Annotated in this window: 118 protein-coding genes (2 of these 118 running past the window's edge); 74 read left to right on the forward strand and 44 right to left on the reverse strand. The window is 61.0% G+C overall.

Going from position 1 to position 110,976, the window contains the following annotated elements:
* The 7 genes from AAIA72_RS11930 to AAIA72_RS11960 all read left to right on the forward strand — a co-directional run.
* Positions 1-258, forward strand: partial view of an L-threonylcarbamoyladenylate synthase gene (locus tag AAIA72_RS11930; RefSeq protein ID WP_369600542.1) — the end only. It extends 294 nt beyond the left edge of the window; 258 of the gene's 552 nt are visible here — the last part of the coding sequence; its start codon lies off the left edge, out of view; its stop codon occupies positions 256-258.
* Positions 259-267: 9 nt separating this feature from the next.
* On the forward strand, positions 268-1,176 hold the full coding sequence (hemF, locus tag AAIA72_RS11935) for an oxygen-dependent coproporphyrinogen oxidase (RefSeq protein WP_369600543.1): 909 nt from the start codon (positions 268-270) through the stop codon (positions 1,174-1,176).
* Positions 1,176-1,985: a shikimate dehydrogenase gene (aroE, locus tag AAIA72_RS11940; RefSeq protein ID WP_369600544.1), complete on the forward strand. Its 810-nt coding sequence runs from the start codon at positions 1,176-1,178 to the stop codon at positions 1,983-1,985. The genes hemF and aroE overlap by 1 nt, the downstream gene beginning before the upstream one ends.
* A 77-nt stretch (positions 1,986-2,062) precedes the next feature.
* The gene (locus AAIA72_RS11945) at positions 2,063-2,860 is read left to right on the forward strand and encodes a motility protein A (protein ID WP_369600545.1); all 798 of its coding nucleotides are present in this window, start codon (positions 2,063-2,065) and stop codon (positions 2,858-2,860) included.
* Positions 2,857-3,666 carry a flagellar motor protein MotB gene (locus tag AAIA72_RS11950; protein WP_369600546.1) on the forward strand — a complete coding sequence of 270 codons (810 nt, stop codon included), beginning with the start codon at positions 2,857-2,859 and terminating at the stop codon, positions 3,664-3,666. The genes AAIA72_RS11945 and AAIA72_RS11950 overlap by 4 nt, the downstream gene beginning before the upstream one ends.
* A 90-nt stretch (positions 3,667-3,756) precedes the next feature.
* Entirely contained in the window at positions 3,757-4,050 is a 294-nt protein-coding gene (locus AAIA72_RS11955; RefSeq protein WP_369600547.1) for a PA4642 family protein, read from the forward strand.
* A gap of 181 nt (positions 4,051-4,231) precedes the next feature.
* Positions 4,232-4,981 (forward strand): class I SAM-dependent methyltransferase, encoded by a 750-nt coding sequence (locus AAIA72_RS11960; RefSeq protein ID WP_369600548.1) that lies wholly within the window; start codon positions 4,232-4,234, stop codon positions 4,979-4,981.
* A gap of 62 nt (positions 4,982-5,043) precedes the next feature.
* Here the strand turns inward: AAIA72_RS11960 and AAIA72_RS11965 are convergent, their stop codons facing one another.
* A complete protein-coding gene (locus tag AAIA72_RS11965) occupies positions 5,044-5,499 on the reverse strand; it encodes an Hsp20/alpha crystallin family protein (protein WP_369600549.1) in 456 nt (151 codons plus the stop codon).
* 97 nt (positions 5,500-5,596) lie between these two features.
* Complete coding sequence (locus AAIA72_RS11970) at positions 5,597-6,136, reverse strand: gamma carbonic anhydrase family protein (RefSeq protein ID WP_369600550.1); 540 nt, start codon at positions 6,134-6,136, stop codon at positions 5,597-5,599.
* Between the two features lie 86 nt (positions 6,137-6,222).
* Between AAIA72_RS11970 and AAIA72_RS11975 the strand changes: the two genes are divergently transcribed.
* Together AAIA72_RS11975 and AAIA72_RS11980 are read left to right on the forward strand one after the other, a co-directional pair.
* Positions 6,223-8,271 (forward strand): M3 family metallopeptidase, encoded by a 2,049-nt coding sequence (locus tag AAIA72_RS11975; protein WP_369600551.1) that lies wholly within the window; start codon positions 6,223-6,225, stop codon positions 8,269-8,271.
* The gene (locus tag AAIA72_RS11980) at positions 8,268-8,516 is read left to right on the forward strand and encodes a YheV family putative metal-binding protein (RefSeq protein WP_369600552.1); all 249 of its coding nucleotides are present in this window, start codon (positions 8,268-8,270) and stop codon (positions 8,514-8,516) included. The genes AAIA72_RS11975 and AAIA72_RS11980 overlap by 4 nt, the downstream gene beginning before the upstream one ends.
* Positions 8,517-8,787: 271 nt before the next feature.
* Here the strand turns inward: AAIA72_RS11980 and AAIA72_RS11985 are convergent, their stop codons facing one another.
* Together AAIA72_RS11985 and AAIA72_RS11990 are read right to left on the reverse strand one after the other, a co-directional pair.
* A complete protein-coding gene (locus AAIA72_RS11985) occupies positions 8,788-9,036 on the reverse strand; it encodes a hypothetical protein (protein WP_369600553.1) in 249 nt (82 codons plus the stop codon).
* 58 nt (positions 9,037-9,094) lie between these two features.
* Positions 9,095-10,852: a hypothetical protein gene (locus tag AAIA72_RS11990; protein WP_369600554.1), complete on the reverse strand. Its 1,758-nt coding sequence runs from the start codon at positions 10,850-10,852 to the stop codon at positions 9,095-9,097.
* A 223-nt stretch (positions 10,853-11,075) separates the two neighbouring features.
* On the opposite strand from AAIA72_RS11990, the gene AAIA72_RS11995 reads away from it, so the two are divergent.
* On the forward strand, positions 11,076-11,465 hold the full coding sequence (locus AAIA72_RS11995) for a hypothetical protein (RefSeq protein WP_369600555.1): 390 nt from the start codon (positions 11,076-11,078) through the stop codon (positions 11,463-11,465).
* 87 nt (positions 11,466-11,552) lie between these two features.
* On the opposite strand, the gene AAIA72_RS12000 is transcribed toward AAIA72_RS11995, so the two are convergent.
* Complete coding sequence (locus tag AAIA72_RS12000) at positions 11,553-12,572, reverse strand: AraC family transcriptional regulator (RefSeq protein ID WP_369600556.1); 1,020 nt, start codon at positions 12,570-12,572, stop codon at positions 11,553-11,555.
* A 173-nt stretch (positions 12,573-12,745) separates the two neighbouring features.
* Between AAIA72_RS12000 and AAIA72_RS12005 the strand changes: the two genes are divergently transcribed.
* The 4 genes from AAIA72_RS12005 to AAIA72_RS12020 are packed head-to-tail and all read left to right on the forward strand — an operon-like array spanning position 12,746 to position 16,050.
* Positions 12,746-13,789 (forward strand): FAD-binding oxidoreductase, encoded by a 1,044-nt coding sequence (locus tag AAIA72_RS12005; protein WP_369600557.1) that lies wholly within the window; start codon positions 12,746-12,748, stop codon positions 13,787-13,789.
* Complete coding sequence (locus AAIA72_RS12010) at positions 13,786-13,887, forward strand: hypothetical protein (RefSeq protein ID WP_369600558.1); 102 nt, start codon at positions 13,786-13,788, stop codon at positions 13,885-13,887. Before AAIA72_RS12005 ends, AAIA72_RS12010 begins: the two co-directional genes overlap by 4 nt.
* A gap of 59 nt (positions 13,888-13,946) precedes the next feature.
* On the forward strand, positions 13,947-15,125 hold the full coding sequence (locus AAIA72_RS12015) for a ferritin-like domain-containing protein (protein ID WP_369600559.1): 1,179 nt from the start codon (positions 13,947-13,949) through the stop codon (positions 15,123-15,125).
* A gap of 10 nt (positions 15,126-15,135) precedes the next feature.
* Positions 15,136-16,050: an alpha/beta fold hydrolase gene (locus AAIA72_RS12020; protein WP_369600560.1), complete on the forward strand. Its 915-nt coding sequence runs from the start codon at positions 15,136-15,138 to the stop codon at positions 16,048-16,050.
* On the opposite strand, the gene AAIA72_RS12025 is transcribed toward AAIA72_RS12020, so the two are convergent.
* The gene (locus AAIA72_RS12025; RefSeq protein ID WP_369600561.1) at positions 16,051-16,704 is read right to left on the reverse strand and encodes a hypothetical protein; all 654 of its coding nucleotides are present in this window, start codon (positions 16,702-16,704) and stop codon (positions 16,051-16,053) included. It lies immediately after the preceding gene.
* A gap of 49 nt (positions 16,705-16,753) precedes the next feature.
* Entirely contained in the window at positions 16,754-18,073 is a 1,320-nt protein-coding gene (locus tag AAIA72_RS12030; RefSeq protein WP_369600562.1) for an MATE family efflux transporter, read from the reverse strand.
* A 159-nt stretch (positions 18,074-18,232) separates the two neighbouring features.
* On the opposite strand from AAIA72_RS12030, the gene coxB reads away from it, so the two are divergent.
* The 4 genes from coxB to AAIA72_RS12050 are packed head-to-tail and all read left to right on the forward strand — an operon-like array spanning position 18,233 to position 22,425.
* Positions 18,233-19,357, forward strand: coding sequence for a cytochrome c oxidase subunit II (gene coxB / locus AAIA72_RS12035; protein WP_369600563.1), 1,125 nt, complete (start codon positions 18,233-18,235; stop codon positions 19,355-19,357).
* A gap of 18 nt (positions 19,358-19,375) precedes the next feature.
* Entirely contained in the window at positions 19,376-20,959 is a 1,584-nt protein-coding gene (gene ctaD, locus AAIA72_RS12040; RefSeq protein ID WP_369600564.1) for a cytochrome c oxidase subunit I, read from the forward strand.
* A 1-nt stretch (position 20,960) separates the two neighbouring features.
* The gene (locus AAIA72_RS12045) at positions 20,961-21,524 is read left to right on the forward strand and encodes a cytochrome c oxidase assembly protein (RefSeq protein ID WP_369600565.1); all 564 of its coding nucleotides are present in this window, start codon (positions 20,961-20,963) and stop codon (positions 21,522-21,524) included.
* 13 nt (positions 21,525-21,537) lie between these two features.
* Positions 21,538-22,425, forward strand: a complete 888-nt coding sequence (locus tag AAIA72_RS12050) for a cytochrome c oxidase subunit 3 (RefSeq protein ID WP_369600566.1) — start codon at positions 21,538-21,540, stop codon at positions 22,423-22,425.
* Between the two features lie 7 nt (positions 22,426-22,432).
* On the opposite strand, the gene AAIA72_RS12055 is transcribed toward AAIA72_RS12050, so the two are convergent.
* Complete coding sequence (locus tag AAIA72_RS12055; protein WP_369600567.1) at positions 22,433-22,645, reverse strand: twin transmembrane helix small protein; 213 nt, start codon at positions 22,643-22,645, stop codon at positions 22,433-22,435.
* A 66-nt stretch (positions 22,646-22,711) separates the two neighbouring features.
* Between AAIA72_RS12055 and AAIA72_RS12060 the strand changes: the two genes are divergently transcribed.
* The 6 genes from AAIA72_RS12060 (at position 22,712) to AAIA72_RS12085 (ending at position 26,875) form a co-directional block, all read left to right on the forward strand.
* Positions 22,712-23,338, forward strand: a complete 627-nt coding sequence (locus tag AAIA72_RS12060; RefSeq protein WP_369603003.1) for an SURF1 family protein — start codon at positions 22,712-22,714, stop codon at positions 23,336-23,338.
* Complete coding sequence (locus AAIA72_RS12065; RefSeq protein WP_369600568.1) at positions 23,335-23,934, forward strand: hypothetical protein; 600 nt, start codon at positions 23,335-23,337, stop codon at positions 23,932-23,934. Before AAIA72_RS12060 ends, AAIA72_RS12065 begins: the two co-directional genes overlap by 4 nt.
* A 3-nt stretch (positions 23,935-23,937) precedes the next feature.
* Positions 23,938-24,456, forward strand: coding sequence for a heme A synthase (locus AAIA72_RS12070; RefSeq protein ID WP_369600569.1), 519 nt, complete (start codon positions 23,938-23,940; stop codon positions 24,454-24,456).
* 25 nt (positions 24,457-24,481) lie between these two features.
* Positions 24,482-24,985, forward strand: coding sequence for a COX15/CtaA family protein (locus AAIA72_RS12075; RefSeq protein ID WP_369600570.1), 504 nt, complete (start codon positions 24,482-24,484; stop codon positions 24,983-24,985).
* Positions 24,982-25,872, forward strand: coding sequence for a heme o synthase (gene cyoE, locus AAIA72_RS12080; protein ID WP_369600571.1), 891 nt, complete (start codon positions 24,982-24,984; stop codon positions 25,870-25,872). Before AAIA72_RS12075 ends, cyoE begins: the two co-directional genes overlap by 4 nt.
* A 64-nt stretch (positions 25,873-25,936) precedes the next feature.
* The gene (locus AAIA72_RS12085; protein ID WP_369600572.1) at positions 25,937-26,875 is read left to right on the forward strand and encodes a PAS domain-containing protein; all 939 of its coding nucleotides are present in this window, start codon (positions 25,937-25,939) and stop codon (positions 26,873-26,875) included.
* On the opposite strand, the gene AAIA72_RS12090 is transcribed toward AAIA72_RS12085, so the two are convergent.
* Complete coding sequence (locus AAIA72_RS12090; RefSeq protein WP_369600573.1) at positions 26,876-28,081, reverse strand: HD-GYP domain-containing protein; 1,206 nt, start codon at positions 28,079-28,081, stop codon at positions 26,876-26,878.
* A 175-nt stretch (positions 28,082-28,256) separates the two neighbouring features.
* Between AAIA72_RS12090 and AAIA72_RS12095 the strand changes: the two genes are divergently transcribed.
* Positions 28,257-29,531: a serine hydrolase domain-containing protein gene (locus tag AAIA72_RS12095; RefSeq protein WP_369600574.1), complete on the forward strand. Its 1,275-nt coding sequence runs from the start codon at positions 28,257-28,259 to the stop codon at positions 29,529-29,531.
* A gap of 22 nt (positions 29,532-29,553) precedes the next feature.
* Here AAIA72_RS12095 and AAIA72_RS12100 read toward each other — a convergent pair whose 3' ends face one another.
* Positions 29,554-29,916, reverse strand: coding sequence for a hypothetical protein (locus AAIA72_RS12100; RefSeq protein WP_369600575.1), 363 nt, complete (start codon positions 29,914-29,916; stop codon positions 29,554-29,556).
* Positions 29,917-30,135: 219 nt separating this feature from the next.
* Between AAIA72_RS12100 and frdA the strand changes: the two genes are divergently transcribed.
* From frdA to AAIA72_RS12150, 10 genes are all read left to right on the forward strand, one after another.
* Complete coding sequence (frdA, locus tag AAIA72_RS12105; RefSeq protein WP_369600576.1) at positions 30,136-31,905, forward strand: fumarate reductase (quinol) flavoprotein subunit; 1,770 nt, start codon at positions 30,136-30,138, stop codon at positions 31,903-31,905.
* A gap of 12 nt (positions 31,906-31,917) precedes the next feature.
* Positions 31,918-32,694 carry a succinate dehydrogenase/fumarate reductase iron-sulfur subunit gene (locus tag AAIA72_RS12110; protein ID WP_369600577.1) on the forward strand — a complete coding sequence of 259 codons (777 nt, stop codon included), beginning with the start codon at positions 31,918-31,920 and terminating at the stop codon, positions 32,692-32,694.
* A 1-nt stretch (position 32,695) separates the two neighbouring features.
* Positions 32,696-33,079, forward strand: a complete 384-nt coding sequence (locus AAIA72_RS12115; RefSeq protein ID WP_369600578.1) for a fumarate reductase subunit C — start codon at positions 32,696-32,698, stop codon at positions 33,077-33,079.
* A gap of 10 nt (positions 33,080-33,089) precedes the next feature.
* Complete coding sequence (gene frdD, locus AAIA72_RS12120) at positions 33,090-33,431, forward strand: fumarate reductase subunit FrdD (RefSeq protein ID WP_369600579.1); 342 nt, start codon at positions 33,090-33,092, stop codon at positions 33,429-33,431.
* Positions 33,432-33,495: 64 nt separating this feature from the next.
* On the forward strand, positions 33,496-34,782 hold the full coding sequence (locus AAIA72_RS12125; protein ID WP_369600580.1) for an isochorismate synthase MenF: 1,287 nt from the start codon (positions 33,496-33,498) through the stop codon (positions 34,780-34,782).
* Position 34,783: 1 nt separating this feature from the next.
* A complete protein-coding gene (gene menD, locus AAIA72_RS12130; protein WP_369600581.1) occupies positions 34,784-36,469 on the forward strand; it encodes a 2-succinyl-5-enolpyruvyl-6-hydroxy-3-cyclohexene-1-carboxylic-acid synthase in 1,686 nt (561 codons plus the stop codon).
* Between the two features lie 11 nt (positions 36,470-36,480).
* Positions 36,481-37,326 carry a 1,4-dihydroxy-2-naphthoyl-CoA synthase gene (gene menB / locus AAIA72_RS12135; protein WP_369600582.1) on the forward strand — a complete coding sequence of 282 codons (846 nt, stop codon included), beginning with the start codon at positions 36,481-36,483 and terminating at the stop codon, positions 37,324-37,326.
* A 7-nt stretch (positions 37,327-37,333) separates the two neighbouring features.
* A complete protein-coding gene (locus AAIA72_RS12140; RefSeq protein ID WP_369600583.1) occupies positions 37,334-38,251 on the forward strand; it encodes an enolase C-terminal domain-like protein in 918 nt (305 codons plus the stop codon).
* Entirely contained in the window at positions 38,239-38,850 is a 612-nt protein-coding gene (locus AAIA72_RS12145) for an AMP-binding protein (RefSeq protein ID WP_369600584.1), read from the forward strand. Before AAIA72_RS12140 ends, AAIA72_RS12145 begins: the two co-directional genes overlap by 13 nt.
* A 56-nt stretch (positions 38,851-38,906) precedes the next feature.
* Positions 38,907-39,614, forward strand: coding sequence for a hypothetical protein (locus tag AAIA72_RS12150; RefSeq protein ID WP_369600585.1), 708 nt, complete (start codon positions 38,907-38,909; stop codon positions 39,612-39,614).
* On the opposite strand, the gene AAIA72_RS12155 is transcribed toward AAIA72_RS12150, so the two are convergent.
* Complete coding sequence (locus AAIA72_RS12155; RefSeq protein ID WP_369600586.1) at positions 39,602-40,834, reverse strand: OmpP1/FadL family transporter; 1,233 nt, start codon at positions 40,832-40,834, stop codon at positions 39,602-39,604. The two genes, AAIA72_RS12150 and AAIA72_RS12155, sit on opposite strands and share 13 nt — an antisense overlap.
* A gap of 432 nt (positions 40,835-41,266) precedes the next feature.
* Here AAIA72_RS12155 and AAIA72_RS12160 point away from each other — a divergent pair, with 432 nt between their 5' ends.
* Together AAIA72_RS12160 and AAIA72_RS12165 are read left to right on the forward strand one after the other, a co-directional pair.
* On the forward strand, positions 41,267-41,479 hold the full coding sequence (locus AAIA72_RS12160) for a hypothetical protein (protein ID WP_369600587.1): 213 nt from the start codon (positions 41,267-41,269) through the stop codon (positions 41,477-41,479).
* A gap of 116 nt (positions 41,480-41,595) precedes the next feature.
* Complete coding sequence (locus AAIA72_RS12165; RefSeq protein WP_369600588.1) at positions 41,596-41,838, forward strand: hypothetical protein; 243 nt, start codon at positions 41,596-41,598, stop codon at positions 41,836-41,838.
* Between the two features lie 6 nt (positions 41,839-41,844).
* On the opposite strand, the gene AAIA72_RS12170 is transcribed toward AAIA72_RS12165, so the two are convergent.
* Positions 41,845-42,942 carry an SMP-30/gluconolactonase/LRE family protein gene (locus AAIA72_RS12170; protein WP_369600589.1) on the reverse strand — a complete coding sequence of 366 codons (1,098 nt, stop codon included), beginning with the start codon at positions 42,940-42,942 and terminating at the stop codon, positions 41,845-41,847.
* A gap of 216 nt (positions 42,943-43,158) precedes the next feature.
* Between AAIA72_RS12170 and AAIA72_RS12175 the strand changes: the two genes are divergently transcribed.
* The 3 genes from AAIA72_RS12175 (at position 43,159) to AAIA72_RS12185 (ending at position 45,393) form a co-directional block, all read left to right on the forward strand.
* The gene (locus tag AAIA72_RS12175) at positions 43,159-43,575 is read left to right on the forward strand and encodes a hypothetical protein (protein WP_369600590.1); all 417 of its coding nucleotides are present in this window, start codon (positions 43,159-43,161) and stop codon (positions 43,573-43,575) included.
* Positions 43,493-44,200: a hypothetical protein gene (locus tag AAIA72_RS12180; RefSeq protein WP_369600591.1), complete on the forward strand. Its 708-nt coding sequence runs from the start codon at positions 43,493-43,495 to the stop codon at positions 44,198-44,200. Before AAIA72_RS12175 ends, AAIA72_RS12180 begins: the two co-directional genes overlap by 83 nt.
* Positions 44,201-44,343: 143 nt before the next feature.
* Positions 44,344-45,393 (forward strand): hypothetical protein, encoded by a 1,050-nt coding sequence (locus tag AAIA72_RS12185; protein ID WP_369600592.1) that lies wholly within the window; start codon positions 44,344-44,346, stop codon positions 45,391-45,393.
* 266 nt (positions 45,394-45,659) lie between these two features.
* Here AAIA72_RS12185 and cadR (AAIA72_RS12190) read toward each other — a convergent pair whose 3' ends face one another.
* Positions 45,660-46,067 carry a Cd(II)/Pb(II)-responsive transcriptional regulator gene (gene cadR, locus AAIA72_RS12190; RefSeq protein WP_035566955.1) on the reverse strand — a complete coding sequence of 136 codons (408 nt, stop codon included), beginning with the start codon at positions 46,065-46,067 and terminating at the stop codon, positions 45,660-45,662.
* A gap of 95 nt (positions 46,068-46,162) precedes the next feature.
* On the opposite strand from cadR (AAIA72_RS12190), the gene AAIA72_RS12195 reads away from it, so the two are divergent.
* Genes AAIA72_RS12195 through AAIA72_RS12210 form a run of 4 tightly spaced genes read left to right on the forward strand, consistent with a single transcriptional unit; the run spans position 46,163 to position 49,368 of the window.
* Entirely contained in the window at positions 46,163-47,059 is an 897-nt protein-coding gene (locus AAIA72_RS12195; protein WP_369600593.1) for a cation transporter, read from the forward strand.
* A gap of 3 nt (positions 47,060-47,062) precedes the next feature.
* Positions 47,063-47,575: a signal peptidase II gene (lspA, locus tag AAIA72_RS12200; RefSeq protein ID WP_004863699.1), complete on the forward strand. Its 513-nt coding sequence runs from the start codon at positions 47,063-47,065 to the stop codon at positions 47,573-47,575.
* A gap of 21 nt (positions 47,576-47,596) precedes the next feature.
* Positions 47,597-48,886, forward strand: coding sequence for an ISL3-like element ISPpu12 family transposase (locus AAIA72_RS12205; RefSeq protein ID WP_369600594.1), 1,290 nt, complete (start codon positions 47,597-47,599; stop codon positions 48,884-48,886).
* Positions 48,887-48,888: 2 nt separating this feature from the next.
* Positions 48,889-49,368, forward strand: a complete 480-nt coding sequence (locus AAIA72_RS12210) for a reverse transcriptase domain-containing protein (protein ID WP_155132451.1) — start codon at positions 48,889-48,891, stop codon at positions 49,366-49,368.
* Here AAIA72_RS12210 and AAIA72_RS12215 read toward each other — a convergent pair.
* From AAIA72_RS12215 to cadR (AAIA72_RS12240), 6 genes are all read right to left on the reverse strand, one after another.
* Entirely contained in the window at positions 49,283-50,143 is an 861-nt protein-coding gene (locus tag AAIA72_RS12215) for a LysR family transcriptional regulator (protein WP_011783503.1), read from the reverse strand. The two genes, AAIA72_RS12210 and AAIA72_RS12215, sit on opposite strands and share 86 nt — an antisense overlap.
* Positions 50,137-51,147, reverse strand: a complete 1,011-nt coding sequence (locus tag AAIA72_RS12220) for a phosphonate dehydrogenase (protein WP_369600595.1) — start codon at positions 51,145-51,147, stop codon at positions 50,137-50,139. The genes AAIA72_RS12215 and AAIA72_RS12220 overlap by 7 nt, the downstream gene beginning before the upstream one ends.
* Before the next feature lie 9 nt (positions 51,148-51,156).
* A complete protein-coding gene (gene phnE / locus AAIA72_RS12225; protein WP_011783501.1) occupies positions 51,157-51,987 on the reverse strand; it encodes a phosphonate ABC transporter, permease protein PhnE in 831 nt (276 codons plus the stop codon).
* A gap of 10 nt (positions 51,988-51,997) precedes the next feature.
* Positions 51,998-52,861 carry a phosphate/phosphite/phosphonate ABC transporter substrate-binding protein gene (gene phnD, locus AAIA72_RS12230; protein WP_286715943.1) on the reverse strand — a complete coding sequence of 288 codons (864 nt, stop codon included), beginning with the start codon at positions 52,859-52,861 and terminating at the stop codon, positions 51,998-52,000.
* Positions 52,858-53,703 (reverse strand): phosphonate ABC transporter ATP-binding protein, encoded by an 846-nt coding sequence (gene phnC / locus AAIA72_RS12235; protein ID WP_369600596.1) that lies wholly within the window; start codon positions 53,701-53,703, stop codon positions 52,858-52,860. Before phnC ends, phnD begins: the two co-directional genes overlap by 4 nt.
* Positions 53,704-54,422: 719 nt before the next feature.
* The gene (gene cadR, locus AAIA72_RS12240; RefSeq protein WP_035566955.1) at positions 54,423-54,830 is read right to left on the reverse strand and encodes a Cd(II)/Pb(II)-responsive transcriptional regulator; all 408 of its coding nucleotides are present in this window, start codon (positions 54,828-54,830) and stop codon (positions 54,423-54,425) included.
* A gap of 95 nt (positions 54,831-54,925) precedes the next feature.
* Between cadR (AAIA72_RS12240) and AAIA72_RS12245 the strand changes: the two genes are divergently transcribed.
* The 5 genes from AAIA72_RS12245 (at position 54,926) to AAIA72_RS12265 (ending at position 58,549) form a co-directional block, all read left to right on the forward strand.
* Positions 54,926-55,822 carry a cation transporter gene (locus AAIA72_RS12245; protein ID WP_369600593.1) on the forward strand — a complete coding sequence of 299 codons (897 nt, stop codon included), beginning with the start codon at positions 54,926-54,928 and terminating at the stop codon, positions 55,820-55,822.
* A gap of 3 nt (positions 55,823-55,825) precedes the next feature.
* Complete coding sequence (lspA, locus tag AAIA72_RS12250; protein ID WP_004863699.1) at positions 55,826-56,338, forward strand: signal peptidase II; 513 nt, start codon at positions 55,826-55,828, stop codon at positions 56,336-56,338.
* A 21-nt stretch (positions 56,339-56,359) separates the two neighbouring features.
* Positions 56,360-57,649 (forward strand): ISL3-like element ISPpu12 family transposase, encoded by a 1,290-nt coding sequence (locus AAIA72_RS12255; protein WP_369600594.1) that lies wholly within the window; start codon positions 56,360-56,362, stop codon positions 57,647-57,649.
* Between the two features lie 155 nt (positions 57,650-57,804).
* Positions 57,805-58,041 (forward strand): EF-hand domain-containing protein, encoded by a 237-nt coding sequence (locus AAIA72_RS12260; RefSeq protein WP_369600597.1) that lies wholly within the window; start codon positions 57,805-57,807, stop codon positions 58,039-58,041.
* 277 nt (positions 58,042-58,318) lie between these two features.
* The gene (locus AAIA72_RS12265) at positions 58,319-58,549 is read left to right on the forward strand and encodes an EF-hand domain-containing protein (protein WP_369600598.1); all 231 of its coding nucleotides are present in this window, start codon (positions 58,319-58,321) and stop codon (positions 58,547-58,549) included.
* Between the two features lie 53 nt (positions 58,550-58,602).
* Here the strand turns inward: AAIA72_RS12265 and AAIA72_RS12270 are convergent, their stop codons facing one another.
* From AAIA72_RS12270 to AAIA72_RS12285, 4 genes are read right to left on the reverse strand one after another with little or no spacing between them, the layout of a single operon-like run.
* Positions 58,603-59,943, reverse strand: a complete 1,341-nt coding sequence (locus tag AAIA72_RS12270) for a sigma-54-dependent transcriptional regulator (RefSeq protein ID WP_369600599.1) — start codon at positions 59,941-59,943, stop codon at positions 58,603-58,605.
* On the reverse strand, positions 59,940-60,476 hold the full coding sequence (locus tag AAIA72_RS12275) for a hypothetical protein (protein ID WP_369600600.1): 537 nt from the start codon (positions 60,474-60,476) through the stop codon (positions 59,940-59,942). The genes AAIA72_RS12270 and AAIA72_RS12275 overlap by 4 nt, the downstream gene beginning before the upstream one ends.
* Complete coding sequence (locus tag AAIA72_RS12280; RefSeq protein WP_369600601.1) at positions 60,428-60,682, reverse strand: sensor histidine kinase; 255 nt, start codon at positions 60,680-60,682, stop codon at positions 60,428-60,430. Before AAIA72_RS12280 ends, AAIA72_RS12275 begins: the two co-directional genes overlap by 49 nt.
* Positions 60,679-61,818, reverse strand: coding sequence for a histidine kinase dimerization/phospho-acceptor domain-containing protein (locus AAIA72_RS12285; protein ID WP_369600602.1), 1,140 nt, complete (start codon positions 61,816-61,818; stop codon positions 60,679-60,681). Before AAIA72_RS12285 ends, AAIA72_RS12280 begins: the two co-directional genes overlap by 4 nt.
* 141 nt (positions 61,819-61,959) lie before the next feature.
* Between AAIA72_RS12285 and AAIA72_RS12290 the strand changes: the two genes are divergently transcribed.
* Entirely contained in the window at positions 61,960-62,808 is an 849-nt protein-coding gene (locus AAIA72_RS12290; protein WP_369600603.1) for a DHH family phosphoesterase, read from the forward strand.
* 72 nt (positions 62,809-62,880) lie between these two features.
* On the opposite strand, the gene AAIA72_RS12295 is transcribed toward AAIA72_RS12290, so the two are convergent.
* Entirely contained in the window at positions 62,881-64,995 is a 2,115-nt protein-coding gene (locus tag AAIA72_RS12295; protein WP_369600604.1) for a YgiQ family radical SAM protein, read from the reverse strand.
* A gap of 297 nt (positions 64,996-65,292) precedes the next feature.
* On the opposite strand from AAIA72_RS12295, the gene AAIA72_RS12300 reads away from it, so the two are divergent.
* From AAIA72_RS12300 to AAIA72_RS12315, 4 genes are all read left to right on the forward strand, one after another.
* On the forward strand, positions 65,293-66,273 hold the full coding sequence (locus tag AAIA72_RS12300) for a TRAP transporter substrate-binding protein (RefSeq protein WP_369600605.1): 981 nt from the start codon (positions 65,293-65,295) through the stop codon (positions 66,271-66,273).
* A 77-nt stretch (positions 66,274-66,350) separates the two neighbouring features.
* A complete protein-coding gene (locus AAIA72_RS12305; RefSeq protein WP_369600606.1) occupies positions 66,351-66,884 on the forward strand; it encodes a TRAP transporter small permease in 534 nt (177 codons plus the stop codon).
* Positions 66,881-68,281, forward strand: a complete 1,401-nt coding sequence (locus AAIA72_RS12310) for a TRAP transporter large permease (protein ID WP_369600607.1) — start codon at positions 66,881-66,883, stop codon at positions 68,279-68,281. The genes AAIA72_RS12305 and AAIA72_RS12310 overlap by 4 nt, the downstream gene beginning before the upstream one ends.
* Positions 68,282-68,372: 91 nt before the next feature.
* Entirely contained in the window at positions 68,373-68,834 is a 462-nt protein-coding gene (locus AAIA72_RS12315) for a peptidylprolyl isomerase (protein ID WP_369600608.1), read from the forward strand.
* On the opposite strand, the gene AAIA72_RS12320 is transcribed toward AAIA72_RS12315, so the two are convergent.
* On the reverse strand, positions 68,831-69,190 hold the full coding sequence (locus tag AAIA72_RS12320; protein WP_369600609.1) for a glyoxalase superfamily protein: 360 nt from the start codon (positions 69,188-69,190) through the stop codon (positions 68,831-68,833). The genes AAIA72_RS12315 and AAIA72_RS12320 overlap by 4 nt on opposite strands.
* Before the next feature lie 140 nt (positions 69,191-69,330).
* Between AAIA72_RS12320 and AAIA72_RS12325 the strand changes: the two genes are divergently transcribed.
* Positions 69,331-70,626, forward strand: a complete 1,296-nt coding sequence (locus tag AAIA72_RS12325; protein WP_369600610.1) for an NAD(P)/FAD-dependent oxidoreductase — start codon at positions 69,331-69,333, stop codon at positions 70,624-70,626.
* 10 nt (positions 70,627-70,636) lie between these two features.
* Here AAIA72_RS12325 and AAIA72_RS12330 read toward each other — a convergent pair whose 3' ends face one another.
* Positions 70,637-71,128 carry a TIGR00645 family protein gene (locus AAIA72_RS12330; protein ID WP_369600611.1) on the reverse strand — a complete coding sequence of 164 codons (492 nt, stop codon included), beginning with the start codon at positions 71,126-71,128 and terminating at the stop codon, positions 70,637-70,639.
* A gap of 245 nt (positions 71,129-71,373) precedes the next feature.
* On the opposite strand from AAIA72_RS12330, the gene AAIA72_RS12335 reads away from it, so the two are divergent.
* The 6 genes from AAIA72_RS12335 to AAIA72_RS12360 are packed head-to-tail and all read left to right on the forward strand — an operon-like array spanning position 71,374 to position 78,709.
* Complete coding sequence (locus tag AAIA72_RS12335) at positions 71,374-71,832, forward strand: GspH/FimT family pseudopilin (protein WP_369600612.1); 459 nt, start codon at positions 71,374-71,376, stop codon at positions 71,830-71,832.
* A 12-nt stretch (positions 71,833-71,844) separates the two neighbouring features.
* Entirely contained in the window at positions 71,845-72,324 is a 480-nt protein-coding gene (gene pilV, locus AAIA72_RS12340; protein ID WP_369600613.1) for a type IV pilus modification protein PilV, read from the forward strand.
* 9 nt (positions 72,325-72,333) lie between these two features.
* Positions 72,334-73,404, forward strand: coding sequence for a PilW family protein (locus tag AAIA72_RS12345; protein WP_369600614.1), 1,071 nt, complete (start codon positions 72,334-72,336; stop codon positions 73,402-73,404).
* A 10-nt stretch (positions 73,405-73,414) separates the two neighbouring features.
* The gene (locus tag AAIA72_RS12350) at positions 73,415-73,945 is read left to right on the forward strand and encodes a PilX N-terminal domain-containing pilus assembly protein (RefSeq protein WP_369600615.1); all 531 of its coding nucleotides are present in this window, start codon (positions 73,415-73,417) and stop codon (positions 73,943-73,945) included.
* A gap of 15 nt (positions 73,946-73,960) precedes the next feature.
* The gene (locus AAIA72_RS12355; protein WP_369600616.1) at positions 73,961-78,268 is read left to right on the forward strand and encodes a pilus assembly protein; all 4,308 of its coding nucleotides are present in this window, start codon (positions 73,961-73,963) and stop codon (positions 78,266-78,268) included.
* 12 nt (positions 78,269-78,280) lie between these two features.
* The gene (locus AAIA72_RS12360) at positions 78,281-78,709 is read left to right on the forward strand and encodes a type IV pilin protein (protein ID WP_369600617.1); all 429 of its coding nucleotides are present in this window, start codon (positions 78,281-78,283) and stop codon (positions 78,707-78,709) included.
* Positions 78,710-78,785: 76 nt separating this feature from the next.
* Here AAIA72_RS12360 and AAIA72_RS12365 read toward each other — a convergent pair whose 3' ends face one another.
* The 5 genes from AAIA72_RS12365 to AAIA72_RS12385 are packed head-to-tail and all read right to left on the reverse strand — an operon-like array spanning position 78,786 to position 83,398.
* Positions 78,786-79,553 carry an SDR family oxidoreductase gene (locus AAIA72_RS12365; RefSeq protein WP_369600618.1) on the reverse strand — a complete coding sequence of 256 codons (768 nt, stop codon included), beginning with the start codon at positions 79,551-79,553 and terminating at the stop codon, positions 78,786-78,788.
* 18 nt (positions 79,554-79,571) lie between these two features.
* Positions 79,572-80,261, reverse strand: coding sequence for a histidine phosphatase family protein (locus tag AAIA72_RS12370; RefSeq protein WP_369600619.1), 690 nt, complete (start codon positions 80,259-80,261; stop codon positions 79,572-79,574).
* 1 nt (position 80,262) lies between these two features.
* Complete coding sequence (locus AAIA72_RS12375) at positions 80,263-81,327, reverse strand: phosphotransferase family protein (protein ID WP_369600620.1); 1,065 nt, start codon at positions 81,325-81,327, stop codon at positions 80,263-80,265.
* Positions 81,324-82,166, reverse strand: a complete 843-nt coding sequence (locus AAIA72_RS12380) for an SDR family oxidoreductase (RefSeq protein ID WP_369600621.1) — start codon at positions 82,164-82,166, stop codon at positions 81,324-81,326. Before AAIA72_RS12380 ends, AAIA72_RS12375 begins: the two co-directional genes overlap by 4 nt.
* A gap of 23 nt (positions 82,167-82,189) precedes the next feature.
* Positions 82,190-83,398 (reverse strand): acyl-CoA dehydrogenase family protein, encoded by a 1,209-nt coding sequence (locus AAIA72_RS12385; protein ID WP_369600622.1) that lies wholly within the window; start codon positions 83,396-83,398, stop codon positions 82,190-82,192.
* Positions 83,399-83,485: 87 nt separating this feature from the next.
* On the opposite strand from AAIA72_RS12385, the gene AAIA72_RS12390 reads away from it, so the two are divergent.
* On the forward strand, positions 83,486-84,415 hold the full coding sequence (locus tag AAIA72_RS12390; protein WP_369600623.1) for a LysR family transcriptional regulator: 930 nt from the start codon (positions 83,486-83,488) through the stop codon (positions 84,413-84,415).
* 3 nt (positions 84,416-84,418) lie between these two features.
* Here the strand turns inward: AAIA72_RS12390 and AAIA72_RS12395 are convergent, their stop codons facing one another.
* Positions 84,419-85,900, reverse strand: coding sequence for a YdiU family protein (locus AAIA72_RS12395; RefSeq protein WP_369600624.1), 1,482 nt, complete (start codon positions 85,898-85,900; stop codon positions 84,419-84,421).
* A 42-nt stretch (positions 85,901-85,942) separates the two neighbouring features.
* Entirely contained in the window at positions 85,943-86,980 is a 1,038-nt protein-coding gene (locus AAIA72_RS12400) for a putative solute-binding protein (RefSeq protein WP_369600625.1), read from the reverse strand.
* A gap of 176 nt (positions 86,981-87,156) precedes the next feature.
* On the opposite strand from AAIA72_RS12400, the gene AAIA72_RS12405 reads away from it, so the two are divergent.
* The 6 genes from AAIA72_RS12405 to AAIA72_RS12430 all read left to right on the forward strand — a co-directional run bounded on the left by AAIA72_RS12405 (position 87,157) and on the right by AAIA72_RS12430 (position 94,530).
* The gene (locus AAIA72_RS12405) at positions 87,157-89,388 is read left to right on the forward strand and encodes a PAAR domain-containing protein (protein WP_369600626.1); all 2,232 of its coding nucleotides are present in this window, start codon (positions 87,157-87,159) and stop codon (positions 89,386-89,388) included.
* Positions 89,381-90,166: a DUF2931 family protein gene (locus AAIA72_RS12410; protein WP_369600627.1), complete on the forward strand. Its 786-nt coding sequence runs from the start codon at positions 89,381-89,383 to the stop codon at positions 90,164-90,166. Before AAIA72_RS12405 ends, AAIA72_RS12410 begins: the two co-directional genes overlap by 8 nt.
* 14 nt (positions 90,167-90,180) lie before the next feature.
* Positions 90,181-91,023: a DUF2931 family protein gene (locus AAIA72_RS12415; protein ID WP_369600628.1), complete on the forward strand. Its 843-nt coding sequence runs from the start codon at positions 90,181-90,183 to the stop codon at positions 91,021-91,023.
* An 86-nt stretch (positions 91,024-91,109) separates the two neighbouring features.
* On the forward strand, positions 91,110-91,862 hold the full coding sequence (locus AAIA72_RS12420) for a DUF2931 family protein (protein ID WP_369600629.1): 753 nt from the start codon (positions 91,110-91,112) through the stop codon (positions 91,860-91,862).
* Positions 91,863-92,022: 160 nt separating this feature from the next.
* A complete protein-coding gene (locus AAIA72_RS12425) occupies positions 92,023-93,534 on the forward strand; it encodes a flavin-containing monooxygenase (protein WP_369600630.1) in 1,512 nt (503 codons plus the stop codon).
* A gap of 33 nt (positions 93,535-93,567) precedes the next feature.
* Positions 93,568-94,530, forward strand: a complete 963-nt coding sequence (locus AAIA72_RS12430) for an alpha/beta fold hydrolase (protein ID WP_369600631.1) — start codon at positions 93,568-93,570, stop codon at positions 94,528-94,530.
* On the opposite strand, the gene AAIA72_RS12435 is transcribed toward AAIA72_RS12430, so the two are convergent.
* The 3 genes from AAIA72_RS12435 to AAIA72_RS12445 form a co-directional block, all read right to left on the reverse strand.
* The gene (locus AAIA72_RS12435; RefSeq protein WP_369600632.1) at positions 94,513-94,755 is read right to left on the reverse strand and encodes a cytochrome C oxidase subunit IV family protein; all 243 of its coding nucleotides are present in this window, start codon (positions 94,753-94,755) and stop codon (positions 94,513-94,515) included. The two genes, AAIA72_RS12430 and AAIA72_RS12435, sit on opposite strands and share 18 nt — an antisense overlap.
* A complete protein-coding gene (locus tag AAIA72_RS12440; protein ID WP_369600633.1) occupies positions 94,752-95,324 on the reverse strand; it encodes a cytochrome c oxidase subunit 3 in 573 nt (190 codons plus the stop codon). Before AAIA72_RS12440 ends, AAIA72_RS12435 begins: the two co-directional genes overlap by 4 nt.
* 62 nt (positions 95,325-95,386) lie before the next feature.
* The gene (locus AAIA72_RS12445; protein WP_369600634.1) at positions 95,387-97,060 is read right to left on the reverse strand and encodes an HAD family hydrolase; all 1,674 of its coding nucleotides are present in this window, start codon (positions 97,058-97,060) and stop codon (positions 95,387-95,389) included.
* 103 nt (positions 97,061-97,163) lie between these two features.
* Here AAIA72_RS12445 and AAIA72_RS12450 point away from each other — a divergent pair, with 103 nt between their 5' ends.
* Positions 97,164-97,889 (forward strand): TSUP family transporter, encoded by a 726-nt coding sequence (locus AAIA72_RS12450; RefSeq protein ID WP_369600635.1) that lies wholly within the window; start codon positions 97,164-97,166, stop codon positions 97,887-97,889.
* Positions 97,890-97,985: 96 nt separating this feature from the next.
* On the opposite strand, the gene AAIA72_RS12455 is transcribed toward AAIA72_RS12450, so the two are convergent.
* Positions 97,986-99,536 carry an alanine/glycine:cation symporter family protein gene (locus tag AAIA72_RS12455; RefSeq protein ID WP_369600636.1) on the reverse strand — a complete coding sequence of 517 codons (1,551 nt, stop codon included), beginning with the start codon at positions 99,534-99,536 and terminating at the stop codon, positions 97,986-97,988.
* Positions 99,537-99,620: 84 nt separating this feature from the next.
* Positions 99,621-99,845: a type II secretion system protein gene (locus tag AAIA72_RS12460; protein WP_369600637.1), complete on the reverse strand. Its 225-nt coding sequence runs from the start codon at positions 99,843-99,845 to the stop codon at positions 99,621-99,623.
* A gap of 326 nt (positions 99,846-100,171) precedes the next feature.
* Between AAIA72_RS12460 and AAIA72_RS12465 the strand changes: the two genes are divergently transcribed.
* Together AAIA72_RS12465 and AAIA72_RS12470 are read left to right on the forward strand one after the other, a co-directional pair.
* The gene (locus tag AAIA72_RS12465) at positions 100,172-101,164 is read left to right on the forward strand and encodes a cache domain-containing protein (protein WP_369600638.1); all 993 of its coding nucleotides are present in this window, start codon (positions 100,172-100,174) and stop codon (positions 101,162-101,164) included.
* 130 nt (positions 101,165-101,294) lie between these two features.
* Positions 101,295-101,810, forward strand: a complete 516-nt coding sequence (locus tag AAIA72_RS12470; RefSeq protein ID WP_369600639.1) for a GGDEF domain-containing protein — start codon at positions 101,295-101,297, stop codon at positions 101,808-101,810.
* A 68-nt stretch (positions 101,811-101,878) separates the two neighbouring features.
* Here AAIA72_RS12470 and AAIA72_RS12475 read toward each other — a convergent pair whose 3' ends face one another.
* Together AAIA72_RS12475 and AAIA72_RS12480 are read right to left on the reverse strand one after the other, a co-directional pair.
* Positions 101,879-102,385, reverse strand: coding sequence for a hypothetical protein (locus AAIA72_RS12475; protein ID WP_369600640.1), 507 nt, complete (start codon positions 102,383-102,385; stop codon positions 101,879-101,881).
* A 173-nt stretch (positions 102,386-102,558) separates the two neighbouring features.
* Complete coding sequence (locus AAIA72_RS12480) at positions 102,559-103,536, reverse strand: AraC family transcriptional regulator ligand-binding domain-containing protein (RefSeq protein WP_369600641.1); 978 nt, start codon at positions 103,534-103,536, stop codon at positions 102,559-102,561.
* A gap of 221 nt (positions 103,537-103,757) precedes the next feature.
* On the opposite strand from AAIA72_RS12480, the gene AAIA72_RS12485 reads away from it, so the two are divergent.
* The 3 genes from AAIA72_RS12485 to AAIA72_RS12495 all read left to right on the forward strand — a co-directional run bounded on the left by AAIA72_RS12485 (position 103,758) and on the right by AAIA72_RS12495 (position 106,068).
* Positions 103,758-104,435 carry a cytochrome b/b6 domain-containing protein gene (locus AAIA72_RS12485; RefSeq protein ID WP_369600642.1) on the forward strand — a complete coding sequence of 226 codons (678 nt, stop codon included), beginning with the start codon at positions 103,758-103,760 and terminating at the stop codon, positions 104,433-104,435.
* 29 nt (positions 104,436-104,464) lie between these two features.
* Positions 104,465-104,926 carry a cytochrome c gene (locus tag AAIA72_RS12490; protein WP_369600643.1) on the forward strand — a complete coding sequence of 154 codons (462 nt, stop codon included), beginning with the start codon at positions 104,465-104,467 and terminating at the stop codon, positions 104,924-104,926.
* A gap of 134 nt (positions 104,927-105,060) precedes the next feature.
* On the forward strand, positions 105,061-106,068 hold the full coding sequence (locus AAIA72_RS12495; RefSeq protein WP_369600644.1) for a hypothetical protein: 1,008 nt from the start codon (positions 105,061-105,063) through the stop codon (positions 106,066-106,068).
* Here AAIA72_RS12495 and AAIA72_RS12500 read toward each other — a convergent pair.
* From AAIA72_RS12500 to putA, 4 genes are all read right to left on the reverse strand, one after another.
* Positions 106,011-106,985: a glutathione S-transferase family protein gene (locus AAIA72_RS12500; RefSeq protein ID WP_369600645.1), complete on the reverse strand. Its 975-nt coding sequence runs from the start codon at positions 106,983-106,985 to the stop codon at positions 106,011-106,013. The two genes, AAIA72_RS12495 and AAIA72_RS12500, sit on opposite strands and share 58 nt — an antisense overlap.
* A 13-nt stretch (positions 106,986-106,998) precedes the next feature.
* Positions 106,999-107,712, reverse strand: coding sequence for a hypothetical protein (locus AAIA72_RS12505; RefSeq protein WP_369600646.1), 714 nt, complete (start codon positions 107,710-107,712; stop codon positions 106,999-107,001).
* 136 nt (positions 107,713-107,848) lie between these two features.
* The gene (gene putP, locus AAIA72_RS12510; RefSeq protein ID WP_369600647.1) at positions 107,849-109,309 is read right to left on the reverse strand and encodes a sodium/proline symporter PutP; all 1,461 of its coding nucleotides are present in this window, start codon (positions 109,307-109,309) and stop codon (positions 107,849-107,851) included.
* 73 nt (positions 109,310-109,382) lie between these two features.
* Positions 109,383-110,976, reverse strand: the 3' portion of a protein-coding gene (putA, locus tag AAIA72_RS12515) for a bifunctional proline dehydrogenase/L-glutamate gamma-semialdehyde dehydrogenase PutA (protein WP_369600648.1). Its footprint extends 932 nt past the window's final position; the window shows 1,594 of its 2,526 coding nt (coding positions 933-2,526); the start codon falls outside the window, past its right edge; its stop codon occupies positions 109,383-109,385.

Below are 110,976 nucleotides of genomic sequence, written 5' to 3' on the forward strand. Positions count from 1 at the left end.
GTCTGGATTCGTGGTGCCCACGCCTCCGTGGCAATCCGCGTCACCCCTCACCCGCTGGTGGCCGCACTGACGGCGCGCCTGGGACATGCCATCGTCTCCACTTCATGCAACCCCTCGGATCTGCCGGAAGCACGCACGCTGGCTCAAGCCAGGGCATATTTCGGAGACCGCGTGGATGCCTACCTGCCGGGTGAGACGCTGGGACTGGACAGGCCCAGCCGGATTATGGATAGTGTCAGCGGTCGAACCCTGCGCTAGGAACCACCTATGGATATTTCAGCTGTAGAAGCTTACCTTCGGGACCTTCAGGACCGGATTTGTGCCGGTCTGGAAGCCCTCGACGGCCATGCCACCTTCAGGGAAGATGCCTGGACTCGCGAGGAAGGCGGGGGCGGGCGGACCCGCGTCCTGACCGAGGGGGGCGTGTTCGAGAAAGCTGGCGTCAACTATTCACTGGTTCATGGCAACCGCCTCCCACCGAGTGCGACAGCCAACCGTCCGGAGATGGCCGGTGCGTCCTTCCGGGCCATGGGTGTCTCGCTGGTGATTCATCCGCGCAGTCCCTTTGTGCCCACCTCCCATGCCAATGTCCGCTTCTTCATCGCCGAGAAGCCCGGACACGAACCGGTCTGGTGGTTTGGCGGCGGTTATGACCTCACACCCTATTATCCCTTCGAGGAAGATTGCGTGCACTGGCACCGGGTGGCCGCGGCGGCCTGTGCGCCCTTCGGCGACGAGGTGTATCCCAGGTTCAAGGCCTGGTGTGACGAGTATTTCTTTCTGCGTCACCGCAATGAGCCGCGCGGGATCGGGGGGCTGTTCTTTGATGACCTGAATGAGTGGGGCTTCGAGCGCTGTTTCGAATTCATGCGTGCTGTGGGAGACAGCTATCTGGACGCCTATGGTCCCATCGTGGAACGGCGCAGGGGACTGCCCTGGACCGACAAGGAACGCCAGTTCCAGCTCTACCGGCGCGGACGCTATGCAGAGTTCAATCTGGTCTGGGATCGGGGTACCCACTTCGGCCTCCAATCCGGCGGACGGACCGAATCCATCCTCATGTCCATGCCGCCACTGGTGCGCTGGGACTACAACTGGCAACCGGAACCCGGCTCGCCCGAGGCGCGGCTGACGGACCATTTCCTCAAACCCCGCAACTGGCTGGAGCCGGACTGATGGACCGCTACGCCGTGATCGGACACCCCGTGCGGCACAGCAAGTCGCCGCGCATTCATCAGATGTTTGCCGAGCAGACGAAGCAGGCACTCACTTACACGGCCATTGAAGCGCCGCTGGACGGGTTTGCCCATACGGTGCGGACCTTTGTGGAAAACGGGGGCAAGGGGCTCAATGTCACCGTGCCCTTCAAGGAAGAAGCCTTTGCCCTGGCTCAGCAACGCACTCCCTTGGCGGAGCGCGCCGGCGCGGTCAATACCCTGTATCTGGAGGGCGAGGTGCTCTGCGGTACCACCACCGACGGGGTGGGGCTGGTGCGGGACCTGACGGATAACCTGGGCCTGACCCTGCAGGGCAAGCGCATTCTGGTGCTGGGTGCCGGCGGTGCGGTGCGTGGTGTTCTCGAGCCGCTGCTGGCCCGGCAACCGGCAGCGCTGGTGATCGCCAACCGTACGGCATCCCGGGCCGAAACGCTGGCGGAACTGTTCGCCCCGCTGGGCCCCGTTGAGGCCTGTGCGCCCGGGGCGCTGGAAGGGCCCTTTGACCTCATCATCAACGGCACGGCGGCCAGCCTTCAGGGACAGGTGCCGGATCTGCCCTCAGGTCTTGTGAGTGAGCACACACACACCTACGACATGATGTATGGCAGGGATCTGACACCTTTCAGTCGCTGGGCACTGGCGCAGGGCGCGGCGGCGGCCCACGATGGGCTGGGCATGCTGGTGGAACAGGCGGCGGAATCCTTTTTCATCTGGCGCGGCGTACGGCCGGCCACCGCACCCGTCCTGGCGGCCCTGCGCAAGGGCTGATCCCGACCGTCGCTCAAGCACGACGACAAACAGCCGCTATACTCTTCATCAGACCTTCCGGAAGAGTGAGAACGCGCATGGATGTTTTGACCTGGCTCGGGCTGCTGTCGGCGGTGGGCGTCGTGACCGCGGCCATCCTGTCCGGGTCCGGACTGGATACCTTCGTCAATCTGCCCGGTCTGGGCATTGTCGTCTTCGGCACCCTGGCGGTCACCCTGGTCAAGTTCCGGGCGGCCAATCTCGGCAGCAGTATCCGCCTCGCCTTCAGAACCGCCTTTGTGGATCGCCAGCCGGACCCCCGTGCCCTGGTGGAGGAACTGCAGGCACTGGCCAATGTGGTCCGCAAGGACGGCATGATCGGCATTGACCGCATGACCTTTCGTCAGCCTCTGGTGGAACGGGCCGCGTTGCTGGCGGCAGATGGTCATCCCCCGGAATTTGTGGAAGAAGTGCTGGCGGACGAACTGGATCAGACACTGCAGCGTCTGCAGACGGCGGAGAGCGTGTTCCGCGGCATGGGTGATTCGGCGCCGGCCCTGGGCATGCTGGGAACGCTGGTGGGCCTGGTGCAGATGCTCAACAACATGGAAGACCCGTCCTCCATCGGGCCTGCCATGGCGGTGGCGCTGCTGACCACCTTCTACGGGGCCTTCATAGCCCAGCTCATTGCCTTGCCGCTGGCCGACAAGCTGCGCCTCAAGGCGGAAGATGAAGTCCGCTCCCGCATGATTGTTTTCCGGGCCATGCAAAGCATTCTGCGCGGCCAGAACCCCCGCGTCATGCTGGATGTCCTGAAATCCTGGGTGCCGGACCTGACACTCGCCAAACCTGCGGCTGCGGGCAGCGAGGCCGGCCGGACGGAGCCCAGTCTGTGAAACGTCCGCTCAGGTCAGCCCCCGCAGCCGGTGCGCCCAACTGGATCGTCACCTTTGCCGATCTGATGACCCTGCTGCTGACCTTTTTCATCCTGCTGCTGTCCTTTTCCAACCTGGATACGGAAAAGTACAAGGCCATTGCCTACTCCATGAGTCGTGCCTTTGGCCTGAGCTGGATTGAAGCCCCGCCCGGCGGGCCCACACAGGCACCCCATGCGCCCATCGGGCCGCTGGAGTCCCCCGCTCCGGCACCGGAAGCCACCGCGCCCGGACCGGCCGGTGTGCCGGCTCCGGAACCTCCCCTGACGGAGCCCGAAGTGGATACCCGCGGACAGACACCCACGGATGCCCTGGGCGCGCTGCTCATTACCGGGCTGGAGGATGCGGTGGCCAGGGAGCAGGTTCAGGTCACCTGGGATGCGGATCAGGTCACCCTGCGATTCTCCGAGAAGGTCACTTTCCCTTCCGGTACGGCGGAGCTGATGGATGACATCAAGCCCCTGATGACCGATATCGCCGCTATTCTGAGCCGTTGTGAAGGAGAAATCCGCGTCATGGGGCATACGGATGACCGTCCGGTTCAGACCGGCGCCTATCGTTCCAACTGGGATCTGTCCGCGGCCCGGGCCGTGAGCGTGGTGCATGAACTGGTGCGCGACCGGCGCCTGGATGCCGGGCGTGTGCTGGCGGTGGGCCGGGCAGAAACGGTACCGCTGGTGCCCAACACCTCCGAAGCAAACCGTGCCCGCAACCGGCGCGTGGAAATCCAGATTCTGCACCCCCGGTGCCGCCCCGACAGCCCCTGAAGGGCATGGTCAAATTCCAAAAAGATATAAGAAACGCCGGGCTTAAAAGATAGAATGGACAGATCCCTGAATGCTCGGAGAACAGCACACATGAGTGGACCTTCACAGCCCAAGGTTGTTGGCGAAGTCTGGGAAGACGAACGCCTGCGCAGCTTTCTCGAACTCAAGCCGCTGGATGGCACCGACCCGGATTATCACGTGCTCCGGCAGGCCTATGAACACATGCCGGAGGAACCCTTTGCGCGCTTCGTGGGTTTCTTTGTGGAAGCCGGCCGCAATATCAATGCCACCGGGCCGGATGGCGAAACCCTGCTGGCCCGGATTTCCCGTCACCGCCGGTCGCAGGCCTATGCCGAGGCCCTGAAAGCAGCCGGCGCCCACTGAGCGACCTGCCAAAGGGTTATATCTGACCGCAGCCAGCGTCCAAAATATTCTGTGCAGGTTTTGAACAGGCGCTATACTTCAAGACAGCTGTACTAAAACAAGAATGGACGGGAAGCAAAAGGAGGGCGCCATGGCTGCGCAGCCCGTATTGTTGTGTCTGTATTGTCGAGAAGGAACCTGCATGCCCAACCACGCGCAGAACGCGTGGGTATGCACCCAATGTGATCATACCTATCCCTGTGTGGACGGGGTGATCGATACCCTGTACGGCGATCCGCCGCCGCGCACGCTGGCCCAATGGCTTATGGAGTCGGATTGGGTGGTGCGTCTCTATGAAAGCCGCCTCTGGCGCCGCAATCCCCTGTTTGAGTGGTATGCCGGGATTTCCTTTCAGGAGGAAGTCCGGGAAATCCTGCGGGCGGCCGACCTTCAGCCGGACAATCAGGTGTTGGATCTGGCCTGCGGCAGCGGGTTGTACAGCCGGGTACTGGCGCGACAGGTGCGGCGGGGCCGGGTTGTCGGTGTGGATATCTCCTGGCCCATGCTGCGCCATGCGGTGCGGCGTGCCGCCACGGAGAGGCTGGACAACCTGACGTTCGTGAGAGCCGATGCCCTGCGCCTGCCCTTTCCGGACAATGCCTTTGACGTGGTGAACTGCTGCGGGGCCCTGCATCTGTTCGACGATGTGGATGCGGTGCTGGCAGAAATGCAACGGGTGCTCAGGCCCGGAGGACGGATGACCGCGGCGGTGTTTCGTCAGCGCGGCGATACGCAGCTTTCGGCGCGCAGTGCTTGGCTGGGAGTGACCCGTTTTGTGCCGGACGAACTGCTGAAGATGATCGGACGGGCGGGATTTGCCGAGCGGGAAATTCATCACAACCGGGGCGGCTGGATGCTGGTGTCCTCTCAAAAGACCAGACACCCCGCCTGAGATGAAAAACCCGGCGCACGGGTGAGCGAGTGCGCCGGGTGCACGGGCGATTGGCCCGCGGATCAGTTGACCTTGACCTCAATGGCCTTGGGCTTGGCCGGTTCCACCTTGTTCAGGTGCAGGGTCAGTACACCGTCCTGGTAGTCAGCCCGGATATCTTCCTGATTGACGTTGTCCGGCAGTGTGAAGCTGCGCAGGAAGCTGCCATAGACGCGCTCGATGCGGTGACGCTTCTTGTCCTTCTCTTCCTTCTCCAGCTTCCGCTCACCCTGGATGGTGAGCACACCGTTGTCCACGGTGACCTTGATGTCGTCCTTCTTCACACCGGGGAGCTCGGCACGGATCAGGAAAGCCTCATCCGTCTCCTCGATGTCCACGGCCGGACGCCAGTCAATCTGTTTCAGTTCCTGATTATCGGACTGAGCGGGCAGTGCAGCAACCCCCTCATTGAACATCCGGTTGTAACGATCCAGAATCTGCTCGAATTCAGCAAACGGATTCCAGCGTGTCAGTGCCATAGTCAGCCCTCCTCTGTTCACACAATGGTTCAAAGCCTGTACTGCATGTCGATCAGAGAGCGCTCTCGTTTCTGTTACCCAATATGGGATTGACCGGTCATTTTTCAAGCGATTCCAGATAGGAATTTTTCAATGCCACATAGTTGGCGGCCGTATAGGTGAAGTAGGCCTTTTCCTTGTCCGTGAGCGGGCGGGCCTGGCGGGCCGGATTGCCAATGTACAGATAGCCGCTTTCAAGCCGTTTGCCCGGTGGAACCAGTGCACCGGCACCGATGATGACCTCATCCTCCACCACTGCACCATCCAGCACGATGGCGCCAATGCCCACCAGAATCCGGCTGCCCAGGGTGCAGCCATGCAGCGTGGCCTGATGGCCGACGGTCACATCGTCGCCCAGGGTCAGCGGATAACCGTCCGGGTTGAAGGGACCGGCGTGAGTAATGTGCAGGACGGCATTGTCCTGAATGCTGCAGCGTGCGCCGATGCGGATACGGTGCATGTCCCCGCGGATGACCGCCTGAGGCCAGACCGAGCAGTCGTCACCCAGCACCACATCGCCGATGACGGTGGACTGGGGATCGATGTACACCCGCTTGCCGGTAACGGGCTGCTTGCCTTGGTAACTGCGCAGTGTCATGTGGACTCCTTGTAATCAGGGGCGCTTGCCCGGGATGAGATGTATCCTTACCCTATACGGAACTTTTTGCAACGCAGAAGCGAGCCATGACACATCCATTGCTGCAAGCACGACCCTTTCCCCCGTTCAGCGAAGTCCATCCGGAACAGGTGCCCGAAGCCCTCGGTACACTTCTGGCCGAAGGCCGTGAACTGATTGAACGCCTGTCCGGTACACGACCTGCCACCTGGTCAGAACTGGGCCAGGTGATCGAAGATTTTGCCGACCGGATGAACCGTTTCTGGTCCCCCGTCAGTCACCTGAATGCGGTGATGAATTCCGCCGGGCTGCGGGAGGCCTATAACGCCTGCGTGGGCGAGCTGTCGCGTTTCAGCACCGAGATGGGCCAGAACCGCGGGCTCTACGAAGCCTGGAAGACCCTGCACGACAGCCCTGCTTTCAGTCAGCTCGGTCCCGACTACCAGCAGACCATCCGCAATGCCCTGCGTGATTTCCATCTGGCCGGTGTGGATCTGCCCGAGGCGGAAAAGGCCGAGTTTGCCCGTCTTTCCGAAAAGCTGGCGCAACTCACCAGCCGCTTCAGTGACAACGTGCTGGACGCCACCCAGGCCTGGACGCGCCATGTGGAAGATGAACAGGCACTCAGCGGACTGCCCGAATCCGCCCTCACCGGAGCGCGCGAAGCGGCCCGTGCCAAAGGGCTGGATGGCTGGCTGCTGACGCTGGAATTCCCCTGCTATTACGCCGTGATGACCTACTGCGACAACCGGGCACTGCGCCGGGACATGTATGAAGCCTACGTGACCCGCGCTTCCGACCTCGGCCCCCATGCCGGCAAGTGGGACAACACGCCCCTCATTCACGAGATCATGCAGGCCCGGCAGGCCCGCGCCCGCCTGCTGGGCTTTGCCAACCATGCGGAATACTCCCTGGCCACCAAGATGGCGAAAACACCGGAAGAAGTGCTGGCCTTCCTCAACGAGCTGGCGGAAAAGTCCGTGCCGGTGGCCCGGCGCGAGTTTGCCGAGCTGGAAGCCTTTGTGGCAGAGTCGGGCGGCCCGGAGGACGGCTTGCAGCCCTGGGATGTGAGCTACTACAGCGAGAAGCTGCGGCAGCAACGTTACGACCTGTCCCAGGAAGCCCTGCGCCCCTGGTTCCCCGTGGACCGGGTAGTGGACGGCATGTTCCGGGTGGCCGGCCGGTTGTTCGACATCCAGGTGGCGCCCGCTCCATGCCCGGACAGCTACCATCCGGATGTCCGCTTCTACGAGATTCGTCGCGGTGAGCAAGTGCTTGCCTACCTGTACATGGACCTGTTCGCGCGCAGCAACAAGCGTGGCGGAGCCTGGATGAGTGACTACGCCAGTCGCCGGCGGCGTGCCGATGGCAGTTACGATACGCCGGTGGCCTTCATTACCAGCAACTTCACGCCGCCTTCGGACAACCGGCCTGCCCTGCTGACGCACAACGAAGTCACCACCCTGTTCCACGAGTTCGGACATGCCCTGCACCACATGCTGTCCCGGGTGGACAGCTATGAAGTCTCCGGCATCAATGGCGTGCCCTGGGATGCGGTGGAACTGCCCAGTCAGTTCATGGAAAACTGGTGCTGGGAAGCGGAGGCTCTGGCGTATGTAAGCGCTCACTATGAGACAGGCGAGCCCCTGCCGGAGGACATGCTCAACAAGCTGCTGGCAGCGCGCAACTTCCAGTCCGGCATGATGATGGTGCGTCAGCTCGAGTTTGCCCTGTTCGACTTCCGCCTGCACGTGGAGTATGACGGACCGGATTATGACGTGCGGGCTCTGATGGAAGATGTGCGTCGTCAGGTCTGCGTGGTGCCGGTCGCGCCCTTCAACCGGTTCGAAAACAGCTTCAGCCATATCTTTGCCGGTGGCTATGCGGCAGGCTACTACAGCTACAAGTGGGCGGAAGTGCTCTCGGCCGATGCCTTCTCGCGCTTCGAGGAGGAAGGCATCTTCTCCGAGGCGGCCGGACGCGATTTCCGTCGCTTCATTCTGGAGAAGGGTGGCAGCGCCGACCCCATGGACCTCTTTGTGGCCTTCCGCGGCCGCAAGCCCAGCGTGGCACCCCTGCTCCGCCACAGCGGCATTCTCACGGAGACGCAATCATGAGCACGCCACGTAAACGTCGTTTCATCGCCGGGGCCGTGTGTCCCCGGTGCGGTGTCATGGATCGTATCGTGGTGGACGAGAAGGAAGGCAAGCCCGTGCGCGAGTGCATCGCCTGCGGGTTCTTCGAAAAGATGCCCGAAGAGGCGGAAGTCGCCGCACCGGAAACCCGCGTCACCCGTCCCGTCCCGAAGCCTGCGCCGGACGTGCAGCCGATCCGTTTTTTTCCGAGAAAACCGAAAACCTGATAGCCACTGACAAGACATTCAGGGATGAGATATGAGCCGCAAGATCGACTATTATCCCTGCAAACAGTAATCGCTGACCTGGTACCGGGGTGTTCTGGCCGGGGTTGTCTCCGTCAATAAATAGTCGGTTTGTGATGGAGAGACCTGCTGCCCGGGCCACCCGGCGAGCCGCTGCTGCGCTACCGGGACTGGCGACCGTGCCCGCGGATACTGGAAGACAAGAAGGTCGGTTATGTCCGAAAGGGCAACCAGTGACCCTTCGCCATGAAGATCACCAGCCGCACCCGGCCAGACAATATACGTCATTGGCGTACAGCGGATTGTTATAATAATTGTGGAAGCCAGCGTATTCACCCGTCGCATCAAAGAACTGATGTGCGATGATGAATACAGGGCGTTGCAGGAAGCTTTGGTGAATCGGCCTGATATGGGGGCCGTCATCCAGGGTGCTGTCGGTCTGCGAAAGGCTTACTGAAAGCCCGAGGACAAGGGCGAAAAATCTGGTGACCTGGAAACCCATGCTCAGCCCTTGATGCGACCTCATCCGGCATCAAGGGCTGTGAGCTTTGCTCCTTGGTCTAAAGTGGTAGCCTATTGAAAACACCTATCCATGTTGAGTCAACATAATGATAAGTGGAAATGCTGTTGACTGTGCCATCGGCGTCTGAGTCGCGGCTTTGGGATATCAGATTGCCATTGGCATCATAGGTGTAGGTGGTAATATCATCAGGCGTGCCATCGGCATTGGAGTCACGGCTTTGGGACAACTTGTTGCCATTGGCGTCATAGGTATAGGTGGTAATATCATCAGGTGTACCGTCGGCATCTGAGTCTTGACTCAGTGACAACCTGTTGCCATCGGCATCATAGGTATAGTGGCTAATGGAATCAGGCGTGCCATCTCCATCTGAGTCAATACTCTGTGACAGCATATTACCATCAGCATCGTAGCTGTAGGTGGTAATATAATCAGGCGCGCCATCGCCATTGTCATCACTAGTCTTGGACAGGATATTACCATGGGTATCATAGGTGTAGGTGGTAATATAATCGGGTGTACCATTGCCATCGGAATCACGACTTTCCGAAAGCTGGTTGCCACCGGCATCATAGGTGTAGGTGGTAATATTATCAGGCGTGCCATCGGCATTGGTATCAGAACTCCTGGTCACCAGATTGCCATTGGTATCATAGGTATAGTTGGTGATTTCATCGGGCATGCCATCACCATCGGAATCACGACGCACGGATAACTTGTTGCCACTGCCATCATAGGTATAGTTGGAAATGCTATCGGCCGTACCGTCGCCATCGACGTCACGACTTTGGGACAACCTGTTGCCATTGGCATCGTAGGTGTAAGTGATTATGTCATCGGCTATGCCATCACCATCGGCATCACGACTTCGGGACAACTCGTTGCCATTGGCATCATAGGTATAGGTGGTTATGTCATCGGCTGTGCCATCGCCATCGGAGTCATGACTTTGGGACAACCTGTTGCCATTGGCATCATAGGAAAAGATGTAGATACTATCAGGTGTGCCATCGGCATCGTAGTCATGACTTTGGGACAACCTGTTGCCATTGGCATCATAGGTATAGGTGGTAACTGCCTCGGGCGTACCATCACCATTGGAGTCATAGACTTCTTTGCTCAGTACCGAAAAATCAGCATCGATGCCTTGAGATTTGTAAAAATGACTCCAGACGAGTCCGTAATTTCTCGCTGCGGCGGTCGTGATCAGACCGCTGGCGGCCGCCTGGTGCAGTACCTTCCTCAGGCCATTGGGGTGACGGGAGAAGACTAACATATCTTCTGTAAAATCAATTTTGGCATTATTGATCAAGTCAGTAACGTCTTTAGGGATGGTGATGCCATTGTCGGGATTGGCATCACTGTCAAGACTTTGCAATAGCACCAGAATATTGGTCAATGAATTGAATGCGGTTCGTTCCGCATTATTTTTGCCGAAGAATAGCTGCTCCACTTCGCTGTACGTGGTGGGAAGTTTGCTGTTTGGCACCAGGTCCTGTGGTGTCATTTTGGTTTTCGCGGATACTGGCGTGCCAATGACCAGGTTGCCAATATAAAAGGTAATGGTCTCACCCGGTTTGTACTTAAAGGTGCCTGCCGCATCCGTTGTGCCTGATTGCGTTGCGGTCTTGTAACTCAAACCGGCAACAGGGCTGTCTGATAAAGTACCGGTCAAAACAGGGGATGATGAGCTATCGTCACCTCCGCCCCCGCCTCCTCCACAAGCGGACAGGATCAATATACTGCCGAGGTTTAACGTTAAAAAAGCGGATTTGATGGTTTTTGTTGTATTGATCATGGGTGCCTCCTGGCCATTTGAACTCTCTATAACAAGGTTGATGTTAACTCACTACTTGCTCGAATTCGACACTTCCCGTGCCATAATTGCCTTCGTCAGAGCTGGCTAGCTATCTGATTTTTGCGCTTATAGCAAAATTGTCTGAAAACGTGTGCAGGCGCACGTAATATGCATGGCGTTGATAACTCACAATGGAACTCATCAGGGAGGATGTATGTTGTATATGAGTCTTGCAGTGCTGTATCTGCCTTATGCGTTGCTCCTTAATGGTGGTCTGGCGCTTCTCATCCGTTTGGGAGGCTTGTGCCGGAATGAGGGACGCAAGCTGGCATCACGATGTCTTGTCTTGTCAGTCGCTGAAGCAATGCTGTTTCCTGCCGGCTTGCTGGTCGTGGAGTGGATTCCGCGGACCAAAATCAGCGATTTGGCGCTATGGTCCTGGGCGGGTATTGCATTGATTGGAATCACCGCCTCACTGGTGAGAAAGTTGCCGCCCGTGTCCGATTGCCATATCAGCTGGCCGCTGGCGTTGACCTGTGCCGTCCTTGCAGAGTTGCCACATGCGTATATTGCATTGTATGTCTACGCATATAGCACGGCCCGGTTTGTCTGATCGGCTGAGCGATGTATCCCGCCACTGCAGGCCTGGTCTTTTCAGTGGCTGATAATCATCCTGTCTCCCTCGTGCCATATCCGGCGCTCACCCCCGCCGCATTTCGGTGGGCGAAACCCCCTTCCGTTTCCGGAAGGCCCTGGCAAAGCTGCTTTCGTTGGTGAAACCGGAAAGGCGGGCGATCTGGTTCACCGGTCGCTGGCTGTTGAGCAGCAGAAACTCGGCGTGGTCGATACGGGCTTCCTGGCTCAGTTGCCGGAAGGTCACGCCTTCCTGTCTCAGCCGCCGGCCCAGAGTACGGCTGGACATCCGGAACACCCGCGCCACCTCTTCCACATTGACGTTGCGCCGCTGGCGCAGTGACTGCACCAGATAATTGCGGATGGCCTGGCTGAATCCCCCGGGTTTTTTCAGGGCTTCGGCCTGCTTTTCCAGCTGTTGCCGGAACTGCTCCAGCGTGGTCTGACTTGAGGTGGCGAGCTGCTCATGCAGCAGCCGGGCGGGCAGGATGATCTGATTGGCGGGCTGTCCGAAGCGCACCTTGTCGGGTGCAAACAGGGCCTCCCAGGTGTCTGTGTCAAAGGCTGTGTCGTGCTGCAGATGAATTTCCAGCGGCCCGATGGCGGGCATGACGAAACGGCAGATGCGGGCCACGGCTCCGAGCACGGTCTCCGTCAGATCCTCTGACACCTCGCCAAAGTCGGCCTGAAGGCTGAACAGCAGGTGTACCTGATCCCCCAGTCGCCCCCGTCTGACCTCGTAGGCAGGCAGGATCACGGGGTAGAAGCGCAGGGCTGCATCCAGGGCCGCTTCCATGCTGGGGGAGGCCATGATGACCATGCCCAGTGTGCCCAGTGCGGTAATGGGCACATGATGCAGAAGCTGGGCGGAGAGGGGGCGTGCCGGGTCGGCCTGTTCACGGCAGACCCGGAGCATGGCCCGGAGCTGGGCACCGGTAAGAATGGCATCCGGTGCACTGAGGGCTTCGGGGTCCAGCCCGCAGGCGCTCAGCGTGGCCTTCACGTCACATTCCCGCTGCTGCAGAAAGCGTGTGAACACTTCCAGAAATTGTCCGGGAAAGTGCAATGCCTCCAGTGGCTGGCCCATATCTCTCCTGAATGATGACCCTGTCTGCCTTCGAGTATAGAGGCAGATGCCCGCCGATTGAATCCTGCCGTGTCCGGAAATGCACAGAAATTGGCGGCCCGGGTGCATTGGCCTGGGGTAACGTGTATCCATCAGCCCTGTGCCGATTCCAAAAACAAACTGATGAGGCGTTTATGACGATGTTGGCAACCCTGCTTGGCCGTGTCTTTCGGGAGGAACTCACTCTGCGGGAACACCGCACCCGGCTTGACCAGCGTATCCGCGCTGCAAACAAGGACGCCTGGGCGCGCGTGCCCCGGGTGACCACCAGCCAGATGCGGGATGTGGTGGTGGAAAAGGTGGTCCGGGAAACGGCGGATACGGTTTCCCTGTACCTGCGACCGGAGGACAGCAGCCCCGTTCACTACCGTACCGGTCAGTTCATCACCTGCTGCCTGACCATTGACGGCGAAGAATACCGGCGTGCCTATTCCATCTCCGACGTCCCCGCCCGCGGGCGCCTGCGCATTACCGTCCGGCAGGTGGAAGGTGGTGTGGTCTCGAACCATGTCCAGCACCGGTTGCGCGAGGGCGACCGGTTCCGGATGCTCGGCCCCAGCGGTGATTTCGTGCTGGCACCGGACATGGACCAGTGCGTGTTCATTGCGGCGGGCGTGGGCATTACTCCCATCCGCGGACTGGCCGAAGAGCTGGTCAGGCGCAGCCCGGGCCACAAGGCCACGCTGATCTATGCCTGCCGGACGGAGCAGGACATCATTTTCCGCGAGGAACTGGATGCGCTGGCGGCCGGGCATGAGAATCTTGCCCTGCACTACGTGCTCTCGAGGCCGAAAAAAGGCTGGCAGGGCGAGCGTGGCCGCCTCACGCCCGAACGTCTCGGCGCGCTGCTGAAGACCGCCGACCCCGGGCAACGGGCCCACTATTTTGTCTGCGGGCCGGACGCATTCATGGCCATGGCCGAAGCGGTGGTGCGTGATCTGGGCGTGCCGGCGGCACGCCTGCACAGCGAACGCTTCCTGTCCGCCCACCTGGCCCCGAAGGCCCTGCCGGACACGCCGCAAACCATTCATTTTGAGCGCAGTGGCAAGACCGTGACCGCCGAGCCCGGGGAAACCCTGCTGGAGGCGGGGCTGAAGGCGGGGGTGCCCCTGTCCTACAGCTGCCAGGTGGGGGGTGCGGTCATTGTCGCATCAAGGTCACCGGGGGTGAGGTCGTGAGTGATGAGCCGAACTGCCTGTCACCGGAGGAGTACCAGGAAGGCTATCGTCTCGCCTGTCTGTCTCATGCCTGCAGCGAAACCCATGTGGATGCCTGACCCGGCACGGGCCGGCCAACGAACAAGAACAACCTGATATCTGATGAGGAGTACGGAACATGTTACTGGACAAGATGCTTGACGGGGTACCGTCCCATGCCCGCAACCGGGTGGAAGCGACACTGGAAAATGTGTCTCTGATGCTGCAGATCAAGGACCCGCGGGTGGCGGTGTCCATGGCGCCTTCGGCCGTGCGCGGGATGTTCCTGCGTCAGGGCAAGAAGCAGGACTCGGTGAAAATGCATTCGGGTCACGATGTGCATTTTGATCTGAAGTACGGACTGGATTTTCCGGAAATGAATGCCCTGTACCGGCGGGCGGTGGCCAACCAGTGGGATGGTGACCGGGATCTGGACTGGTCCACGCCGGTGGATCCCATGAATCCCGAGGTACCCATCGTCAACCCGGATTTCCTGCCTTTCGAGGGGCTGGCGGAGTATGGCATCCGCCTCAACAAGAAGGAAATGGCCGAGGCAAACTACAACATGGTGTGCTGGTTCCTGAGCCAGTTCATGCACGGGGAGCAGGGGGCGCTCTATGCGTCCGCTCAGGTGACGGAGTCTGTCAAGTGGATGGACGGCAAGTTCTACGGGGCTACCCAGGTCATGGACGAGGGGCGTCATCTGGAGGTGTTCCTCCGTTATATGGACACCAAGCTGGAGAAGTCCTATCCCATCAACGACAACCTGTTCGTGATCATTGACGATCTGCTCACAGACGCCCGCTGGGACATCAAGTTCCTGGGCATGCAGATCATGATCGAGGGGCTGGCACTCGGTGCCTTCTCTACCCTGCACAACAATACCCGGGAACCCCTGTTGCGGCAGTTGCTCCGTTACGTGATTCAGGACGAAGCCCGCCATGTGCACTACGGCGTGCTGGCCCTGCGCGAGCATTTCACCAAGGAGTTGTCCGAAGCGGAGCTGCGCGAGCGCGAGGACTGGGCCTTTGAGGTGGCGCTTCTGATGCGCAACCGGTTCATGGGCCATGAGGTGTACGAGGAAATGTACGAGGGCCTGATGACCCGCCGCCAGTGGAACAAGTTTATCCTGGAATCTCCGGCCATGCGTCGCTTCCGCACCCTCATGTTCAAGCGACTGATTCCGAACCTGAAATACATCGGCCTGCTGACACCGCGGATGCAGCGGCACTACGAGGAAGCCGGCCTGTGGCAGTTTGCTGACGGCAAGAACGCCAGCGAGCTGACCGAGGCGGATCTGGTGGCGGACCTGACCTGAGGGCCGGGGCATGATGCCGGTATTTCCGGATCCGGAAACGGCCCTGCCCGGGGAATGCCGGATCTGGCAGGTGGGCGGGCTGTCGGTCACTTCGCGGGGGGCGGGCTCTGGCCCTCTGGTCATGTGTCTGCACGGGTTTCCCGACAATGCGGGTAGCTTTCGTCATCAGATGCCGGCGCTCGTGGCTGCCGGGTACCGGGTGGAATGTCCGTTGCTGCCGGGTTACGAGCCGGGCTCGCAGCTCCCGGACGGGCGCTACGATCTGGATGCGGTGTCCGCTGTGCTCCTGGCCCTGCTCGATCAGATGCGGCCGGGAGAGAAGGTTCACCTGGTGGGGCATGACTGGGGCGCCCTGACGGCGCTGGTGATGGCGGCCCGGGCACCGCACCGCTTTGCCTCGGTGACCAGCCTCACCCTCCCCTGGGGGCTGAGTCTGCCGGCGGTGTTGTCCCGCGCGCCGCGTTACCTGCTCCATGCCCGCTACATTCAGCTCTTTCAGATCCCGGGGCTGGCCGAATGGGTGCTGGAGCGCCGCAACTGGCAGTTCGTGGCCGATCTGATCCGGCGCTGGAGTCCGGGCTGGCGGATGCCGGATCCGATCCTGGCGGATATCCGCCGGACCCTGTCACAGCCGGGTGTGAAGGCGGCTGCGCTGGCCTATTACCGGGCCATATATGGCACCTGGCGGGGTGCTTACAGGGCCCGGGCCTGGCTGCATGGCACCCTGCGTGTCCCGGCCCTGATGGTGGAAGGGACACGGGACGGCTGCATTCATCCCAGTCTCTGGACGCTGCTGAATCCGGACGACTTCGCGGCAGGCATGAAGCATGTGCGGTTGCCGGCGGGTCATTTCCTGCATCAGGAGGTGCCGGGGCATTTCAATCCGGTGTTGCTGGACTGGCTGCACCGCCACGCACTGGCCTGATCACTCCATGCCGAGACTGAAACGGAAGACCATGCCATGCTGGCTCAGCAGGTGTTGCCAGCGTCGGGTGAGTGCCGCCCAGTGCTCCGAGCGGGCCTGCTCCAGATAACGGGCCAGGTCCAGAAAGTGGTAGTCGGGCTGGCGCACCAGTTTGCGCATGGCCAGTTCGGTGGCGGCATCCAGCTCGTTGGCAAAGGGCTCACCGATCAGGGCATGGGCCAGCAGGTTGGCCTGGGTGGCTTCCAGATTGCAGAGACGCGAGTTGCGCAGGCTCAGATTGCCGTCATAGAGCTCTTCGATGAGCCGGTGGCACTGGTAGGCGCGTACCAGCAGGCCATCCGGGCCCACCTGATTGAGCACCGACAGCGTGGGATGAATGAAGTAGTCCACACAGGTGTGCAGGAAGGGCCGGAACAGGGGTTCCGTGCGCGATGCGCGGGCGCAGGCATGGATCTGTGCCAGCATGTCCGGTGCCAGGCGGATGTAGTCTTCACAGAAGGCCACCAGAGATTCCACCGCAGCCGGACGCTCGAAGATCACGTAAACGGAGAGATCGTCCAAGCGGCGGCCCAGCACGCGCGTCCAGCGCTGACGGGCCAGCTCGTCGTCCAGCACACCGTCAATGAAATGTCTCACTCCCTCAATGTTCACCACGCATGCAAACCCTAAGCGACTGCTGACTGCCTGTTCAGTTTCAGTGTAGTCAAGATTTGTTCAGGGGTTGCGTAGAGAATTGTAACCAGTAGGTGGCCTGAATGGCGCCGCGGGCGGCCAGAAAGGCCGTCAGGGACAGCCAAAGGCCAGGGTTCCCCCAGCCCCGGGTGAGCCACCAGAGAGGCAGAAAGACGCCCAGCGTGGCGATGACGAGTGTGGTGCGCATCCGGGCTGTCCAGCCCAGCCCCACGAACAGGCCGTCGAACCAGTAGCTCCAGACACCGACAAGAGGCAGGCATATCAGCCAGGGCAGAGCGTCAAGAGCCGTCTGACGGACATCCGGCAGGGAGGTGAGCAGGCTGATCAGTGTGTCACCGCCCGCGGCAAAGAGCAGGGTCAGCAGTACGGCTACCGTCAGGGCGCTGCGGCCGGTGGCCACTGCCGCGTTGCGGATGGCGGCCGGATCCTGCCGGCCTGCCGCCTCGCCGCTCAGGGCCTCGGCAGCATGGGCAAAGCCGTCCAGCGCATTGGAAATGACCAGCAGCCCGGTCAGCAGGATGGCATTGGCGGCCAGCGTGACGTCACCCAGGCGGGCACTCTGGGCGTTAAAGAAGCCGAAGGTGAACAGCAGCAGGGCCGTGCGCACGAACAGGTGTTGATTGACGCGGATCAGCTCCCGCACGGGTTCCATGTCCAGCAATTGTTTCCAGGGCCGGGCAAGCCGGGGATGGCCGGGCAGCGCCCGCCAGGTGGCATGCAGGGCCAGCAGGGTGCCGCAGATGTCTGCCACCACGGTGGCCAGGGCCACACCGGCTGTCGTCATGCCCAGCCCCAGCACCAGGATCAGGTCCAGCACCACATTGACGCTGTTGGCCAGTATGGCAACCCCCATCACCGCGCGCATGCGCTGTCGGCCCACCAGCCAGCCCATGCAGGCATACTGGACCATCACCCAGGGGGCACCCCAGAGACGTACCGAGGCATAACGTCCGGCTTCGTCCAGTACCGCACCTTCGGCCTGCAGGGCGGCCAGACCGGCAGGAATGAGCAGCGGGCCGGTCAGAATCAGCAGGCACCCGAGCAGGGCACCGAGCCCCATGCCGCGCCAGAGCAGACGGGCGGCGTCCACCTCCCGGCCCCCGCCGAAGGCCTGTGCCGAGAGTCCGCTGGTCCCCATGCGCAGAAAGCCGAACAGCCAGAAGAGGGTGGTAAAGAGCTGGCCACCCAGGGCGACCGCAGCGAGATAGACCGGGGATGGCAGGTGACCGAGCACGGCCGCATCCACCAGGCCCAGCAGAGGGACGGTGATGTTGGACAGGATCAGCGGCCAGGCCAGATGCCAGACACGGGGGCTGAGCCATCTGGTCAAAAAACGATCAGTCAGATGCTTGATTTTTATCAAAATAAGTTGTCATCCGGAAAAAGGTGTGTCTATACTTTGATCAAGCCTTGCGGCCAGACGGCCTGTCTGCTGTATCTCAGGCACGTCTCCGACGGAGTACAATAACAACAATGCCGGGAGACCACCATGCTGTCCATGCGACACATCCCCCTTGCGGCGGCCACCTTGTGGATGGTGGTGTCGCAGTCTGCCTTTGCCGACTGGGAAACCAACATGCCCGTCGGCGTCACGGAAATCAGCCGGTCCGTCCACGACCTGCACATGACCATCTTCTGGATCTGTGTGGCCATCGGAGTCGTGGTGTTCGGCGTCATGTTCTGGTCCATACTGCATCACCGCAAGAGCAAGGGTGCGGTACCGGCCCAGTTCCATGAAAGCACGACGGTGGAAATCATCTGGACGCTGATTCCGTTCGTGATCCTCATTGCCATGGCCGTACCCGCCACCGCCACCCTGATCAAGATGTACAACACGGATGATGCGGAGCTGGACGTCAAGATCACCGGATATCAGTGGAAGTGGCATTACGAGTACATGGGTGAGGATGTGGCCTTCTTCTCCAACCTGGCCACGCCCAACGAGGAAATACACAACCAGAAAGCCAAGAACCCCAACTATCTGCTGGAAGTGGATGAGCCGCTGGTGCTGCCGGTGGGCAAGAAGATTCGCTTCCTGCTCACCGCCAATGATGTGATTCATGCCTGGTGGGTGCCGGCACTGGCGGTGAAGAAGGATGCCATTCCGGGGTTCATTAATGAATCCTGGACCATCATTGACGAGCCGGGCATCTACCGTGGCCAGTGTGCCGAACTCTGTGGGCAGTATCATGGCTTCATGCCGATTGTGGTGAAGGCGGTACCGGAAGCGGAATTCAGGACCTGGTTGGCGGCACGCAAGGCCGAAAAGGCAGCATCCAGTGCGGCGGCGGAGCGGACCTGGACGCGTGAAGAGCTCATTGAACGCGGGCAGGAGGTATACATGAAGGCCTGTGCGGCCTGCCATCAGCCCACGGGAGCCGGTATTCCGGGCGCCTTCCCGGCTCTGACGAACAGCCCGGTGGTGAACGGGCCGGTCGAGGCACATGCGAAGCTGGTGATTCACGGTGTGCAGGGCACGACCATGCAGGCCTTCGGGGCCCAGCTGGATGATGTGGACCTGGCTTCGGTCATTACCTTCGAGCGCAATGCGCTGGGCAATTCCACCGGTGACATGATCTCCCCGCAGGAGATCCGCGCACTCAAAGCCAAATAACAACAAAGGAGAGTCCCCATGAGTGCAGTCCTGGATCAACCCGTACAGGGTGCGCATCACGGCCCCGCCAAAGGGCTCAAGCGCTGGCTGCTGACCACGAACCACAAGGATATCGGGACGATGTACCTGATCTTCTCCCTGTGCATGTTCCTGACCGGTGGCGTGATGGCGCTCATCATCCGGGCCGAACTGTTCCAGCCGGGCCTGCAGTTGGTGCAGCCCGAGTTTTTCAACCAGATGACGACCATGCACGGCCTGATCATGGTCTTCGGCGCGGTGATGCCCGCCTTTGTGGGGCTGGCGAACTGGATGATTCCGCTCATGATCGGCGCGCCGGACATGGCTCTGCCGCGGATGAACAACTGGAGCTTCTGGATTCTGCCCTTTGCCTTTGCGGTGCTGCTCTCCACCCTGTTCATGGAGGGCGGCGGCCCCAACTTCGGCTGGACCTTCTATGCCCCGCTGTCCACCACCTATGCCCCGCCTTCCGTGACCTATTTCATCTTTGCGGTTCACATGATGGGCATCTCGTCCATCATGGGGGCCATCAACGTGATCGCCACCATTCTGAACCTGCGCGCTCCGGGCATGACCCTGATGAAAATGCCCCTATTCGTGTGGACCTGGCTCATCACAGCCTTCCTGCTGATTGCGGTGATGCCGGTGCTGGCCGGTGCCGTGACCATGATGCTGATGGACATTCATTTCGGTACGGCCTTCTTCAAGCCCGAAGGGGGCGGTGATCCGGTGCTGTTCCAGCACGTGTTCTGGTTTTTCGGGCATCCCGAGGTGTACATCATGATCCTGCCCGCCTTCGGTGTGGCGTCCCAGATCATTCCCACCTTTGCCCGCAAGCGGCTGTTCGGCTATCCCTCCATGGTGTACGCCACCGCGTCCATTGCCTTCCTGTCCTTCATCGTCTGGGCGCACCACATGTTCACCGTCGGGTTGCCCATTTTCACCGAGCTGTTCTTCATGTATGCCACCATGCTGATCGCGGTGCCCACGGGCGTGAAGGTGTTCAACTGGATCGCCACCATGTTCCGTGGCTCCCTGACTTTTGAGACGCCCATGCTCTTTGCCATCGCCTTTGTGATTCTCTTCACCATCGGCGGCTTCTCCGGGCTCATGCTGGCCATAGCACCCGCGGACTTCCAGTACCACGATACCTATTTCGTGGTCGCCCATTTCCACTATGTGCTGGTACCGGGTGCGATCTTCTCCATCTTCGCCGCCACCTATTACTGGCTGCCCAAGTGGTGCGGACGCATGTACAACGAAACCATGGGCAAGGTGCATTTCTGGCTCAGTTTCATCGGGCTGAACATCACCTTCTTCCCCATGCACTTTGTCGGACTGGCGGGCATGCCGCGCCGGATTCCGGACTATGCCCTGCAGTTTGCCGACTTCAACATGATCTCCAGCATCGGAGCGTTCATTTTCGGCTTTACCCAGCTGATATTCGTCTACAACGTCATCCAGTGTGTCCGCAAGGGCAAGCCGGCACCGGCCAAGCCCTGGGAAGGGGCGGAAGGGCTGGAGTGGACCGTGCCCTCGCCCGCGCCCTATCACACCTTCTCCGAACCGCCGGTGGTGAAGTGAGATGGACACGCAGCCGGACAGCCTGAGGGCGAAGAACCACCGGCTGGTGGTGCGGATGGTCGTGATCGTGGCGGCCATGTTCGGCTTTGCCTTCGCCCTGGTGCCCCTGTATCAGGTGTTCTGTGTGGTTACCGGGCTCAATGGCAAGACGGCAGACGAGGCCTGGGTGCCGCCTGCCGAAGCGGTGGTGGATGAAAGCCGCTGGGTAACGGTGCAGTTTATCAGCCAGAATCACGATGGCATGCCGTGGCAGTTCGCGCCGGAGGTGTACAAGGTGAAAGTGCATCCGGGCAAGCCGACCCGGGTCAGTTTCCGGGTGGCCAACCCCACGGACCGGCACATGGTGGCTCAGGCGGTGCCCAGCGTCTCGCCGTCGGAGGCCTCCCGGTATTTTCACAAGATTGAGTGTTTCTGTTTCGGGCGTCAGGAGCTGGCACCCGGTGAGGCAGAGTCCATGCCCCTGCAGTTTGTGGTGGATGTGGGACTGCCGGAAACGATCCGCACGGTCACCCTGTCCTACACCCTGTATGACGTGACCGAACCGCAAGACAACAACAATAGCTGAGCGCGGAGGAGCCATGAGCGCATCATCCCATTATTATGTTCCGGAGCAGAGCCACTGGCCCATCGTGGCGACAATCGGCCTGTTTCTGACCCTGACCGGTCTGGGCACGGTGCTGGTGGACGGCCGTCTGGGCCAGGACCCGACCATGGGCTGGCTGATGTTCGGGGCCGGTTTCGTCACCATGGTGTACATGCTGTTCGGCTGGTTTGGCAGCGTCGCCAGGGAGAGCATGGCCGGACTGTACAACGATCAGATGGATCGCTCGTTCCGCTGGGGCATGATGTGGTTCATCTTCAGCGAGGTGATGTTCTTCGCGGCCTTCTTTGGTGCCCTGTTCTACGCACGCTTCTATGCGGTGCCCAACCTGGCCGGCGACGGTTCCCACGAGATGACCCGCCTGCTCTGGCCCGAGTTCAAGGCCACCTGGCCGTTGCTGCAGAATCCGGATCCGGAGAAATTTCCGGGGCCGAAGAGCATCATTGAACCCTGGTCCATTCCGCTGCTCAACACGGTTCTGCTGCTGACATCCAGCGTCACCATCACCCTCTCTCACCACGCCCTGCGTGCCGACAAGCGCAAGGCCGCCATCGGCTGGCTGGCCGCCACCATCGCACTGGGCCTGGTGTTTCTGGGCTTTCAGATCGAGGAATACGTGGCCGCCTATACCGAGCACGGCCTCACGCTTCGTTCGGGCATTTACGGCACCACCTTCTTCATGCTGACCGGTTTTCACGGCATGCACGTGACACTGGGGGCGATCATTCTGACGGTGATCCTGGTGCGGCTGATCCGGGGGCATTTCACGCCGGATCATCATTTTGGCTTCGAGGCCGCATCCTGGTACTGGCACTTTGTGGATGTGGTGTGGGTCTGCCTGTTTGTCTTCGTCTATATCATGTGACCACGAATCAGGGTGGCGGGATGCCGGGACCATGCAGAACCAGATGGCCACTGAAATAGAGCACCAGCACCGTGATCAGCAGGGCCACGGAAAAGCCGACACGAGCGGTCAGGGCCCAGACGGTGCGGTTGCGCTGCCCCTGGTCGCGGACAAGAAAGAACAGGGCGCTGAACAGGCTCACCACCGTGCCAAGGAGCAGAACGAGAATCAGGGCTTTCATCCACATGTCCGCCAGTCTAGCACAATTCGCTGGTCCCTCGTCATCCTCACGCTGGCTGGGACACTGCTGACCGCAGCGCTGTCGGTATGGCAGTGGCAGCGCGCCGGCGAAAAGCAGGCCTTGCTCGATGCGGTCGCCAACGCGCCGGAAAGGGTGCTCGTCCGCCTGAGTGAAGCGGACGCACTGCCGGTCTGGGCCCGGGTGCGGGTCGAAGGCATCGCCTATCCGGCGCTCTGGCTGCTGGACAACCGGACGGTAGAGGGCAAGGTGGGCTATGACGTGCTCATGCTGGTCTGCGATGCCCATGAGGATTGCATCTGGGTCAATCGCGGCTGGGTGGCAGGCTCGCGGGACAGACGAGTCTGGCCGGAACTGCCTGCGCCGGGTGGAGACAAGGTGCTCACCGGCACCTGGCGACCCTGGCCGGCCGGTGAGGCGGCGGGCCTGGAAATCCGTTCCCCGGGCCTGGCACGCATCCAGCATCTCAATGATGCCCGGGTACCGGATGGGCTCCGTGTCAGCCGGGCCGGACTGCTGCAACTGAATGCCACATCGCCGGAAGCCCTGACCGTGCACTGGCAGCCGGTCACCCTGTCACCGGAGCGACATATTGGCTATGCTGTTCAGTGGGCGCTGCTGAGTGTGGCGCTGCTCATGACGGGTCTCACAACAATAAAAAGGACACACCCATGACACCTCATACATCCCCTGCGCACGTGCATTTCCGTTTCGACAAGATCAAGCTCACCGCACTCTGGGCGGTGGCCCTGGCACCCGTCCTCGCTGCCTGGATCATGTACTTCGGCCAGTGGGCCGTGCCCGACGGGCGGGTCAACAAGGGCCGGCTCATCACTCCCATGTTCAGCCTCGGTGAAGTGATGGGGGCCCCGGAGGATGCGGCGTTCTGGCCCCGCCAGGCGGACGGCAAGCGAGCCTGGTTGCTGGCTGTTTACAGCGAGGGCCCCTGCCTGGAAGCCTGTCGTGAACAGGCCCTGAAGATGCGCCAGGTCAACGTGGCGCTGGGCAAGGACCAGACACGGGTTGTGCGCCGGTTTCTGGGCGAGGCGGTGCCGGTTGATCACGCCGTGGCACCGACACTGACCCTGTCCCCGGAACAGCAGACGCGTCTGCGCGCACAGCTCAGGGCCGCCGGCATCGAACTCAGGCCGCTGGATCGCCTGGTGGTGGATCCCCATGGCAACGTGGTTCTGCATTATCAGGCCAGCCAGCCGGCGGAAGATACCCTGAAGGATTTGCGCCGCCTTCTCAAGCTGTCCAAGATCGGGTGATGCATGAGTCAGGCTGAAACCCTGAAAACCGCCGCGACTGCCGCACGTGCGTTGCGCCGTGCCGGTGGCGGGGCCATTCTGCTGGCGCTGGTGGTGATCGTGCTCGGTGCCTTCACCCGGCTGGCGGATGCGGGGCTGGGGTGCCCGGACTGGCCGGGCTGCTATGGCTTTGTCACCGTGCCGGATGCCCCGGACGAGCTGATGCTGGCCGGTCAGCGTTATCCCGATTCTCCGGTTGAACACGCCAAGGCCTGGGCCGAAATGATCCATCGTTATGCAGCGGCGACCCTGGGGCTGGTGATCCTGACGCTGGCTGCGCTCACCTGGCGGCGGCCGGCACTGGTGCGGGCGCGCCGGATCTATGCCCTGGCGGCGGTCATGGTGGTGATCCAGGGCCTGTTCGGCATGTGGACCGTGACGCTGAAACTCTGGCCACAGGTGGTCACGGCCCATCTGCTGGGGGGCTCACGACCCTCAGCCTGCTGGTGCTGGGCTATGTCCGCCTGCGCGAGCCGGTGGTAATGGTTCCCCCGAACAGGTGACCCGGTTGCGGCCCTTCCGTCCGTGGATTGCCCTGGCGCTTGCCGTGCTGGTGATGCAGGTCTTTCTGGGGGCCTGGACCAGCACCAATTACGCGGCGCTGGCCTGTACGGACTTCCCGACCTGCAACGGCAGCTGGGAAGAACCTCTGGATATGGGGGAGGGCTTCCATCTGACGCAGCAGGTGGGCCCCAATTACCTCGGCGGCGCCCTCCATCAACCGGCCCGGGCGGCCATACACATGACACATCGACTGGGTGCGCTGGTGACGCTTCTGGTCGTGGGCACGGTGCTCTGGCGTCTGGCACGCACGCGTCTGTCACGGGTGGAACCGGCTGCCAGACTGGGACTGGTCCTGCTCTGCACACAGCTTCTGCTGGGCCTGGCCAACGTGCTCTGGCTGCTGCCCCTGTCGGTGGCGGTGGCCCATAACGCGGTGGCCGCCCTGCTGGTCCTGACGCTGGTGTGGCTGACGGATCGCATCTGGACACTCAAGGAGATTCGGTTATGAAACAGGCTGTACGTACGGCGGAACGCCCCCTCTGGCGCGACTATCTGGAACTCACCAAACCCCGGGTGGTGGCACTGCTCATTCTCACCGCCGTGGTGGGCATGCTGCTGGCCCCACACGACGGCATCCCCTGGACGGCACTCATTGCCGGCAATCTGGGTATCGCCTTGCTGGCCGGGGCCGCAGCGGTCATCAACCATGTGGTGGACGCCCGCGTCGATGCGGTCATGGCGCGCACGCACCGGCGGCCGGTGGCCCAGGGGCGCGTGGATCCGCAATATGCCCTGCTCTTTGCGGCGTTGCTGGGCGTGGCGGGCACGGTGATTCTGGCGCTCAAGGTGAACCTGCTCACCACCTGGCTGACGCTGGCTTCACTGATCGGGTACGCGGTCATCTATACCGTCTTTCTCAAGCGTGCCACGCCTCAGAACATCGTGCTCGGCGGACTGGCCGGCGCGGCACCGCCCCTCTTGGGCTGGACGGCCGTCACCGACAGCATTCATCCCCATGCCCTGTTGCTGGTGCTGATCATCTTCACCTGGACACCGCCCCATTTCTGGGCCTTGGCCATTCACCGGCGAGAGGATTACGCCAAAGCCGGCATTCCCATGCTGCCGGTCACCCACGGCGTGCATTATACGGCGCTGCAGGTGCTGCTCTACACCATCCTGCTGCTGATCGTGTCCCTCCTGCCCTGGCTTACCGGCATGAGCGGGCCGGTCTATGCGGTTGCTGCCACCCTGCTGGGCCTGCGCTTCCTGCACTGGGCGGTCAGAATGGTGCGTGGTCAGGACAGGCTGGCCCCCATCCGCACCTTCCGCTACTCCATCACCTATCTGATGCTGCTGTTTGTGGCGCTCTTTGTGGATCATTACGGGGTGATTTGATCCGCAGCATTTCATTACCCGGAAAATGGCGTACACTTGCGGCCAAAGACTGCAGGTGAACGCCATGACCGAGACTGAACTGTCCATCGATCAACTGTTGCTGACCGCGCTGGAGCACGCCCGTGACGGCGTGGTGGTGACCGACATTTCCACCCCCAAGAATGCCATTGTCTATGCCAATGCGGCATTTCTCGCCATGACCGGTTACGAGCGCGACAAGCTGCTGGACAAGGGTACCCGCTTTCTCATGGGCAGCCGTACCCGGCCCTCCGCGGCCGCCCTGTTCCGCAAGGCGCTCAATACCGGCTCCCGGGCGCTGGTGACCGTCAGCACGGTCAAGGCGGATGGCAACGAGTTCTGGAACGAGATCAGCATGGCACCGGTGAGGGAGGCGGATGGTTCCATCCGTCATTTTATCGGCATCTGCCGGGATGTGAGCGAACGCATTGCGGCGCAGGAGGCGCTCATTGCCACCGAAATGCGGCTGGAGTCGTCCGAGGAGTCGGATCACCTGCCCACCTTCGACCCGATCACCAATCTCTACAATCGCCACTACGTTGAAGAGTACGCCGAGCGCGAATGGCTGCTCCTGCAGCGCCAGCAGCGTCCGCTGACCCTCTTTCTCATCGGCCTGGAAGGGCTGGAAATGCTCGCCCGTCAGCGTGGTGCAACCGCGGTCAATACCCTGCTGTCCCGGATTGCGGAGTCGCTGCGCAATGTGTTCCGGCGCGGCATGGATCTGGTGGCGCGCTATGACAGCAACCACTTTCTGGTGGCGGCATCCGGCCTGAGCTGGGATGAAGCTTCGCCCATGGCAGAGCATGCCCGGCAGGTCCTGGCTGCGGTGTTGCCGGCTGACTGCGGCATCGTGCCTCATGTGGTGGCGGTGACGGCCGTTCCGGAAACCCACCTCAGCGTGGATGACATGATCCAGCGGGCCTGCCAGGAGCTGGAACAGGCCCGGGAAGGAGGGGAGCCGGTCCGGGTGACGGCGCTGGACTGATCAGAGAAAGTCCCGGACCCGGATCTTGTACTCCTCCGGGTCCACGGCCCGGACGATGCGGTCCTGGCAGCCTGGCCTTGAGAGATCCAGCCGCTCCTGCTTGATGTAGCTTCGGAAGCGGGTGTGATACATGACCCGAACCACCGGCAGACGCTGGTCTGCCTCGTTGGCCTCGATGACCACGCCCAGCCGACCGCTTTCCAGCAGCACCAGGGAGCCGACGGGATAGATGCCGACGGTGCGGATGAAATGGTGCACCAGTCCGCGATCCAGATGGTGACCGCTCCACTCCAGCAGTTTCCTGATGGCCTCCGTGGGCGGCATGCCCTTGTGGTAGCAGCGGTCGGCGGTGATGGCGTCATAAACGTCCACAATGGCGGCCATGCGCCCGTAGGCGGAGATCTCTTCGCCCTTGAGCCCCCGGGGATAGCCGGTGCCATCCATGCGCTCGTGGTGTTCCGCAGCCACCTTGATGGTCAGCGGTGCAATGCCTTCGCTCTGCTCCAGGATCTGGCGGCTGAATTCCGCGTGCTTCTTCATGATGGCAAACTCCTTGTCGGTGAGCTTGCCGGGCTTGTGGAGCACTTCGTCCGGAATCAGCGTCTTGCCGATATCATGGAGCAGGGCTCCCACGGCCGTATCATGAAGCACCTGGCGCGGAAGCTGGATGCTTTTTCCGAAAACGGACATGAGCACGCCAAGGTTGACGGAGTGCTCCATCAGGTAGCGGTCCTTTTCCCGGATACGACCCAGGCAACTGAGCGCGTTGTGGTTGCGGAAGATGGAGTCCACCATGCCGTCGGCCACTTCGTCAAAGCCGGACAGATCCAGTGCCTTGCCCACTTTTACATCCTGCATGACCTGATCCACCAGGGACAGGGCCTCTTCGTGCAGGCGCTCGGCCACGGCCAGTTCCTCGTCGAGCCCTACCCGGGGGGCCATGATCGGACGCAGGGCGGCGGCTTCTTCGAGCAGCGCATCGTTGAGCGCATCCACTTCCCTTGCCGTCAGGCCATCCTGGGTATCCATGCCGCGCGAGGTGTCGATGTAAATCTCCTTCACGCCCAGCTTGCGGATACGCTCGATGACGTCCTCACGCCGGATGAAACCGGATTTCTTCAGGTTGGAGTGGGGTATCCAGTCGCTGTTGAGGTCTGATACATACATGCCCACACGCAGGGCATCAATGGGAATCCGTTTGATCATGTCGGGTCCGTCTCGGGGCGAATGTGCAAAGTATAGCCGATCGGAACCCGCCGCCGGACACGCATTTTCCGAAGCGCATCCGTGTACCATCGTGCAAATTAGGTAGTTTGCTCTAGTCAGTCCCGTTACACTCGGGCCATAATGCCGGATAACCCAAACAACACGTCAGGAAGTCATGATGCAAGCCCTTCTGCGCAATGCGTTTCACCTGGCCGATACGGCCATGCCTCTGGATGAGATCACTGCCCGCGATGCCACCACCGAAGTGGCACCGGAAAGCCTGGGTCTGGACCCGAAAGCCGTGGAGCGGATCTGGGATGAGCTGGTCGCCCTGTACCGGACCGGCACCCAGCCGGCCATTCAGGTCTGCCTGCGCTACAAGGGCGAGATTGTCATGAACCGGGCCATCGGTTGTGCACGCGGGGGCGGCCCGGACGACCAGGGCAGGGAACCACGCATTCCCGTCAGGACGGATACCCCGTTCTGCCTGTTTTCCGCTTCCAAGGCCATCACCGCCATGCTGGTGCACAAGCTGGCGGAACAGGGCAAGATCAACCTGCTGGACCCGGTAGCCTTCTACCTGCCCGAATTTGCCAAGCGCGGCAAGGGCAATATCACCATTCATCAGATTCTCTCCCACCGGGGCGGGATTCCGGGGTTGCCCACCAAGGGGGTGTCCCTGGATACCCTGTATGACCCGGAAGAAGTCTGGCGCCTGCTCTGCGATGCCGAGCCCATTGCCGTGGACGGAGCCAAGCTGGCCTACCACGCGATTACCGGTGGCTTTGTACTGGGGCGGCTGGTGGAAAAGGTGACCGGCATGACAATGCGCGAGTACATCCACCAGACCCTGGTGGAACCCATGGGCATGACCTACATGAATTTCGGTCTGCCCGAGGATCAGATTTCCCACAGTGCACGCAACTACGCCACCGGACCGGACACGCCCTTCCCGCTTTCCTGGATTGTCCGGCGTGCGCTGGGTGCGGACATGCGCACGGCAGCGGAAGTGTCCAACGATCCGCGCTGGTTCGGTGCGGTGATTCCGGCTGCCAATATCTATGCCACGGCGGAGGAAACCAGCCGCTTCTACCAGATGATGCTGAACGAGGGGCGCTGGGGGCGGCGGCAGGTGTTCCGGCCCATGACCATCCGTCGCGCGGTGCATGAGTTCGGGACCTGCACGCTGGACCGTACCATGATGATTCCCATGCGCTACAGCGCCGGCTTCATGCTGGGCATGGATCCGGTGGGCCTGTGGGGTGCGTATTCGGGCCGTGCGTACGGGCACATCGGTCTGATCAACAAATTCTCCTGGGCTGACCCGGACCGTCAGCTCGCTGCCTGCGTACTGACCTCGGGGCTGTGCCTCGTGTCGCACCATGTGCCCCATCTGGTCAGGCTCATCGGCAGCATCAGCAGTGCCTTTCCGTCCCGGCGCGTGAGCTGACGCGCTCTCGGCGGGCAGGGAATCAGTCCGGCTCGGTCCAGTTGGGCTGATTCTTCTGCTGTTCGAGAATCAGGATCACATTGCGCAGCAGCGCCTTCAGCCTGGTCTGGGTGGAGGTGCGCTCCACCACGCTGTCCACCTTGTTGTTCAGGCGGATCAGCTTGGTGTGCAGGTAGGGCATGTCCAGGGTCACCATCTCGTAGGGATAGTGATGATCCTGAATGCTGAGCTTGTTGAGTTCGGCCATTTCGGCGTTGAGAATGCTCAGCACGTCATACAGCGTATCCTTGTTTGCGATGGATGACGCTTCCCAGTAGGCACTGTCCAGCACTTCGATCAATGCGTTGAACTCGCGTACGGCATCCGAAATAGTGGCGGGTGTCATGATTCTGTCCTGTGTCCGAAACCTGTTTCTGAGTGTAGCAGCGCTGGCGGGATTGTGCCTGTCTGACTCAGATTGACGCAGGTCAACTTCAGGTCAAAAAACGGGCAGAACCATGGCGTTTGTAGTTTTTTTACCGACATAATCGGCGCATACTGGATCTACCTCTCAGGTGGTATCCGCCTGAATTCCATTGTCTGACCCCACGGAGGTGCCCAGCCGATGCGCATCGTCAAGTCGGATCTCGTCATTGTGGGCGCGGGTGGTGCAGGATTGCGCGCTGCCATCGCGGCTGCCGAGCAGGATCCCAACCAGAATATCGCGCTCCTGTCCAAGGTCTATCCCATGCGAAGCCATACCGTTGCCGCCGAAGGTGGCGCAGCGGGGGTGGTGTCCGAGGAAGACTCGCTCGAAAACCATTTCCGGGATACGGTCGCCGGCGGCGACTGGCTCTGCGATCAGGAAGTGGTACGGATCTTCGTCGAGAACATCACGCCGGAACTGGTCCGCATGGAACACTGGGGTTGTCCCTGGTCCCGTCATCCGGATGGCCGTATTCAGGTCCGCCGCTTTGGTGGCATGAAGATCCCCCGGACCTGGTTCGCGGCGGACAAGACCGGGTTTCACATGCTTCATACCCTGTTCCAGACATCCATCAAGTTCCCGAACATCAACCGATTTGACGAATACTTCACCACCGATCTGCTGGTGGAGGACGGACGGGTTCAGGGTGTCCTGGCCATCGAGATCAAGACCGGTGATCCGGTTGTGTTCCTGGCGCCGGCAGTCATTCTGGCCACCGGCGGTTCCGGGCGGCTGTTCCGCTTCAATACCAACGGCGGCATCGTGACCGGAGACGGCATGGCCATGGCCTTCCGTGCCGGCGCGGCCCTGCGGGACATGGAGTTCTTCCAGTTTCACCCCACGGGTCTGCCCGGCAGCGGCATCCTGATGACCGAGGCCTGCCGGGGCGAAGGCGGCCTGCTGCTGAACAAGGACGGCTACCGCTACCTGCAGGATTACGGTCTGGGCCCGGAAACTCCCGTCGGCCAGCCGAAGAACAAGTACATGGAACTGGGCCCGCGGGACCGTCTCAGCCAGGCCTTCTGGCACGAGCGCCGCAAGGGCCGGACCATTTCCACCGAGCTGGGTGAAGTGGTTCATCTGGACCTGCGTCATCTCGGGGAAGCCTACATCAACGAACGTCTCCCCCTCATCCGTGACCTCTCCATCAAGCTGGTGGGTGTGGATCCGGTGAAGGAGCCGATTCCCGTTCTGCCGGTCGCGCACTACACCATGGGCGGCATCCGCACCGACAAGCATACCGCCACGGATCTGCCCGGCCTCTGGGCGGCCGGCGAATGCTCCAGTGTGGGCATGCACGGTGCCAACCGCCTGGGCTCCAACTCCCTGGCCGAGTTGCTGGTGTTCGGGCGCATCGCCGGCGAACAGGGTACCGCGTTCAGCAAGGAAAACGGTCTGACCAACGAGGCCGCGCTGGTGGAACAGGCGAAGGAGCGCCTGGCGCGTATCGAATCCATCCGCGCACGCAGCGGTGAGGAGCGGGTCGGTCGCCTGCGCAAGGAAATGGCGAAAACCATGGATGACCTCTTCGGTATCTACCGGGTGGGCGAAGAAATGGAGCAGGGACTGGCCAGGCTGCGCGAACTCAGGGAACGGTTCCAACACATTGGCATTGATGACAAGACCGGTCCCTTCAACACCGACCTGCTGCTGGCACTTGAGCTGGAAGCCGGACTGGATGTGGCCATGGCCGTGGCGGTATCTGCGCTCAACCGCAAGGAAAGCCGCGGTGCCCATCAGCGCCTTGACGGGTACGAGAAGCGCGATGACGAGCATTACCTGGCCCATTCCGTGGCCTGGTATCGCGGTGATCAGGACCCTGAAATTGAATATCAGCCTGTCAACATCACCACCTTCCCGCCCGCCGAAAGGGTTTATGGTGCGGCAGGCGAGAACGCGGATCATTGAGGGGGTGAACAGATGAGTCAAGGCAACGTCACCATAGAAATTCTGCGCTACCACCCGGAAACCTGCCCCGAGCCCCGGTTCGGCCGGTTCGAGGTGCCGTTCCGCAAGGAATGGTCCATTCTCGATGCCCTGCAGCACATCAAGGAAGAACTGGACGGATCGGTGGTGTATCGCTGGTCCTGTCGCATGGCCGTCTGCGGTTCCTGCGGGATGGTGATCAACGGCACGCCCAGGCTGGCCTGCGAGACCTTCCTTCGGGATTTCGGGCCGGGCAGCACCATCACGCTGGAACCCCTGAAGAATTTTGCCATTGAACGGGATCTGGCGGTGGATCTGGAAGACTTCGTCGAGAAGCTGGAGCGCGTCAAACCTTACATCGTCGATGCCGGCGCTGCACTCAAGAAGCCGAAACACAAGTCCGAACCGCCGAAGACCGGTGTGGGCGAGTTCCGCCAGACGCCGGAAGAACTCGGGGTGTTCAAGCAGTTCACCATGTGCATCAACTGCCTGCTGTGTTACTCAGCCTGCCCGCAGTTCGGCCTCAATCCCGACTTCATCGGGCCGGCCGCTCTGGCCCTGGCGCACCGCTACAATGCGGACAGCCGTGATCTGGGCGTGGAAGACCGCAAGCCGATCCTGAATGAAAAGGACGGCGTCTGGACCTGTACCTTTGTCGGTTACTGTTCGGAGGTCTGTCCCAAGCACGTGGATCCTGCAGCGGCCATTCAGCGTGAGAAGGTCAATGGGCTGATGGATTGGGGACTGTCAAAACTTGGAGGAGGGCGCTGACATGGCACGCAGAACTTATAAGGACAAGATGCCCCGTGATTGGTTCCTGCAGAACAGCTTCTACGTCCGGTACATGATCCGGGAAGCCACCAGCGTATTTATCGGGCTCTGGATGCTGAATCTGACCTTCGGGCTGATCCGCCTGAGCCAGGGTGAGGCGGCATGGAATGCATGGGTGGCCCTGCAATCCGATATCTGGATGATTGAGTTTTCAGGGATCACCCTGGGCATGGCCCTGTACCATACCTGGACCTGGTTCGCCATCTCGCCGCGCGCCATGCCTGCCCGCATCGCCGGACGCAAGGTGGATCCGGCTCTGGTGGCCAGGGGTCAGTGGGCCGGGTTTGTGGTCGCATCCGTTCTGGTCCTGTGGATACTGCTCTGAGGAGGCCGACATGAAGTGGAAACACAATGAGCCGTTTTTCTGGGGGCTGTTCGGCGCCGGTGGAGTCGTCTCGGCCTTTGTGGTGCCGGCACTGGTGCTTGCCCTGGGCCTGCTCGGTCCGCTCGGGCTGTCCGGTGACACGCTGACCTATGCACACATGAAGGCGCTGGTGGACCAGCCGCTCATCGCCCTGATCCTCTGGGGCGTGGTGGCCCTGACCCTGTGGCACTGTGCCCACCGGGTCTTTCACGGTCTCCATGATCTCGGCTTTCATCCCGGTGCGGTGGCGCGGGTGTTCACCTACGGTGTCGCTGCGCTGGTCACGGTTGTGCTGCCCCTGTATTTGTTCTGACGAAAGTCAAAAAACGGTGCAGGGGTCCATGCTAGACTTGGGGTGAATCAGAGGTGGAGCGGGTATGCCCCGGATGACGGCAAGACAGCTTGATACATGGCAAGGCCAAGTGCCCCGGCAGACGGTGGTACCGGTGCCGTGTTGCGATCTGAAAACCTGGCTCAAGCGACAACGGGGTTCGCATCGCTTCTATTTTCAGGATCGCACCCACGAAGTGGAAATTGCAGCCGTGGGCCAGCTCTGGCGCACGACGGACACCGCACTGGCCCGTCGCGCCCTGGCACAGATGCAAGCCGGCATGTCCGGATCCGATCCGGCCACCGCACCCCGGCTGCTGGCAGGGGTGGCCTTTGACCCGGCCACGGCCTGGGCCGCCTACGGTGCCCGGCGTTTCTGGCTCCCCGAAGCGGAACTGCGCCGGGTGGGGGAGCGCACCTGGCTCATTCTCTATCACCGGGACAGCCTGCCCGCACCCCAAGCCTGGCTGCCGGAACCCAGTGCCATTGCCGAGCCGCCGCTGCAGCTGGACATGCCCCTGGTCACCCTGCAGCATTCCGTTTCCCGGGCCGACTGGGCGCGTCGTGTGGACCGGGTGCTGGAACAGATTCGGCAGGGGCGGCTGCACAAGGCCGTGCTCTCCCGTTGCACCCGTGTGCGCCCGGCGGTGGCCGTGGAGGGTCTGGACTGGCTGCGCTTCTGGGGGACACGCAATCCCGGCTCCTACCAGTTCTGGTATGCACCCCGTCCACAGGACAGCTTTTTCGGGTGCTCGCCGGAGCGCCTCTTCCGGCTTCAGGGGACCGAACTGCGCACGGAGGCCCTGGCGGCCACCATTGCCCGCGGGCAGGATCCCGAGCAGGATCGCCACCTTGCCCGGACACTCCATCAGGATGACAAGTCCCGGCGGGAAAACGACTGGGTCGCGCAGGCCATCCGGGCGCAGCTCGCCACGTTGTGTTCCGGTCTGGATGTGGCGGAAAGTCTGGACACGGTGCGGCTGAGCCGCATCCAGCACCTGCGCCGGCGCATGGGCGGTACACTGCGGCCGGACCGGGATGCCTTTGACGTGCTCGACGCGCTGCATCCCACGCCGGCCGTGGCCGGCACGCCGACGGTGGACGCACGCGCGCTCATCCGTGAGCTGGATGGTTACCCGCGCGGCTGGTATGCCGGTGCCATCGGCTGGGTGGGTGCGGACGCCGCCGAATTCAGTGTGGCCATCCGCAGTGCCCGCCGCTGTGGTGCGCAGCTCTGCCTGTACACGGGTGCAGGCATTGTGGACGGATCGGACCCCGATCGCGAATGGCAGGAGCTGGACGACAAACTGGCCAGTCTGCTGCCGGAGGTCTGATTTGGCGATCAGGCTGGATATCCCTTCCCGTATCTGGGCCGCCTGGGTGCTGCAGTGGTGCCGGGCGGCCGGCATGCGCCATCTCTGTCTGGCACCGGGTTCCCGTTCCACGCCCCTGGTACTGGCCGCGGAGGCGTTGGGCTTCGAGCATCACCTGCACTGGGACGAACGTGCCCTGGGTTTCTACGCCCTGGGGCTGTCGCGTGCCCTGGGTGAACCCGTGGGCGTGGTCACCACCAGTGGCAGTGCCGTCGCCAATCTGGTGCCGGCCTGGGTGGAAGCCTTTCAGACCGGCATTCCGCTGATCGCCCTGACCGGCGACCGGCCGCCGGAGCTGCATCACTGCGGCGCCAACCAGAGCATTCCCCAGGCGGATCTGCTGGCGACCTGTACCCGGGCGCGTCTGACGTTGCCGCCCTTTGATCCGGAGGAGGACCCGGACAGTCTCCGCGACCGTGTAGCGACCGTCCTGCAGGCGCTGGCCGAGGGGCCGGTGCACCTCAATCTCATGTTCCGCGAACCCTTCTATCCGGATGCGGATGATCATCAGGCGCTGCCATCCGGCTATCCGATCGCGCCGCCGGCGTGGCAACCATCGCCCCCCATCCGCCCGCCCATGCCGGCTGCGCTGGAAACCTGGCTGCAGCAGGACCTCCCCCTGTGGGTCGTGGCCCTGGACGGCTGCCGGGACGCGGTGGACGACATCCTGAAACTGGCGCCCCACGCACGCCTGCTGGCGGACATCCAGTCCGGCCTCCACGGCCATCCGGGTGTGTATGCCGGTCTCGACCGGCTGCTGGCCGACGAACAGGTGCAGGCGGGTCTGGAGGCCCCGGCCCGGGTTCTGCAACTGGGCAGCCGGCCGGTTTCCAAACGCCTGACCCAGTGGCTGGCGCGACGGCCGGCAGGCACGCTGGGGATTATCGCCCCGGATGCCCATCCCACCTGCATCGGCCACAATGCCGCCTGGCACTGGCGTGTGCCGGTGGCAAGCGGTGTTTGGGCACTGGGTCCGCGCATCCGCACCCGAAAGCCGGACCCGCTGTTTGTTCCGCCTTCGCGGCCGGCACCCCCGCCTGCCCGGACGAGTGACTGGACCGAGATCGAATGGCTCCAGGCCGTCCAGGCACGGTTGCTGGAGCGGCAGGCGCCCGTGTGCTGGTGGGTGGGCAACAGCCTGCCCATCCGCCTCATGGATACGTTTTCCCTCACGCGACCGGCGGGAGGCTGGGATGTCCGGGCCAATCGCGGCGCCAGCGGCATCGACGGGCTGATTGCGACCCTGGCCGGTCTGGCCCGGGCGGAACCGGATGGCCCGCCCGTTCTGGCGCTGATGGGCGACCTCTCCGCCCTGCACGACCTCACCAGCCTGCATCTGCTGGCCAGGTGCACGCGGCCGGTGACGCTGGTGATTCTCAACAATGATGGCGGCGGCATTTTCCGCTGGCTGCCGGTACCCGATGATCCGGTCATTGCGGCCCGTTACCGCTGTGCCCACGGTCTGGATTTCGGGCAGGCCACGGCCATGATGGATTTGCCCTGGATGGCCCTGGAGCCGGGTCCGGATGCGGTGGATCTGGTGTGTGAAACACTGGCCGATCCGGGTACCCGTGTGATAGAACTGCGTACCGATGCGGACCTCAGCCATGCGCGCTGGCAGGCCCGGATACCCTACATTTCAAACTGAAAGGAAGAGACATGACCGACACTCTCGACGCACCCGTGAGCTGGCAGGACTTCAGCGAAGGCTATACGGACATCGAATACCACAAGTCACCGGAAGGAATCGCAAAAATCACCATCAACCGCCCGGAAGTGCACAATGCCTTCCGTCCCCGAACCGTGATGGAAATGTCCCGGGCGCTGGCGGATGCCCGGTATGATTCCGGTATCGGCGTGATCATCCTCACCGGCAAGGGCGACAAGGCCTTCTGCTCGGGCGGTGATCAGCGTGTGCGGGGAGATCATGGCGGCTACGTGGATGAACAGGGTACCCATCACCTGAACGTGCTGGACTTCCAGCGCCAGATTCGCACCTGTCCCAAGCCGGTGATTGCCATGGTGGCCGGCTGGGCCATCGGCGGCGGGCATGTCCTGCATGTGATGTGCGACCTGACCATCGCGGCCGACAACGCCCGCTTCGGCCAGACCGGCCCCAAGGTGGGCTCCTTTGACGGTGGCTATGGTGCCAGCTATCTGGCGCGAATCGTGGGGCAGAAGAAGGCCCGGGAAATCTGGTTCCTGTGCCGGCAGTACGACGCACGGCAGGCACTGGATATGGGGCTGGTGAACACCGTCGTTCCGCTGGCGGAGCTGGAACGCGAGACCGTGAAATGGTGCCGGGAAATCCTGCGCAACAGCCCCATGGCCATCCGTTGTCTCAAGGCGGCCCTGAATGCGGATTGTGATGGACAGGCCGGCCTGCAGGAGCTGGCGGGCAATGCCACCATGCTGTTCTACATGACGGAAGAAGGCCGGGAAGGACGCGATGCCTTCCTGGAAAAGCGCCCGCCCGACTTCGGCAAGTTCACCCGCAATCCCTGAAGGCGCCATGACGCCCGATCGCAGCCTCTGGCGCTACCGGATTCCCTGCCGGCAGCCTCTGCCCCTGCCGGCCGGACCGCTGACCGTACGTGAGGGGCTGGTACTGGTGGAACAGGACCGGTTCGGGCAGGTGCGGGCTGCCGCCGAAGCGGCTCCCCTGCCCGGATTCAGTGGCGAAACACTGGATGAGGTCTCGGCAGCGCTGGGCCAGGCGCTTGCCCGCACCGGTCAGTGGCCACCGGCGAGTCCGCTGCCGTCGGTCCAGTGGGCCCTGAGAACGCTGCGCACCGGAGCCGGCATGATCCCGGCTGATACGGATGTTCCGGTGGCCGGCTTTGGCCGCCACCGTGACAGCGGGATCATCAAGGTCAAGCTGGGGCCGGACCTTCAGGACAACCGCCACCGGATCAGTCAGGCGCTGGCCACCGGAGCCCGGCTGCGTCTGGATGCCAATCGCCAGCTGGATGTCCGTCAGGCCCTGACACTCTTTTCGGCCTTGTCGCCTGACCGGGTGGATGGTGTGGAAGAGCCCTGCGCCGGTCTCGAAGAGAGCCTGCGTGTCTGTCAGCGCACCGGGCTGCCGCTCTGGCTGGATGAATCCACCCGGGAATGCCCGCCTGACGAACTGCTTCGCATCTTGGCCGGGATGGGCGCGGATGCCCGTGCCATCGCGGCGGTCGTGCTGAAGCCCATGCTGCTGGGTGATGCGCTGGACGCCTGGCTGGAGGCTGCCGGACAGGCCCGGTGGCGGGTGATTCTCAGCAGTACCTACGAAAGTCCGGTGGGGCTGGCGGCGTTGCGGCATCTGGCCGCCCGGATCGCCCCGGATGACGTGCATGGCCTGGACACGGCCCATCTGTTTGCCTGTACCCTGCCCTGGCCACCCGAACCCGGCCTGTACTGGAGGCGGCTATGGCCGCAATGATCGGCTGTCCGCTGGCAGCAGGAGCCAGTGCCTGCCCGGGGGCACCGGCACTGGTGGGCGCGGACGGCAGCGTGCACAGTTACCGTCAGCTTCATGAGGTCTGCATCCGGCTGGCCAACCGCCTGCCCGACTGGCCGGCAGGCACGCGGGTGGCCCTGGTGGAGCCGGACCGTGCCCGGCTCGTCCGCCGGATTGTGGCCTGCTGGTATCGGGGCTGGGTTGCCGTGCCGCTGGATCACCGCATGTCGGAACAGGCCATGGCAGAGGTGTGCGCGCAACTGAGGCTCCGCCGCTGGCCCCGCTTGTCTGACGGGACTGGCGGCTCCGGAGCCGGGCGCCGCAAGCGCGTTGAGACCGGCCCGACACTGCAGACCTGCTGGCGTGCCGACCAGTGTGCCACCATGACGCTCACCAGCGGCAGTACCGGCGCGCCCAAGGCCGTGCTGCACACCTTCGGCAACCACGCGGCCAGTGCGGCCGGGTTGCGTGCCGCGCTCAATCTGTCGTCTGACACGCGCTGGCTGCTCAGTCTGCCCCTGTTCCACATTGGCGGGCTGGCGCTGCTCTGGCGGGTCTGGTCTGCGGGGGCGCACTGGTAGCCCCTGCCGGGGCACCGGACACTGACCTGCAACGTGGTATCACCCATGCCTCGCTGGTGCCGGCACAGGTGCTTCGCCTCGGCACCCCACCCCCGGAACCGGTGGCGGACACCCTCATGCTGGGCGGTGAAGCCGTGAGCCGGGACGTCTTCGCCAGGGCGGCACATTGGGCGCGCCGCGTGGTTGTCAGTTACGGTTGCAGTGAAGCCACCTCCACCATCGCCCTGGCGGACAGCGCCGGGGGTGGTTTCGCATGCCTGCCCGGCCGGGAAGTGACCATTCGGGAAGGCGCTGTCTGGCTGGGCGGGCCGGTACTGGCCGCCGGGTATTGGGATGGCGAAGCTGTGACGCCCCTGGATACGGGGTCGGGCTGGCGAACGGGAGACGGCGCCGAATGGCTGACCTTGGGCCGGCAGTTCCGGCTGACCGGCCGGCTGGACCGGCGGTTCATCTCCGGGGGCGAGAACATTCAGCCGGAAGCCATCGAGCGCGTACTGCTGCAATGCCCCGGCGTGGAGCGGGCGGTTGTGGTGCCGGTGACGGATCCGGTGTTCGGGCAGCGCCCGGTGGCGTTCATCCACCCGGCCGGAGGTCTGCGGGAAACGGAGCTGGCTGCCGCCGTGCGGCAGGCTCTGCCGCCGTACATGTGCCCGGAGGCCTGGCTGCCCTGGCCGGATCCGGCGGTGCTGAAACCGCCGCTGAAGGTCTGGCAGCAGCTGGCCGAAGCCCGGGCTGCCAGACCGGAGGGGGATCAGAAGCGGTAGTTCACCTGAGCGGAGAACAGATGGCCGTTGCCTTCGGAATTGCCGGTGAAGGTGGTGCCCAGACTGGATGTATTGCTCAGGGTGACGGAATCACCATCCACATAGGCATAGCCCAGATCAACGCCCAGTTGCGGGTTCACGGCAACGGAGGCACCCAGGCTGTACCAGACGCGATCGGAATCGGGAATGCTCAGCGAGCGGTATTCCGGTTTCACGGGGGATTCGTCGAAGGCCCAGCCGGCACGCAGGGTCACCGTTTCATTCAGGGTATAGGTCGCCCCCAGGCTGTAGCGCACGGCGTCATCGTAATACTCTTCCTTGACCAGTACCGGACCGACTCCTTCAACATGGGCGGTCAGCACATCAAAGGAGTGCCAGCCGGTTTTCAGGATGCTGGCGTGTACGGCCAGTTTGTCGTCATAGCGATGGAACACGGACAGTTCCAGCTGGGAGGGCAGGGTCACAGATAACGTGCCGATACTGTCGATCCTTGTATTCGATCCAACAAGCATGGATACATCGCCATCAAAACCGATATGGACGTCAGAGCGGTAGGAGACGCCCAGCCGGGTCATGGGGGAGAACTCCCAGAGCATGCCCAGGTTGTAACCCCAGCCATCGCCATCACCTTCCAGTCCAAAGATCTTGCCTAGGGCGGTTGAGCTTGTAGTCAGCTTCGCATCCGCCTTCACATAGCTGATCCCTGCCCCCAGACTGAGCTGGTCCGTGACCCGGTAGGCCACGTTGGGGTTCAGGCTCAGGGTCACGATCTCCGTTTCGTCAGCAAACTCGGTCAGATTGCTGCTGTCCGCATAATCCGTGGACAGGCCGTAATAGGTGGTGGCCGACAGGCCCACGCGCAGGCGCTCACCTACCGGCTGCACGTAGTAGAGGGAGGGTACCCACTCTGACGGGGCCACACCATCCTCATCAATGGTCAGTGTGGCAGGGGGCATGACAGAAGTCTTCTGGCCCGTGATGGTCACATCCGGGTCAACGTAGGTGACAACAGCCGAGACAGAGGCGCTGTCCAGCAGGGTCATGGCCGCGGCATTGGTGGCCAGGGTGCTGGCATCATCGGCAATGGCGGCCTCACCGGCGTTGGCCCGGCCGATACCGGCAGCACTGTGTTCACCCACCTGGAAACTGGCGGAAAAGGCGGGCAGGCTCAGGAGCAGGGCGCTGCCTGCAAGGAGACGACGCTGAAATACAGAAGACATACAACCTCAACCTCATGTCATGATGTTTTTGGGGTGCCCAGCATGGCACCAAAAAGAGGACGAAGTATGAATACGGGTCAATTTATTTTCAATAAAAACCGCATTGAAGCGTTATGATTCCCGTGATCAGCGACCCGAAGGGCAAAACGAACCGACGCTCAGGTACGGCAAGTGGAAAAAATGACGTGAAGCAGGTTGAATCTGATCACGAACTGTGATTTCCTAGCAATGCGTGCCTGGCCCGAGTGCGGCATCCCGGGTGAATTTAACGGGGTGGCTCAGATGACATCTGTCTGACAGTCCGCCTGGAGCCGGGCGAAGAAAAAACAGGAACAGTGACGTCCCGGGAAGTGACGAGCTGTTCATGAATCTTGATTCACATAATGCCCGTGTGGCAGAATTGTACTGCGCCGAACAGAACAGGGATGACCCATGAAAAAGCACGCCTTCAACGCTCAGGCGTTTACCCGGCAGATTGCCGAACAGCTGGAAATGGAAGTGGACGATCTGCGCCAGCGCATTGCCCGTCTCACCAACAGTGACCGTCCTGCCGACCGCATGATGGCAGAAACCTACAAGCGCCTGCTGGAAAGCCGGGAATCGCTTGTCAGGGAATGCCGTGGCAACTACCGGCTGGGTGCCTGATACCGGTATCCCGGATACAAACGGTTACATTAACCGGTTTTCTCTGTGCGCCTGTTCACATCCTGAACGATTGTACCGGGTGTAAGCTGAATCCGTAGTCTGACGGAGGATGCAGCATGAACACGCTCGCCGCGCAGTATGAGCGTCTGATGCGCGAACTGGAACAGCTCAGAGAAGAGCTGCGGGCCATTGAAGCCACACCCTGCCCGGACCTGTCCATGGTCCGTTTCTACCAGAACCTGATCGAACGCCATGAAGCCGTGATTGACGCCGTCCGCCCGCATCTGAAACCCGCGGAAGTGTGGCGTCTGCGGCGCTGGGGCACGGAAGAGCCGTCCGGTACCCTGCGGGACTGCTGAAGCGGATCAGCGGCCGGACAGCGCACGAACCTCGGCCGGCACCGGGAGCCGCCCGATCCGGTCACCGTGCAGGCTGCCCGTCAGGATGTGATCGCCCGCCTGCTGAACGGAAGTGACTTCCCAAAGGTGCGCCCCGGAGGGATCCTGCAGGGTGGTCACCACCTTGCCCTGCTCATCCAGCGCCACCACAAAGCCATACCTCACCGGTTTGGGCTGCAGGGCTTCAGGCAGGTTCAGCGCCACCCGCTTCAGCCAAGGATGCGGATGCATGGCATCCAGCGCCGCATTGCGTGGTGCATACAGCGCCAGCCAGAAGGCCCCCTGGCGGTTGCCGGAAATGCCGTCCGGAAAACCGGGCAGATTGTCGATGAAGACGTCGGACGTGCCCGCTTTCGGCCCCTTGAGCCAATAGCGGGTGACCCGGTAACGCCAGGTCTCGTTGACCAGCACATAAGACTCGTCGGAGGACAGTGCCACACCATTGGCGAAGTACAGCTCCCGGAGCAGGACCCTGGGCGGACGGCCATCCGGGTACCAGGCAATCAGGCGTCCCCAGGGGCGGTTTTCCATCACGTCCAGCTTGTAGTCATCCACGCCCCAGCGGCTGCTGGCATCACTGAAATACACGGTGCCATCTGACCCGATGTCCAGATCATCGGTGAACCCCAGGGGGACGCCGTCCACTTCCGTCAGCAGCGTCTCCAGACCCGACTCCGGGTGGTAACGCAGCAGACCGTTGATGGCATCCGCGATCACCAGCCGGCCCTCGGCGTCGAAGTGCAGTCCCAGTGGCCGGCCACCGGTATTCACCCAGGTGGTGACCTGGCCGCCGGGGGTGATCCGTACCACCCGTCCGTCCGCCAGGCCCGCGTAGACGTTGCCCTCCGCATCTTCGTCCACATCTTCAGGGCCCTGAACCTGACCTCTTGCCAATAGTTCGGCATCGGCCAGCCGGTGATTGGGGGCCCAGACGCCGGTCAGTGCCGGAGCAGGCGGTGGCGTCCAGGGCACCGGGTCAATGGGGACGGGGCGCAGCAGCATCAGTGCCAGCACAAACAGCAGCAGCGGGGGAATCAGCCAGAAGGCGGAACGGGGCAGCATCATGTCGGTCTTCCTTGCAATCTTGTTGTTATGCGGTCAGTGTGCCCGCCTCCTGTGGGCGATGCAAGAGGCGGATCTATAAGGAAAGTTCTCCCCCGAATGGGTGAATGTATAAAAATTTTTACACCGCTAGACTGGAAATGAACCTGTTTTGACCTGTGCAGGCCAGGGAAGGTGCGCTAGCGTGAACAGATAAAATAACAACAACACGGGAAGCGCATGAACCGACACCTGATACTGGCCGTACTGACGGTCGGGCTCTTTCTCGCCGTCATTGAGCTCGTGGACAGCACCACCGAGCCGGCCGTGGTGGCCAGTGGCCCGGTCCCCGGCCCTTCGGATCCGCTCAACCTGCCGGATGAAGCCCCGGGCGCGGGCATTCCCGTGAAGCCCGACCGGCAAATGCCCCCGTATCCGGCGGCTGATGATCCGCCCGATGCCATCTTCACGGACATGCGCATGGAACTGGACCAGGTTGCCGAGGCTTATGCCCGGGCTTCCCGCTTTCCCCCTTTCCCAGCCCCTCTACAGTGCCGACGATGTGGCCCGTTTCATGCCCGAGACACCGGCGCAAGTCAGCCTGCCCTTTCCCCGCGAGGATGGCCGTCCGCCAGTTCAGGTCAGTGTCCGGCTTGACCGTTACCAGTATTTCCCCGGAGATCCCCTGCGCTGGCGGCTGGAGGTGTCTGATCCCGAGGGTTCCGGCCCCTGGCAGGTACGGGTGAAGGCAGAGAGTCTCGAAGGTGAGACGCTGGTGGCGGAAACGGCCATGCCGGAATCGGACGGTGGCCAGCTCAGCGGTATGCTGGTGTTGCCCGAACCGCTCGACAATCAGGCGGCCTATCATCTGGTTGTGCAGGTTCAGGGCGCGGACGGACGCTATCTGGTCGCTGCACCCTTCCGGCTCAGTCAGGCGGTCGCACGCATCACCGGGCTGGCCTGGGCCGCGCCGGATGGCCCCTGGCTTCACATTGCACTGAATGCGCAGGTTTACCGCCCCGGCTACTACTTCGTTTCCGCCAACCTCTACAGCGAACAGACCGGCGAGCCCCTGGTGCATCTGGAAAGCGAGCAGCGCCTCGGCGCGGGCACCCGGGAGGTGCTGCTCAAGGCCCATGCCAGCGCCCTGAGGGAGCGGGGTGATGGGGGCCCTTATCTTCTGAAGAATATTCGCCTCATTCGCGGTGCGGAGGAGGGGAAACCGACGATCTGGCCGGGCAGCCCCCGGAATCCCCGGTCGGGATTCCCGCTTTTGATCTGAACAGCTACGCAGACACGCCCTGGGAAGACCCGGAGGCAGCCGAACGCGTGGCCTTTCTCAAGAAACTTGCAGGTTCAACACAGGAGCCGTAACCCATGGAGTGAAGAACCACAACCACTAACCCACACAGGAAACACAAGGCAATGAAAACAACAATAAGAACTTTTCTGGCATGCCTGGCCTTGCTCAGCATGGCTACGGTCACCCAGGCCAAACTGGCAGGTAAGAACGTCGTTCTGGTGCACGGATTCCGTGCCACGGATCTGCGCGACCACCCCGGAACCAGTCAGCTCAAGTCCCTCGCCAATCAGTACTGGCAGGCCTACTGGGGCGCCCGGGCGGAAGCGGTGATCTACTGGTCTTCGGATCAGCGTGTCAGCGGTGTGATCAAGGATCAGGTCAAGGCCCAGTTCAAGGCGCTCGAGAGTGCCGGAACCTGTGCCAGCGGCTGCGTGATCGTGACCCACTCCACCGGTGACCTGGTCACCCGCTATGCCCTGTCCAAGCTGGGACAATGGGGCATCAGTACCAGTCGCTTCAGGATTCTGGCGGTACTGGACTTTGCCGGCGCCGGCGGCGGCACTGAAATCGCCGACACGGCGGTGGCGGTTTCGGAAGGCTCCGGCTGGGTGAACAGCGCCATGAAGGCGGCGGTCAACACCTTCATGGGGTTTACCCCCACCAAGGGACAGATGGGCGTGTTGTATGATCTCCAGCCGGCCAATGCACGCAATCTGGCCACCGGCAGCAACAGCTACCCGCGCCTGCGTTTTGCCGGGACCGGCTGGCAGTATGCGGGAGTGACCAAACCCTTCATCTCCGGTGCGGATGACAGCGTGGTGCCCCTGCACAGCGCCTGTGGTGCCGCCAGTCAGGGGAGCTACGACTCCTGCAGCAAGAGTGTGCAGCCCAATGGCGTGATCACCAGTGTCAGCAAGGCACCGGGCAGCCTGTGGTACAACCATTATGCCGTGCTGATGGGTGAAAAGACCAACCATGGGGATGCCATCAGCAACACCACGGGCAACGAGCTGACCACCGTATCCAACAACTTCAGCCGCAACGGCATCACCGTGGACTTTGCCACCACCACATCCACCAAATGGTGGAGCTGGGGCAAGCAGGTGCGCTGGGTGAAGAACGGTTCCAGCTACAGCATGTCCGCCAATGTCTACAACACGCTAAATAACTGATTCACAATGGCCTTTTCAGGCCGGGCGCCAAGGATGGCGTCGCCTGTCTCCTTTTTGCGACAATTAACCCATTGAAATAACAGCGCTTTTCATTTTGCCCCTCGTGATGTCTCCCGACGGGGACATTCAGGCATGTCCGTTCGGCGTCCTTTTTTTGGAAGATCCTGAAAAACTTTTTAGGGTAAGCGGATTAAATGGTTGATCTTACCTTTGCATGAGAGTGAGGCAGACCGGCATCTCATCGGATTATCTGGTTGATGCTTCACCTACTGCTGGTGCATGTTTCCTTCGCTAATTCCAGCAAGAACCCCACACGCCTCAACTTCCCGGTCATCGTTGCAACTCGCTCTCAGTGAAACGAGTTGTTTCTCAAGCGCTTGCAGAGCGGTTATCTGCGACCGCACATGAGAGATGTGATCATCGAGCAAGGCGTTGACGGCGGTACAAGGCTGATGAGGGTCGTCCTGATAGCTCTGTAGTTCGTGAATCTCAGCCAGTGACAGGCCCAGGATTCTGCAGCGACGGATGAAGGCCAGCCTCTCACCATGCTTCTCGGTATAGACACGGTAACCGTTGTCCTGCCGATCAGGCGGCGGCAACAAGCCCTGCTGTTCATAGAAGCGGATCGTCTGTGTTTCGACCCCTACCAACTGCGCCAACTGACCAATGCGCATCAGGTTCCTCCGCAACGGATTCTCTACGCTATTGACATTATAGCTACTATATAGTTTTAAATGAAAACCCGATCACATTCAAGTGGAGTCATATCATGAGTAAAAACTGCGGAGGCCCCTGTGGCGACCATGCAAGGCCTGCGGCGGATACCGATATGCAGGCCTCCTCCGAGGCGCCAGGGAGATGGGTCAGTGTTTATGCCGTGCCGAAGATGGACTGTCCATCAGAAGAGCGCATGATTCGCCTGGCCCTGAACGGCGTTGAGGGGATTCGGGCACTGTCCTTCGACTTGTCGAACCGCCGGTTGAAGGTCGTGCATGACGGCGAGGCTGAGCCCATTACCGCGAAACTGGCGACCTTGGGGCTAGGCGCCTCGCTTCAGGAAACCGTCGCTGCAAATCCGGAGACCATCAAGGCCGCCGAGTTTTCGGCAGCTTCTGCTAAGCAAGAATCCGGGACCCTGCGCTGGTTGCTCGGCATCAATGCACTTCTGTTCGTGGTGGAAATGACTGCCGGTCTGATCGCCCAGTCCACCGGCCTGATTGGAGAATCCCTGGACAATTTTGCCGATGCGGCGGTGTACGGGCTTGCCCTTTATGCGGTTGGACATAGCGTGAAAATGCAGGTACGTGCCGCGCATCTTGCTGGTGTACTGCAACTGATCTTGGCTGTGGGCGTGCTCGTAGAGGTGGTGCGACGCTTTGTATTCGGTAGTGAGCCTGAATCGCTGATGATGATGGCGATCGCATTCGTCGCATTGATTGCCAATACCAGTTGTCTGCTGCTCATATCCAAACATCGGGAGGGCGGGGCGCACATGAAGGCAAGCTGGATATTCTCGGCCAACGACGTGGTGATCAACCTGGGGGTCATCACCGCCGGCGCTCTGGTCGCGTGGACCGGGTCCAATTATCCGGATCTGATTATCGGCACCATCGTGGGGGGCATTGTACTTAACGGTGCCAGACGCATTTTGGCGTTGAAGGGTTAAATAATGCTCATTATTGGCAAAAAGCTCTCGCCGTATGCCCTATTGTCCATATCGGGCCTGCTGGCAGCGTCTGATCAGGCCGTAAAATGGCTGGTGCAACAATCAATGGCCTATGGCGAGTATGTTTCGGTGACCCCGTTCTTTAACTGGGTGCACCTATGGAACACCGGTGCCGCATTCAGTCTTTTTGCGAATGGTGGAGGCTGGCAGCGCTACTTTTTTATCGGAATCGCGGTAGTGGTCTCGATTTTTCTGATCAAGCTGATCCTTGAAAATCGTCATAAAGGAGAAGCCATCGCTTACAGTCTTATCCTCGGTGGCGCCATGGGCAACCTGATTGACCGGGTCTTTCGCGGCTATGTTGTGGATTCCTTTGATTTCTATTGGCGAGACTGGCATTGGCCGGCCTTCAACCTGGCTGATATTGCAATTGTCCTCGGTGCCTTACTTTTCGTTTCCAGCAGCTTGTTGGGTAAAAAAGCAAACACCAATGCCGAGCCGGATGGATCTGACTGACACCTACGCCTATACAACACCATGACCGAACTTCCCGACAACATCCTTCACCTGCCGCAATACCAAGTACTGGGCTGCAAATCAACCGACGACGAAATGCACTTCCAGGTGGACGTGCCCGATCCCATCGCCTGCGAGGAATGCGGCGTGCAGGGTGAGTTCGTACGGTTCGGCAAGCGTGACGTTCCCTATCGTGATCTGCCCATCCACGGCAAGCGGGTCACTCTCTGGGTGGTCCGCCGCCGATACACCTGCCGGGCCTGCAAGACAACATTCAGGCCCCAGCTACCGGAGATGGTGGACGGATTCCGTATGACACTGCGGCTGCATGAGTACGTGGAGAAGGAATCCTTCAACCACCCCTACACCTTTGTGGCGGCACAGACCGGCCTGGACGAGAAGACGGTGCGCGACATCTTCAACGCCCGCGCCGAGTTCCTGGGGCGCTGGCACCGCTTCGAGACGCCCCGCATCCTGGGCATTGACGAGCTATACCTGAACAAGCGCTACCGCTGCATTCTGACCAACATTGAGGAGCGAACCCTGCTCGACCTGCTGGCCACCCGCCGCCAGGACGTGGTGACCAACTACCTGATGAAGCTGAAAGACCGGCAGAAGGTCGAGATCGTCAGCATGGACATGTGGAACCCCTACCGGGCAGCGGTCAAGGCTGTGCTGCCCCAGGCCCGTATCGTGGTCGATAAGTTCCATGTGGTGCGCATGGCCAACGATGCCCTAGAGAGAGTGCGCAAGGGCCTCAGAAAGGAGCTGAAACCGTCCCAGAGCCGGACTCTCAAGGGAGACCGGAAAATCCTGCTGAAACGCGCTCACGAAGTCTCAGACCGGGAGCGCCTCATCATGGAGACCTGGACAGGCGCGTTCCCGCAACTGCTGGCCGCCTACGAGCACAAGGAGCGCTTCTACGGCATCTGGGACGCCACCACACGGCTCCAGACAGAAGCCGCCCTGGACGAGTGGATAGCCACCATCCCGAAGGGCCAAAAGGAAGTCTGGAGCGATCTGGTCAGGGCAGTGGGAAACTGGCGCGAAGAGACCATGACCTACTTCGAGACGGACATGCCCGTCACCAACGCTTACACGGAGTCCATCAACCGACTGGCCAAGGACAAGAACCGTGAAGGGCGCGGTTACTCCTTCGAGGTGATGCGGGCACGAATGCTCTACACCACGAAGCACAAGAAGAAGGCACCGACTGCGAAGGTCTCTCCTTTCTACAAGAAAACCATCGGTTACGGACTGCCGGACTTCGCAGAGGAACTCAACTACGGGGTCGATCTATCAACCATCTGAGGATGATCTCAGGTTGGTGGGGTGGGGGTGCCCCATCAACCATTAAATCCGTATACCCGTTTGATCATATTGATCATGAGCTATTGCTCAAGGCTCTTGACCACCATTGCTCTGAATCCTGGGTGCTGCTGTATGTGAGGCGCTGGCTAACGGCACCGATGCAGACGAAAGATGGTAAGCAGGAACGACGGAACGTTGGCACACCACAAGGTGGCCCGTTATCGCCAGTTCTGGCAAACCTGTTTCTGCATTATGCATTGGATCGTTGGCTGACCGTTCGTCATCCGGATATCCCATTCTGCCGATATGCAGATGACGGAATACTGCGTTGTCGAAGTGAGCGTGAGGCTCAGTATCTGCATTCCCAGCTAGATATGCGTGAGGTGGACCCAATAGCTATTCACAGAGATGCCCAACAAACGAGTATACTGGCCTGTGTTTGTCCAGGCTGCTCGGATAAATCACCATCAGCTCCTTGCTAAGGCCAGGCTCACTCACGGGAATAGCCACCAGACTTCCATTTTGGACCTCCTCCCGTACAGAACTTTCAAGCACCAACGATGCGCCAAGTCCGACCTTAACCGCTTGCTTGACGGCTTCGGTGCTACCCAGCTGCATAGATACCGTCGGAAATGGCCCATGCTCACCGAAGTAGGTCGCCAAAAGCCGGCCAGTGCCGGTGCCGGGTTCGCCGCCGATCAGAGCCATGTTAGACAGCGTATCGCGGTCGATATCGGTTCGACGGGCTAACGGGTGACCAGGCGGAACGATTAGAACAACGGGCTCGTTACGCCACGCCTGAGCATGGAATCCGGGTAGATCATGCCACCACTCCATAATCGCCACGTCCAGCTCACCGTCCGATAAATGCCGTGCAATAGTCGGATTGGAATCTATTACCACATCCACCTCGGGCCCTACGCCCAGCTCCTTGTAACGACGGATGTAGGGCTGGAGCATATAAATCCCAATATTGGAGCTCGCCCCAACGCGAAGTCGAGCCTCCATAATGGAAGATCTCGCCTGCTCCTCCAGCCGGAGCAGACTTCGGGCAAAAGGCAACAAGGTTAAGGCAGCCCGGGTTGGCTCACAGCCAGAGCGCCCCCTGTGGACCAATAAAACGCCAAGTTGGTTTTCGAGTTTTTGAAGGTGCTGGGACAGTGTGGGTTGTGCGATGTCCAACTGGCGGGCTGCGGCCTGAAACCCGTTGTGGTCCAGCACCGCCACGAAACTCTTCAGCCAGACAAGATTCAGCATGGGCCGCTCTCGCGGCCACTGGGATCATTGATCGCATCATCCGGCCGCTCACCCCGAAGCACTTGCAGAATGTTCCGAGCAGCGCGTTGCTCGATAGCCAGACGCACCTGGCTGACTGCCGATCCGATGTGAGCAGTAAACAGCGTGTTGGGGTGGGCCCTGAGCCCCTGGGCGATCTCCCTCGGACGATCTTCTCTCGCCCAATCTTCCATCTCAAACACATCAGCGGCGTACCCCCCCAACTGACCGGATTGAAGCGCTTGCAGAACACTACCCTCATCCACCACAGATCCACGGCAGGGATTGATAAGGAATGCGCCCGGTTTCATTCCTGTTAGCGTTTCGCGATTAATGGTGTGGAGGGTTTGCTCATTGAGCGGCAGTGCCAGGATCACAATATCTGACTGGGCCAGCAGCATCTTGAGGGGAGTATGGGACAAACCCAGTGCCTGCTCATGCTGCACGGGTAAACGTTCCGGCTGGGAATAGATTAAATCCGCTCCCCATCCGTTCAGGCGCTGCGCCACCGCTTGGCCGATGGCCCCCATACCCACAATACCAATCCGTGAGCCTTCGATCCCCTGCCCATAGAAGCGTGGTGTCCAGCCAGTAAATTCACCGGATCGAACGAAGTGGTCCGCCGCCTTGACTTGTCGGGTGAGACTGATCGTCAGCCCGACCGTTAGCTCTGCAGTAGGCACGGTTAGCAAATCCGGTACAAATGTCAGCCAAACCCCATGACGCGTGCAGGCATCCACATCAAAGTTGTCATAGCCTTTCAGGGCTGCACCAATCACCTTCAAGCGCGGACACCCCTGTAGGAACTCCTCTCCAACTCGGTCTGGCATGAACGCCATCATCGCATCAGCGTCTGCAACGCGCGCAGCCACTTCCTCCTGGGGCAACGTGGCGCCGGATTGGTTGGTGACCAGCTCGCAATCTTGGGCAAGTTCATCCAGAACACTGTCATGGATCTTATGGGTTATCACAACCTTGGGTTTCATAGATGGTCCTTATTTGAATTTCTTACGAAGGCGGCCACTGAGACTGTCCACGACGGTGACCATCAACAAGATGACAATGAGAATGGCGCTGACTTCCTGATACTGCATGATTCTCAGCGAGCCCATCAATTCGAAGCCAATACCACCGGCACCCACCATGCCCATTACGGTCGAGGCACGGAAATTGTATTCCCAGCGATAAATGGACACGTCCGCGAATTGAGGAAGTACTTGTGGCAGCACGGCGTGATAGAGCACCTGCAAGCGAGTAGCGCCGGCAGCATCGGCCGCTTCCACTGGCGCCTCATCTACATGCTCAATCGCTTCGGCAAAAAACTTTCCAACCATGCCAATGGAGTGAAGACCGAGCGCCAGTACGCCAGGCAACGCCCCAAAACCAACAGCAGCCACGAAGATGATGCCCATGATCAGTTCCGGGACTGAACGCAAACCGTTTAAAAGGGTTCGAGTTACTTGGAACACCACCGGATGTGGAGAGGTGTTGCGCGCAGCCAGGAATGCCAGTGGCACAGACAAGGTTACTGCAATGGCAGTACCGGCAATGCTCATCGCAAGCGTGTCGATTAACGGCGACACCCAGCTGGCCACATTGGTGAAGTCAGGTGGAAGAGATTCGCCAATGAGTGTGCCTATGGCTGGCACGCCATTGGCAAGTGTATTGAAATTGAGCAGCCCTACGTACCAACTTGCGACAAAAATGATGAGCAGCACTAACAGCGACTGTCCGAGTTTTTTCCGCCAGCCTTTCGCGTGCTCATCCAGCACGGAGGCCGACGGGGCCGGCGACAGAGTCGCCGGTTCCGTCGTTGTATAGTTCATGGGGCACTCCTCACATTTTTGCGAAATCAAGATTGAGCAGGCCACCCATAGCGCGGATGACATCGTAATCTTCGTCGGTAATTGCCGCGAATCCCTCAGCCTTCAGGTTGTCGAGAATCTCCGGGTCATCGATCTGCAGAAAGGCTTTCTGAATGTTGCTCTTCAGCTCAGGGGCCAGGTTCGAACGCATGGCCCAGGGGTATTGAGGAAAGTCACCGCTGTAGCCCAGCACTTTGACCTTGCTCCGATCAATCAAACCGCGGTCCATCACATGCTCGAAGATAACTTCGGACAACCCTCCGGCGTCGGCATTGCCATTGGCGACGTTAACCGCAACAGCGTCATGGCTACCGACGAAATGAGCCTCATAGTCCTTTCCGGCTTCGAGCCCTGCCTTCTCAAGGAGTACGGCCTTGGGGATCAGGTGGCTGGAAGTGGATGCGCGGTCACCGTAGGCCATTTTCTTGCCTTTGATATCCGCGAAGGAGTCAACGCCAGAGTCCGCATTGGCAATAATGATGGAGCGATAAGTCGGCTTCCCGTCTACCACCATGGCGGCAAAGGGTTCAATGTCACTCTTACTCTTGGCCATCACATAGGACAACGGACCAAAGTAAGCCAGGTCAATTCGGCCAAAACGCATGGCTTCGATCATGGAGGAGTAATCGGTGGTAACAATCAGTTCTACTTCCTTACCAAGAGTGGTTTCCAGGTAATCCTTCAAAGGTTGGTTTCGCTTGATCAGTTCTGACGCGTTCTCATCCGGCAGCAAGGCAACTTTCAAAAGATCAGGGTCTGTATCTGCGGCATGGGCTGACCAATGGATGCCGAGCATCATTATCAGAGCCAGCAAAGAGTGAATCATTGTCTTCATTGTGCTATCTCCAGTACGTCTGTCGTTATCGGGGTGGTCTTAGGTTTATGGATGGCTGGTTTGCCTTCCGCAGCTACCACGCTGGGTGAACGGTGGTAAATCTCGTCCAGGTGTTTCGATTTCAGGTTTTCAGGAGCATCGTCAAAAACGATATGACCGTTCGAAAGGCCGATGATCCGGTCTGCAAAACGCTGGGCGTATTCCAATTGGTGCAAGGAAATAACCGCGGTGATTCCATCTTCCTGACAAATATCGCGCAGTAGGCCGAGTACCTTTTCAGAAGTGGCCGGATCCAGGCTGGCAACGGGCTCATCGGCAAGAATCATGGATGGTTGCTGCACCAATGCTCTGGCGATTCCAACCCGCTGCTGCTGGCCGCCGGACAACTGATCTACTCGGGAAAGCGCTTTGTCAGCCAGACCTACGCGGTCGAGGCATTGCAGAGCCAACTCCAGGTCCTGCCGGGGCAGGGGAAGCAGGCTTCGCCAAGTACCGTGATACGCAAGTCTGCCTGTCAGCACATTCTGTAACGCGGTGTATCGTTCGATCAGCTGGTGATGCTGGAACACCATGGCGGTGCGGCTGCGGTGCTGTCGCAGGATTCTACGGTTGGTCAGTTCACCAAACTCGCCAGACACAACCTTCCCGGTTGTGGGCTTAACCAGGTGATTCAGTGAACGAAGCAGAGTGGATTTACCCGCGCCTGAAAGTCCCAGTAGCACGGTGAATTCGCCCTTGTGAAAGTGAACGGTGGTGGGTTTGAGCGCGAGGACGTTTCCCGGGTAGGTTACGCCCATACTCTCGACTCGAAGCATCACATTGGTTGATTGAGTTGGCGCCATAGGATCACCTTTTGCAATAAATAAGCTCGCCGTATTGCGAGTTACAATTGAACGGTAAAGCTGAGAGATGACACTGTCGTGTCACTGACGTGACAGGTTGATGAAGTGCTTTTGGTTCGCAAGGATTTTCCGAAGGGCTCTGTGAAATACATGGAGCTCAGCCAAAGTGGAACGAGCCACCCAGGAGCTTAAGCAACAAAAATTGCGTTCCACCGTCAGTCGGCGAATCTCACGGTACAGTTCGTCCGTGCTGAGTTCATCGAATTGCTTACCGACTATACTCTTGCCTTCGAGGAGGTCGGACGCGCTCTCCAATAGGTCGCGCTTCCAGGTGCTGACTATGGTGGGGTGGATCTGGAAACGGGCAGCAATTCAAGGTGTGGCCTTAAGGGTGGGCAAGGAAAAAGAGCATCGACAGTAAAAACCATGGGCGATGTGCAAACCATCAACTCTGATCCTGGCCTGGTGGTCTGGGTGGTTCGCCAGCCCTGCCCATTGTTCTCCACAGTAGCCTGATCGCACTGTCATAATCCCGCGCAGTGGTCGGTGCAAAATCATGTGCCCGATAAAACTCGTGCACCTGCCGCCGGCCAATTTGGTCGGGGGCGCGTCCACACCATCGTAAAAATGTTGGGTAAGCGGATTAAATGGTTGATCTTACCTTTGCATGAGAGTGAGACGGACCGGCATCTCATCGGATTATCTGGTTGATGCTTCACCTACTGCTGGTGCATGTTTCCTTCGCTAATTCCAGCAAGAACCCCACACGCCTCAACTTCCCGGTCATCGTTGCAACTCGCTCTCAGTGAAACGAGTTGTTTCTCAAGCGCTTGCAGAGCGGTTATCTGCGACCGCACATGAGAGATGTGATCATCGAGCAAGGCGTTGACGGCGGTACAAGGCTGATGAGGGTCGTCCTGATAGCTCTGTAGTTCGTGAATCTCAGCCAGTGACAGGCCCAGGATTCTGCAGCGACGGATGAAGGCCAGCCTCTCACCATGCTTCTCGGTATAGACACGGTAACCGTTGTCCTGCCGATCAGGCGGCGGCAACAAGCCCTGCTGTTCATAGAAGCGGATCGTCTGTGTTTCGACCCCTACCAACTGCGCCAACTGACCAATGCGCATCAGGTTCCTCCGCAACGGATTCTCTACGCTATTGACATTATAGCTACTATATAGTTTTAAATGAAAACCCGATCACATTCAAGTGGAGTCATATCATGAGTAAAAACTGCGGAGGCCCCTGTGGCGACCATGCAAGGCCTGCGGCGGATACCGATATGCAGGCCTCCTCCGAGGCGCCAGGGAGATGGGTCAGTGTTTATGCCGTGCCGAAGATGGACTGTCCATCAGAAGAGCGCATGATTCGCCTGGCCCTGAACGGCGTTGAGGGGATTCGGGCACTGTCCTTCGACTTGTCGAACCGCCGGTTGAAGGTCGTGCATGACGGCGAGGCTGAGCCCATTACCGCGAAACTGGCGACCTTGGGGCTAGGCGCCTCGCTTCAGGAAACCGTCGCTGCAAATCCGGAGACCATCAAGGCCGCCGAGTTTTCGGCAGCTTCTGCTAAGCAAGAATCCGGGACCCTGCGCTGGTTGCTCGGCATCAATGCACTTCTGTTCGTGGTGGAAATGACTGCCGGTCTGATCGCCCAGTCCACCGGCCTGATTGGAGAATCCCTGGACAATTTTGCCGATGCGGCGGTGTACGGGCTTGCCCTTTATGCGGTTGGACATAGCGTGAAAATGCAGGTACGTGCCGCGCATCTTGCTGGTGTACTGCAACTGATCTTGGCTGTGGGCGTGCTCGTAGAGGTGGTGCGACGCTTTGTATTCGGTAGTGAGCCTGAATCGCTGATGATGATGGCGATCGCATTCGTCGCATTGATTGCCAATACCAGTTGTCTGCTGCTCATATCCAAACATCGGGAGGGCGGGGCGCACATGAAGGCAAGCTGGATATTCTCGGCCAACGACGTGGTGATCAACCTGGGGGTCATCACCGCCGGCGCTCTGGTCGCGTGGACCGGGTCCAATTATCCGGATCTGATTATCGGCACCATCGTGGGGGGCATTGTACTTAACGGTGCCAGACGCATTTTGGCGTTGAAGGGTTAAATAATGCTCATTATTGGCAAAAAGCTCTCGCCGTATGCCCTATTGTCCATATCGGGCCTGCTGGCAGCGTCTGATCAGGCCGTAAAATGGCTGGTGCAACAATCAATGGCCTATGGCGAGTATGTTTCGGTGACCCCGTTCTTTAACTGGGTGCACCTATGGAACACCGGTGCCGCATTCAGTCTTTTTGCGAATGGTGGAGGCTGGCAGCGCTACTTTTTTATCGGAATCGCGGTAGTGGTCTCGATTTTTCTGATCAAGCTGATCCTTGAAAATCGTCATAAAGGAGAAGCCATCGCTTACAGTCTTATCCTCGGTGGCGCCATGGGCAACCTGATTGACCGGGTCTTTCGCGGCTATGTTGTGGATTCCTTTGATTTCTATTGGCGAGACTGGCATTGGCCGGCCTTCAACCTGGCTGATATTGCAATTGTCCTCGGTGCCTTACTTTTCGTTTCCAGCAGCTTGTTGGGTAAAAAAGCAAACACCAATGCCGAGCCGGATGGATCTGACTGACACCTACGCCTATACAACACCATGACCGAACTTCCCGACAACATCCTTCACCTGCCGCAATACCAAGTACTGGGCTGCAAATCAACCGACGACGAAATGCACTTCCAGGTGGACGTGCCCGATCCCATCGCCTGCGAGGAATGCGGCGTGCAGGGTGAGTTCGTACGGTTCGGCAAGCGTGACGTTCCCTATCGTGATCTGCCCATCCACGGCAAGCGGGTCACTCTCTGGGTGGTCCGCCGCCGATACACCTGCCGGGCCTGCAAGACAACATTCAGGCCCCAGCTACCGGAGATGGTGGACGGATTCCGTATGACACTGCGGCTGCATGAGTACGTGGAGAAGGAATCCTTCAACCACCCCTACACCTTTGTGGCGGCACAGACCGGCCTGGACGAGAAGACGGTGCGCGACATCTTCAACGCCCGCGCCGAGTTCCTGGGGCGCTGGCACCGCTTCGAGACGCCCCGCATCCTGGGCATTGACGAGCTATACCTGAACAAGCGCTACCGCTGCATTCTGACCAACATTGAGGAGCGAACCCTGCTCGACCTGCTGGCCACCCGCCGCCAGGACGTGGTGACCAACTACCTGATGAAGCTGAAAGACCGGCAGAAGGTCGAGATCGTCAGCATGGACATGTGGAACCCCTACCGGGCAGCGGTCAAGGCTGTGCTGCCCCAGGCCCGTATCGTGGTCGATAAGTTCCATGTGGTGCGCATGGCCAACGATGCCCTAGAGAGAGTGCGCAAGGGCCTCAGAAAGGAGCTGAAACCGTCCCAGAGCCGGACTCTCAAGGGAGACCGGAAAATCCTGCTGAAACGCGCTCACGAAGTCTCAGACCGGGAGCGCCTCATCATGGAGACCTGGACAGGCGCGTTCCCGCAACTGCTGGCCGCCTACGAGCACAAGGAGCGCTTCTACGGCATCTGGGACGCCACCACACGGCTCCAGACAGAAGCCGCCCTGGACGAGTGGATAGCCACCATCCCGAAGGGCCAAAAGGAAGTCTGGAGCGATCTGGTCAGGGCAGTGGGAAACTGGCGCGAAGAGACCATGACCTACTTCGAGACGGACATGCCCGTCACCAACGCTTACACGGAGTCCATCAACCGACTGGCCAAGGACAAGAACCGTGAAGGGCGCGGTTACTCCTTCGAGGTGATGCGGGCACGAATGCTCTACACCACGAAGCACAAGAAGAAGGCACCGACTGCGAAGGTCTCTCCTTTCTACAAGAAAACCATCGGTTACGGACTGCCGGACTTCGCAGAGGAACTCAACTACGGAGTCGATCTATCAACCATCTGAGGGTGGTATCAGATTGATGGGGTGAAGGTGCCCCATCAACCATTAAATCCGTATACCCACTTTTTAAAACAATGAGATGAAAAGTTGGCATCATTCTGGCTATGGACAGGGTGTCACATCGGGATGACACAACAACTTACCAAGGAGAAATACAGATGAAATCACTCGTCATGGCCTTTGTTGCCGGACTGGTACTGACCACCGCCACGACCGTGCGTGCAGATGAAGCGGCCGTGGAAGCTCAGTTCAAGGCGCTGGATGCGGATCACAATGGCGTGATTTCCGCCGAAGAAGCGGCTCAGGAGCCGAATCTGGTCAAGGTGTTCAAGAAGCTGGACACGGATCAGGATGGTCAGCTGAATCCCGAGGAGTTCAAGGGCTTCTTTGCCTGATCTTCCTCTCACTGCTCGTTGGCACTGCGTTTGGGCGTCCTTGTGGCGCCTTTTTTGGTTGTTGCATTTTGAAGACGTGTAACTCATTGTATTGTAAGGAATGTTTTTGGGTGCTGGCAAAAGTGTCTCCTCCGGGAGACAAAATGCTCCCTGTGTACCACTGGCTGACAGGCTGTCGGACTGATTAACACATTGAATCGCAAGGTATTCCTGAAGCTGGCATGTTTCCGGCAACGGGGAAGGTGTTCAATCACAACACTCTGCAAGGAGAACACCCATGAAAAAACTGATCGTTGCCTTTATTGCTGCACTGGCTGTGAATGCTGTGAACGTCTATGCCGAAGAGAGCGTGGAAGCTCAGTTCAAGGCGCTGGATACCGACAACAGCGGCAGCATCAGCGCTGAAGAAGCCGCAGCACAGCCTGATCTGGCTGCCGTGTTCAAGGAGCTGGACACCGATGGCAACGGTGAGCTGAGCCTGGAAGAATTCGAAGCCTTCTTTGGCTGATCCGCTTCCCGGATTCCACCTGCGGACGGCGCCTTCGGGCGCCGTTTCCGTTTTCAGTGGCTGCGCGGTTTGAAATGGGCCGGATCCAGGCCGTAGCGGTTCAGGATCTTGTAAAGGTCGGTCCGGTTGCGTCCGGCGATGCGGGCCGCCTCGCTGACCACGCCTTCGGTCAGGGTCAGCAGACTGACCAGGTAGCGCCGCTCCGCGTCTTCACGCACCTGGGCCAGCGTGGGCAGGGGCTGGGCGCCCTGATCGCCGAGCGCATCGGCGACCAGACGGGGGGTGATGACGGCACCGGGACAGAGTGCCAGCAAGCGCTGGACCACATTCTGAAGCTGGCGGATATTGCCCGGCCAGTGATATTCCACCAGATGCTGCATGGCGGCATCGGCCACGGTGCTCACCTGCCCGGCCTGTCCCTGCTCCCGGGCCTGCTGAATGAAGTGTTTCACCAGCAGCGGAATGTCCTCGCGCCGTTCCCGCAGGGGGGGCAGGTGCAGATTGACCACATTGATGCGGTAATACAGGTCTTCCCGGAACCGGCGTTCCTGCACGGCCGTTTCCAGATCCACGTGGGTGGCGGAGACAATGCGCACGTCCACGTCCAGGGTGATGTCCGATCCCACGGGGCGGATGCGCTTCTCCTGCAGGGCGCGCAGCAGCTTCACCTGCAGCGGCAGGGGCATTTCGCCGATTTCGTCCAGAAACAGCGTCCCGCCGGCGGCCTGACGGAAGAGGCCATCCCGGTTGCGCAGCGCGCCGGTAAAGGCACCCTTGACGAAGCCGAACAGTTCCGCTTCCATCAACCCCTCGGGCAGAGCGCCGCAGTTGACGGCCACGAAGCCCCCCTGTTGGCGGGGGCTGTGCCGGTGGATGAACTGGGCCATGAGCTCCTTGCCGGTGCCGCTTTCCCCGGTGATGAGCACATGCACGTCACTGGCCGCCACACGCTGTGCCGTGTCCAGCAGCGTCTTCATGCGGTCGTTGCGGGTCAGAATCTGCATGTCCCCGGCCGGAACGTCCGCCAGCGAGGGCCGGGCATACTGGCGCAGCACCCGTTCCAGATCCTGGGTATCAATGGGCTTGGTCAGGAAGGCCACCACGCCCCGCCGGGTGGCCTCCACCGCTTCGGGAATGCTGCCATGGGCCGTCATGATCACCACGGGCAGGGTGCTGTTGAGCTGGTGCAGCCGGTCAAACAGTTCCATGCCGTCCAGATCGTCCATGCGCAGATCCGTCAGCACCAGATCGAAGGGCTGCTGCTGGCAGCGGGCCAGCGCCTCCGTGCCGGAGCGGGCCGTGGCGACGTCGAACTGCATGGCGAAGAGCCGCAACTCCAGCAGGCGCAGCAGGGATTCATCATCGTCCACCACCAGAATGCGAGGCCTGTTCATCGTTTGGGCTCCGTCATGTCCTGTTCGATTCGGGTCAGTGCCTCGATGGCCGAGCGGTAGCGCCTGACCTGAGCCTGCAGCCGCAGCTGTTCGCTCCGCAGCGCCTTGATCCGGGCTTCCCGGGCCAGCCAGTTGCGGGCGGCCGTACGCAGATCGGCCAGTGCCTGGTGCTGTTCGGTACCGGCATCCGTTGCCGGCGCCGGCGCGATGCCTGCCTGGCTGTCCGGCTGCGGGGCCGAACGGGCCAGCCATTCCTGAATGCGGCGTGTGTCCTGGCTCGCCAGTGCGGCGATGCCTGCATTCAGCAAGTCGGTGTTCAGGGTATCCTCATCGGCAGACACCATGCCGGTGGCCGGCGGAACAGGCTCCGCCGTACAGGCGGGTGTGGGTGGCGGGTCACCAACTTGGGCTGCTGTCCCGCCCGCATGGCGCAACCACGGTGAGGTGCAGCCCTGAAGCAGCAGGCCGAGGAGCAACAGGGCGATCAGTCGCCGTGTTGACAGAGCCGGGCGGGCAGTCGGACGACAAAACATAGGCCTTCATCCATCTCGGGTTCAAAATCAAGGGTGCCGCCGAGCGACTCTGCCAGGGCACGGGCCACATAGAGGCCGATACCGCTGCCCGAGTGCCGGGTTCCGGTATCGCCGCGCTCGAATGGCCTGAACAGCCGTGCGGCCTGGATGTCGGTCAGGGGCGGGCCGGCGTTGACAAAGCGCAGGGTACAACCTTCCGGCGTCACCTGCCAGATGACATGGCAGCGTGTATCCGGGGGGCGTACTGGGTCATGTTGGCAAACAGGTTCTCGAGAATGCCTTGCAGGGCGACCATCGGGGCATTGAGGGTGAGCGGCGGCCCGCCGATGCAGATCACCAGGCCGCGGCGGATGAGTCGGGGCAGGTAGGCGGTGTAAAGCTGTTCGATGAGTTGTCGCAGGTCCTGGGTGCGTGCATCGGCCTCATCACCGTGCTGATCCAGGCGGTTGAGCAGGAGCAGGTTTTCGATCTGGCGCTGCATGTCCCGGGTGCCCGACTGCATGAGCGAGAGGACCTCGGTCTGGGTCGGGGTCAGCGGGCCGGCGATGCGGTCATGGAGCAGCGCAATCCCTTCCTGCAGGGTCGCCAGCGGCGTCTTGAGCGCATGGGAGACCTGATGCAGGTACACCAGCTTGCGGGCTTCTGCGTCCAGCAGCCTGCGGCTGGCCTGATCCAGGGTGCGGGTCAGTTCGCGGATCTCCCTGACGCTGGAGTGGCCGGGGGGGTGCCAGTCGGGTTGGCCCAGCAGTCGGGCGGCCCGGGCCAGTCGTTTCAGCGGCAGGGACAGCCCCAGCGTGAAGAGCATGACCAGCGCCAGCGTCAGACCTGCAAAGAGGCTCATCAGTCGGGCCGAGCGGGCCTGGTGGTCGTGGCTGTCCCGTATGAGGTCATCCAGCGCCTGCCGGGTCGCGGCCCGGGCGCTGTTTTCAAGGGCCTGCAGCGCCTTGCTGCGCAGACCGGCAAGCTGATCCAGCGCGGTTTCCGGGGTATCGTCGGGCAACGCCTGCAATGCCCGGATCAGGGCGTCCGGCGGTGCCTCCGGGTGTGCCAGACCGGCCAGTTCGCGGGTCTGCTCCGCCACCCGGTCCCGGTGACGGCGCACCAGTTGCACCATGGCGTCAGTCTTCAGTACCTGCTGTTGACGCAGTGCCCGTTCCAGCCCGCGCAGGGCCGTGGCAAGACGCTCCCGGGCGGCGGAAATGTCGGCCACGCGCCGGGCCGCCTGCTGACTCTGCAGGATCATGGTGTCCTGGGCACGCATGAGATCGCCGGCCAGCCATGCCATGGGCATGACCGCCAGCATGAAGGCCAGCAAGACCCGCAACCACAAGGGGTGGGACACGCCTCTGCTCCCGTATCAGAACCAAGCGCAGAGCATACTGTGGGCCGCCGGTGCCCGCAACGGACGATCGGCCTATGCAGGGGTTTCCCCTGAGCGGCCCGGATGGGCTAACATGGCGGAAATTTTATGACAGGAGAAACCATGCCGGATGCCGTACTGATTCTTTATCATGGTGGACGTTGTCTGGACGGATTTGGTGCCGCCTGGTCCGCCTGGCGCCATTTTCGCCGGACCGGTGAGTCCGTGACCTGGGTGGCGGCCAGCCACGGCGATGCGCCGCCGGATGCGACGGGCAAGCGCGTGTGGCTGCTGGATTACTGCCTGCCGCGGGACACGCTCCGGCGCCTGTGCCGGGAGGCGAAGCAGGTCACGGTGGTGGACCACCATGTCAGTGCACTGGAGGATACCCGCGGGCTGGACGCGGAGTGCCCGAATCTGCGCCTGGAATTTGATCTCACCCATTCGGGTGCCGTACTGGCCTGGCAGCATTTCCACACGGAGCCGGTGCCCGGATTGCTGCGCCATATTGAAGACCGGGATCTGTGGAACTGGGCCATTGAAGGCTCGCGGGATACCACCGCGGCGCTGATGGCCCGCCCCTATGACTTCGCCGAATGGGATGCCCTGTTTGACGACCCGGAGGCGCCGGCGCGATTGCGTGCCGAAGGTGAGGCCATCAACCGCTACCGGCAGCAGATGATTGACCATTACCGCAAACGGGCCGTGATGGGGCGTGTGGCCGGGTACCGGGTGCCGGTGGTGAACAGCCCGGTGGAAATTCACAGCGAGCTGCTGGGCGAGCTGGCGAAAGGGCATCCCTTTGCGGCGGGCTATCTGGACCGGGACGGGCGCCGCGGCTGGTCCCTGAGATCCACGGCGGCGGGTCTGAACGTGGCCGAGATCGCCCGGCGTTTCGGTGGCGGGGGACATCCCCGTGCGGCCGGATTCTCCACACCGCTCGGGGACGACAACTTCAACGTGGACCCCTGACCGGCCGGGTCTTGCGGCCCGGACGCCGCGGGCTGGGCTTGTCGCTGCGCGGCGGCAGACCGGTGTGCTGCGTCAGTGCCACACCCTTGCGGGGGGACCCGTTTCCTGAGTTTTCACCGGTTTGCGTTGTACGCCCGGCTTGCCCTTCGGTGTCCAGCCTGCCGGCTGGGTGGGGGGCACCAGGTGCTTCTTGCCGTAGCCGATGAGGTGGGCCTTGCCCATCTTCTTCAGGGCCTCGCGCAGCAGGGGCCAGTTGTCCGGATCGTGATAGCGCAGGAACGCCTTGTGCAGACGGCGCTGGCGCTCGCCCTTGGGGCTGAAGACGATTTCCGACTGGGTGTCCACCCGGTGCAGCGGATTGCGGTGGCTGTGGTACATGGCCGTGGCGGAGGCCATGGGCGAGGGGTAGAACGCCTGCACCTGATCGGGACGGAAACCGTTCTGCTTCAGCCACAGGGCCAGGTTGAGCATGTCCTCGTCCGTGGTGCCCGGGTGGGCGGCAATGAAGTACGGGATCAGGTACTGTTCCTTGCCCGCTTCCTTCGAGAAGCGCTCGAACATTTCCTTGAAGCGGTAATAGGTGCCCATGCCCGGCTTCATCATCTTGGAGAGCGGGCCCTCCTCGGAATGTTCCGGTGCGATTTTCAGGTAGCCGCCCACGTGATGCTGCACGAGCTCGCGCACGTACTCCGGATCTTCCACCGCCAGATCGTAGCGCAGGCCGGAGGCAATCAGCACCCGCTTGACGCCGGGCACGGTGCGGGCGCGGCGATACAGCCGGGTGGTGGCGGAGTGATCCGTCTTCAGGTTCTTGCAGATGGAGGGATAGACACAACTCAGCCTCCGGCAGTGCTTGTGAATCTCCTCGCTCTTGCAGTTGAGCTGGTACATGTTGGCGGTGGGGCCGCCAAGATCCGAAATCGTGCCGGTAAATCCGGGTGTCTTGTCGCGAATTTTCTCGATCTCGCGGATGATCGAGTCTTCCGACCGGCTCTGGATCACCCGCCCCTCATGCTCGGTGATGGAGCAGAAGGAACAGCCGCCAAAGCACCCGCGCATGATGTTCACGGAGAAACGGATCATCTCGTAGGCCGGAATCCGGGCATCGCCATAGGCGGGATGCGGTACGCGCTGATAGGGCAGATCGAATACCCAGTCCATTTCCTCGGTGGTCAGCGGAATGGGCGGCGGATTCTGCCACACGTACCGGTCCCCGTGGGGCTGGACCAGCACCCGGGCGTTGGACGGGTTGGTTTCCAGATGCAGGACCCGGCTGGCATGGGCATACAGCACCCGGTTCTTGCTGACCTGCTCCCAGGATGGCAGCAGAATGTATTCGTTCTCCACACCGGGCGGCGGGGGCACCACCAGCACCTGCACGTCGTCTTCCGTTTCCGCTGCCGGACTCACGCCGCAGCCTTGCGGGCTTTCGGTCATTTCATAGGGATTGCGGTGCGGTTCCACCTTGCCCGGCTGATCCAGGGTGCGGGAATCCCGTTCGCGCCAGTTGGCGGGCAGTTCGGACAGTACGCGCACGGTACCGCGGATGTCGGCCATGTCCTTCAGATGCTCGCCCTGGGCGGCCCGGTGGGCGATTTCCACCACGGCTCTTTCGGCATTGCCGTACACCAGCAGATCGGCTTTCGCATCCATGATGACCGAACGCCGCACCTTGTCGGACCAGTAGTCATAGTGGGCAATGCGCCGCAGGCTGGCTTCGATGCCGCCGATGAGGATGGACACGTCATTGTAGGCTTCGCGGCAGCGCTGGCTGTAAACGATCACCGCGCGGTCCGGGCGCTTGCCACCCACGTTGCCGGGGGTGTAGGCATCATCGTGGCGGATTTTCCGGTCGGCCGTGTAGCGGTTGATCATGGAGTCCATGTTGCCGGCGGACACGGCAAAGAACAGGTTGGGCTTGCCCAGCACGCGGAACGGTTCGGCACTGTGCCAGTCCGGCTGAGCGATGATGCCCACGCGGAAGCCCTGCGCCTCCAGCACCCGGCCGATGACGGCCATGCCGAAACTGGGGTGATCCACGTAGGCATCCCCGCAGACCAGGATGATGTCGCAACTGTCCCAGCCCAGCTGATCCATCTCCGCGCGGGACATGGGCAGGAAGGGCGCAGGACCGAAACATTCAGCCCAGTACGGGCGGTAATCGAAAAGACGGGTGGTGGGAGTCATGTGTCCGGCTGTATGAAAAATGGTCACGTATTGTACATCAAAGGCCGGTTCACCCCAAGTAACCCAGTATCCTGCTGCGTTATCGGAGAGCAAGACGCCGGATGTGTGGAAATCCGCACACGCGCTCCCCGGCGATGTGTGGGCTGCCACACATTTTCGTCTTGTCCAGGGTCATCTGAAAACCACAACATCCTGAAAGAAAAGAAATCTCCGACTCTGGCCCCGGACTTGCTGTCATTCACGGAGATCTGAACAAGATCCCGTTCGACAACAACAACGAGTGAGAGGTAACGCAACATGCGATTCGGAAAAATCCTGACGGCCATTGCTGCCGGTGTCCTGAGTGTGTCAGCCTGGGCGGCGCCCATCGAGATCAAGTTCTCCCACGTGGTGGCGGAAAACACCCCCAAGGGGCAGATGGCCATCAAGTTCAAGCAGCTGGTGGAAGAGCGTCTGCCGGGCAAGGTGGAGGTGAAGGTCTTCCCGAACTCCCAGCTCTTTGGTGACGACAAGGTGCTGGAGGCCATGCTGCTGGGCGATGTTCAGCTTGCGGCCCCATCCCTGTCCAAGTTCGACCGTTATACGAAAAAACTCCAGATCTTTGATCTGCCGTTCCTGTTCAAGGACATGGCGGCCGTGGACCGTTTCCAGAGTGGCCCGGCCGGTCAGGCGCTGCTGCGCTCCGTGGAATCCAAGGGGTTGGTGGGACTGGGCTATCTGCATAACGGCATGAAGCAGCTGTCGGCCAACAAGCCGCTGCGCACGCCGGAAGATGCGCGCGGGCTCAAGTTCCGCATCCAGAGTTCGGATGTGCTGGCGGCCCAGTTTGAGGCCGTGGGTGCCATCCCCGTGAAGAAGCCCTTCTCCGAAGTCTTTACCCTGCTCCAGACCAAGGCCATCGACGGTCAGGAGAACACCTGGAGCAACATCTACTCCAAGAAGTTCTTTGAGGTGCAGGACTACATCACCGAATCCAACCACGGTCTGCTGGACTACATGGTGGTGACGTCCGCCGAGTTCTGGAAGGGTCTGCCGGATGACGTGCGCAAGGTGGTGAAGACGTCGCTGGACGAGGCCATTGCCTACGGCAACAAGATTGCCATGGAAAAGGCGGAGAGCGACAAGCAGGCCATCATCAAGTCCGGCCGGACACAGGTCATTTCCCTGACCGACGCCGAGCGGGCTGCCTGGGTCAAGGCCATGAAGCCGGTGTGGAAGAAGTTCGAGGATGACGTGGGTGCCGACATGATCGAAGCGGCGCTGAACGCCAATCAGTGATCCTACCTGCTTCACCCTGAACAGGGGCCGCGCCGGCAGGTGCGGCCCCGACCACACTCACGCCACGGGGACATGCCATGTGGATTCGACTTGTCCATCGTTTTGAAGAAGGTTTCATCGCCCTCCTGCTGGTGTCCATGACGCTGCTGGTATTCGTGGAAACCTTCATGCGCTTTGTCATGAATACGGGCCTGCTCTGGGCCGAGGAACTGACGCTGACCCTGAGTGCCTGGCTGGTGCTGTTCGGTGCCGCCTATGGTGTCCGGGTCAATGCCCATATCGGCGTGGATGCCTTCATCCGCAAGTTTCCGCATCCGCTGCGCCGTTTCTTTGCCACGCTTGCCGTGGTGCTGTCTCTGGTCTACTGCGGCCTGTTCATTTACGGCTCATGGATCTATCTCGCCAAGGTGAAGATGATCGGTATTGAAATGCAGGATCTGCCGCTGCCGCGCTGGATTGTCCAGAGCATTCTGCTGATCGGTTTCTGCACACTGGCACTGCGCTTTGCCGAGCTGCTCTGGCGGGTCGTGACCGGCCGTTCGGAAGGGTTTTCCTTTACGGATGAAGCCAAAGAAAGCATGCATCTGGTGCAGAAGGAGGATGACGCATGACCACGGCCGTACTCTTCGCCCTGCTCTTCTTCTGCATGGTGATCGGCATGCCCATTGCCGTTGCACTGGGGTTGTCTTCCGTCACCACCATCCTGTTCTTTTCCAACGATTCCATCGCGTCCATCGCGCTGAAGATTTACGAGGCCACGTCCGCACATTACACACTGCTGGCCATTCCGTTTTTCATCCTGTCCTCCGCCTTTCTGTCCACGGGCGGCGTGGCCCGGCGCATCATCGACTTCGCCATGGCGTCGGTCGGCCATATCCGCGGCGGACTGGCCATGGCCTCGGTTCTGGCCTGCATGCTGTTTGCGGCCGTGTCCGGCTCTTCACCGGCGACGGTGGCGGCCATCGGCTCCATCGTCATTGCCGGCATGGTGCGGGCAGGTTATCCCATGGCCTTCGGGGCCGGAGTGATCGCCAATGCGGGCACCCTGGGTATCCTGATTCCGCCCTCAATCGTCATGCTGGTCTATGCCGCGGCGACGGAGGTGTCTGCCGCACGCATGTTCGAGGCGGGCCTGATCCCCGGCATCATGATGGGTTCGATTCTCATGCTGGCCATTTATATTGTGGCCCGGATCAAGAAGCTGCCCTCGCAGCCCTTTCCGGGGGTTGGGCGCCTCGTGGGGACGGGGTTGCGGGCACTGGGTGGCCTGATGCTGATCATCATCGTGCTGGGCTCCATCTATGGCGGCGTGGCGAGCCCCACGGAAGCGGCGGCCGTGGCGGCGGTGTATGCGTTCTTCAGTGCCGTGGTGGGCTACCGTGACATCGGCCCGCTCAAGGGCGTGCCCTGGCGGGAGCCGGGCGAAAGCACGCTGTCCATGGTGGCACGCGGGTTGCGTCAATCCGTCTGGGGGCTGGGCAAATCCGCCTTCGACAAGGAAGTGTTCCACGTGGTGATGGATGCGGCCAAGGTCTCCATCATGCTGCTGTTCATCATCGCCAATGCCATGCTGTTTGCTCATGTGCTGACCACCGAGCGCATTCCCCATGCCATTGCGGAAACCATCGTCAACTGGGGTCTGCCCGCCTGGGGCTTCCTGATTGTGGTCAACCTGCTGTTGCTGGCTGCGGGCAACTTCATGGAGCCTTCCGCCATCATCCTCATCATGGCCCCGATCCTCTTTCCCATTGCCACCCGGCTGGGCATTGATCCGATTCATCTGGGCATCATCATGGTGGTCAACATGGAGATCGGCATGCTGACGCCGCCGGTGGGGCTCAATCTGTTCGTGACAGCGGGCATTACCGGCAAGTCCATCGGCTGGGTGATCCGGGCAGCACTGCCCTGGCTGCTCCTGCTGCTCTTCTTCCTGATCCTGATCACCTACATCCCGGCCATTTCACTGGCGTTGCCTGAATATTTGGACACATTGCGCCGGGGCGGGTGATTCGGACTTGTGTTTATGCACGGGCTTCTCTAGACTGCCAGATGGTGGCCTGGAGAGGCCTTTTTATACATTGCAATACCGAGGAAATACCATGTCTCAAGCTAACCCCCGCGTCGTCACCATCCACTACACCCTGAAAAATGATGCGGGTGAGGTGCTGGACAGCTCCGAAGGCCAGGAGCCGTTGAGCTACCTTGAGGGTGCACAAAACATTATTCCCGGCCTGGAAAAAGCGCTGGACGGCCTGAACGCCGGCGACAAGACCCAGGTTTCCGTTGAACCGGAAGACGCCTACGGCGAGCGTTCCGAAGAAATGATCCAGCAGGTGCCCCTGAATGCCTTCGAAGGCGTGGATCAGGTTCAGCCCGGCATGCGTTTCCAGGCACAGACTCCCTACGGACCCCGTGTGGTGGTCGTGACCGAGGTGACTGAAGAGTTTGCCGTGGTTGACGCCAACCATCCGCTGGCCGGCGAGCGTCTCCACTTTGATGTGGAAATTGTGGAAGTCCGCGAGCCGACTGCAGAAGAAGTCGAGCACGGGCACGTTCACTAAGTCCGTCTCAGCCGGCTGACCGGCGTGGCCAGCACCAGCGTGTTGCCCGCCGGATCCGTCAGCGTGCATTCCCGGTTCCGCCATGCGGTGTTGACCGGGGGTGCCAGTGTGGGATCTGCCGCCGACAGGGGCAGGTACCACGCATCCACATCCGGCACATACAGATAGATGCGCTGGGGCCCTCCTATGTGCTCATCATCACTGAGATAGAGTTTCAGCCCTGCCCGGCTCAGCTGTGCAAAGTGGCCTGCCTTGTCCCAGATCCAGTCCGCACGAAAACCCAGAAAATCCGTATAGTAGCTCAAGCTTTCCGCCCAGTTCCGGGCCGGAATCACGGGAATCACCGTACCTGTCATCTTGCACCTCCTGAATCCTTCACATCCCGAGTATGCCATACGGCCGGATGTCAGACCCCCGTTTGCGGGATGACTTTTGGCAAAAATACGGGCAATCCCCTATAATCCGCCGCCTGTCACCGGGCAAGGGGATTTGAGCAGTGGAAAAGATCGTGATTGTCGGCGGTGGTGCCGGCGGACTGGAACTGGCAACGCGTCTGGGACGCAAGCTGGGCAAGTGCAACAAGGCCGAAATCCATCTGGTGGATGCCTCCCCTTCACACATCTGGAAACCCCTGCTCCACGAGGTGGCGACCGGCTCGCTGGATACCGGTATCGACGAAGTCAGTTACCGGGGGCATGCCCAGAAAAATCATTTTCACTTCCACCTGGGGCGCATGTGCGGTCTGGACCGCCAGGCCCGCACCATCACTATCGCGCCGCTGACGGATGATCAGGGGGAAGTCATCAAGCCGGAAAGAACACTGCCCTATGATACCCTGGTCATGGCCCTGGGCAGCCAGACCAATGATTTCGGCACCCCCGGCGCGCGCGAACACTGTGCCTTCCTGGACCGGCGGGAAGAAGCGGAGCGCTTCCACAAGCGCCTGATCAGCACCTTCCTGCGCCTGAGTCAGGATGCCCGGCGTACGGAAGACGTCCTGCTGCGCGTGGCGATTGTGGGCGCCGGCGCGACGGGTGTGGAGCTGTCTGCCGAGCTGTACAACACCATCAACTCTCTGGAAGCCTATGGCATCAATCTGGGGCCGGAGAACCTGAAGGTGACCCTGATCGAGGCGGGCGACCGTATCCTGCCCGCTCTGCCGCCGCGCATTTCGGCTGCGGTGGTCCGTGAGCTGCGTGCGCTGGGTGTGGATGTGCGTACCGGCGTGCGCATTACCGAGGTGACGGAAGAAGGATTGCGCACGGCGGACGGTGAACTGATTCCGGCTTCCATCAAGGTCTGGGCGGCGGGCGTCAAGGCGCCGGATTTTCTGCGCGAGCTGGATGGACTGGAGGTCAACCGCATCAATCAGATCATGGTTCAGCCCACCCTGCAGAGCACGGTGGACGAGCACATCTTTGCCATCGGCGACTGTGCTGCCTGCCCCCAGCCGGACGGCAAGTGGGTACCGCCCCGTGCCCAGGCCGCCCATCAGCAGGCGGATCACCTCTACCGGAACCTGCTCCGGCGCATGAAGGGCAAGCCCATGCTGCCCTATGTCTATCACGATCATGGCTCGCTGGTGTCACTGAGCCGTTATTCCACCGTGGGCAGTCTGATGGGTAACCTGACGGGCAAGTCCATGATTGTGGAGGGGCGCATCGCGCGGGTGGTCTATATCTCGCTCTACCGGCTGCACCAGAAGGCTCTGTTCGGCTTCTGGCGCATGTTGCTGATCGTGCTGGCCAGCCGTATCAACCGGGTGATCCGGCCCCGCCTCAAGCTGCACTGAGCCTGACCCGTCAGTGATGACGGGTCAGCTTGTCCAGCACGCCCATGGCAAAGGCGGAGATGACGAAGGTCATGTGAATCAGGATGTACCAGACAAAATCGTCATTATCCACCTCCTGGGCGTTGAGGAAGATCTTGAGCAGATGGATGGATGAGATGGCCACGATGGAGGCGGCCACCTTGTTCTTCAGCGAGGTGGCATCCATTTTCCCCAGCCAGGGCAGCTTTTCTTTTTTCTCGTCAATATCCAGCTGGGAGACAAAGTTCTCGTAGCCGCTGAACATCACCATCACCAGCAGACCGCCCACGAGTACCAGGTCGATCAGTGTCAGCGCCAGAAGAACGAGGTCGGCCTCCTTCATCTCGAAAATGATGGGGAAGACGTGCGCCACCTCCTGAAAGAATTTCAGGCCCAGCAGAATGAGGATGAGGCTGAGTCCCAGGTAAATGGGGGCCAGCAGCCAGCGGCTGGCATACATCAGGGTTTCAAAGAATTTTTCCATGTTCATCCTTTGTGATCGGTTGCGGGCAGAGCTCGCCTATAATGGGTGAAACCCACCTGATATTCAACCGTCCGAAACACACTCGCCGACAGGTCATCCATCACGGAGCGTGAACAGCTTCACAGTCTGTGGTGACTTCGCACCGTTTATCCCGTCCGGGATGCCGTTTGTCGGAAGCCCGCCCCCGCATGACAGCCCGCTGCTAGACTGGGTATCAGTGATAAAAGCGGACGAGATTTCTGATCATGAAAACACAGCAGAACGGATTTACTCTGGTGGAACTGATGGTCGCACTGGCGATCCTCGGTATTGTGGCCGTATTTGCCCTGCCCATGTTCGGCGATGTGGTGGAGCGCAACCGGGTGGTGGCCAAGTCCAACGAGATTCTGGGGGCCTTTACCTATGCGCGGACGGAGGCGGTGAAGAGCGGCTCGGCAGTTTCCGTGGGCGGCACCGGCAGCGACTGGGCAAAGGGCGTGACGGTGACGGCGTCGGATGGTACGACCCTCCGTGTGGTGACCCTGCCTCCGGGTTATACCCTGAGCGCCACCACTACAACGATCAGCGTGGCATACGATTCGACGGGCTTCGCCTCATCCACCCTGACGCTCCATCTCTGCCCGTCCGACAAGAGCATCCCGGGCCGGCAGTACAGCCTGGCTTTGTCCGGTCTGGTGACTGTCACTGAATACACTTGTCCCTGAGGAGGCGGCGACATGAGATATCAGCGAAATCGCGGCTTTACCATGGTGGAAGTGCTGGTGGCACTGGTGGTGCTGGCGGTGGGCCTGCTGGGCGTGGCGACCATGCAGTCGGTGGCCATTCAGCAGTCCAAGAACGCCAACCTGCGCAGCATGGCCATCTACCTGGCCTCCGACATGGCCGACCGCATGCGTGCCAACCAGGCGGGCTGGCAGGCCGGCAATTACAACAGTGAAACCGGCGGGGCGCAGAAAACAGCCTGTGTTTCAGCCGCAGGTTGTAACTCGGCAGACATGGCTGCCCATGACAAATGGGAATGGCAGGAAATGATCAAGAGCACCCTGCCGGATGGTAAGGGGACCATTCAGCGTCCGGACCCCTCGGCCAATGATTTTGTGATTACCGTCAGCTGGACGGACAAGGTCCGGCAGCAGGGGGCTTCGGCACCCACCGACACGGACACCAGCTCCGTGGTTCTGCAGTTTCAGCCGTAGGAGGTCATCATGAAACGCTATCAGGGTTTTTCCATTGTCGAACTCATGATCGCCCTGCTCATCGGCTCCTTCCTGGTGCTGGGGCTGGTGCAGGTGTTCACGGCCAACAAGCAGGGCTTCCGGATTCAGGAGGCCAGCTCCCGGATTCAGGAAAATGGCCGCATGGCCATCGAGATGCTGAGCCGTGATGTCCGTGCGGCGGGCTTCATGGGCTGCGCCAACGTGCTGGCGGGCGGGTCTGTCAACAATATCGTGGACAAGACTAAATACAGCAGCAAGGGTACCGCATTGCTGGAAGCGCTCGATTTCGATGGCACCAAAAGCATTGAATTTTTCAACAACGTCACGTCCACAGCTAGTACATCACTGGCCAAGTACGGTCTGACGGTGGGAACGGCATCGGGCAACATCGTCAGTGGTACGGATGCCCTCGTCCTCAAGAGTGCGGAGCCCTGCGAAGGCGGCAAGGTGGTGAGTTACGATCCCACCAGTGCCCAGTTCAAGATTGAGGATGCCAGCGCCTGCGGTCTGGTTCAGAATGAAGTGGTGGTGGTGGCCAACTGCAATGGTGCGGAGATCTTTGCCATTACCAACAATCCGCAAAACGGCAGCCCGTCCAAGGGTCAGTACACGGTGACCCACGCCAACAACCTGAACACCACCAACAAGCTCAGCGGCTCCTATGACAAGGAAAGCTATATCTATCGCTATCGGACCGAAGTGTATTACGTGGCCTATAACGACCGGAACGAGCCGGCCCTGTATCTGATGCGGTTGACCAGCGCCGCGGCGGCATCGCCTTTCGAGACGCTGGAACTGGCTTCCGGCATCGAGGACATGCAGGTCGCAATGGGCGAGGATACGGACGGTGACTTTGTCGCCAATCGCTACATTGATAGCGGTGTGAACATGGACAATGTGGTGGCCATGAAGATCAGTCTGCTCAGTCGCTCGGACGACGGCGTGGTGACCACGGGCAGCCAGACCTACTATTTCAATGGCAGCACGCATACCGCCAGCGACAAGCGTTTGCGCTCGCCTTTCCAGGCCACTGTGGCCCTTCGCAACCGGGTACGCTGAGGAGGTACACATGAGAGATTTCAGGCAAAGATCGCGTCAACGGGGCGCGGCACTGCTGGTGGGGTTGGTATTGCTGCTGATTCTCACCATTCTGGGGATATCCTCGCTGAACGATACCGTCGTCCAGAACAAGATGTCCGGCGCCATGCAGGACACCAACTCGGCCCTGCAGGCGGCCGACTCGGCGGTGCGGGAAGCGGAGGCCTATATTGATGGCCTGACCACGCTGGCCGGTTTTGTCAACAACAACGGATTGTACACCGAGGGCAATGCACCCAGTCCCTATGACAGCACGACCTGGACGGGTACCGTGTCGGCGACCGCCAGCGGCACCCACGGGCAGGGTGCCAACCCCCGCTACTTCATCGAACTCATGGGGGACGTGAATGAAAACAACAGCAATACGTCGGTCAATATTACGACCTACAGCCACGAGAGTGGTGCCGGGCAGCTGAAGGGTTTCCGTATCGTCGCGCGGGCAACCGGCGGCAGCGGCACGGCGCAGCGCATTGTGGAAAGCTATTACGTGAAACGGTTCTGACCGGGGGGCATGATCATGAAACACCAACTGAAAAAACTGGGCACGCTGCTGGGCAGCATGCTGATGATTCTCCCCACCGCCAGCTATGGTGGCGTGGGTACGCTGGCGGATCAGCCGTTGTGGATGGCGGCGAGCGTCAAGCACAATATCATGCTGTCTATCGATGACTCGGGCAGTATGGATTGGGAGACGTTATTCGACAATCAGGATGGTTTGATTGCTTTCAGTGATACCAGTCAAAGTTTCGTTGATGCCAATGGGAAGTTCTTGTCCAGCGGAAATGCCTGGTACGGTTACTTGTTCCCGAACGGTAGCAACAGTACTTACGATGGTCGAAGGTTGTATACCAGTATAAGAGCTATTCCCCCCGTGAAAGCCTATGCGTTTGCGCGTTCTGCGGATTATAACCACGCATACTACAATCCGAACGATACTTACACGCCCTGGCCGAGCTACGGCGGCTTTACCTTTTCAAACTCAAATCCTGCGGCAGCACCTTTTGAGCCCATCAGCAGTCTGAATACCGGTGCCGGCACTCTGGATCTGACCCAGTATTTCAATACTGCATCCAAGGGAAGCTACTGGGATTTTGATCTCAGAAACGGCATGGTTTACAAAGATGATGGAAGTACCTACACCTCCAATAACAGAAGGGATTATACCTATTACCCGGCGACCTATTATGTCAAAATCACCACAGGTACCTATACCTACGATCCTAACGCAGGCAGTAGCGGAAGTGGTTCGGCCGGGGGGCTGACCACATCCAACGCGGCACTTTTTGAAGGTGAGGATGGAACCCTGACTGCGCCGATGATGAAAGGCTCGGACATGGGGACTCCTTATGACCTTCTAAATAGCAATCCCACGGCGATTGCGGATGCGTCAGGGGCCGATTTTGCTGGGGTCAGGAACAGCGAGGCTGACCATTACAACAATCCGCCGACGGTTGGCAATGCAGCCTATACGTTCAGTAACCTGACCGGGCGGGTTGCCGTATGGGTACGAGTCTGGTTCGACGATGGTGATCACGATTCCTTCTGGTTCAATGTGGATGGCAACGCCACAGTGGATACCAGTACGCTTTCGGATACTGCCACGGCCCCTACAACCCCAAACGATGATGGCAAGACCTGGTACCGCTGGAAAGATAATAACGTAACCACTGGCCAGTGGGATTGGGAGAAGTGGGGTGAAATCAATGTTGTATCCGGTGCGGTGACCATCAATGTCAAACCGCGTGAGAGCGGAGCCTATCTTGACCAGCTGCTTGTGACCACTGACCTGTCCTATACCCCCTCAGGACAAGAGTTCCTTTCAACAGCGGGAGGCTCTGTTTCGGGTATTACCCGCAGTTGCGCGACCGATGTCAGCCCGATTTACTATCATGAGTTCAAGATTCACCCTGAGCGTTATATTGGTGTGGATGCCATCGGACCGGATGGCGCTTGTCTTAAGAAGTATGAAATCAAGCCGGGCAATACCTTCCCGAGCGGGCGCAGCTATGCGGATGAGATTCAGAACTTTGCCAACTGGTTTACGTATTATCGCAGACGTCACCAGGCCATGCGGGGCGGCATGGCCTCAGCGCTGCAGGGGTTGACGGGTATCCGGGTCGGCCTGTTCTGGCTTAACAACCAGCGAACAGTGACCATGCGCGACTGGGAAAATTCTTCCGACGTGGCGACGCTGCTGGATGAGCATTACAAACGCGTGCGTCCTTATGGGACACCGATCAAGACATCGCTAAAGCATGCAGGAAATCAGTTTGATTCCAACAGTACCATCATCACGGAAGAGTGTCAGAAGAACTTCACACTGGTATTTACGGACGGTTTCAACACGGATGTAAGTGATCTGACAGGGATCGCCAACGAGGATGGTTCTGCCGGTGCGCCATATCAGGACAACGTGAGTGATACCATTGCTGATGTGGCTTGGTACTATTACAACAAGAATCTGAATTCTTCGCTGCCGGCGGGCAAGGTTGCGGTACCGGATGCCTGTAAGGATGGCACAGCGGATGATTGGGAGGATTGCAATACCAATCTGCACATGAATACCTATGTGGCCACACTGGGCACAAAGGGCAGTATCTTTGGGGTAACCCACAACTCGATTCAGGATGCTTACAGCACGCCTCCGACTTGGCCTGCTGCCTCACAAGTGGGGACAAGTTCCTCCATCTATCAGGTGGATGACCTCTATCACGCGGCGGTGAATGGCCGAGGCGAAATGTACAATGCACAAAGTCCGAAGGACCTGCAGCAAAAACTGAACGATGCCCTGCGCGATATCATCAAGAAGATCGGTAGTGGCTCGGGTGTGACCTTCAATACGGCCTCCCTGCAGACGGATACCTTGTTGTACTCTGCCACCTTCAACTCATCCAGCTGGAGTGGCGAGCTTGAGGCGAAGGAGCTTGACTCGGATGGCAAGGTCAAGAGTACTGCCTGGCAGGCATCCAAATTGCTGGATGCCCGTGATCTGACCAATGATCCCCGGGTGATCCTGACTTACAAGTCGGATGCGGCCACGCCGGATGGTGTGCCCTTCCAGTGGAGTGATCTGCCGGCAATCGGTCAGCAGGATCTGAATTATGTGGGGACATCCTCCTCGGGTGATGGTTTGGGGCAGGATCGCCTGGCATACCTGCGTGGTGACCGGAGCAAGGAGTCAGGCGTCTTCCGCTCCCGCAGCAGCCGGCTGGGTGACATTATCAATTCATCCCCGGTCGTGGTCGGCAAGCCCAATCTGAGCTGGCCCGACAAGGATCCGTTTGGGGTGACCGGTGACCGCTATTCAGCCTTCAAGAATGGTCAGATCACCAAGTACACCAACATTCCGACCCGGGATACCATGATCTACGTGGGTGCCAATGATGGCATGCTCCATGGCTTTGACGCCAGCTCAGGCGCCAATGGCGGCAAGGAGAAGCTGGCCTATGTACCGGCGGCCCTCTACAGCACGGCAACGGGCCGGGGACTGCGCTACCTGACCGACCCCAACTACCAGCACCGCTACTATGTGGATCTGACGCCGGTGGCTTCGGATGTCTATATCAAGACCAGTGCGTCATCCACCGCGGGCCGCAGCTGGCGGACGATTCTGGTGGGGGGCCTGCGTGCCGGTGGTCGCGGCCTCTTTGCGCTGGATGTGACCAACCCCAATGACTTCAGCGAGAATCCCACCAATGCGGCCAATACCGTGCTCTGGGAGTTCACCAGCAACGATGATCCGGACCTGGGCTATATCACCGAGCCGCCGGTTGTGGCCATGATGAACAATGACAAGTGGGCTGTCATTTTCGGTAACGGTTATGGATCCACTTCAGGCGCTTCCGGCACACAGGGGACGGGCAAGGTATTTATTGTCTTCATCGAAGGGGGACTGGACGGAACCTGGAGTGCAACGGATTATGTGAAGCTGGATACCGGTGTGGTCGCGGGTGTGTCCGGTGTCGCTGTGGCGGATACGGACGGTGACAAGATCGCTGACCGGATCTATGCCGGTGATGACAACGGCAACATGTGGGCCTTTGACGTGACCGGCAGCAACACCAACAAATGGGGATCCGCCTTTTCGACGGGTGGCACGCCCAAGCCGCTGTTTATCGCCAAGGACAGCAGCGGTAACCGCCAGCCGATCACTGCGGCCCCGGGCATCCAGCTGCATCCGGAGGTGAAATCTTCGCCCAGCAATGAGCCCAACATTCTGGTGGTCTTTGGCACGGGCAAATACCTCAGCAACGGGGATCAGGCGGATACCCAGGTGCAGAGCTTCTATACCGTGTGGGACAAGGGCCAGGGCAATCTGACCCGGAGCGATCTGGAGAGCCGTTCCCTGGCGGATACGGCCACGACACGAACAATCAGCGGCTCGACCATCAACTGGAACAATGATGACGGATTCTACTTTGATTTCAGTACGGTATCCGGGGAGCGCCTGGTCCACAAGCCGCTGCTGCGCAATGATTACGCCATCTTTGTCACCACCATTCCGGACAGCTCCGCCTGTGCCGGTGGCGGTTCCAGCTGGCTCATGGTGGTGCCGCTGGGTGATGGCCTGACGCCTTCCACGCCGGTCATTGACATGGATGGTGATGGTGATGTGGACGCTAACGACGCCATTTCCTCCGGCAAGAAGCTGGATGATATCAACAACAAGCCGGCGCATCTGTCCAAGAAGATCTATACATCGAAGAGTGACCAGAGCAGCGGTACCGGTTCCTGTGGCGCCGGAGTAAACTGCACCGAGGTGGATCTGGGTGAGAAGACCATTCAGGAAGGCCGGATGGGCTGGCACGAGCTGTTCAGGAAGTAAGGGAGCCGAATGATGATGAAGAGAACAGAGAGGGGGTTTACGCTGATTGAGCTGATGATCGTGGTGGCGATCATCGGCATCCTGGCGGCCATTGCGTACCCCAGCTACCAGGAAAATGTGCGCAGTTCCCGCCGGGCGGATGCCCAAGCGGCGCTGGTGGGGTTTGCCGGTGCGCTGGAGCGCTACTATGCGGCCAACAATACCTACGTCGGGGCTGTGGATGGCAGCAAGAAGCCGCTGTCCTCGGTGTTCCCGTCCGAAGCGCCGCTTGATGGCAATACCAAGTTCTATGATCTGACGGCGGACGTGACGGCCACCACCTATACCGTATATGCCACGCCCAAGGGCGGGCAGGCCGGTGACAGGTGTGGCACGTTGTCCTACACCTCGGCGGGGGTCAAGGGCGTGTCCAGTGGTACGGTTGCGGAGTGCTGGCGCTGACGTCGGCCTGACCGGCAAACCACACAACCCCGGGTCACGTGCGTGAGCCGGGGTTTCTTATGGGTGGGATACGCGATCAGGCGAGCAGGTAGCCGCCGTCCACATTGAGACAGGCGCCGGTGGTGTAGCTGGCCGCATCACTGACCAGATAGAGCACGGCACCGGCCATCTCGTCCGGTGTGGCGATCCGGCCCATGGGGATGTGCTCCAGTGCCTTCTTGCGGATGGCATCATTTTTCACGATGGCCGCGGCAAACTTGGTATCCGTGGCGCCCGGCAGCAGGGCGTTGACGCGGATGCCCAGTCCTGCGCACTCCTTGGCGAAGGTCTTGGTGAGGCTGATGACCGCGGCCTTGGTAATGGAGTAGATGCCTTGGAAGTGACCCGGGATGACGCCGTTCACGGAAGCCACGTTGACGATGGCCCCCTGCTTCTGAGCACGCATGAGCTTGCCCGCTTCCACGGACATGAAGAAGTAGCCCCGGATGTTCACATCCACGGTTTTCTGGAACACGCCCAGATCCGTATCCAGCACATGCCCGAAATAGGGGTTGGTGGCGGCGTTGTTGATGAGAATGTCGAGCCGGCCGTGCGTGGTCCGGATCTGTTCGAAGAGCTGGCTGATCTGGTCCATTTCGCCGATGTGGCAGGCGATAGCTTCGGCGGAGCCGCCCTGTGCACGAATGGCTTCGGCCACGGCCTGGCAGCCTTCGATCTTGCGGCTGGAGACGATGACGTGAGCGCCATACTCGGCCAGCAGGTGGGCGATGGCTTCGCCGATGCCGCGGCTGGCCCCGGTGACGAGAGCGATCTTGCCGTCCAGATTGAAATGATCACGTGCCATGTTGAGAACTCCTTGGGTTTACCGGTAGGTGACGCGGCATTCGGGCGCGTCACGCAGATAGTGATAGTGATTCAGATAAGCCAGGGACAGGCGTTTGCCGTCCGTGACCAGTTTGGTGATGCCCGCATTGGCCAGCGACCAGTTGATACCGAAGGCGGCCTCGTCGCCGAGCCCCAGAACGGACTGGACTGCAGCGGTGATGGGGCCGCCGGAGGTGACGATGACCGCCTTCTCGCCCTTGCCCAACCGGGCCTTGACCTCATTCAGGCCGTCGGTCACCCGCTCGCGGAAGCGGCTCCAGGGTTCCACGCCGGAATCCGGGTGCTGCAGCCAGTGCCGGACGATCTTCCCGAACACCGACTGGAAGCGGGCCTTGCGATCCACCGTGCCGGCCATGAAGGCCGCCACCTCTTCATCTTCCCGGGCAAGTACGGGCAACAGCCTGGCAATCAGGCCCTCATGGTCGAACTCGTCAAACGCCGCCAGTTCCTGAACGGGCGGTGTGAGGCCGGCGGTGTCCAGTGCCAGACCCAGCGTGCGTTGCTGCCGCTCCAGGGTGCCGTGGAAAGCATGGTGCACGGCCCAGCCCTGACGGGCCCAGAGTGTGCCCAGGGCACGTGCCTGGGCTTCACCCGTAGGGCTGAGGCGGTCGTAGTTGGCGGCGCCGAAGCTGGCCTGACCGTGGCGGATGAGATAAATGGCCGCCATGCTACTGTCCGCTCTTGTCGATCAGGTCTTCCAGATAGCCTTCCAGAAACTTCACCATGTGGATGAATCCGGCAAAGCGCTTGTCCCGGGTCTGGCCATGGAAGTAGCGGTAGTAGATCTGCTGGATGATGACCACCAGCCGGAACAGTCCGTACACCTGATAGAAGGCAAAGAGGGTATCCGGCAGGCCGGCCCTTTCCAGGTAGGTCTGCCAGACCTGCTCCCGGGTGAGCATGCCCGGCAGGTGGGTGGGCTGGCGGCGCATCATCTGGAAGGGGGCCGGATCATCCGCCTCGACCCAGTAGGCCAGGGCATTGCCCAGATCCATGAGCGGGTCGCCGATGGTGGCCATTTCCCAGTCGAGCACGCCGATGATGTCCATGGGGTTGTCCGGGTTGAGCACCACGTTGTCAAAGCGGTAATCATTGTGCACCAGTACCCGGGCCACCTGGGGCGGGCGGTTGGCCTTCAGCCAGTCCATCACGCGGCTGTAGGCCGGAGCATCTTCCGTCCGGGCCTTGACATAGCGGTCACACCAGCCGTTGATCTGACGTTCCACGTAGTCGCCTTCGCGGCAGAGTGTCTTCAGTTCCGTCTCCTGCCAGGGCACCTGATGCAGGGCCACCAGCCGGTCGATGAGGGCATGGCAGAGTGCGGTGCGGTCCGGCGGGGTGAAACCCAGGTCTTCCGGCTCATTGCCCCGCAGGATGATGCCGCGGATACGCTCCATGACATAGAAATCCGCCCCCAGGACGCCGGGATCCTCGCAGAAGTCATAGAGTTTCGGCACCCAGGGAAAAACACCCTGCAAGGCGCGGATCACCGTGGCCTCGCGCTTCATGTCATGGGCGGACTTGGCCTTGTGGCCGAAGGGCGGGCGGCGCAGCACCAGTTCCCGGTCGGGGAAGCGGAGCAGATAGGTCAGGTTGGAGGCCCCGCCGGGGAACTGGCTGACTTCCATGGGCCCTTGCAGTTCCGGGTGCAGGCGGGTCAGGTGGGCCAGCAGGCGGGCTTCATCCAGCGCTTCGCCTTCACGGACCGGGATGGTCGGGTCGATCAGTGTCATGCACCGGCCTCCCGGCGTGCCAGCCTGTTGCGCCGGGCGGCCACCTTCTTGCCCAGTACTTTCATCTGGGCGAGGTAGGCGGGGGGCACATAGCGCTTGAGCAGCCACAGGGCATGGTAGAAGCGGTGCGGCAGGATGTAGAAATCCCGGCTCTCGGCCCCGCGGTAGACCTTTTCGGCAATGTCATCGGCACTGAGACGGGAGGTGGCAAAGAGCTTCTCGATGAGTTCCTGAACGCCCTCATCCGGCGAGCGGGCGGTCTTGGCCAGGTTGGTCTTGAAGAAACCGGGACAGACCACGGACACGCCGGTGTTGTAGGGGGCCAGTTCGCCCAGCAGGGTTTCCGACACGGCCACCACGCCCGCCTTGGTGGCATTGTAGCTGCCCATTTCCGGCGAGTGCAGCAGGCCGGCCATGCTGGCCACGTTGATGATGTGGCCGTAACCCTGCGCTTTGAAGGTGGGCACGAAGATCTTGCAGCCGCGCACCACCCCCATGAGGTTGATGTCGATGACCCACTCCCAGTCTTCCTCCGGGGCCAGGTCGATGGCGCCATGGGTCGCCACACCGGCGTTGTTGATGAGAATGTCCAGGCCGCCCCAGCGGCTGGTGATGTCCCGGTGCCACTGCCGGATGTCCTCGGTCTTGCGCACGTCCACGTGCCGGTAGAAGGCGTCCGTCTGGCGTGCCAGTTCCTGTGCGGCCGCCTCGCCGGCGTCATCCTGAACATCTGCCAGGGCCACTTTCCAGCCATGGCCCGCGAATACCCGGGCCAGGCTCAGGCCCAGTCCGCTGGCGGCGCCGGTAATGGCCACCCGCTTCTGTGGAAATCGTTTCATGGTTCTCCTCCCGTCGAGACGACTCATTTGTTGTACTTTTTCAGTTCCAGCCGGGCGATCAGGCCGCGGTGGACTTCATCCGGACCATCCGCAAGCCGCAGCACCCGTGCATAGGCGAACAGGGCGGTGAGCGGCACATCATTGGACACCCCGCAGCCTCCGTGCATCTGAATGGCCTGATCCACGATGCGCTGGCACAGGGATGGTGCCACTACCTTGATCTGGGAAATTTCACTCATGGCCGCAAAGGTGCCCACCTTGTCCATCTTCCAGGCAGCATGCAGGGTCAGCAGTCTTGCCTGTTCAATGTCGATGCGCGCCTGGGCGATGATGTCCCGGTTGCCGCCCAGATTCACCAGCGGCTTGCCAAAGGCCACCCGTGACTGGCCGCGTTCGATCATGAGTTTCAGTGCCCGCTCGGCGGCGCCGATGCAGCGCATGCAGTGGTGAATGCGGCCCGGTCCCAGACGGCCCTGGGCAATCTCGAATCCGCGGCCGAGACCGGCAATGATGTTGTCTTTCGGCACGCGCACATTGTTGAAGTGCACTTCGCCATGACCGTAGGGTTCGTCCAGCTGGCCGAACACCGGGAGCATGCGCTTGATTTCCACGCCGGGGGTCTCGCGCGGTACGATGACCATGGAATGTTGCTGGTGCCGTGGGGCGTCGGGATCGGTCAGGCCCATGAAAATGAAGAACTTGCAGTCCGGATGACCGGCGCCGGAGGTCCACCATTTCTTGCCGTTCACCACCACTTCGTCACCGTCGGCGATGATGGTGCCCTGCATGTTGGTGGCGTCGGAAGAGGCCACATCCGGCTCCGTCATGGCAAAGCCCGAGCGGATGCGACCCTCCAGCAGCGGTTCAAGCCAGGTTTTCTTCTGCGCCTCGCTGCCATAGCGGACCAGCACTTCCATGTTGCCCGTATCCGGCGCATTGCAGTTGAACACTTCGGGGGCGATGAACGAGTGGCCCATGATTTCCGCCAGCGGCGCGTATTCCACCGTGCTCAGTCCCGGCCCGTACTCGGGCTCCGGCAGAAACAGGTTCCACAGACCTTCGGCCCGGGCCTCGGCCTTCAGGGTTTCCATGATGGGGGGCACCGTCCACTGCTGACCGGGCCGGGCCAAATGAGCGAAATATTCCGCCTCGGCAGGCACGACGCGGTCAAACACGAAGTCCTTGACCTTGCGGATGTATTCCCGGGCGCGGGGGCTGTGTTCGAAATCCATGGCATGCTCCTTCTTTGCAGTTGGACATCACCTTACGCCAGTCTGTACAATTCATCCAATGAATAGTCAGAATAGATAACTATTAGCATGGCGAATATCAGCCGGCTGGATCTCAATCTGTTTCCCGTTTTCGAGGCCATCTACCGGGAGGGGAACCTGTCGCGGGCGGCGGAGGTGCTGCACCTCACCCAGCCGGCGGTCTCACACGCGCTGGCCCGTCTGCGCGATGCGCTGGATGATCCGCTGTTTGTCCGGCGCGGCCGCAACATGGTGCCGACTCCCCGTGCCCGCCAGCTCATCGGACCGGTCCGTCAGGCCCTGACCACGCTGCACACCGGGGTGGAACAGAGCCGGCATTTCGATCCGGGCCGCCTGCAGCGTACCTTCCGCATCAGTCTGCGCGATCTGTTTGAGGTGATGGTGCTGCCCCATCTCATGCAGCGGTTGCGGGAACAGGCGCCCGGCGTGACACTGAGCGTGGTCCGGACCCCGCGCCAGCAGATCGAGCACGATCTGGCCACCGGGCGGGTGGACTTTGCGGCCGATGCCTGGTTCAACCCGGGGTCGGCCATTGCCCATGTGCCCATCAGTGATGACCGGCTGGTGTGCCTCATGCGTCCGGGACACCCAGCCCTGTCCGGTGAATGGTCCCTGGGCACCATGCTGCGCTGGCCCCATGTGCTGGTGTCCTCACGGGAGCAGGGGGGCGGATACGAGGACGTGCAGCTGGCCCGCCACGGGCTCAGCCGGACGGTGGCGCTCAGGACGCCCCACTACTTTTCCGCAGCACTGGTGGTGGCCCAGTCGGAACTGATGCTGTGCGCCCCGGCGCGGTTTGCCCGCTTGCTCAGACGGGCCGTGGCTCTGGACGAGCGGCCCTTCCCCCTCACCCTGCCCCCGCTGGAGGTGTTTCTCTACTGGCACCGGCTGCATGATACGGATCCGGCCCACCAGTGGCTGCGTGAACAGATCCTGGACGTGCTGCGCATCCGGCTCGGCATACCGGGGGCCGGGTGATCTTCAGGTGCCGCAGAAGGTCCGCAGGACACGCGCTTCCGGGGCCGGCGGGGCATCCCATTCCGCCCATTCCGGTTTGCGGGTGAAGGGGGCCTGCAGAGCGTCGAGGAACTGCCCGAGCGGCTTCAGATCACCGGCCTCGGCGGCGGCCAGTACCCGCTCCACCTGATGATTGCGCGGAATCCGGACCGGATTGAGGCGCTGCATGGCCTCGAAACGTTCAGGCAGGACCGGGCCACCGGCCGCCAGCCGCTCGCGCCAGCGCGTGATCCAGTCACGCACGGGCGGATGGCTGGCCTGGGGCAGCTGCTCCGCGGTGTCTTCCGCCAGTGCACGGAAGGTGAGTGTGTAGTCCGCCTCGTAGCGGTGCATCCAGTCCAGCAGTGTACCGATAAGATCCTCATCCCCGGCCTCCTCGCCTTCCAGTCCCAGCTTGGCCCGCATGCGTGCCAGCCAGGCTTCGTGCATGGCCTGATCCCAGCGCTTCAGTGCATTGCGCGCCCACTGCAGGGCGGCTTGAGGGTCGGGGTCAAGCAGCGGCAGCAGGGTTTCGGCCAGCCTGGCCAGATTCCAGAGAATGATGGCCTTCTGGTTGCTGAATCCGTAACGGCCATGCCGGTCTATGCTGCTGAACACCTTGTTGGGGACGTACTCGTCGAGAAAGGCGCAGGGTCCATAGTCCAGCGTTTCGCCACTGATGAAGGTGTTGTCCGTATTCATCACGCCGTGGATGAAGCCCACCCCCATCCACAGGGCCACCAGACGGATCTGGCGTTCGGCCACGCGTTCCAGAAAGGCCCGGGCCGGGTGGGCGTGTTCCGGCAGGTCCGGATCGTGGCGGGCGATGGCATAGTCCAGCAGCTCGGAAACCTGTTCCGGATCGCCAAGGTGTGCGGCATGCTCAAAGGTGCCGATGCGCAGATGACTGGCCGCAATACGGGTCAGTACCGCTCCGGGCAGGGGGCGCTCCCGGTAAACACTCTCGCCGGTGGCGACAACGGCCAGACTGCGGGAAGTGGGAATACCCAGGTGGGCCATGGCTTCGCTGATGATGAACTCGCGCAGCATGGGGCCCAGCGCTGCCCGGCCGTCCCCTCCGCGGGAAAAGGGCGTGCGCCCGCTGCCCTTGAGCTGAATGTCCACGCGCTGTCCGTCGGGTGTCACATGCTCGGCCAGCAGATGGGCACGACCATCACCGAGCCGCGTGAAACCGCCGAACTGATGGCCGGCGTAGGCCTGCGCCAGAGGCCGGCAGGCGTCAGGCAGATCGTTGCCGGCAAACCAGGCCGCACGCACCGCCTTCGGAATTCCACCCAGCGGCAAGGCCAGCTGGTCGGCCAGCGGGGCATTCCAGACCAGCAGGGTCGGGGATGCCACGGGGGTGGGCGTCGCATCGCGGTAAAAGGCAGCCGGCAGTTGTCGCCAGGTGATGGGTTCGGAAAAGGGCCAGTGAAAAGCGGCTGCGTGGTGTTCGGCTGAGGTCATGGGCAGATACCGGATAACGGGGAGCCCTCAGCTTACCACATCCTATTCCCGGTTGGCGGCAGAACACTCGGCTGCCATGGGATTATTGTGGCAGCGGATCTTGCGCAGCAGCCGCAGCATGGTGGGGTGATATACCTGTGCAGTCCGGGGCACGCCGGAGGCTTCCAGGTTCAGACGCAGGCGGCGGATCATTTCCAGGTAGGCCGTTTGAGTACGCTCAGGCAGGTCAATCCACCAGCGTTCGGGGATGGCCGCCTCATAGGCCAGCACCTTGCGCAGGGCATCGTCTGACATATCGCCCATGATGCGCCTTGAGGCCCGAACGAATTCAGCCGGAAACACCCCTTCCCGGGCCACCAGCTGGAGCGTGAACTGCCCGAGCGCAAAGCGGATGATGCCGCCCTTCGGCTCCAGCCCCTTGTACATCTCCAGGACTTCATAGGCACCGCCGGGGGCATAGACAATATCCACCTCCCCGCGCTTGAACATTTCCGCGAAGTTGCTGATCCGGGCCGGGACCGGGACCGCGCCCACCTGACGGATCATGGCTTCCGCATCCGCATGGTCCGCCAGCACGGCGACGCGCTTGCCCTTCAGCGCCTCGACCGTGCGGATGGATGCGTCACGCACATACAGGTAGACCGCGCCCAGGGGCAGTACCCCCAGGATCTCATGGCCGTTTTCCTTTTCCAGCCGGGCCAGCCTGGGATGGGAAAGAAACTTCAGCAGCAGCTTGAGATCCGGATAGCTGGGAACCGTGCCGATGGCACTCAGGGACCCGGTGAACCGGTTGTAGCGGCGGATGCCGAGATCGGAGAGGCCGGCGATGTCGCACTCACCGGCTTCGTAGGCGGCAATGGCCTCCGCTTCATCCCGGAAGGCATCCATGGTCAGGGCAATGCCTTCGCGCAGGGCGGCGAGCTGATAGGATTTCATGATGGCATAGATCTCGCCCTGACGACCGGCCACGTCGAAGAGGCAAAGCCGGTACGTCTGGCCGGCGGGTGCAGCCATTGCCGGCCCTGCCGCACTGAACAGGGCGGCAATGAGGCACAGACAGAGCATTCGGGCGCAACGCATGGTCTAATCCGTTTGTCAGAGGTTAACGAAGTGTTGCACAAAATTACCAAAAGATATTTGAATCAGTGCACGAAAGCAGGGCGTTCCGGCACCGGCGGCTTCGTTGACAAAGTGACCCCTGTTCCTTAATCTCGCCGCACAGAGGGATGGACAGAGAATGATCAGGGAGATGGATCATGAGCAGGAAAATCGTCCGTGTCGGGGATTACCATGTGTGTCCCCTGTGGGATGGCAAGACCCCCCATGTGGGCGGCCCCGTCATCACCGGGGTACCCAATGTGCTGATCAACGGCAAACCGGTGGCGGTGGTGGGCTCCCGGGCCATGTGCAACTGTGGCGAGGACGTCATTGTCAGCGGTGACCCGCGGCTACTGATCAATGGCCTGCCCGTTGCGGTGCTGGGCGCGCCCACGGCCCACGGTGGCCAGGTAGTCGAGTGCAGCGGTGATATGGGCGTGGGCGGCAGCCCGGATTTGCCCAACGCCGAAGCCTTGCGGGAGGAATGGCAGGAGGCTCTGGAGGCCCTGCCCGACGACCATCCCGCAGCCGAAGCCATTCGCCAGTGCCTGAGCTATCTGGGTGCCAGGCCCGTCCGCTGGCCGGATTACCCGACGGTACCCCTGAGAGAGGCGGACAGCATCCTGCCTGACCTCTACTACCCCACCTGTGATGCCGAACGCATCGTCACCCCCTTCAGCCCGCAGGACCTGACCAATGTAGCCGAAGCAGCAACGGTACCCGCCGTGAGCAGCGTCATGAATCAGGCGGATACAACTGACGCCACCGAGGCCGCTCCGGGCCCGGCAGATCAGAGCGACAAGAAGGCTGAACCCCTGAAAGTGATCATCAGTGCCGGTTTCTTTTTCGATGGTACCGCCAATAACCGTGCAAACAGTGATACGGGTGCCCAATGGCGGCGCGAGAAGCGCCGTGGCCGCATGACGGTGGACGACTACTGCAAACGTGTGCGGGAACATGGTCCCAGTTATGACAATGACTGGACCAATGTGGCCAAGCTGCAGCGGCTCTATTTCGACCGGGTTCGGGATGAAGGGGATGTTCGCCTGGTGGGCATGGCCCTCTACATCGAGGGCATCGGCACTCTGAACGGAGAGGAGGACTCGACCTGGTGCATGGGCACGGGCCGGGGCAAGTCGGGCATTCTCGCCAAGGTGGAGCGGGCGGCAGAGGAATACGTCAGGCAATACAGTACACTCAAGGAACAACGTATTTTAACTTCGACCGATGATTACGAGCTGGTAGTTGATGTATTCGGATTCAGCCGGGGTGCGGCGGCCGCCAGGCATTTCATCAATGACGTGCTGGCGGGTGAAGGCGGCCACTTTTATACGGCACTCCGCGCAGCCGGCGTCCCCCTGCCTGCCTCGGTGACCATCCGCTTTGCCGGACTGTTTGATACGGTGGCATCAGTATTCAGCGTCATTTCCGAGGACGGGGTTGACCTGTCCACCCACAATGACAAGCACAAACCTGTCATCCTGCGTATTCCGCCTGAGAAGGTGGGATTTGCAGTTCAGCTCTGTGCCGGGGATGAGTTCCGCCTCAACTTTGCCCTCACAAGTCTGCGCAATCCGGATGGCAGCCTGCCGGAGAATTTCCGGGAATGGGTCTTTCCCGGTGCCCATTCGGATATTGGCGGCGGTTACGTCACCCATGCGCCAGGCCAGCCGGATGAACGAGAGCAGGTCTACCTGGACCCCGGGTTGAAAGTTGAGGACAGTTTCATGCCTTTCGTGGGCGCCCGGGGTCCGGAAGAGTCACTGGCATGGAAGGAACTGGACAAGAAGCGGCAGCCGTTTCTCGCGCATCCATGGTGCAGCGGGACCAGTTTCCGGGACACAGTCCAGATTCGGGAAGATGAGCGTGAGGGCAGGACCATAACTGACGTTGTGGAAATTGTGGCCGACTACCAGCCGGGGAACGGAAATGCCTACTCGCGCCAGGTAAAGGTAAGGACCCGGGGAGGGCAGAGCCGTCAGATACGACAGACCTTCAGTGAGGTTTGCCTGAATCTGATCATGCGCCGGAAGCTGTACGGCGAATACTCGCGTATTTTCCTGTATCTCATGCACGAAGTGGCTGTAGGTCGGGGTGTACCCTTTCTGGCCCTTGAAGAGCCCTCCTACAGCGTACCGCAGGACAATCCGGATCAGAAGGAGTATTCAACTGATCGACTCAACGGTACCCGTATCCCGGGCTGTCTGTATCCAGTGTGGCAGGAATACCGGGCCCTGATCCGGGATGGCAAGCCGATTGAGCTGAGTCCGACCCTTCGGACACTGCTCTACAAGCACTATATTCACTACTCCGCGAGCTATCAGCCGGATTATGTGATTGCGATACCCAACGAGCCTGCCGATGAACGGGAAATCTTTTTCAATGTATAGAATCCTTGCGATACTCGGTCTCACGCTTCTGGCGACCGGCTGCACCAGCACTCGGGAAGTCTATCCGGAGGACTTCAGAAACTGGTTTGTCAACGTGGGGGTGCCCTTTCACTACCGGGTGGATCTGGGAGAGGTGAATACTTTCTGGAAGGATGGCACCTCTGCCAGCAGCCGGCCCATTGGTGGACGAAGCTTTGGCTGGGTCAGTGGCCCTCAGGCAGGCCTTCTTCCGCCTCCGGTTCATGACGCAGTGGGGTTTACCTATTGGTCACTGGCGGAGCGCAAGGCCTATCGGGTGTATTTCGAGATCCCCGACGAGGTGAAGGAGATCATGCGCCACAAGGTGCCGAGTCAATGGGCTCCGGACAGAAAAGGCCTTTTCTATCGCAACGGCATTTCCTTCGGGATCATGCCCGGCGGCAAGTATGTGGTCTGGGTGCTGGCGTACAATCAGGACGCCATTGAAATCGCCCGCGGGCAGGCGGAGTTTGTCAAGGACACCCCCTATACGACCTACTTCTGGGAAAGTGAAGAAGGAGAGTTTGTCAGAAAGGAAGGCCTGCATCTGGACTGGGATGTGGAAGAGTGGACGGTATTCAACGAAATCGCCTTCGCCCATTTTCTGAAGGAGCGCTTCAACCCGGATGATCCGGCCGGCTGGCCCCCGCCCAGGCTCTCGGACCTGCCGCCCGGCGCCTGGAAACAGGGGGATACCCGCCCCTGGCGCAGGAAACCGCCGGCTATCCGGCTCAGGCACGAGGAACTGAACCCAAGATGATGAACTGTGCAGGGATGAGCAGACAGCGTGGCAATCCGATTGCAGGGCACGCCGGCAGCGACGGGTCCGGCCCGCATAGGTGGCTGGGCGTTCTGGTGCTGATGTTGTTGTTCGTGGGCTGTGCCAGTACCCGAGAACACTACCCCAGGGATTTCAAGTATTGGTACGTCAATGTCGGCGTGCCCTTTCACTATCGGGTCAGTCTGGGTGAAGTGAATACCTTCTGGAAGGATGGCACCTATGCCAGCAGCCGGCCTATTGGTGGGCGCAGTGATGGCTGGATCGGCGGTGCTCCGGCTGGACTATTGGAAATGCCGGTCCATGATGCCATTGGCTTTACCTATTGGGCATTGGCGGAGCGCAAGGCCTACCGGGTGTATTTCGAGATCCCTGACGAGGTGAAGGAGATCATGCGCCACAAGACAGACACGCAGTGGCGCCATGACAGACAGGTTCACACATACCGGGATGGAATATCCATCGGGATCATGCCGGGTGGAAAGTATGTGGTCTGGGTGCTTGCCTATCCTTATGATGCCATTGAAATCGCCCGCGGGCAGGCGGAGTTTGTCAAGGACACCCCCTATACGACCTACTTCTGGGAAAGTGAAGAAGGAGAGTTTGTCAAAAAGGAAGGCCTGCATCTGGACTGGGATGTGGAAGAGTGGACCGTCTTCGACGAGATTGTTCAGGCCAGATTCTGGAATCAGCCTTACAACCCGGAAGACCCGAAACACTGGCCCCCGCCCAGACTCTCGGACCTGCCGCTCGGCGCCTGGAAACAGGGGGACACCCGCCCCTGGCGCAGGAAACCGCTGGCTATCCGGCTCAGGCATGAAGAACTGAATTCAAGGTAAAGGAGCGGGCAGGGATGCGAACAGGCGTGTGCAAGAGCTTGTACCCGGGCGGCAAGTTGCCTGAACTGTGCAGAAGTCTAACCTTAATGATCCTCGCACTTCTGGCGACCGGCTGTACCAGCACTCGGGAAGTCTATCCCGAGGACTTCAGAAACTGGTTTGTCAACGTGGGGGTGCCCTTTCACTATCGGGTCAGTCTGGGTGAAGTGAATACCTTCTGGAAGGACGGCACCTATGCCAGCAGCCGGCCCATTGGTGGACGAAGCTTTGGCTGGGTCAGTGGCGCCCCCGTCGGGCTTCTGCCAGCACCCGTTCATGACGCAGTGGGGTTTACCTATTGGTCACTGGCGGAGCAAAAGGCCTATCGGGTGTATTTCGAGATCCCCGACGAGGTGAAGGAGATCATGCGCCACAAGGTGCCGAGTCAATGGTCTCCGGACAGGAAAGGCCTTTTCTATCGCAACGGCATTTCCTTCGGGATCATGCCCGGCGGCAAGTATGTGGTCTGGGTGCTGGCGTACAATCAGGACGCCATTGAAATCGCCCGCGGGCAGGCGGAGTTTGTCAAGGACACCCCCTATACGACCTACTTCTGGGAAAGTGAAGAAGGAGAGTTTGTCAGAAAGGAAGGCCTGCATCTGGACTGGGATGTGGAAGAGTGGACGGTATTCAACGAAATCGCCTTCGCCCATTTTCTGAAGGAGCGCTTCAACCCGGATGATCCGGCCGGCTGGCCCCCGCCCAGGCTCTCGGACCTGCCGCCCGGCGCCTGGAAACAGGGGACACCCGCCCCTGGCGCAGGAAACCGCCGGCTATCCGGCTCAGTCACGAGGAACTGAACCCCCGGTGAAACGTGGCCGTTCATGGTGAGCCGGATACCTCCCCTTTGAGATCGGCAGACCGCCTTGGCCGAAAAAGACAGTGCGGCTGTCATCTGAGCCATATCCTCCGTCACTGACGCATTTCTATACTGAAGCTCAGTGACGGAGGAACACAACAATGACAACAGCCCAACCGGATACCGATTTTCTCATCATTGGCGCCGGGTTTGCCGGCCTCTGCATGGGGCACCACCTGAAACAGGCGGGCCTGGACCGCTTCCGGATCGTGGAAAAGGCGTCTGATCTGGGCGGCACCTGGCGGGACAATCACTATCCCGGCGCGGCCTGTGATGTGCAGAGCCACCTGTATTCCTTCTCGTTCCATCCCAAGCCGGACTGGAGCCGTTTCTACGCCGGCTGGGCCGAAATCAAGGCCTACATGGACGACTGTGCCCGGGCTTTCGGCCTGTTGCCGCACCTTCAGTTCAATACCGAAGTCACCGGCATGGCCTGGCAGGAGGATCGGCAGCTCTGGCGGGTGCGTCTGGGTGACCGGGGGCATGTGGATACCCGCTATGTCATTCTGGCCACCGGGCCCCTGCACCACCCCAACATCCCGGCACTGCCCGGCCTCGACACATTCAAGGGGCCCGTGGTGCACACGGCCCGCTGGGACGACAGCCTGCCGTTGTCGGGCAAACGGGTTGCGGTCATCGGGACCGGCGCCTCGGCCATTCAGCTGGTGCCCGAACTGGCCAAAACCGTGGGCCACCTGCATGTGCTGCAGCGCACGCCGGCGTGGGTCGTGCCCAGGCCTGACCGGCCCTACAGCGAACAGGAAAAAAGGCGGTTTGCCCGCTATCCGCTGTTGCGCAAGCTGCATCGGGCACGTCTGTACTGGCAGAATGAAGCGCGCTTCATTCCCATGCATCACCCGGCCATCTCGGGCGTGCTGGCGGCAGCGGTCAGGTATCGGATCCGGCGCACGGTGAAGGATCCGGAAACGGCCCGCAAGCTGTCGCCCGATTACGCCATCGGCTGCAAGCGCGTGCTGCTGTCCAACGACTGGTTTCCCACCTTCAACCGGCCCAACGTCAGCCTGCATACGGATGGTATCGACAGGATCGAAGCGGATGCCATCATGCTGCGCAACGGCACCCGCCTGCCGGTGGATGTGGTGGTCATGGCCACGGGATTCGTGGTGGATCCGCGCAAGTACCTGCGCAACGTGGATATCGTCGGCCGTCACGGCCGCGAGCTCAAGTCCGTCTGGGCCGACATTCCCCATGCCTACAAGGGCATCACGGTGCCGGACTTCCCCAACCTCTTCCAGATGACCGGCCCCAACACCGGCCTTGGCCACAGCTCCATCATCTTCATGATCGAGTGTCAGGCCCGCTACATCCTTTCGGCCATTCAGGCCGGACAGGCACGGCGTCTGCCGGTCATCGAGGTGAGGGCCGATGTGGAGGCGGACTACAACCGCCAGATCCAGAAAAAACTGGCCAGACGGGTCTGGGCCAGCGGCTGCTCAAGCTGGTATCTGGACGACAAGGGGCGCAACTTCACCTTGTGGCCCGACACCACCACAGCGTACTATCTGGCCACGCGCAAGGTGCGCCTGTCCGACTACCACTGGTACCCGCTGCCTGCACAGATACCTGAAGGCACGCGTACCGCACCAGCCTGATCTGACTCACAACAACGAAGGAATCGCTGACACATGAAGCATCGCAACCTCATCCTGGTCTCCGGCCTGCTGATCCTGGTGCTGGCCGGTTTTGCCGCCCTGCAACATTACCGTTATGCCCTCTATGATGCGGCCATGTCCATGGAAGCCAGCCGCGCGGGGCTGACCAAGGGACACATCACGGTGGATGGCATCGACTGGGCGTATTACCGCGGGCCCGAGCACCCGGGTGCCGAGACCGTGGTGATGATTCACGGCTTTGCAGCCTACAAGGAGAACTGGCTGCGCTATGCCCGCTACTTTACCGACCGCTACAACGTGATCGCACCGGATCTTCCCGGCCACGGGGAAACCTCATCACCGCTGGATCTGGACTACAGCATCGAAACTCAGGCCGGACGGGTGAAAGCCTTTCTGGATGCCCTGGGTGTGAAGCAGGCGCATCTTGTGGGCAACTCCATGGGCGGGGCGATTTCCGCCGTTTTCGGGGCGCAGTGGCCCGAGCGGACGCTGACCCTCACCCTCATTGATCCGGCCGGCGTATTTGACGCGCCATCCCTGCTGGATCAGGAGCTGGCGGCGGGACGCAACCCGCTCATCGTGAAGGAGCCGTCGGACTTTGGTCGCTTGCTGGACTTCGCACTGGAGAAAAAGCCGTTCATCCCCTGGCCCATCTCCCAGGTGGCAGCGGAAAAGTCCATGGCCCGCAAGACCGTGAACGACAAGATTTTTCACGATATCTCCCGTGAGCGCCCGCGTATCCGCGACTTCAAGGAAGGCCTGAAGCTCATCCGGGCCCCGACCCTGATCCTCTGGGGAGACCAGGACCGCGTCATCAACGTGAAGAACGGCGAAATCTTTGACCAGCTCATTCCCAACAGCAAGCTGGTGGTGATGAAGGGCATCGGCCATGCCCCCATGATCGAAGTGCCGGAAGAGGCGGCGCGTCTGACACTGGACTGGATCGCACAGGCCACCTCAGCCCAGAAGCCATAACACCATCAGGGCGACGGCGGGTGTGTAGAGCTGAATCAGCACCCGCCAGAACGCCGGTGCCCGGCGCAGCCCCATGAACACGTCCGCGATCAGGGCATTCTTGAGAATCATCAGTCCCAGCGCTGCTGCGACCAGCATCCTGCCGCCCCAGTGCGGGAGTGCGGCGGTCAGCGCTGTGGCCAGTATCAGGGTGATCCATGCCGTGAGCAGCGTGCGCAGCGTCATATCACGTACACCAGCGGGAACAGGATCACCCAAACCATGTCCACCATGTGCCAGTAGGACGCACCACTCTCGATGCCTGACAACTCCCCTTCCGCATAGCCCCCGCGGGCGGCTTTCCGGGTAATGTAGGCGAGAATGATCATGCCCATGATCACATGCATGAAATGGAAGAAAGTGAGGAAAAAATAGAGGGTGTAAAACAGGTTGGTCCGCAGCGTGTAGCCGGCCTCAAAAAGCTGCCCATATTCCCAGAGCTTGAGGATCACATACACACCGGCACAGACCAGCGCCGCGGCAAAGGCGGGAACCAGCGTTGCCGGACCTCTCCTGTGAGCGCGTCCGACGCCCGCGGCCACGGCGGCCGAGGCGCTGATGAGCGCGGCAGTGATCAGCCAGCCGGCCCAGGGATGCAGGGTGGCTCGTCCACGGGCGAACAGCTCCGGTGCATCACTGTGGGACCAGGCCAGGACGCCGAAGAGCACGGCAAAGACCGTCATCTCCGCCAGAATGAAAAACCAGATGGCCAGATCGCCCGGCAACTGCCGGACGTCAGGGCAGGTTGTGGTCATGGCACCTCCTGTGCACAGGGTCGCAGGGCGGATCCGGACTGTCGTTGACCGGTATCAAGCCGTCAGGGTCCGGACATGCAGGTCAGCAGCATGGCCCAGAACTCGGAGAAGCTGTTCACCACCACATCCGGTACCCAGGGAAAGCGCTCGCTGCGGGGAAAAATGGTATTGAGCCAGCGCTGATCCCACTGGGCGCCATTGTAGAACACCCCGGTCATGCCGGCCCGGCTGGCGGCAATGATGTCGGTGGTACTGTCACCCACGTACCACACATCCCGGCCAGGGGGAATGTCCAGCATTTCGCAGGCCTTGAACAGCGGGTCCGGGTGCGGCTTGCGTCGTTCCGTATCGTCGCCGCAGACCCAGCAGTCAAAGAAATGGGCCCAGCCGGTGCCGTCGATGGCCTGCAGTTCGTGTTCGAAGAACTCCCGGTCCCGGTTGGTCATGACGCCGGTCAGAATGGGCAGTTCGCGCAGGGCGGTGAGCATTTCCCGGATCCCGGGCTCGAAGGGCAACACGTTACCGAAGTAATTGCGGTAGTGGAAGTTGAAGCGCCGGTGGGCAATCTGCTTGGCTTCCTCGTCGTCACCGAACAGCACCTCGAAAATATCCGTCCGGGAAATCTTGCGGTCCGCTTTCACCTTGGGGTGGAGGCTGTAATGCTCACGCACATAGGCCACCAGCTTCGCGTCTTCCGGTGAGCGGCTCTTGCCCTCCGGCACGAGGCGATCCAGCAGATCCAGTTCCTCAAGTTCCTCCAGCAGATCGTCGACCGCGTTGTACATGGCATCCAGGGTATCGGCCAGAGTGGCATGCCAGTCGAAGAGAATGGCCCGGGGTACCTGAAGCTTCGCAATGGCCGGGTGCCAGTCCGGCTCCTGCCGTGGCGGCGGTGCCGGGGGCGGGGGCGCCGCGGGCGGGCGCTCGCGGTTCAGCGCCTCGCGCTGCGCTTCGGAGGCCACGCTTTCCAGCGTCGCCATCAGTGCCTCGAAATCGGGCAGGATGCGCGCCGGGCGGGTCCGGGCCTCGCTCATGAGGTGGTCGGCAATCCAGTCCTCATCCCACCAAGCGCCGTTGTAGAACAGCGGCGTGACCCGGGCATTGTGTGCCGTGAGCATGTCCATGCGACTGTCGCCCACGTACCAGACCGGACCATGACGGTGCCCCATCGCCTCCAGTGCAGCGTGAATCACGTCCGGATGGGGCTTGTAGCGAGCCACATCATCGGCACAGCGGATCACGTCAAGGAGGGCCTGCCAGGCACCGCCCTCCACCTGCTTCAGTTCCGCATCCAGAAAGGCACGGCTGCGATTGGTGGCCACGCCGGTGCGGATACCCAGCTTGCGCAGCGCCGTCAGGTATTCCGTGATGCCGGCCTGATAGGGGTGCACCTCGCCAAAGTGACGCGCATAGCAGGCGTTGTACGCCTCATGGGCGATCTGCTTGGCCTCCTCGTTTTCCCCGAAGATGGCGTTGAAGATCTCGGTGCGGGAAATGCGCCGTTCCGCCAAGATGGTCGGGTGAAGGTGCCGGTAGATGCGGATATACCGCACGAGCCTGATGTCATCCGCCGTGCGGCACTGGTCTTCCGGCAAGAGATGGCGCACCAGCCCCAGTTCCTCGAACTGGGACAGGACCTCTTCCATGGCGGCGAACATGGCGTCGTGGGTGTCCACCAGCGTGCCATGCCAGTCGAAGAGAATGACGTCGGGCCAGGTCAGTTTGGCTGTGCTCATGGCGAAAGTGTAGCACTTGCCTGGTCACCCGTGTACAGGCATGATGCGGCAAACATCGGAATGTGCGCGAGGCACCATGCCCCTGGATCCGGAAGTGTTGTTGATGTTGTTCGGTGCCGCCGCACTGGCCGGGGGCGTGGATGCCATTGCCGGCGGGGGTGGTCTGATTGCCATGCCGGCCCTGCTGCTGGCGGGCATTCCGCCTCAGGCGGCCCTGGCGACCAACAAGCTTCAGGGCAGCGTGGGCACCTTTTTCGCGGCCCGCTACTTTATCCGCCACGGGCAGGTATCGGTGGCGGACATCCGCAGCTGGATTCTCGGCACTTTTCTGGGGGCGGTGGCCGGCACGGCGCTGGTACTGACGCTGGATGTGCGACAGGTCGGCACAATCCTGCCCGTGCTGCTTCTGGGCATGGCCCTCTATTACCTGCTTTCGCCGAACCTCGGCGAGGTGGACCGTGCCCGGCGCGTCTCTCCGGCCGTATTTGCCGGTCTGATCTGTCCGCTACTCGGGTTCTATGACGGTTTTTTCGGCCCGGGAACGGGAAGTTTCATGGCACTGGCCTGTGTCACCCTGATGGGGCACAACCTGACCCGCGCCACGGCGCATACCAAGGTGCTGAACTTCACCAGCAACCTGGCATCCTTGGGCTATTTTCTCGCATTCGGTGAAGTGGCCTGGCTCGCCGGCCTGGTGATGATGGCCGGTCAGTTTGCGGGGGCCAGCCTGGGCGCACGCCTGGTGATCAGGCAGGGTGCCCGGCTGGTGAGGCCCGTGGCTGTCATCATGTGCGTGCTCATGTCCGCCAGGCTGCTTTGGCGCGGCTGATACGGAGCACTTGAGCGTGGCCCCTCCCATGGCAAGAAAAAGGGCCGCATCGGGCGGCCCTTGGAAGAGCATGGAAAGCAACGGCTTGAACCGTCCTCAGCCTCCCTGGTGAGGATGGGCGGGCGCTCCCTCCGGCACGATGTCCGCACTTCCGGTATCGCCGGAACCTTCCGACAGCCGCTTCTCCCACCAGGTTGCACCCTGAATGCCGAGAGCTTTCGGGTTGAAGGTATACGTCTCCACACCCCGCGCCTGCTGGGCCTCGTAATCCTTCAGCGCTTTCATGGCCGGGCGGCCGAGGAAGAAGATTGCCAGAATGCCGACAATGTTCAGCCAGGCCATCAGTCCGACCCCCAGATCGCCAAGTGCCCAGGCCAGATCCGCGTTGCGGGCCGTGCCGTACAGTGCAGAGGCCAGCAGCCCGACCTTCAGGAAACCCATCAGGCCGGGAATCCTGAATGTTCGGCGCATGTAGGCCACATTGGTCTCGGCGATGTAGTAGTAGGCCAGAATGGTGGTAAAGGCGAAGAAGAACAGGGCGATGGCCACAAACGGCTGTCCCAGACCCGGGAAGATGCGATCCACGGCCATCTGGGTGAAATAGGGGCTGGCCGTGATGGCGTCAGCACCCAGATTCTGGATCAGGAAGCCGCCCTCAGGATTGTGGACGTTGTAGGTGCCGGTGATGAGGATCATGAAGGCCGTGGCAGAACATACAAACAGCGTGTCGATATACACGGAGAACGCCTGTACCAGACCCTGTTGGGCGGGATGAGCCACTTCCGCCGCTGCCGCTGCGTGGGCACCGGTACCCTGACCCGCCTCATTGGAGTAAACGCCGCGCTTGACGCCCCAGCCGATGGCAGCACCCAGTCCGGCCATGGGCGAGAAGGCGTCGTTGATGATCAGCATGAAGATTTCGGGCAGCTTGTCGATGTTCAGCGCCACGATAATGCAGGCAATCAGGATGTAACCCAGGGCCATGAAAGGCACCACGAACTGGGTGAAGCCTGCGATGCGCTTGACCCCGCCAAAGATGATGAAGCCCAGCAGGAGGACCACCAGCGTGCCCGCGAAGATCTTGGCACTGCTGATCGTGCCGAGGCCGGTTTCAATCATCGGGCCCGGACCGAAGGCGGTTTCAAACGCATTGCCGATGGAGTTGGCCTGCAGCCCCGGCAGCATCAGCCCGCAGGCTACAAAGGTGGAGATGGCAAAGATCCAGGCATACCACTTCTGCCCGGTCAGTTTCTCCAGATAGTAGGCCGGGCCGCCGCGATACTGGCCATCCTGATCTTCCTTGTAGATCTGTGCCAGTGTGGACTCGATGTATGCGGTGGCGGCACCCAGGAAGGCGACCACCCACATCCAGAACACGGCCCCCGGGCCGCCGAAACCGATGGCGGCCGCCACCCCGGCGATGTTGCCGTTGCCGACCCGGCCCGACAGCGAAACGGCCAATGCCTGGAAGGAAGAAATCCCCTCCCGGCTGGACTGACCGGCAAACAGCAACCGCCACATTTCGCGGAAATGCCGCAGTTGCAGAAAACGTGTCTGGATGGAATAGAACAGACCGGCACCCAGGCACAGATAGACCAGCGCCGGGCTCCATACGATGTCGTTGAGCAGGCTTACCACCGACTGCATGACAGGTGACCCCCCTTGTTTTGGACTCCAATGGACAAAACGCGGGATTTTAGCCGCAGGGGTTCCGGGGCGGGATGCGCGATCTTACGTAGTCGGGATCAGGCTTCCGGGGGCTGACTTCAGCACCCGGTGGTGGTGGGAGTGATCCCCGGAGGGCTGTTGGTGCGGGCAGAGGTATAGCGGATTTTGCAGTTCGCCGAGGATAACGATCACCATGACGAGCTCGATAAGTGTAAATCCGCGATTGCGGGCCTGCAGGCCCGGTGACGGCCCGCGAGCCAGGCTGGCGTCGATCATCATGGTTCTCATGCCCTCCGTTTTGAGATGGCTGTGCCTTGATCCTTTGGAGCAGGACAGAGGCACAATATTGATGCGCCTGTGACCGTATTTCAAGTGCAGCCACGGGGCGGCCAGGATATGCCTTGCTCACATCAGCCTGAGAGGACAGACATGCAACCAATTTGACGAAGGAGCGGCTGGCGTTGTGAAAGGGTACCCGTGAAGGAAGTCATATTGAAACGGTTTATGGCCTGCCAGGATGGCGGGATTCTTGATCCAGTACAGCCAGCAACACTCCCGGCTTGTGCTAATCTGTAAAAATACTTACACAGATTCGGTGATGGCCGCTCAATACCATGACCAGACAGAAATTGTTGCGCATCCTGTTTCTTACGGTGTGCCTGTTCGTATTCGTATTCCCGGCGGTCATCGGGGCCGGTTTTGCGTGGGTGTATTATCCCGAGCGGTTTGAGGAGGCAAAGGCCTTTCTCAGGGAGAGAAACGAGTCGATAGGCGTCTTTATTGACGGCTATTTCAAGGAGCTCCGCAACACTGTCCGTATTCTCGCTGCCATGCCGGAGGTGTCAGAAATCCCCTGGCTGGATGGGGCCGGCAAGGCGAAAGTGCTCCGGCTGTATCGGGAGATTCAGCGACAGAATCCGAACATCTATTACATCTATTCCGGTTACACCGACGGCAGTCTGCTGATCAATGATTATGAGCCGCCGCCGGGCTATGATCCGAGAGTGCGACCCTGGTACAAGGCGGTCATGGGTGCACCTGTGCCGGGCAAGGAAGTTGTCGGGCTGCTCTACCGGGAGGCCAAGACTCAGGAGCTGCTTCTTGCCACGGTCCACATACTGGAGAGTCCGGAGCACGGCTTCACGGGTGCCGTGTCCATTGACAGTTATACCCGGGAGATATCAGCACAGATCGAGCGCCGGTCTGACATTTACCATTCCGCCAGAAGCTTTATTGTCGACGACAAGGGGACCATTCTTGTTCATCCGCAGCCGGAATACATAGGCAGAAATGTTGAGGAAATCTTCGGGGAAAACCCGGTAATCCGTGCGGGGACCTATTTTCCGTACGTTGAAGGTCTGCAGCGTCGCGTCGCCTATATTTCAGGCATTCCCATTGCCGGATGGCGGCTGGTGACTACCGTGGATGAAGAGGAGATTCGCGGCCCCATCCTCAGGCGGTTGTCCCTGTACGCGCTGGCCCTGATGGTTGTCTGTCTGGCGCTGGGGCTGATTCTTGCGTACATCTGGAGAAACCGGGTGATCCGGCCGTTGCTTTCTCTCGCAACGGCTCAGGCATCTGGCTGGCGTTGCCGATCTGCCTGTTGAGGTCCGGCCGGCTGACGATGAGATTGCCGAGATCACCGCCACCATTGAAAGCCTGACCGTTCAGGCGCTGCTGGAGAAAAATGCGCAGCTTGCCCGCGCGTATCAGGAGATCTCGGCCAAGAATCAGGTATTGAGTCAGAAGAACGACCTGCTGGAAAAACTGGCTACGGAAGATGGTCTGACCGGCCTCCTCAATCGTCGCAAACTCGAGGAATGTCTGGCTGAGGAGTACGAGCGGTTCCGGCGCCATGGCGTGCCGTTCTCACTCATCCTGTTTGATATTGACCACTTCAAATCGGTGAATGACTCATACGGACACCAGGCGGGAGATGAGGTCCTGCGGCAGTTGTCCGAAATCGTTGCCCGAAGGCTCAGGGCAACCGATGTCTTCGGACGCTGGGGTGGGGAAGAATTCATGATCGTGGTGCGTAACGGGGACCTGCAGGAGGCACTGACGCTGGCGGAGCAGCTTCGGGCCCGGGTTGAAGATTATCCGTTCAGCATCGGCCGGACGGTGACCATCAGCCTGGGCGTCGGGGAAATCCGCCCTGGTGAATCCGTGGACCAGTTGATCAGCCGGGTGGATGATTATCTTTACCAGGCCAAGAGAAACGGGCGGAATCGGGTGGGCTCCGAAAGACGGTGACCCGGTGTACCTGATTGCCCGTCAGGCAAGATCACTGATAGTTACGGTGAAACAGCTCCGGTTGATTTTCATTCCCCGAGTTGATGTCGGCTCTCACGCAATTGCAGGATGCAGTCCTCACCGCTTTCCGGAGCCTGGGACATTAATGCGGCTTCACTGGCGCCAAGCCATGCCAGCACCTCCTCCGGAGGGTGCTCAATGAAGGGGGGTGTGCAGACATCCTCTGCAGAGAGATCCAGTTCCGCTGCAGATCTGAGCACCTGCACAGGCTGATAGGGCAGGGCCTTTGCCAGCATGAAACGCAACGTGGTGGCAAGGCTGCCATCGGCATGCAGATAGAGCTGCTCAAGCGCTTTGAAAGCGATAGCGTCACCTTTGTCCAGCATTTGCTGCAGGGTATTCAGGCGTGTTGTCCAGCGCTCAGGGTAAGCCCCGATATCCCGGACCGATTGTTCCGGCTGTTCCGTCAGGTGTGTCAGCCAGACCTCCGAAGTTGCTGTCGTGGGCTGTTGGCATCCCGCAGTGGCCAACACCAGTATGAGCGTGACGGGCAGAAAGATGCGCTTCACTTTCATCGTCCAACCTCAAGTATCCGGTTCCGAGACTGGCTGATTGGTTTGCGCGTCGCCCGCACCCTGAAGTGCTTCCGTGGCATGTTGGGATTCCTTTTGTACGACATGTGCAGCGCACCCCAGTTTAGAACGCATGGAACGCCAACGGAATCGTCCGGATGGACGGTAAACCGGCATTACGCCAGCGACCACCGCCTCATGGCCCGGTACAGCGCCGTGGTATCAGCATAGCCCAGCTCACGGGCAATCTGATCCATGGTGTGCTGGCCGGTGTCCATGAGCATTCTGGCGCGCTCCTGGCGCACGCCGTCCAGCAGCTTCCGGAAACTGATGCCCTCGTCGGCCAGCCGCCGGCGCAGGGTCCGTTCCGGCAGGCTGAAAAAGCGAGCCACTTCGGTCACGTCCGGATAGCCGCCGCTGAACAGCCGCAGATATTCCGTAATCCGCCCTGACAGGGGGGCCTCGCTGTCGTCCGGTGCGTCCAGCAACTGGTCGCAGATGCGCTTGTAGAGGCGGAAGGCGACGGGATTGGCCTTGTCGAAGGCGCGGGCGAATTGCCGGGTATCGGCAATCAGCCGGGCGTGAGGCTGTCCCCAGAGAATGGGCGCAGGTATGCGGCTTTCATACTCCGCCGCATTGTCCGGGCGGGGGCAGGGCATCCACAGGGCCTTGAGGGTCACGGGCTGATCGTAGAGGCGGGAAATGTCGTCAATGAGTTTCAGGGTGCCGGCAATATCCCGGTCGGTCACGAACCGGGCCACGGCAGGGGGAAGCTCCCAGGGGATGATGTCGATGGCGCTTTCTTCGGCGCCCAGATCAAAGCGGATATCGCCGAACACGTAGGCGAGGGACTGATAACGCACACCCACCTTGCAGGCCTCGAAGGCGTTCGGACAGCTCATGAGCAGCATGGCAAAGGGTCCGTAACCGGGCAGGGAGAAGCGTGAGCCCAGACGCATCCCGGCCAGGGGATCGTCCACATGCACGAGCATTTCAGAGAGCAGACGCAATTCCGTACCCCGGTCCAGCCGGGCGTCCGGGTCGAGACGGTCCAGCGCCATGCCGTAGCGGGCGAGAATCTCGTCCACCGGCACCTGATACACGCGCCGGAGCGCATCGGCGGTGAAGGCAAATCCCAGAATGCTGCGTTTCATGATCCTGCACCTTGTCACGGACTGATAGCCTATCATGTTCGCTCATTTCGCTTCAAAAGCATGGAAAGCTTCGTTTATTCCGAATCTGACAGAACTTTCATGTGTCGCACTTGATCCCCACGAAAATAAAAGTCAGTCTGAGCGCTAACGATTTGTCTGAACGTGACTCTGACAGCAGTCTGGCAGGCTGAAATGTATGAATACGATGCAGGAGGCACAACATGCGCGTGAAGGTCTGGGATCTGCCCACACGGGTCTTCCACTGGCTGTTTGCCGGTACAGTCCTGGCGCAGTTTGCCACCGCCTGGCTGGGCGGAGACGCCATGTTCTGGCATGTGCGTCTGGGATATGCCGCTCTGGCGCTGGTGATCTTTCGGCTGTACTGGGGCTTTTTCGGCAGTGAAACCGCCCGCTTCCGCCATTTTCTCAGGCCGCCGCCCGAGGTCATTGCCTATGCGAAAGCCTTGATCCGGCGTCAGCCGCCAGAGGTACCCGGTCACAATCCCATGGGCGGCTGGGCCGTGCTGGCCATGTTGCTGGCAGTGGGTGCACAGGCGTTGCTGGGCATGTTCAGCAACGACGACATCATGATCGAAGGGCCGCTCTACGGGCTCGTGGACAAATCCACCAGTGATGCGCTCACGGGCTGGCACAAGACGGGTGCCGTGGTCATCATGATATTGGTGGGACTGCACCTGGCCGCCATCGCCACCCATGAATGGCTGTTCCGGGAGCGCCTGGTGCCGGCCATGGTGCACGGCGCCAAGCCGTTGCAGCAACCGGTGACGGTGAAGCTGGTCCCGGTCTGGCGGGCCATTCCCGGTGTGATGCTGGCGGTGGCAGTCGTCTGGGCACTGGTACGCTGGGGCATGGCTCATGCGCCGACGTACGTGTATTGACAAAACAAGAACCCTGAAAGGAGATCCACATGAAGAGAAAAACACTGATCACGACAGTACTGGCGGGTGCGCTGCTGGGTGCGGGCATGGCGCAGGCCGCCATGAAGCCGGATGATGCCATTGTTGCACGCAAGGCCGTGATGCGCGTCATCGGCCTCAACTTCGGTCCGCTGGGTGCCATGGTCAAGGGGCAGATTCCCTTTGACAACCAGGTCTTTGCCGCCAATGCCCAGCGCCTGAAGCTGGTCAGCGAGATGCCGGTTGAACAGTACTTCCCGAAAGGCTCCGAGACGGGCAAGGGGACGACCGTTACCCGGGAGATCTGGGAGAACTGGGACGATTTCGAGAACGGGCTGAAAAAATGGCGCATGGAACTGGCCAAGCTGGCTGAAGTGGCGCAGACCGGTGACGAAGCGGCCATGCGCAAGCAGTTCAGTGAGGCCGCCAAGACCTGCAAGGGCTGCCACGACGACTTCCGCGAGAAAAACTGATCCATCATCGGGCGGGATGGCCTCCCGCCCCTTGCCGTCACCTCTCAAAGGGTGACGCGTTCCCTTGAAACCCGGCCCGTTTGCCCCCAGACTGGCTGCACTGTCATCTGTCTGAATCCGGAATCCCTGTCACCATGCGTCGAATGATCCAAGTGTTGTGCAGTGTGCTGCTGCTGTGCGCTGTCACGGTTGTGAATGCGGCGGAGGTGGACAGCTTCACCAACCGTCACGAGCTGGAGGACAGCCGCCCCCTGCTCAATCGCCTGGTCAATACCTGGATGGACGAAGCGGCCGAAAAAGCCAGCGAGCCGGGTATTCTGCCGATTGACGCCGGACGCTGTGATCCTGAGCGCCTGTATGGTGAACTGGAGAAGCGTCTGGCGGGCTTCCTGATTGGTCATGTGGAAGACTGGGTGAACACGAGTCCGCTGGTGGAGAAAATCGCGGTGGACTTCGAGCACTCCATCTACCGCGACTTTCCCTTTTCCGAATCACCGTCCGTGGCCATGACAGGCCGGCTCGCGACCCTGGTGCGGATCGGGGATGCATACGTGGGATCGGACAAGTTCGGCCATTTCTTCAGCGAGGGCTACAGCTACTTCAAGCTTTACCGCCGTTCCGGTGCCGATGCCTCCCTGGCCTTTGGCGAGCTGACGGAGGCCACAGTCTTCGGCCAGCTGACCACGGGGATCTATTCGTATGCGGACCTGTCCGCCAACCTCAATGGCCTGCGCTTCTGGAACCGGGTTCTGGGTGCGCTGCCCGATCCGGTGACGCGTCAGCCGGTCACCAGGCCCTATTTTGCCTGTGAAGGCACCCGCTGGGTGCAGGTGCAGCCCTTTGACTGGAACGACTATGTGGATGCCACCTGGGATGAGGCGGCGAACTGCAATGTGGTGAAAAGCGAGGTGCTCTACGACCAGCTGATCCGCCGTATCCGGACGGTGACCCACGGCAAGGCGTGTCCTCTGTACAGGCCGGACAGCACACTTCTGGCAGCCCGCTATGGCGATTTTCTGCCCTACGTCTGGAATCCGGACGGTATCCGGGTGGAAGCTGTGGATATCCGTCCGCGATTCCAGTCCTATCTGGCCCACCTGTGGGAGTCGCAGGGCGCCACGGACAACAGGGTCGTGCGCTGAGCCTCAGATGACCTCGATCCGGTAACCCTGACGCGGGAAATGCACGTGGACGGTGCCGACGCGCGCGTGTTCCCGTGCCAGAATCCAGCCCCAGGCCGGACTGCCGGCGAGGATGCCTTCGCTGGGATCCTGTGCGTAGTCGGCCGGTGCAATGCGCACGCGCTGACCGATCCGGGGGTCGGTCCGGTCTGCCTCTTCAATGGGCCGGGGGTGGCCGCCTTTGCGCGATCCAGCGCCGCTTCCGCGCTCAGGGTTTCCACCTGACCGTGGCCGAAAGCCCGGATACGATCCATCCAGGCCATGACCTTCGGATACTGGCGCAGGAAGGACTTCCCGCCCTCACGGATGAGCCAGAGGCCATGGTAGGCGGCAAAATCCGCCACGTTGGGCGTGGCACCGAACAGGAAGGGTGCACGCCCGAGTTCGCGCTCCAGTTCCGCCAGCCAGCCTTTCACCATGTCCGGCGCCTTCTTCGGGCTGACCATGCGCACCGAGGCGGTCTTGCCCATGTTCATGCGATCGCGCACCAGTCGCATCAGATCCAGCAGCGAGAGCGTGCGCAGGGCCTTGCGGGTCAGGGTCAGCGAGCCGGCGGACAGCACGCAGGCGAAGAATACCTCTTCCGCCCGGGCGACCGCCTGCTGAACAGCGGCATCACACTGATCCACATCCAGTTCGGGATGTCCGCTTCTGACGGCAATTTCCCGGCCGATGATGCGGGTATCACAGAAAATGTCCGCGCCATCCTGAGCCACGGGAATGCGCCGGTAACCGCCGGCCAGAATCGCCAGTTCGGGACGCGGCGGCATTTCCCGGGTCTGCACGCTGTACCAGTGCAGGTTCGTGTAACCGAGCATGGCACGCACTTTCTCGGAGTAGGGGGACAACGGGTAATGATGCAGAATCAGGTCAGCCAAGACAGATCTCCTTTCAGGGGGCTGCGGGTGCAGCGGGCTTTTCGTGCAGCAGTGACGCCACGTGGTGGGACAGCTCGCGCAACTGGTCGTCCGAAAGCTGCCGGACCAGATGGTCGATCAGGGAACGGATGCCCTTGCCCACGCCTTTCATGGTCATGTCCACGGTCTTGCGGGTCAGTCCGCCCAGCCGCACCAAGTTCACCGGGCGCTCGTAGTAATGGGTGATGCCTTCGGTCACCATCTGCGAGAGCGTCGCCACGATCTCGTCCAGATGATCCCGCGGGCGGGGTTCGGTCTGTACCGCACGAATCAGCGACTGTGCCTTGTTGTACAGGGCCTCGTCAATGGGAAACACCAGATGTGCCGTTTGGTTCGCGGGGCTTTCGTGCAGCATGGCGTCCAGATAGCGGGCCAGTTCCTGCAGCTCGGCCTCGTTGCGCTGCCTGAAGAACTGGCTGATGACCATCCGGATGCCCTTGTACACCGCCTGAACGGAGCCATCGGCCGCCTTCTTGAGGCGGGGTGACAGGGGAACCATCTGCGTGGGAATGGTGTAGTAACTGTCCAGACCGGCCAGTACCAGTTCGGAGACCACTTGAGCCGCTTCGCTGTTGGCCTCTGCACCCGCTTCGCCACCGAGCAGGCGGTTGACGGTGGCCTGTGCCCGTGCGTGTACGTCAGCAGGCAGCGCAAATCCCCAGTACCAGGTGCTTGGTTGTTCCGACATGAAAAAACGCCCTCTCCTCCGCTACGGTCGAACCCGCAGACTAGAGCAGAAGGCGCTGCATTGACATTGGCTGAACTGACAGACTGCGCGTGACGCACAGGTTCACGCGCAGAATTGTGCACGGATGCACAAAATGTCAGGCCGTCCGGGTCTCCGCCGTGGTTTCCGGTGCCTGACCCATCAGCGAAACGCCCACGATGGCGAGTGTGGCGAACAGCATGCCCGGGACGATCTCGTACAGATCAAAAAGGCCGCCGGAGAGCTGCTTCCAGATCACCACGGTCAGACCGCCCACGATGATGCCTGCCAGGGCGCCGTTGCGGGTCATGCGCGGCCAGTACAGGGACAGGATCAGTGCCGGGCCGAAAGCCGCACCGAAGCCGGCCCAGGCGTAGCTCACCAGATCCAGAACGCTGCTGTCCGGATTCAGGGCCAGCAGGGTGGCCAGCACGGCGATACCGAGTACGGCAAAGCGGCCCACATTTACCAGCTCATCCTGGCTGGCATCACGCTTGAAGAGGGACTTGTAGAAGTCCTCGGCCAGTGCGGAAGAGGAGACCAGCAGTTGGGAGTCCGCCGTACTCATGATGGCGGCGAGAATGGCGGCGAGCATGATGCCGGCGATCACCGGGTGGAACAGGGCGTTGACCATGACCATGAAGACCTGTTCGGAGTCGCCCAGTTCGCGGTCCAGGTAACCGATGGCCGCAAAGCCCACCAGGGTGGCACCGAGCAGGGTCAGCGCGGTCCAGCCCACGGCGATACGGCGTGCCACGGGGATTTCCTCCTCGCTGCGGATGGCCTGGAAGCGCGCCAGAATGTGCGGCTGACCGAAGTAGCCCAGACCCCAGGCCATGAGGGAAACAATGCCGATCCAGGTCATGGGTTCGCCCTTGGCGTCTGTCCACAGATCCAGGAGCTGCGGATTGCGGGTTTCCATGGCATTGATCATGGCATCCCAGCCGCCGTCGGCACTGATGGCCATGATGGGTACGATGAGCAGTGCCGCCGCCATGAGCAGACCCTGCACCACGTCCGTCCAGGAGACCGCCAGAAAGCCGCCGAAGAAGGTGTAGGACACCACGCAGATCGCGCCGGCCGCAACCGCGGTGGTGTAGTCCAGACCGAATACGGTGCTGAACAGCTTGCCTCCCGCCACCAGGCCCGAGCTGGTGTAGAAGAGGAAGAACAGCAGGATGAAGATGGCCGAAATGACCCGCAGTGCGTGGGAATGATCCTTGAAGCGGTTCTCGAAGAACTCCGGCAGGGTCAGGGAGTCATTGGCCAGATAGCTTTCCCGGCGCAGCGGACGTGCCACCAGCAGCCAGTTCAGCCAGGTGCCGATGAGCAGGCCGATGGACAGCCAGAGGCTCTCGAAACCGGCCGCATAGGCATAGCCCGGCAGGCCCAGCAGCAGCCAGCCGCTCATGTCCGAGGCACCGGCACTGAGGGCAGAGGTGGCGGGACCGAGTCTGCGGCCGCCAAGGATATAGTCGGAAAGGTTCTGGGTACGTTTCCAGGCGATGTAGCCGATGGCCAGCATGCCCACGATATAGACCACAAAGGTTGCGCCTACGGCAAGGCTGTTTTCGATCATGTTGTCGCTCCTTCAGCGATGTTGTTGTTATACATTCCCCGTTCGGGGAGCTGATCCGGGGCGGTGGGGAGGCCTAGGCCTCCTCCTCCGGCAGCGCCAGCAGCGCTGCATTGCCGCCAATGGCGGCGGTATTGATGGTGCGTGTGCGCTCGGTCATGAAGCGCAGCAGATAATGGGGGCCACCGGCCTTGGGTCCGGTGCCGGACAGGCCACGACCGCCGAAGGGCTGAACACCGACCACCGCGCCGATCTGATTGCGGTTGATGTAGGTGTTGCCCACCTTGATGCGCTGTTCCAGCTCGCGCGCAAAGGACTCGTTGCGGCTGTGAATGCCCAGCGTCAACCCGTAACCGGTGCCGTTGATGTCCGCGATCACCTGTTCCAGTTCACTGCGTGCATAACGGATCACATGCAGGACCGGGCCGAACTGTTCGCGTTCAAGGGACCGGATACTATCGATTTCAAAGGCCACCGGACATACGAAATGTCCACGGGGCAGGTCTGACGGAGCCGGTGTCTCGGCAATCAGGCGACCGGCCTTGCGCAGGGATTCGATGTGGTTGCGCAGGCCGGCCTCGGCCTCGGCGTCGATCACCGGGCCCACGTCCGTGTCCGGACGGCCGGGATCGCCTACCCGCAGGGTGGCCATGGCCCCCTTGAGCATGGTGATCACGCCGTCGGCAATGTCATCCTGCAGGTAGAGTACACGCAGGGCGGAGCAGCGCTGGCCGGCCGAATCGAACGCGGAGTGCAGCACGTCCCGGACCACCTGCTCGGGCAGGGCAGTGCTGTCCACGATCATGGCGTTCTGGCCTCCGGTTTCCGCAATCAGTGTCGGTAGGGGCCCGTCGCGCCCGGCCAGGGTGCGGTTGATCAGGCGTGCCGTTTCCGTGGAGCCGGTGAAGGCCACCCCGGCCACCCGCGGATCGCGCAGCAGTGCGTTGCCCAGCACGGCGCCGTCTCCCGGCAGGAAGGCGATGACGTCGTCCGGAATACCCGCCTCGCGCATCAGTTCGAAGGCGCGCGCCGCAATCAGGCTGGTCTGCTCGGCCGGTTTGGCAATGACCGTGTTGCCGGCCACCAGCGCCGCCGTGATCTGGCCCAGACAGATGGCCAGCGGGAAGTTCCAGGGACTGATGCATACGAACACGCCGCGCCCTTCCATGTACAGCTCGTTGCTTTCTCCCGTCGGACCGGGCAGGGTGCGGACCGCGCAGGACTTGCGGGCCTGCACGGCGTAGTAGCGGCAGAAGTCCACCGCCTCGCGGATTTCGTCGATGCTGTCCTGAAGGCTCTTGCCCGCTTCGCGCACACAGAGCTGCAGAAGCTCGCCCTTGTGGGATTCGAGCAGGTCTGCCAGCCGTTCCAGACAGGCGGCCCGGGTGTCCACCGGCGTTGCATGCCAGTGCCACCAGGCCCGGGACACCGTGTCCAGGGCCGCGCGGGCATGATCGGCGCCCGCATCTTCCACCGTGCCCACCACCTTGTCCAGGTTCCAGGGGCTGACGACGGTGCGGGGTTTTTCCGTGCTCTGTGGCTGTCCGCCGATGACGGGAACGGCGCGCCAGGTCGTGTCGGCAAAGGGGGTCATCATGGTATTCAGTCTGTGCATGTCTCGTTGATAGTTCAGGTTCAGTCCGCTGGAGTTCTCCCGCTCCGGCCGGAAA

This window comes from Thermohahella caldifontis (genome assembly GCF_041153465.1).
Taxonomy (GTDB): Bacteria; Pseudomonadota; Gammaproteobacteria; order Pseudomonadales; family Oleiphilaceae; genus Thermohahella; species Thermohahella caldifontis.

Coding starts and splice junctions, on each gene's coding strand:
- AAIA72_RS12050 (WP_369600566.1), top strand. CDS start 21,538: ATGAGCGCATCATCCCATTATTATGTTCCGGAGCAGAGCCACTGGCCC.
- AAIA72_RS12315 (WP_369600608.1), top strand. CDS start 68,373: ATGTCTCAAGCTAACCCCCGCGTCGTCACCATCCACTACACCCTGAAA.
- phnC (WP_369600596.1), bottom strand. CDS start 53,703: ATGGCGCCAACTCAATCAACCAATGTGATGCTTCGAGTCGAGAGTATG.
- AAIA72_RS12475 (WP_369600640.1), bottom strand. CDS start 102,385: ATGAAAGTGAAGCGCATCTTTCTGCCCGTCACGCTCATACTGGTGTTG.
- AAIA72_RS11980 (WP_369600552.1), top strand. CDS start 8,268: ATGAGCACGCCACGTAAACGTCGTTTCATCGCCGGGGCCGTGTGTCCC.
- frdD (WP_369600579.1), top strand. CDS start 33,090: ATGAAGTGGAAACACAATGAGCCGTTTTTCTGGGGGCTGTTCGGCGCC.
- AAIA72_RS12435 (WP_369600632.1), bottom strand. CDS start 94,755: ATGACGCTGCGCACGCTGCTCACGGCATGGATCACCCTGATACTGGCC.
- AAIA72_RS12480 (WP_369600641.1), bottom strand. CDS start 103,536: ATGAAACGCAGCATTCTGGGATTTGCCTTCACCGCCGATGCGCTCCGG.
- AAIA72_RS12485 (WP_369600642.1), top strand. CDS start 103,758: ATGCGCGTGAAGGTCTGGGATCTGCCCACACGGGTCTTCCACTGGCTG.
- AAIA72_RS12160 (WP_369600587.1), top strand. CDS start 41,267: ATGAAAAAGCACGCCTTCAACGCTCAGGCGTTTACCCGGCAGATTGCC.
- AAIA72_RS12335 (WP_369600612.1), top strand. CDS start 71,374: ATGAAAACACAGCAGAACGGATTTACTCTGGTGGAACTGATGGTCGCA.
- AAIA72_RS12405 (WP_369600626.1), top strand. CDS start 87,157: ATGAGCAGGAAAATCGTCCGTGTCGGGGATTACCATGTGTGTCCCCTG.
- AAIA72_RS12390 (WP_369600623.1), top strand. CDS start 83,486: ATGGCGAATATCAGCCGGCTGGATCTCAATCTGTTTCCCGTTTTCGAG.
- AAIA72_RS12125 (WP_369600580.1), top strand. CDS start 33,496: ATGCCCCGGATGACGGCAAGACAGCTTGATACATGGCAAGGCCAAGTG.
- AAIA72_RS12210 (WP_155132451.1), top strand. CDS start 48,889: ATGATCTCAGGTTGGTGGGGTGGGGGTGCCCCATCAACCATTAAATCC.
- AAIA72_RS12265 (WP_369600598.1), top strand. CDS start 58,319: ATGAAAAAACTGATCGTTGCCTTTATTGCTGCACTGGCTGTGAATGCT.
- AAIA72_RS12020 (WP_369600560.1), top strand. CDS start 15,136: ATGATGCCGGTATTTCCGGATCCGGAAACGGCCCTGCCCGGGGAATGC.
- AAIA72_RS12450 (WP_369600635.1), top strand. CDS start 97,164: ATGTTGTTCGGTGCCGCCGCACTGGCCGGGGGCGTGGATGCCATTGCC.
- AAIA72_RS12095 (WP_369600574.1), top strand. CDS start 28,257: ATGATGCAAGCCCTTCTGCGCAATGCGTTTCACCTGGCCGATACGGCC.
- AAIA72_RS12290 (WP_369600603.1), top strand. CDS start 61,960: ATGCCGGATGCCGTACTGATTCTTTATCATGGTGGACGTTGTCTGGAC.
- AAIA72_RS11960 (WP_369600548.1), top strand. CDS start 4,232: ATGCCCAACCACGCGCAGAACGCGTGGGTATGCACCCAATGTGATCAT.
- AAIA72_RS12490 (WP_369600643.1), top strand. CDS start 104,465: ATGAAGAGAAAAACACTGATCACGACAGTACTGGCGGGTGCGCTGCTG.
- AAIA72_RS12115 (WP_369600578.1), top strand. CDS start 32,696: ATGGCACGCAGAACTTATAAGGACAAGATGCCCCGTGATTGGTTCCTG.
- AAIA72_RS12100 (WP_369600575.1), bottom strand. CDS start 29,916: ATGACACCCGCCACTATTTCGGATGCCGTACGCGAGTTCAACGCATTG.
- AAIA72_RS12005 (WP_369600557.1), top strand. CDS start 12,746: ATGACGATGTTGGCAACCCTGCTTGGCCGTGTCTTTCGGGAGGAACTC.
- AAIA72_RS12375 (WP_369600620.1), bottom strand. CDS start 81,327: ATGACACTGATCGACCCGACCATCCCGGTCCGTGAAGGCGAAGCGCTG.
- AAIA72_RS12320 (WP_369600609.1), bottom strand. CDS start 69,190: ATGACAGGTACGGTGATTCCCGTGATTCCGGCCCGGAACTGGGCGGAA.
- AAIA72_RS12505 (WP_369600646.1), bottom strand. CDS start 107,712: ATGTCGGAACAACCAAGCACCTGGTACTGGGGATTTGCGCTGCCTGCT.
- phnD (WP_286715943.1), bottom strand. CDS start 52,861: ATGAAGACAATGATTCACTCTTTGCTGGCTCTGATAATGATGCTCGGC.
- AAIA72_RS12380 (WP_369600621.1), bottom strand. CDS start 82,166: ATGAAACGATTTCCACAGAAGCGGGTGGCCATTACCGGCGCCGCCAGC.
- AAIA72_RS12015 (WP_369600559.1), top strand. CDS start 13,947: ATGTTACTGGACAAGATGCTTGACGGGGTACCGTCCCATGCCCGCAAC.
- AAIA72_RS12180 (WP_369600591.1), top strand. CDS start 43,493: ATGCCCGAGACACCGGCGCAAGTCAGCCTGCCCTTTCCCCGCGAGGAT.
- AAIA72_RS12140 (WP_369600583.1), top strand. CDS start 37,334: ATGACGCCCGATCGCAGCCTCTGGCGCTACCGGATTCCCTGCCGGCAG.
- AAIA72_RS12275 (WP_369600600.1), bottom strand. CDS start 60,476: ATGTTTTGTCGTCCGACTGCCCGCCCGGCTCTGTCAACACGGCGACTG.
- AAIA72_RS12155 (WP_369600586.1), bottom strand. CDS start 40,834: ATGTCTTCTGTATTTCAGCGTCGTCTCCTTGCAGGCAGCGCCCTGCTC.
- AAIA72_RS12270 (WP_369600599.1), bottom strand. CDS start 59,943: ATGAACAGGCCTCGCATTCTGGTGGTGGACGATGATGAATCCCTGCTG.
- AAIA72_RS12370 (WP_369600619.1), bottom strand. CDS start 80,261: ATGGCGGCCATTTATCTCATCCGCCACGGTCAGGCCAGCTTCGGCGCC.
- AAIA72_RS11945 (WP_369600545.1), top strand. CDS start 2,063: ATGGATGTTTTGACCTGGCTCGGGCTGCTGTCGGCGGTGGGCGTCGTG.
- phnE (WP_011783501.1), bottom strand. CDS start 51,987: ATGAACTATACAACGACGGAACCGGCGACTCTGTCGCCGGCCCCGTCG.
- hemF (WP_369600543.1), top strand. CDS start 268: ATGGATATTTCAGCTGTAGAAGCTTACCTTCGGGACCTTCAGGACCGG.
- AAIA72_RS12460 (WP_369600637.1), bottom strand. CDS start 99,845: ATGAGAACCATGATGATCGACGCCAGCCTGGCTCGCGGGCCGTCACCG.
- AAIA72_RS11995 (WP_369600555.1), top strand. CDS start 11,076: ATGAGTCTTGCAGTGCTGTATCTGCCTTATGCGTTGCTCCTTAATGGT.
- AAIA72_RS12085 (WP_369600572.1), top strand. CDS start 25,937: ATGACCGAGACTGAACTGTCCATCGATCAACTGTTGCTGACCGCGCTG.
- AAIA72_RS12295 (WP_369600604.1), bottom strand. CDS start 64,995: ATGACTCCCACCACCCGTCTTTTCGATTACCGCCCGTACTGGGCTGAA.
- pilV (WP_369600613.1), top strand. CDS start 71,845: ATGAGATATCAGCGAAATCGCGGCTTTACCATGGTGGAAGTGCTGGTG.
- cadR (WP_035566955.1), bottom strand. CDS start 46,067: ATGCGCATTGGTCAGTTGGCGCAGTTGGTAGGGGTCGAAACACAGACG.
- AAIA72_RS12425 (WP_369600630.1), top strand. CDS start 92,023: ATGACAACAGCCCAACCGGATACCGATTTTCTCATCATTGGCGCCGGG.
- AAIA72_RS12055 (WP_369600567.1), bottom strand. CDS start 22,645: ATGAAAGCCCTGATTCTCGTTCTGCTCCTTGGCACGGTGGTGAGCCTG.
- AAIA72_RS12445 (WP_369600634.1), bottom strand. CDS start 97,060: ATGAGCACAGCCAAACTGACCTGGCCCGACGTCATTCTCTTCGACTGG.
- AAIA72_RS12440 (WP_369600633.1), bottom strand. CDS start 95,324: ATGACCACAACCTGCCCTGACGTCCGGCAGTTGCCGGGCGATCTGGCC.
- AAIA72_RS12205 (WP_369600594.1), top strand. CDS start 47,597: ATGACCGAACTTCCCGACAACATCCTTCACCTGCCGCAATACCAAGTA.
- AAIA72_RS12090 (WP_369600573.1), bottom strand. CDS start 28,081: ATGATCAAACGGATTCCCATTGATGCCCTGCGTGTGGGCATGTATGTA.
- AAIA72_RS11990 (WP_369600554.1), bottom strand. CDS start 10,852: ATGATCAATACAACAAAAACCATCAAATCCGCTTTTTTAACGTTAAAC.
- AAIA72_RS12220 (WP_369600595.1), bottom strand. CDS start 51,147: ATGAAACCCAAGGTTGTGATAACCCATAAGATCCATGACAGTGTTCTG.
- AAIA72_RS12465 (WP_369600638.1), top strand. CDS start 100,172: ATGACCAGACAGAAATTGTTGCGCATCCTGTTTCTTACGGTGTGCCTG.
- AAIA72_RS12330 (WP_369600611.1), bottom strand. CDS start 71,128: ATGGAAAAATTCTTTGAAACCCTGATGTATGCCAGCCGCTGGCTGCTG.
- AAIA72_RS12495 (WP_369600644.1), top strand. CDS start 105,061: ATGCGTCGAATGATCCAAGTGTTGTGCAGTGTGCTGCTGCTGTGCGCT.
- AAIA72_RS12345 (WP_369600614.1), top strand. CDS start 72,334: ATGAAACGCTATCAGGGTTTTTCCATTGTCGAACTCATGATCGCCCTG.
- AAIA72_RS12110 (WP_369600577.1), top strand. CDS start 31,918: ATGAGTCAAGGCAACGTCACCATAGAAATTCTGCGCTACCACCCGGAA.
- AAIA72_RS11955 (WP_369600547.1), top strand. CDS start 3,757: ATGAGTGGACCTTCACAGCCCAAGGTTGTTGGCGAAGTCTGGGAAGAC.
- AAIA72_RS12170 (WP_369600589.1), bottom strand. CDS start 42,942: ATGATGCTGCCCCGTTCCGCCTTCTGGCTGATTCCCCCGCTGCTGCTG.
- AAIA72_RS12365 (WP_369600618.1), bottom strand. CDS start 79,553: ATGGCACGTGATCATTTCAATCTGGACGGCAAGATCGCTCTCGTCACC.
- AAIA72_RS12300 (WP_369600605.1), top strand. CDS start 65,293: ATGCGATTCGGAAAAATCCTGACGGCCATTGCTGCCGGTGTCCTGAGT.
- AAIA72_RS12420 (WP_369600629.1), top strand. CDS start 91,110: ATGATCCTCGCACTTCTGGCGACCGGCTGTACCAGCACTCGGGAAGTC.
- coxB (WP_369600563.1), top strand. CDS start 18,233: ATGCTGTCCATGCGACACATCCCCCTTGCGGCGGCCACCTTGTGGATG.
- AAIA72_RS12070 (WP_369600569.1), top strand. CDS start 23,938: ATGAGTCAGGCTGAAACCCTGAAAACCGCCGCGACTGCCGCACGTGCG.
- AAIA72_RS12045 (WP_369600565.1), top strand. CDS start 20,961: ATGGACACGCAGCCGGACAGCCTGAGGGCGAAGAACCACCGGCTGGTG.
- cadR (WP_035566955.1), bottom strand. CDS start 54,830: ATGCGCATTGGTCAGTTGGCGCAGTTGGTAGGGGTCGAAACACAGACG.
- AAIA72_RS12000 (WP_369600556.1), bottom strand. CDS start 12,572: ATGGGCCAGCCACTGGAGGCATTGCACTTTCCCGGACAATTTCTGGAA.
- lspA (WP_004863699.1), top strand. CDS start 55,826: ATGCTCATTATTGGCAAAAAGCTCTCGCCGTATGCCCTATTGTCCATA.
- AAIA72_RS11965 (WP_369600549.1), bottom strand. CDS start 5,499: ATGGCACTGACACGCTGGAATCCGTTTGCTGAATTCGAGCAGATTCTG.
- menB (WP_369600582.1), top strand. CDS start 36,481: ATGACCGACACTCTCGACGCACCCGTGAGCTGGCAGGACTTCAGCGAA.
- AAIA72_RS12185 (WP_369600592.1), top strand. CDS start 44,344: ATGAAAACAACAATAAGAACTTTTCTGGCATGCCTGGCCTTGCTCAGC.
- AAIA72_RS12400 (WP_369600625.1), bottom strand. CDS start 86,980: ATGCGTTGCGCCCGAATGCTCTGTCTGTGCCTCATTGCCGCCCTGTTC.
- AAIA72_RS12455 (WP_369600636.1), bottom strand. CDS start 99,536: ATGCAGTCGGTGGTAAGCCTGCTCAACGACATCGTATGGAGCCCGGCG.
- AAIA72_RS11975 (WP_369600551.1), top strand. CDS start 6,223: ATGACACATCCATTGCTGCAAGCACGACCCTTTCCCCCGTTCAGCGAA.
- AAIA72_RS12410 (WP_369600627.1), top strand. CDS start 89,381: ATGTATAGAATCCTTGCGATACTCGGTCTCACGCTTCTGGCGACCGGC.
- aroE (WP_369600544.1), top strand. CDS start 1,176: ATGGACCGCTACGCCGTGATCGGACACCCCGTGCGGCACAGCAAGTCG.
- AAIA72_RS12260 (WP_369600597.1), top strand. CDS start 57,805: ATGAAATCACTCGTCATGGCCTTTGTTGCCGGACTGGTACTGACCACC.
- AAIA72_RS12245 (WP_369600593.1), top strand. CDS start 54,926: ATGAGTAAAAACTGCGGAGGCCCCTGTGGCGACCATGCAAGGCCTGCG.
- putP (WP_369600647.1), bottom strand. CDS start 109,309: ATGATCGAAAACAGCCTTGCCGTAGGCGCAACCTTTGTGGTCTATATC.
- AAIA72_RS12355 (WP_369600616.1), top strand. CDS start 73,961: ATGAAACACCAACTGAAAAAACTGGGCACGCTGCTGGGCAGCATGCTG.
- AAIA72_RS12145 (WP_369600584.1), top strand. CDS start 38,239: ATGGCCGCAATGATCGGCTGTCCGCTGGCAGCAGGAGCCAGTGCCTGC.
- ctaD (WP_369600564.1), top strand. CDS start 19,376: ATGAGTGCAGTCCTGGATCAACCCGTACAGGGTGCGCATCACGGCCCC.
- AAIA72_RS11985 (WP_369600553.1), bottom strand. CDS start 9,036: ATGGGTTTCCAGGTCACCAGATTTTTCGCCCTTGTCCTCGGGCTTTCA.
- AAIA72_RS12385 (WP_369600622.1), bottom strand. CDS start 83,398: ATGGATTTCGAACACAGCCCCCGCGCCCGGGAATACATCCGCAAGGTC.
- AAIA72_RS12395 (WP_369600624.1), bottom strand. CDS start 85,900: ATGACCTCAGCCGAACACCACGCAGCCGCTTTTCACTGGCCCTTTTCC.
- lspA (WP_004863699.1), top strand. CDS start 47,063: ATGCTCATTATTGGCAAAAAGCTCTCGCCGTATGCCCTATTGTCCATA.
- frdA (WP_369600576.1), top strand. CDS start 30,136: ATGCGCATCGTCAAGTCGGATCTCGTCATTGTGGGCGCGGGTGGTGCA.
- AAIA72_RS11970 (WP_369600550.1), bottom strand. CDS start 6,136: ATGACACTGCGCAGTTACCAAGGCAAGCAGCCCGTTACCGGCAAGCGG.
- AAIA72_RS12360 (WP_369600617.1), top strand. CDS start 78,281: ATGATGAAGAGAACAGAGAGGGGGTTTACGCTGATTGAGCTGATGATC.
- AAIA72_RS12430 (WP_369600631.1), top strand. CDS start 93,568: ATGAAGCATCGCAACCTCATCCTGGTCTCCGGCCTGCTGATCCTGGTG.
- AAIA72_RS12215 (WP_011783503.1), bottom strand. CDS start 50,143: ATGCTGAATCTTGTCTGGCTGAAGAGTTTCGTGGCGGTGCTGGACCAC.
- AAIA72_RS12255 (WP_369600594.1), top strand. CDS start 56,360: ATGACCGAACTTCCCGACAACATCCTTCACCTGCCGCAATACCAAGTA.
- cyoE (WP_369600571.1), top strand. CDS start 24,982: ATGAAACAGGCTGTACGTACGGCGGAACGCCCCCTCTGGCGCGACTAT.
- AAIA72_RS12310 (WP_369600607.1), top strand. CDS start 66,881: ATGACCACGGCCGTACTCTTCGCCCTGCTCTTCTTCTGCATGGTGATC.
- AAIA72_RS12175 (WP_369600590.1), top strand. CDS start 43,159: ATGAACCGACACCTGATACTGGCCGTACTGACGGTCGGGCTCTTTCTC.
- AAIA72_RS12350 (WP_369600615.1), top strand. CDS start 73,415: ATGAGAGATTTCAGGCAAAGATCGCGTCAACGGGGCGCGGCACTGCTG.
- AAIA72_RS12415 (WP_369600628.1), top strand. CDS start 90,181: ATGAGCAGACAGCGTGGCAATCCGATTGCAGGGCACGCCGGCAGCGAC.
- AAIA72_RS12065 (WP_369600568.1), top strand. CDS start 23,335: ATGACACCTCATACATCCCCTGCGCACGTGCATTTCCGTTTCGACAAG.
- AAIA72_RS12305 (WP_369600606.1), top strand. CDS start 66,351: ATGTGGATTCGACTTGTCCATCGTTTTGAAGAAGGTTTCATCGCCCTC.
- AAIA72_RS12195 (WP_369600593.1), top strand. CDS start 46,163: ATGAGTAAAAACTGCGGAGGCCCCTGTGGCGACCATGCAAGGCCTGCG.
- AAIA72_RS12165 (WP_369600588.1), top strand. CDS start 41,596: ATGAACACGCTCGCCGCGCAGTATGAGCGTCTGATGCGCGAACTGGAA.